70 protein-coding genes, 1 tRNA gene, 4 pseudogenes and 3 riboswitches are annotated in these 89,348 nt (G+C 74.1%); of the genes and pseudogenes, 26 read left to right on the forward strand and 49 right to left on the reverse strand.

Annotated features, from left to right (window positions below):
• Nucleotides 1–368 (forward strand): annotated as a pseudogene (locus ABEA15_RS18880) (IS982 family transposase); the annotation flags it as partial.
• A gap of 276 nt (nt 369–644) precedes the next feature.
• On the opposite strand, the gene ABEA15_RS18885 reads toward ABEA15_RS18880, so the two are convergent.
• The 5 genes from ABEA15_RS18885 to ABEA15_RS18905 all read right to left on the reverse strand — a co-directional run bounded on the left by ABEA15_RS18885 (nt 645) and on the right by ABEA15_RS18905 (nt 3,882).
• Nucleotides 645–1,121 carry a ribose-5-phosphate isomerase gene (locus ABEA15_RS18885; RefSeq protein WP_345557938.1) on the reverse strand — a complete coding sequence of 159 codons (477 nt, stop codon included), beginning with the start codon at nt 1,119–1,121 and terminating at the stop codon, nt 645–647.
• Nucleotides 1,122–1,227: 106 nt separating this feature from the next.
• Entirely contained in the window at nt 1,228–1,389 is a 162-nt protein-coding gene (locus ABEA15_RS18890; protein ID WP_344145596.1) for a hypothetical protein, read from the reverse strand.
• Nucleotides 1,390–1,508: 119 nt separating this feature from the next.
• A complete protein-coding gene (locus ABEA15_RS18895; protein WP_345557940.1) occupies nt 1,509–2,936 on the reverse strand; it encodes an aldehyde dehydrogenase family protein in 1,428 nt (475 codons plus the stop codon).
• A gap of 66 nt (nt 2,937–3,002) precedes the next feature.
• Nucleotides 3,003–3,158: a hypothetical protein gene (locus tag ABEA15_RS18900; protein WP_344145592.1), complete on the reverse strand. Its 156-nt coding sequence runs from the start codon at nt 3,156–3,158 to the stop codon at nt 3,003–3,005.
• A gap of 85 nt (nt 3,159–3,243) precedes the next feature.
• On the reverse strand, nt 3,244–3,882 hold the full coding sequence (locus ABEA15_RS18905) for a mycothiol-dependent nitroreductase Rv2466c family protein (protein WP_344145590.1): 639 nt from the start codon (nt 3,880–3,882) through the stop codon (nt 3,244–3,246).
• Nucleotides 3,883–4,164: 282 nt separating this feature from the next.
• Here ABEA15_RS18905 and pepN point away from each other — a divergent pair, with 282 nt between their 5' ends.
• Nucleotides 4,165–6,711, forward strand: a complete 2,547-nt coding sequence (pepN, locus tag ABEA15_RS18910; protein ID WP_345557942.1) for an aminopeptidase N — start codon at nt 4,165–4,167, stop codon at nt 6,709–6,711.
• 121 nt (nt 6,712–6,832) lie between these two features.
• On the opposite strand, the gene malQ is transcribed toward pepN, so the two are convergent.
• Nucleotides 6,833–8,884, reverse strand: coding sequence for a 4-alpha-glucanotransferase (malQ, locus tag ABEA15_RS18915; RefSeq protein WP_345557944.1), 2,052 nt, complete (start codon nt 8,882–8,884; stop codon nt 6,833–6,835).
• A 152-nt stretch (nt 8,885–9,036) separates the two neighbouring features.
• Between malQ and ABEA15_RS18920 the strand changes: the two genes are divergently transcribed.
• Nucleotides 9,037–10,335, forward strand: a complete 1,299-nt coding sequence (locus tag ABEA15_RS18920) for an MFS transporter (protein ID WP_345557946.1) — start codon at nt 9,037–9,039, stop codon at nt 10,333–10,335.
• Here the strand turns inward: ABEA15_RS18920 and ABEA15_RS18925 are convergent.
• On the reverse strand, nt 10,256–11,680 hold the full coding sequence (locus ABEA15_RS18925) for an amidase (protein WP_345557948.1): 1,425 nt from the start codon (nt 11,678–11,680) through the stop codon (nt 10,256–10,258). The genes ABEA15_RS18920 and ABEA15_RS18925 overlap by 80 nt on opposite strands.
• 209 nt (nt 11,681–11,889) lie before the next feature.
• Here ABEA15_RS18925 and ABEA15_RS18930 point away from each other — a divergent pair, with 209 nt between their 5' ends.
• Nucleotides 11,890–12,687, forward strand: coding sequence for a nuclease-related domain-containing protein (locus ABEA15_RS18930; RefSeq protein WP_344145580.1), 798 nt, complete (start codon nt 11,890–11,892; stop codon nt 12,685–12,687).
• A gap of 254 nt (nt 12,688–12,941) precedes the next feature.
• Nucleotides 12,942–14,804, forward strand: coding sequence for a dihydroxy-acid dehydratase (ilvD, locus tag ABEA15_RS18935; protein WP_344145578.1), 1,863 nt, complete (start codon nt 12,942–12,944; stop codon nt 14,802–14,804).
• Here the strand turns inward: ilvD and ABEA15_RS18940 are convergent.
• Complete coding sequence (locus tag ABEA15_RS18940) at nt 14,801–15,001, reverse strand: FmdB family zinc ribbon protein (RefSeq protein ID WP_344145576.1); 201 nt, start codon at nt 14,999–15,001, stop codon at nt 14,801–14,803. The genes ilvD and ABEA15_RS18940 overlap by 4 nt on opposite strands.
• Before the next feature lie 140 nt (nt 15,002–15,141).
• Nucleotides 15,142–15,642 carry an HNH endonuclease gene (locus tag ABEA15_RS18945; RefSeq protein WP_344145639.1) on the reverse strand — a complete coding sequence of 167 codons (501 nt, stop codon included), beginning with the start codon at nt 15,640–15,642 and terminating at the stop codon, nt 15,142–15,144.
• Nucleotides 15,643–15,983: 341 nt separating this feature from the next.
• On the opposite strand from ABEA15_RS18945, the gene ABEA15_RS18950 reads away from it, so the two are divergent.
• The 5 genes from ABEA15_RS18950 to ABEA15_RS18970 all read left to right on the forward strand — a co-directional run bounded on the left by ABEA15_RS18950 (nt 15,984) and on the right by ABEA15_RS18970 (nt 22,096).
• A complete protein-coding gene (locus ABEA15_RS18950; protein ID WP_345557951.1) occupies nt 15,984–18,095 on the forward strand; it encodes a prolyl oligopeptidase family serine peptidase in 2,112 nt (703 codons plus the stop codon).
• 119 nt (nt 18,096–18,214) lie between these two features.
• Nucleotides 18,215–18,673, forward strand: coding sequence for an acyl-CoA thioesterase (locus tag ABEA15_RS18955; protein WP_345557953.1), 459 nt, complete (start codon nt 18,215–18,217; stop codon nt 18,671–18,673).
• A gap of 303 nt (nt 18,674–18,976) precedes the next feature.
• Nucleotides 18,977–19,300, forward strand: coding sequence for a hypothetical protein (locus tag ABEA15_RS18960; RefSeq protein ID WP_345557955.1), 324 nt, complete (start codon nt 18,977–18,979; stop codon nt 19,298–19,300).
• A gap of 682 nt (nt 19,301–19,982) precedes the next feature.
• The gene (locus ABEA15_RS18965) at nt 19,983–20,666 is read left to right on the forward strand and encodes a glycoside hydrolase family 11 protein (protein ID WP_344145568.1); all 684 of its coding nucleotides are present in this window, start codon (nt 19,983–19,985) and stop codon (nt 20,664–20,666) included.
• Nucleotides 20,667–20,857: 191 nt separating this feature from the next.
• Nucleotides 20,858–22,096: an MFS transporter gene (locus ABEA15_RS18970; RefSeq protein ID WP_344145566.1), complete on the forward strand. Its 1,239-nt coding sequence runs from the start codon at nt 20,858–20,860 to the stop codon at nt 22,094–22,096.
• 383 nt (nt 22,097–22,479) lie between these two features.
• Here the strand turns inward: ABEA15_RS18970 and ABEA15_RS18975 are convergent, their stop codons facing one another.
• From ABEA15_RS18975 to ABEA15_RS19030, 12 genes are all read right to left on the reverse strand, one after another.
• Nucleotides 22,480–22,923, reverse strand: a complete 444-nt coding sequence (locus tag ABEA15_RS18975) for a globin (RefSeq protein ID WP_344145564.1) — start codon at nt 22,921–22,923, stop codon at nt 22,480–22,482.
• Between the two features lie 156 nt (nt 22,924–23,079).
• A complete protein-coding gene (ettA, locus tag ABEA15_RS18980; RefSeq protein ID WP_345557957.1) occupies nt 23,080–24,744 on the reverse strand; it encodes an energy-dependent translational throttle protein EttA in 1,665 nt (554 codons plus the stop codon).
• A 145-nt stretch (nt 24,745–24,889) separates the two neighbouring features.
• A complete protein-coding gene (locus ABEA15_RS18985; protein ID WP_345557959.1) occupies nt 24,890–25,945 on the reverse strand; it encodes a DUF4192 domain-containing protein in 1,056 nt (351 codons plus the stop codon).
• A gap of 80 nt (nt 25,946–26,025) precedes the next feature.
• Entirely contained in the window at nt 26,026–27,417 is a 1,392-nt protein-coding gene (locus ABEA15_RS18990; protein ID WP_425579412.1) for a sensor domain-containing diguanylate cyclase, read from the reverse strand.
• A gap of 405 nt (nt 27,418–27,822) precedes the next feature.
• Nucleotides 27,823–30,381: a GTPase gene (locus ABEA15_RS18995; protein WP_345557963.1), complete on the reverse strand. Its 2,559-nt coding sequence runs from the start codon at nt 30,379–30,381 to the stop codon at nt 27,823–27,825.
• Nucleotides 30,378–32,210, reverse strand: coding sequence for a GTPase (locus ABEA15_RS19000; RefSeq protein ID WP_344145554.1), 1,833 nt, complete (start codon nt 32,208–32,210; stop codon nt 30,378–30,380). The genes ABEA15_RS18995 and ABEA15_RS19000 overlap by 4 nt, the downstream gene beginning before the upstream one ends.
• A gap of 32 nt (nt 32,211–32,242) precedes the next feature.
• Nucleotides 32,243–33,553, reverse strand: coding sequence for a uroporphyrinogen-III C-methyltransferase (cobA, locus tag ABEA15_RS19005; protein WP_344145552.1), 1,311 nt, complete (start codon nt 33,551–33,553; stop codon nt 32,243–32,245).
• A 333-nt stretch (nt 33,554–33,886) separates the two neighbouring features.
• Nucleotides 33,887–36,553 (reverse strand): nicotinate-nucleotide--dimethylbenzimidazole phosphoribosyltransferase, encoded by a 2,667-nt coding sequence (gene cobT, locus ABEA15_RS19010; RefSeq protein WP_345557966.1) that lies wholly within the window; start codon nt 36,551–36,553, stop codon nt 33,887–33,889.
• A gap of 112 nt (nt 36,554–36,665) precedes the next feature.
• Nucleotides 36,666–37,718 carry an Rv2231c family histidinol phosphate aminotransferase CobC gene (cobC, locus tag ABEA15_RS19015; protein ID WP_345557968.1) on the reverse strand — a complete coding sequence of 351 codons (1,053 nt, stop codon included), beginning with the start codon at nt 37,716–37,718 and terminating at the stop codon, nt 36,666–36,668.
• A complete protein-coding gene (locus tag ABEA15_RS19020; protein ID WP_345557970.1) occupies nt 37,708–38,640 on the reverse strand; it encodes a sirohydrochlorin chelatase in 933 nt (310 codons plus the stop codon). Before ABEA15_RS19020 ends, cobC begins: the two co-directional genes overlap by 11 nt.
• A gap of 275 nt (nt 38,641–38,915) precedes the next feature.
• On the reverse strand, nt 38,916–39,512 hold the full coding sequence (locus ABEA15_RS19025; RefSeq protein WP_344145544.1) for a precorrin-8X methylmutase: 597 nt from the start codon (nt 39,510–39,512) through the stop codon (nt 38,916–38,918).
• 39 nt (nt 39,513–39,551) lie between these two features.
• Nucleotides 39,552–39,752 (reverse strand): 4Fe-4S binding protein, encoded by a 201-nt coding sequence (locus ABEA15_RS19030; RefSeq protein ID WP_345557972.1) that lies wholly within the window; start codon nt 39,750–39,752, stop codon nt 39,552–39,554.
• Nucleotides 39,753–39,910: 158 nt separating this feature from the next.
• Nucleotides 39,911–40,118, forward strand: a riboswitch (cobalamin riboswitch).
• Nucleotides 40,119–40,148: 30 nt separating this feature from the next.
• Between ABEA15_RS19030 and ABEA15_RS19035 the strand changes: the two genes are divergently transcribed.
• Genes ABEA15_RS19035 through ABEA15_RS19050 form a run of 4 tightly spaced genes read left to right on the forward strand, consistent with a single transcriptional unit; the run spans nt 40,149 to nt 42,919 of the window.
• On the forward strand, nt 40,149–40,886 hold the full coding sequence (locus tag ABEA15_RS19035) for an energy-coupling factor ABC transporter permease (protein ID WP_345557974.1): 738 nt from the start codon (nt 40,149–40,151) through the stop codon (nt 40,884–40,886).
• A 3-nt stretch (nt 40,887–40,889) separates the two neighbouring features.
• Nucleotides 40,890–41,288, forward strand: a complete 399-nt coding sequence (locus tag ABEA15_RS19040) for an energy-coupling factor ABC transporter substrate-binding protein (protein ID WP_345557976.1) — start codon at nt 40,890–40,892, stop codon at nt 41,286–41,288.
• Nucleotides 41,289–41,294: 6 nt separating this feature from the next.
• A complete protein-coding gene (gene cbiQ / locus ABEA15_RS19045) occupies nt 41,295–42,050 on the forward strand; it encodes a cobalt ECF transporter T component CbiQ (protein ID WP_345557978.1) in 756 nt (251 codons plus the stop codon).
• Nucleotides 42,047–42,919: an energy-coupling factor ABC transporter ATP-binding protein gene (locus ABEA15_RS19050; RefSeq protein WP_345557980.1), complete on the forward strand. Its 873-nt coding sequence runs from the start codon at nt 42,047–42,049 to the stop codon at nt 42,917–42,919. The genes cbiQ and ABEA15_RS19050 overlap by 4 nt, the downstream gene beginning before the upstream one ends.
• Before the next feature lie 271 nt (nt 42,920–43,190).
• Here the strand turns inward: ABEA15_RS19050 and cobJ are convergent, their stop codons facing one another.
• From cobJ to cobI, 6 genes are all read right to left on the reverse strand, one after another.
• The gene (gene cobJ / locus ABEA15_RS19055; protein WP_345557982.1) at nt 43,191–44,975 is read right to left on the reverse strand and encodes a precorrin-3B C(17)-methyltransferase; all 1,785 of its coding nucleotides are present in this window, start codon (nt 44,973–44,975) and stop codon (nt 43,191–43,193) included.
• Between the two features lie 24 nt (nt 44,976–44,999).
• Nucleotides 45,000–46,232, reverse strand: coding sequence for a precorrin-6y C5,15-methyltransferase (decarboxylating) subunit CbiE (cbiE, locus tag ABEA15_RS19060; protein ID WP_345557984.1), 1,233 nt, complete (start codon nt 46,230–46,232; stop codon nt 45,000–45,002).
• A complete protein-coding gene (locus tag ABEA15_RS19065) occupies nt 46,229–46,765 on the reverse strand; it encodes a GNAT family N-acetyltransferase (RefSeq protein WP_345557986.1) in 537 nt (178 codons plus the stop codon). Before ABEA15_RS19065 ends, cbiE begins: the two co-directional genes overlap by 4 nt.
• A complete protein-coding gene (locus ABEA15_RS19070) occupies nt 46,762–47,955 on the reverse strand; it encodes a cobalt-precorrin-5B (C(1))-methyltransferase (RefSeq protein ID WP_345557988.1) in 1,194 nt (397 codons plus the stop codon). Before ABEA15_RS19070 ends, ABEA15_RS19065 begins: the two co-directional genes overlap by 4 nt.
• Before the next feature lie 4 nt (nt 47,956–47,959).
• The gene (gene cobM, locus ABEA15_RS19075) at nt 47,960–48,817 is read right to left on the reverse strand and encodes a precorrin-4 C(11)-methyltransferase (protein WP_344145524.1); all 858 of its coding nucleotides are present in this window, start codon (nt 48,815–48,817) and stop codon (nt 47,960–47,962) included.
• Nucleotides 48,818–48,915: 98 nt separating this feature from the next.
• A complete protein-coding gene (cobI, locus tag ABEA15_RS19080) occupies nt 48,916–49,659 on the reverse strand; it encodes a precorrin-2 C(20)-methyltransferase (RefSeq protein ID WP_344145522.1) in 744 nt (247 codons plus the stop codon).
• 281 nt (nt 49,660–49,940) lie between these two features.
• Here cobI and ABEA15_RS19085 point away from each other — a divergent pair, with 281 nt between their 5' ends.
• Together ABEA15_RS19085 and ABEA15_RS19090 are read left to right on the forward strand one after the other, a co-directional pair.
• Nucleotides 49,941–51,320, forward strand: a complete 1,380-nt coding sequence (locus tag ABEA15_RS19085) for a cobyrinic acid a,c-diamide synthase CobB (protein ID WP_425579414.1) — start codon at nt 49,941–49,943, stop codon at nt 51,318–51,320.
• Nucleotides 51,317–51,910: a GNAT family N-acetyltransferase gene (locus ABEA15_RS19090; RefSeq protein ID WP_425579413.1), complete on the forward strand. Its 594-nt coding sequence runs from the start codon at nt 51,317–51,319 to the stop codon at nt 51,908–51,910. Before ABEA15_RS19085 ends, ABEA15_RS19090 begins: the two co-directional genes overlap by 4 nt.
• Nucleotides 51,911–52,531: 621 nt before the next feature.
• On the opposite strand, the gene cobO is transcribed toward ABEA15_RS19090, so the two are convergent.
• Together cobO and ABEA15_RS19100 are read right to left on the reverse strand one after the other, a co-directional pair.
• Nucleotides 52,532–53,134, reverse strand: coding sequence for a cob(I)yrinic acid a,c-diamide adenosyltransferase (gene cobO / locus ABEA15_RS19095; protein WP_344145520.1), 603 nt, complete (start codon nt 53,132–53,134; stop codon nt 52,532–52,534).
• A gap of 139 nt (nt 53,135–53,273) precedes the next feature.
• Entirely contained in the window at nt 53,274–55,403 is a 2,130-nt protein-coding gene (locus ABEA15_RS19100) for a putative cobaltochelatase (RefSeq protein ID WP_345557991.1), read from the reverse strand.
• A 56-nt stretch (nt 55,404–55,459) separates the two neighbouring features.
• Nucleotides 55,460–55,590: riboswitch (cobalamin riboswitch) on the reverse strand.
• A gap of 277 nt (nt 55,591–55,867) precedes the next feature.
• Here ABEA15_RS19100 and ABEA15_RS19105 point away from each other — a divergent pair.
• Complete coding sequence (locus ABEA15_RS19105; RefSeq protein ID WP_345557993.1) at nt 55,868–57,292, forward strand: amidase; 1,425 nt, start codon at nt 55,868–55,870, stop codon at nt 57,290–57,292.
• Between the two features lie 60 nt (nt 57,293–57,352).
• On the opposite strand, the gene ABEA15_RS19110 is transcribed toward ABEA15_RS19105, so the two are convergent.
• Complete coding sequence (locus ABEA15_RS19110; RefSeq protein WP_344145633.1) at nt 57,353–57,622, reverse strand: DUF6504 family protein; 270 nt, start codon at nt 57,620–57,622, stop codon at nt 57,353–57,355.
• A 262-nt stretch (nt 57,623–57,884) separates the two neighbouring features.
• Here ABEA15_RS19110 and ABEA15_RS19115 point away from each other — a divergent pair, with 262 nt between their 5' ends.
• Together ABEA15_RS19115 and ABEA15_RS19120 are read left to right on the forward strand one after the other, a co-directional pair.
• Nucleotides 57,885–60,113, forward strand: coding sequence for a serine/threonine-protein kinase (locus ABEA15_RS19115; RefSeq protein WP_345557995.1), 2,229 nt, complete (start codon nt 57,885–57,887; stop codon nt 60,111–60,113).
• Nucleotides 60,114–60,186: 73 nt separating this feature from the next.
• On the forward strand, nt 60,187–61,152 hold the full coding sequence (locus tag ABEA15_RS19120; protein ID WP_345557997.1) for a quinone oxidoreductase family protein: 966 nt from the start codon (nt 60,187–60,189) through the stop codon (nt 61,150–61,152).
• 72 nt (nt 61,153–61,224) lie between these two features.
• Here the strand turns inward: ABEA15_RS19120 and ABEA15_RS19125 are convergent, their stop codons facing one another.
• The 3 genes from ABEA15_RS19125 to cobN all read right to left on the reverse strand — a co-directional run bounded on the left by ABEA15_RS19125 (nt 61,225) and on the right by cobN (nt 66,794).
• Nucleotides 61,225–62,331: an SPFH domain-containing protein gene (locus ABEA15_RS19125; protein ID WP_345557999.1), complete on the reverse strand. Its 1,107-nt coding sequence runs from the start codon at nt 62,329–62,331 to the stop codon at nt 61,225–61,227.
• 70 nt (nt 62,332–62,401) lie between these two features.
• The gene (locus tag ABEA15_RS19130) at nt 62,402–62,842 is read right to left on the reverse strand and encodes an NfeD family protein (RefSeq protein WP_345558001.1); all 441 of its coding nucleotides are present in this window, start codon (nt 62,840–62,842) and stop codon (nt 62,402–62,404) included.
• Between the two features lie 157 nt (nt 62,843–62,999).
• On the reverse strand, nt 63,000–66,794 hold the full coding sequence (cobN, locus tag ABEA15_RS19135; protein WP_345558003.1) for a cobaltochelatase subunit CobN: 3,795 nt from the start codon (nt 66,792–66,794) through the stop codon (nt 63,000–63,002).
• A 66-nt stretch (nt 66,795–66,860) separates the two neighbouring features.
• A riboswitch (cobalamin riboswitch) is annotated at nt 66,861–66,950 on the reverse strand.
• Nucleotides 66,951–67,105: 155 nt separating this feature from the next.
• On the opposite strand from cobN, the gene ABEA15_RS19140 reads away from it, so the two are divergent.
• The gene (locus ABEA15_RS19140; RefSeq protein ID WP_344145504.1) at nt 67,106–67,678 is read left to right on the forward strand and encodes a hypothetical protein; all 573 of its coding nucleotides are present in this window, start codon (nt 67,106–67,108) and stop codon (nt 67,676–67,678) included.
• Between the two features lie 104 nt (nt 67,679–67,782).
• On the opposite strand, the gene ABEA15_RS19145 is transcribed toward ABEA15_RS19140, so the two are convergent.
• Nucleotides 67,783–68,289 carry a hypothetical protein gene (locus ABEA15_RS19145; RefSeq protein ID WP_345558005.1) on the reverse strand — a complete coding sequence of 169 codons (507 nt, stop codon included), beginning with the start codon at nt 68,287–68,289 and terminating at the stop codon, nt 67,783–67,785.
• Nucleotides 68,290–68,730: 441 nt separating this feature from the next.
• Between ABEA15_RS19145 and ABEA15_RS19150 the strand changes: the two genes are divergently transcribed.
• The 3 genes from ABEA15_RS19150 to ABEA15_RS19160 are packed head-to-tail and all read left to right on the forward strand — an operon-like array spanning nt 68,731 to nt 71,961.
• Nucleotides 68,731–69,393 (forward strand): TetR/AcrR family transcriptional regulator, encoded by a 663-nt coding sequence (locus tag ABEA15_RS19150; protein WP_344145499.1) that lies wholly within the window; start codon nt 68,731–68,733, stop codon nt 69,391–69,393.
• The gene (locus ABEA15_RS19155) at nt 69,386–70,318 is read left to right on the forward strand and encodes an ABC transporter ATP-binding protein (protein ID WP_344145497.1); all 933 of its coding nucleotides are present in this window, start codon (nt 69,386–69,388) and stop codon (nt 70,316–70,318) included. The genes ABEA15_RS19150 and ABEA15_RS19155 overlap by 8 nt, the downstream gene beginning before the upstream one ends.
• The gene (locus tag ABEA15_RS19160) at nt 70,315–71,961 is read left to right on the forward strand and encodes an ABC transporter permease (protein ID WP_345558007.1); all 1,647 of its coding nucleotides are present in this window, start codon (nt 70,315–70,317) and stop codon (nt 71,959–71,961) included. The genes ABEA15_RS19155 and ABEA15_RS19160 overlap by 4 nt, the downstream gene beginning before the upstream one ends.
• A gap of 64 nt (nt 71,962–72,025) precedes the next feature.
• On the opposite strand, the gene ABEA15_RS19165 is transcribed toward ABEA15_RS19160, so the two are convergent.
• From ABEA15_RS19165 to ABEA15_RS19175, 3 genes are all read right to left on the reverse strand, one after another.
• Nucleotides 72,026–72,160 carry a hypothetical protein gene (locus tag ABEA15_RS19165; RefSeq protein WP_344145493.1) on the reverse strand — a complete coding sequence of 45 codons (135 nt, stop codon included), beginning with the start codon at nt 72,158–72,160 and terminating at the stop codon, nt 72,026–72,028.
• Nucleotides 72,161–72,455: 295 nt separating this feature from the next.
• The gene (locus tag ABEA15_RS19170) at nt 72,456–73,988 is read right to left on the reverse strand and encodes a cobyric acid synthase (protein ID WP_345558009.1); all 1,533 of its coding nucleotides are present in this window, start codon (nt 73,986–73,988) and stop codon (nt 72,456–72,458) included.
• Entirely contained in the window at nt 73,988–75,046 is a 1,059-nt protein-coding gene (locus ABEA15_RS19175; protein WP_345558038.1) for a cobalamin biosynthesis protein, read from the reverse strand. Before ABEA15_RS19175 ends, ABEA15_RS19170 begins: the two co-directional genes overlap by 1 nt.
• 632 nt (nt 75,047–75,678) lie before the next feature.
• On the opposite strand from ABEA15_RS19175, the gene ABEA15_RS19180 reads away from it, so the two are divergent.
• Nucleotides 75,679–75,751: transfer RNA gene (locus ABEA15_RS19180), tRNA-Arg, on the forward strand.
• 514 nt (nt 75,752–76,265) lie between these two features.
• Nucleotides 76,266–79,649, forward strand: coding sequence for an NACHT N-terminal Helical domain 1-containing protein (locus ABEA15_RS19185; protein ID WP_345558011.1), 3,384 nt, complete (start codon nt 76,266–76,268; stop codon nt 79,647–79,649).
• A gap of 278 nt (nt 79,650–79,927) precedes the next feature.
• Here ABEA15_RS19185 and ABEA15_RS19190 read toward each other — a convergent pair whose 3' ends face one another.
• From ABEA15_RS19190 to ABEA15_RS19240, 11 genes and pseudogenes are all read right to left on the reverse strand, one after another.
• Nucleotides 79,928–80,233, reverse strand: a complete 306-nt coding sequence (locus ABEA15_RS19190) for a hypothetical protein (protein ID WP_345558013.1) — start codon at nt 80,231–80,233, stop codon at nt 79,928–79,930.
• A gap of 86 nt (nt 80,234–80,319) precedes the next feature.
• Nucleotides 80,320–81,797 (reverse strand): annotated as a pseudogene (locus ABEA15_RS19195) (tyrosine-type recombinase/integrase).
• A 2-nt stretch (nt 81,798–81,799) separates the two neighbouring features.
• Nucleotides 81,800–82,036: a helix-turn-helix domain-containing protein gene (locus tag ABEA15_RS19200; protein WP_345558017.1), complete on the reverse strand. Its 237-nt coding sequence runs from the start codon at nt 82,034–82,036 to the stop codon at nt 81,800–81,802.
• A 175-nt stretch (nt 82,037–82,211) separates the two neighbouring features.
• A complete protein-coding gene (locus ABEA15_RS19205) occupies nt 82,212–83,021 on the reverse strand; it encodes a hypothetical protein (RefSeq protein WP_345558018.1) in 810 nt (269 codons plus the stop codon).
• A 159-nt stretch (nt 83,022–83,180) separates the two neighbouring features.
• Nucleotides 83,181–83,519 carry a hypothetical protein gene (locus tag ABEA15_RS19210; protein ID WP_345558020.1) on the reverse strand — a complete coding sequence of 113 codons (339 nt, stop codon included), beginning with the start codon at nt 83,517–83,519 and terminating at the stop codon, nt 83,181–83,183.
• Between the two features lie 103 nt (nt 83,520–83,622).
• Nucleotides 83,623–83,874: a hypothetical protein gene (locus tag ABEA15_RS19215; RefSeq protein WP_345558022.1), complete on the reverse strand. Its 252-nt coding sequence runs from the start codon at nt 83,872–83,874 to the stop codon at nt 83,623–83,625.
• 94 nt (nt 83,875–83,968) lie between these two features.
• Nucleotides 83,969–84,235 (reverse strand): hypothetical protein, encoded by a 267-nt coding sequence (locus tag ABEA15_RS19220; RefSeq protein WP_345558024.1) that lies wholly within the window; start codon nt 84,233–84,235, stop codon nt 83,969–83,971.
• Nucleotides 84,236–84,275: 40 nt separating this feature from the next.
• Nucleotides 84,276–84,704 (reverse strand): annotated as a pseudogene (locus tag ABEA15_RS19225) (DNA cytosine methyltransferase); the annotation flags it as partial.
• Between the two features lie 163 nt (nt 84,705–84,867).
• Nucleotides 84,868–85,767, reverse strand: a complete 900-nt coding sequence (locus tag ABEA15_RS19230) for a TRM11 family SAM-dependent methyltransferase (protein WP_345558026.1) — start codon at nt 85,765–85,767, stop codon at nt 84,868–84,870.
• Nucleotides 85,764–86,513, reverse strand: coding sequence for a DNA methyltransferase (locus ABEA15_RS19235; RefSeq protein WP_345558028.1), 750 nt, complete (start codon nt 86,511–86,513; stop codon nt 85,764–85,766). Before ABEA15_RS19235 ends, ABEA15_RS19230 begins: the two co-directional genes overlap by 4 nt.
• A 473-nt stretch (nt 86,514–86,986) precedes the next feature.
• The gene (locus ABEA15_RS19240) at nt 86,987–87,385 is read right to left on the reverse strand and encodes a hypothetical protein (protein ID WP_345558030.1); all 399 of its coding nucleotides are present in this window, start codon (nt 87,383–87,385) and stop codon (nt 86,987–86,989) included.
• A gap of 497 nt (nt 87,386–87,882) precedes the next feature.
• Here ABEA15_RS19240 and ABEA15_RS19245 point away from each other — a divergent pair, with 497 nt between their 5' ends.
• Nucleotides 87,883–88,215: a histone-like nucleoid-structuring protein Lsr2 gene (locus ABEA15_RS19245; RefSeq protein WP_345558032.1), complete on the forward strand. Its 333-nt coding sequence runs from the start codon at nt 87,883–87,885 to the stop codon at nt 88,213–88,215.
• A gap of 730 nt (nt 88,216–88,945) precedes the next feature.
• Here ABEA15_RS19245 and ABEA15_RS19250 read toward each other — a convergent pair.
• Nucleotides 88,946–89,155 (reverse strand): annotated as a pseudogene (locus ABEA15_RS19250) (leucine zipper domain-containing protein); the annotation flags it as partial.
• Nucleotides 89,156–89,348 lie beyond the last annotated feature (193 nt).

Raw genomic sequence — 89,348 nt, forward strand, 5'->3', positions numbered from 1 at the left:
AGGCCCTGCACCTGCTCCATGCGCACCGGTGCGCGCCGGGAGACTGCCCGATCGTGTGCGACAAGGGCTTCTCCGGAGCCGCAACCGAGGCGGCCGCCGCCGAGCTGGGACACGTGCTCATCCGCCCGGCCCGCGAGGACGAGCCCCGGCCCGCGGTGACGGTGTTCCCCTCCTGGCTGCGCCAGCGCATCGAGGCCATCATCTGGACCCTGAAGAACCAGCTCGGGCTGGAGCGCCATGCCGCCCGCACCACCGAAGGGCTGTGGGCCCGCACCTGTCAGCGCATCCTCGCCCTCAACACCGCGATCTGGCACAACTGGCTCATCGACGCCCCAGTCAAGCGGTCGCTCATCGCCTACGACCATTGACCAGCACACACAATTTCCCATCAACGATCTAGGCCGCTCCCGGCGGCCGGCCGGGAGCGGACGCGTACCCGGTGGTCGGCGCGGATTCCCCGCACTCACGGGAGATCCGCGCCGAACGGGGCTTTCCAGCCCGGGTCGTTGGTATTACCGTCACAGCAGAGCGCGCGCACCGCCCGCGGCCGCACCGCCCGATCGGCGCCCGCGCTCGCGGACCGGCGGATCCGCGCACCGGCAGCGCCGCGGATCCGCCGTTCCCATCGGCAGGGGCGCGCGGGCTCAGCCGCCGCCGGGCAGCGGCGGCAGCTCACCCGAGCGCTCGTAGGCGCCGAGCATGTCGATGCGCCGGGTGTGGCGGTCCTCGCCGCTGTAGGGGGTCTCCAAGAAGACCCGGAGGAAGGCCTCGGCCTCCTGCTCGGTGTGCATGCGGGCGCCGATCGCGACGACGTTGGCGTCGTTGTGCAGGCGGGCCAGCCGGGCGGTCTCCTCGCTCCAGGCCAGCGCGGCGCGCACGCCGGCGACCTTGTTGGCCGCCATCTGCTCGCCGTTGCCCGAACCGCCGATCACCAAACCGAGCGTCCCGGCGTCCCCCGCAACGCCCTCGGCGGCGCGCAGCACGAACGGCGGGTAGTCGTCGGCGGGGTCGTATCCGGCGGGACCGGCGTCGGCGGCCTCGTGGCCCTGCTCCTTGAGCCAGGCGACGAGGTGCTCCTTCAGCTCGAATCCCGCATGGTCACTGCCAAGGTATACACGCACGTCTTCTAGTTTCCCATGAGAAGCGCCCGCCCCGGCGCTCCTGCGCCGGTCGCGGGCGGGCGGACAGCGGGGGTCACCACCGGGCGGCCGGGCCGCCCGGACCGGTTCACAGCCCCTGGAAGAGCGACTCGCCGGTGGCGACCGTCGCGATGCCCATCCCCATGGCGGCGAAGGCGACCAGCGAGACCACCGCGATGACGTTGGCCAGGACGATGGCCTTGATGTCCTTGCTCAGCGGGCCGGCCTTCGACTCCGTCAGCTTGCTCAACTCGCACCTCGTATCGGATGACCGGACACAGGGCGCGAAGCGCCCGCCGGGAGCTTCGCACCGCTGCCGATGGTGCCATACGCCGGCGACCGCCCAGCACCGGGGCGGCGTTATCGCCGTTATCGCTGTATGCCCTTGACCTCGCAGAACTCCTCGATGCCGTGCAGGCCCCATTCGCGGCCCACGCCCGAGCGGCGGTAGCCGCCGAAGGGCAGCCGCGGCTCGACACCCGCTCCGTTGATCTTGACCTGGCCGGTGCGCAGGCGCCGCGCCACCGCGAGCGCGCGGTCGGGGTCGGCCGACCACACGGCGCCGGAGAGCCCGTAGTCGGTGTCGTTGGCGATCCGCACGGCGTCGTCCTCGGTGTCGTAGGCGATCAGCGCAAGGACGGGGCCGAAGATCTCCTCCTGGGCGATGCGCATGCCGCTGTCGACGTCGGCGAAGACGGTGGGCCGCACGAAGAAGCCGCGGTCGCGGCCCTCGGGGGCCTGAGTGCCGCCGGTCACCAGCCGGGCGCCTTCCTTCACGCCGATCTCGATGTAGTCGCGCACGCGCTCGCGCTGGGCCGCGGAGACGACCGGGCCCATGCGCACGCCCTCCTCGAAGGGGGCGCCCGGCGCGTACTTGCGCGCGGCCTCGGCGGCCGTGCGTACCGCCTCGTCGTAGTGCTCGCGCGGGACGAGCATCCGGCTCAGCGCGTCGCAGCTCTGCCCGGTGTTGCGCATGACGTCGGCCACACCGTTGTTGACGGCGGAGGAGAGGTCGGCGTCGGGCAGGATCACGTTGGCCGACTTGCCCCCCAGTTCCAGGGCGACCCTCTTGACCGTCGCCGCGGCCACCTCGCTGACCCGCTTGCCCGCCCGGCCGGAACCGGTGAAGGAGACCATGTCGACCCGCGGGTGCGCGGCGACGGCCTCGCCCACCACCGGGCCGGTGCCCGAGACGAGGTTGAACACGCCCGCAGGCAGCCCGGCGTCGTGCAGCACCTCGGTGAGGGCGTAGGCGGCCAGCGGCGCGACCTCCGTCGGCTTGAGCACGACGGTGTTGCCCGCCGCCAGCGCGGGCACGGCCTTGAGCACGATCTGGTGCAGCGGGTAGTTCCACGGCGTGATGGCGCCGACCACTCCATAAGGCTCGCGCACGACGAGGGACTCGCCCCCGCCCGGCTTCTCACCGGCGAACAGCCGCTCGCCGTGGGCTTCCACGAGTTCCAGGAAGGTGCGGAACATCAGCAGCGGGAAGCCCGTCTGCACCTTCTGCGCGAACTTCAGCGGCGCGCCGATGTCGGTGGCGATGGACTCGGCGACGCCCCCGGCCCGCTCCTGGAGCAGCTCCAGGGCGCGGGCCAGGTGCGCACAGCGCTCGGTGTAGGGCAGTGCCGACCAGGAGGGGAAGGCGGCGCCGGCCGCCTCGACGGCGCGGTCGACGTCGGAGGCCTCACCCGCCGGGACCGCGTCGACGACCTCCTCGGTCGCGGGGTCGATGACGTCGATGGCGCCGCTGGAGGCCGAAGGGGTCCAGGCGCCGTTCAGGTAGAGGGAACGCATGGCATCCACTTTCCCAGAACGGCGTTCTGGCATTCGGCTCCCCGGGCCGTTCCGGGATCGGCGGTTTCACCAGTGCGGCGGGCGCTCCTCCAGCAGCCGGTCGGTGTTGTCGTCGCGCTCGTCGCCCCAGCCGGGCCCGTACTCGTCGCGGGTGGTGTCGGGCAGGATCTCCAAGTCGTCATCGCCCAGATCCACCACGCGCTCGTCCTCGGGTGCGCTCATCCCAGGCCTTCCCGTCCGTTCGTCGGTCTCTACGGGTCGACGCCGCCGCCGCGCCGAAAGTTCCGCGCCCCGCCGGCGCCCGCGGCTACCCGGCCTCGAAGACGGGCTCGCGGTCGCGGCTGCGCTTCAACTCGAAGAACCCGTCGGTGCCGGCGACCAGCCGCACGCCGTCCCACAGCCGCGCGGCGGCCTCGCCCTTCGGCGCGGGGGTGACCACGGGGCCGAAGAAGGAGACGCCCTCCACCGAGATCACCGGTGTGCCGACCTCGTAGCCCACGCGCCGCATGCCGTCGTGGTGGGAGCGGCGCAGCTCCTGATCGTACTCCGCGGAGTCGGCGGCCTCGACGAGCTCCTCGGGCAGCCCGGCCTCGGCGAGGGCGGCGCGGTAGGTCTCGGCCGAGCGCGGCTCCTTGCGCTGGTGGATCCGGGTGCCGAGAGCGGTGTAGAGCGGACCCAGCACCTCGTTGCCGAACCGCTGCTCGGCGGCGACGGCGATGCGCACCGGACCCCAGCCGTCCCGGAGCAGCCTGGCATAGCCCTCGGAGACGTCGCGGCCCTCGTTGAGCACCCCCAGGCTCATGACATGCCAGCGCGCCTGGACGGGACGCATCCTCTCGACCTCCAGCAGCCACCGCGAAGCCAGCCACGCCCAGGGGCACACCGGGTCGAACCAGAAGTCGGCGGTGACGGTCTCGGCGCTCGCCCGCCCGTCGCTTTCAGTCACAAAAACCTCCTCGCCGCCTCGTCGTACATGTTCGCCGCGGCGCCCGTCCGCGGCGGCGGTCCGCTGCCGGCCGTACGAGGCGACCGCACGGCCGCGAGCGCACCCGCGTCCAATCGGCTGCAACCTCGGCGACCGGTTCCGCATTCCGCCGCCGCCCGTGGCAGGATCGGACGCGGCAAGCATTGCACCCCTCGGTTCCGGCGCGACCGCACCACACAGCGATGCCGCAACGGGGAACAAGCGATTCCGGCCGGCGACGACGGCGGCCTGAAGGGAGCGGATGTGGCGGGCAATCTGACACGCGAGGAGGCACGGGAGCGGGCTCGCGTCCTCACCGTCTCCTCCTACACCGTGGAGCTCGACCTCACCGGCAGCGACCAGACGTTCGAGTCACGCACGGTGGTCGGATTCGACTGCTCCGAGCCGGGTGCCGAGACCTTCATCGACCTGACCGCGCCCAGCGTGTCCTCCGTCGTGCTCAACGGGGAGGAGCTGGACCCCGCGGAGGTGTTCGACGGAGGGCGCATCAAGCTGCGCGGCCTGCGGGAGACCAACGAGCTGCGGGTACTGGCCGAGGCGGCCTACATGCGCACCGGCGAGGGCCTGCACCGCTTCGTCGACCCCGTCGACGGCCGCACCTACCTCTACACCCAGTTCGAGACGTCCGACGCGCAGCGCATGTACGCCTGCTTCGACCAGCCCGACCTCAAGGCCGCGTTCGAGCTCACCGTGTTCGCGCCGGCCGACTTCGAGGTGGTCTCCAACAGCGCTCCCGACGTCGCCGGCGAGGCGGTCGAGGACCCGGCCGGCCCCAAGTCGCGGTGGCACTTCCCCGCCACGGACCCGGTCTCGACCTACATCACCGCGCTGATCGCCGGGCCCTACCACGTGGTGCGCGACGAGCACGACGGCATCCCCCTGGGCGTCTACTGCCGGGCCTCACTGGCGGAGTACCTCGACGCCGACGCGATCCTCGAGGTGACCAAGCAGGGCTTCGACTTCTACCACGGGCTGTTCGGGCTGCGTTACCCCTTCGGAAAGTACGACCAGCTGTTCGTGCCCGAGTTCAACGCCGGGGCGATGGAGAACGCCGGGGCCGTGACCTTCCTGGAGGACTACGTCTTCCGCTCGCGGGTCACCGACGCCCGCTACGAGCGCCGCGCCGAGACCATCCTGCACGAGATGGCCCACATGTGGTTTGGCGACCTGGTCACCATGCGCTGGTGGGACGACCTGTGGCTGAACGAGTCGTTCGCGACCTTCGCCAGCGTCTACTGCCAGGTCAACGCCACGAAGTGGCCCGAGGCCTGGACCACCTTCGCCAACGTGGAGAAGGCGTGGGCGCTGCGCCAGGACCAACTGCCCTCCACCCACCCCATCGCCGCCGACATCCCCGACATGCAGGCGGTCGAGGTCAACTTCGACGGCATCACCTACGCCAAGGGCGCCTCGGTGCTCAAGCAGCTGGTGGCCTACGTCGGCGAGGACGCGTTCTTCGCCGGGGTGCGCGCCTACTTCGCCGAGCATGCCTGGGGCAACACCGTGCTGGCCGACCTGCTGCGCCACCTGGAGCAGGCCTCCGGACGCGACCTGTCGACCTGGTCGCGCGAGTGGCTGGAGACCGCCGGGGTCAACACCATGCGCGCGGAGTTCGAGGTCGGACCGGACGGCGCGTTCACGTCGTTCGCGGTGCGCCAGGAGGCGGCGGAGGAGCACCCCACGCTGCGCTCCCACCGGCTGGCGGTCGGCCTCTACGACCGCACCGACCAGGGCATCGTCCGCCGCGAGCGCGTCGAGCTGGACGTCTCCGGAGAGCGCACCGAGGTACCCGAACTGGTCGGCACGACCCGGCCCGACCTGGTACTGGTCAACGACGACGACCTCACCTTCACCAAGATCCGGTTGGACGAGCGCTCGCTGCGCACCGTCGTCGAGGGCGCGGGCGAGATCGCCGAGTCGCTGCCGCGCGCGCTGTCGTTCTCCGCGGCCTGGGACATGACCCGCGACGCCGAGATGGCCGCCCGCGACTACGTGCGGCTGGTCGTCTCGGGCATCGGCGGTGTCAGCGACGTGATGGTGGTGCAGTCGCTACTGCGCCAGGCCGTCGCGGCGCTGCACAACTACACCGACCCGGCCTGGCGCGAGCGCGGGTTCGACCTGCTCGCCGGCCGCCTGCGCGACCTGCTCACCTCGGCCGAGCCGGGCGGCGACCTGCAACTGGCCTACGCCAACGGGTTCGCCGAGGCCGCTGTCGGCGGCGAGCACCTGTCGCTGCTGCAGGGGCTTTTGGACGGGGCGATCACCGTCGACGGCCTGACCATCGACACCGACCTGCGCTGGACGCTCCTGCGCAGACTGGTCGCCGCCGGGCGGGCCGGCGAGAAGGAGATCGCCGCCGAGCTCGACCTGGACCCCACCGCCACCGGCGAGCGCCAGGCGGCCGGCTGCCGCGCGGCGATCCCCACGCCCGACGCCAAGGCCCGGGCCTGGGACCGGATCCGCTCGGGCGAGATGGCCAACGCCGAGTTCCGCGCCACACTCGCCGGCTTCACCGAACCCTCCCAGCGCGAGCTGTACCGGCCCTACGTCGACCGCTACTTCGACCAGCTGGAGCCGGCCTGGCGCGAATGGACCGGCGAGTTCGCCCAGACGTTCGCGGAGATGGCCTACCCCCGCCACCTGGTGGAGGAGGAGACCATCCGGCGCACCGAGGACTGCATCGAGAAGCAGCAGCCCGCGCCGGCGCTGCGCCGCCTGCTCGTCGAGGGCGCGGCGGGCGTGCGCCGGGCGCTGGACGCCCAGCGCTGCGACGCCCGGGCCGCCGACTAGCACCCGGCCCGCTCCGGCCGGCGGGGCGCGCGGCACGGCCGCGCGCCCCGTTCGCGTGTACGGACGGGGCGCGTCCGCACGGGGGCCGGCCGGCGAGCGGGGCCGCGCGGCACGGCCCGGCTCAGGACTCCAGGAAGGACGGTTCGATCAGCGGGCGCAGCGTCCGGCGCGCGTGCTCGGCCAGGCGCGGGTCGGCCATCAGCTCGTCGAGCAGGACCGGCTCCCCCTCGGCGGTGGTCAGCGGGATGCGCCAGTTGGGGTAGGCGTCGCTGGTCCCCGGCTGGTTCTGCATCCGCCGGTCGCCCACTACGTCGGCCAGCGAGATCCCGATCATGTGCGCCGGCGTGCGCACGAGGTAGGCGTGCAGCGCGGAGACGACCGACGCGGGTTCGGAGAGCAGGTCGGCGTCGGGCTCCAGCAGGCCCAGTTCCACCAGGCGGTCGCGCCAGGCCGCCACCTGCGCCTCGGCGTCGGCGCGTTCGGCGGCGGCGGAGCGGCCGAGCAGCCCCAGGTGGTCCCGCAGCTCCACGTGCTCGGCGGAGAGGTAGGAGGCCACCGGCGGCAGGTCGTGGGTGGCCACGGTGGCCAGGCAGTCGGGGCGCCACTCCTCGGGGCGGCGGGGGCTGCCGTCGTCCCGGCGCTCGAACCACAGCACCGACGTCCCCAGCACGCCGCGCTCGCCGAGGTGGTCGCGCACCCACGGCTCGACCGTGCCCAGGTCCTCGCCCACCACGGTGGCGCCGAACTCGTGGGCGGCCAGCAGGAGGCTGCCGACCATGCCCTCGTGGTCGTAGCGCACATAGGTGCCCTGGTCGGGCGCCGCCCCCTCGGGCACCCACCACAGCCGGAACAGGCCCATCACGTGGTCCATGCGCAGCCCGCCGGCGTGCCGCAGCGCCTGGCCGAGCACCTGGCGGAAGGGCGCGTAGGCCCGCTCGGCCAGGCGGACCGGATGCCACGGCGGCTGGCCCCAGTCCTGGCCGTGCTGGTTGAACTCGTCGGGAGGCGCGCCCACGCTGACGCCGGGCGCAAGCGAGTCGGCGTACATCCACGCGTCGGCTCCGCCGGGCTGCACCCCCACCGCCACGTCGTGCACGATGCCCACGGCCATGCCGGCGGCGCGCGCTCCGGCCTGGGCCGCGGCGAGCTGGTCGTCGAGGATCCACTGCAGCCAGCGGTGGAACTCCACACCCGGCCAGCGGCGCAGCGCTTCAGCGCCGACCTCGTGGCTGGAGACGTCGCGCAGCCCCGCCGGCCAGGCGCGGTAGTCGCGGCCGTGCTCCTCGGCCAGGGCGCACCAGGTGGCGTACTCGACCAGCGCGGCGCCCTCGCGGGACAGGAAGGCCTGGTAAGCGGCTTCGCGGGCGGGTGCGCGCGGCACCTGGAAGAGCATGCTCAGCGCGGCGCGCTTGGCGTCCCAGACGGCGTCGCGGTCGAGGAGGTCGGCGGTGCGGGCGTGCTCCCGCAGCGGCCGCGCCAGGCGCTGGATGGACTCGCGCTGGGCGGGCTCCAGGGCGGCGTACTCGGGGATGTCCTCGATGCGGATGTTGAGCGGGCCGCCGTAGCGGCGGCTGACGGGGAAGTAGGGCGAGGGCTCGATGGGGTTGACGGGCTCGGTGGCGTGCAGCGGGTTGACCAGGGTGAAGTCGGCTCCCAGGTCGCGCGCGCTCCAGTCGGCGAGCTCCGCGAGGTCGCGCAGGTCGCCCATGCCCCAGGAGGCGCGCGAACGCAGCGAGTAGAGCTGGGCCATCATGCCCCAGACCCGGCGCTCCCCGGGGCGGGGGTCGAGCCGGTCCGGCACCACCAGCAGCGGGGCCTGCTGGCGCACCGCCCCGTTCTCCACGTGCAGGGTGTGCCTGCCCAGCGGCAGGCGCGGGCCGGGTTCGCTCCAGCCGCCGCCCGCCTTCTCCACCCAGCAGCGCGACTGGTCGGGCAGCGGCAGCTGCGGGGGGCGGCCCACCCGCGTGACCACGCAGGGGGGCAGCAGCCGCGTGGCCTGGCGTGCCCAGTGCGCCTCCAAGGCGGTGCGGGGCGAGGAGGCGTCGACGCCCATTGAGCCCAGCACATGGCGCAGCGTGTCGACCGGGACGTACACGCGGCCGCCGCGCCAGTCCTCGTAGGTGGTAGCCACGCCGTATTCTTCGGCCAGCCGGGCCAGCTCCGCATCGCTCACAGACAACGATAATGCCGCACCACGCGGATTCGTGGCGGCTGCGCCATGCCCGCTCCCGCTTTCCCGGCAGGTGAATGTGAGGTTTGCCGGGAAAGCGCATTAAATTCCTATTGCCACTTCTTCTGGTGCATTCTCCCGATACGATGCCGACAATGCTCGCCTCCTACCGCCGGCTCTTCGCGGTTCCCCATCTGCCGGCTCTGCTGTTCTGGTCGCTGTGCGCGCGGCTGCAGCTGGGCGGCCTGCCGATCGCGGTGACGTTCCTGGTGGCCGGCTGGACGGGCTCCTACGGCCTGGCGGGGCTGGTCGCGGGCGGGCTGACGGTGGGAACGGCGGTGGCGGGCCCCTTGCGGGGGCGCCTCGCCGACCGCCGCTCCAAGGCGCGGCTGATGCTCACCTCGGCGGCGGTCTACGGCGCCGGGCTGGCCGGGCTGGCGCTGCTGCCCGCGGAGCTGTGGTGGGCCTCGGTGCCGCTGGCGCTGGCCACCGGGCTGTTCCAGCCCCCGGCGACCCAGATCGCGCGCTCGATCTGGCCGCGCATCACCTCCGGCCCGACCCGCCAGACCATGTTCGCCGCCGAGGCCACGCTGCAGGAGCTGCTGTTCATTGCGGGACCTCTGCTGGCGGCGGCCGCCGTGGCGCTGGGCGGCGGCCGCCTCGGGGTGGCGGTGATGGCCGTGCTGCCGTGTCTGGGCGCCGCCGGATTCGCGTGGAGCCTGCGGCGAGCGGGGCTGTCGGAGCCCCTGCCCGCCGATCCCGCCGGAGCGGACGGGGGCCCGGAGCACAGCGCGGCCCGCTCGCTGCTGCGGAACCCGCAGATCGCGCTGGTGCTGGGCATGACGGCGCTGCTGGCGGTCGGCCTGGGCGCGGTGGATCTGACCATGGTGGCGTGGGCGCGCGAGATGGGGTCGCCGGGCTTCGCCGGAGCGCTGATGGCGGTCTACGCCGCAGGCTCGGGCGTGGGCGGGCTGCTCTCGGGCGCCTTCACCGGACCGCCCCGGCCGGCGCGGCGCGCGCTGGGCACCGCGGCCGGCGCGGCGCTGCTCGTCCCGCTGCTGCCGCCGCTGCTGCAGCTGCCGTCGCCGTGGCTGCTGACACCGGTCCTGTTCGCGGGCGGCCTGGCCATCGCGCCGACGATCGCCGCGGTGACCGAGCGCCTGGGCGACGCCGCGCCCGCGAGCCGCAGGGGCGAGGCCTACGGCTGGCTCGCTTCGGGGATCACCGCGGGGATCTCCCTCGCGGCGCCGATGACCGGCTGGCTCATCGACGCGGGCGGGGTCACCGCCGGCGCCGCGGGTGCGGCGATCGCGGCGGGCCTGGCGGCGCTGGCCTCGCTGGGCCTGCGCTCGACCGCCGTCCGCCCGGAGGCCGTCACCCCTGCCACACCGGCGGCCGGCGGTCCGCCCACGGACGCGCCGCCTCCAGCTGGGCCGCAAGCGAAAGCAGAGTAGGTTCGCCGCCCGGCCGGCCGGTGAAGCCGACGCCCACCGGTAGCCCCTGCGGGGTCCAGTGCAGGGGGACGCTCACCGACGGCTGGCCGGTGATGTTGGCCGGCGAGGTGAACGGCGCGTACTCCGTCATCAGGCGCATCTCCTCGGCGGGGTCGTCGCCGAAGTGGCCCACCTCGACCGGGGGCGCGGCCGTGACCGGGCCGAGCACGGCGTCGTAGGGCAGCACGCGCGGCAGGAGCGCGCGCACGCTGTTCTGCAGCCGGGCGACGGCGCCCATGTAGTCGGCGACCGAGGACCGGGCGGCGCGCTCGCGCAGATGGCGCGTGAGCGGGCGCAGCCGGTGCTCCTCAGCCGGGTCGATCCGCTCGGCGGCCGCCATCGCCGCCCAGACGAGCGCGAAGTCCTCCAGCATGGCCGTGTCGGCGGGCGGGTCGATCTCCTCGACGTCGTGGCCGAGGTCGGCCAGGAGCTTGGCGGTCTCCTCGCAGGCGGCCCGGACCTCGGGGTCGACGGGCGCGCCGGGCACCGGCGAGGTGCAGTAGCGGCCGATGCGCAGCCGTCCGGGCTCGCGAAGCGCGTGGCCGAGGAAGGTCTCCCCCGGTCCCAGCGGCGGTGCGGTGAAATAGTCGCCGGGGCGGTTGACCGAGATGATGTCAAGCACCAGGGCGGCGTCGGCGACGGTGCGGGCGATCGGTCCGGCGGTGGCGAGCCCGATGAAGTCGGGTTTGACCGGTCCCTGGGTCACCCGCCCGCGGGTGGGCTTGATCCCGAACACGCCGCAGGCGCCGGCCGGGATGCGGATGGAGCCGCCGCCGTCGCTCGCGTGGGCCGCCGGGGCGAGCCCCGCGGCCACGGCCGCGGCCGCCCCGCCGCTGGACCCTCCGGCCGAGCGGGAGAGGTCCCACGGTGTGCGTGCGGCGGGGGCGAGGTCGTTCTCGGTGTAGCAGGCGCAGCCGAACTCCGGGGTGTTGGTCTTGCCGGTGAACACGGCGCCGGCCGCGCGCAGCTCGGCGACCACGTCGGAGTCGGTGTCGGCGATGCGGTCGGCGTGGACGGCCGAGCCCGAGGTGTGCGGCAGGCCCGCCACGGGGTCCAGATCCTTGATCGGAATCGGCACGCCCAGAAGCGGAGGGGGTTCGCCCGGCGTGTCGGAGAGCGCCTCCTCCTCCGCCTTTCGGGCCTGGTCGCGCGCGGATTCACCCGTAACCGCAATGAATGCCCCGAGTTGCCGATCGAGGCGCTCGATACGCGTGAGGTAGTGCTCCGCAATCTCCACCGGGGAGACTTCGCGGCGCCGGACGGCCTCGGCCTGCTGGATCGCCGTCAGCTCGTGGATCTCGGCCATGCGACCAGAGCGTAGTCCGCAACAGGCGGTGTTAGAACCGCTCGGCCCGGGGATGCTGTCGAAGGTGCCTCTCTAGAGAAGCAGGGGGAAGGACTGTCTTTCCCCGAAGCAACCGTATGCACACGTGAGAATGCACCAGAGGCCGGGGAAGTAAAGTGTGAGATTCGATGTACTAGGACTCGCATATGGATCGAACTACTCTTTCCAGCGTGGATTCGGCAACCTCAGTCAACGGCGCCGCGCAGCAGAGCCGCTCCGGTTCGCCCTTCAGTAGTTCCCGCGACACGAGTTCCAGGGGCACCGGCACATCGCAGGCCACGGCCCGCAAGACCTACGGTGCGCTGACCTCGGCATCGGGTCGGCGCTGGCTGCTGCGCGGCGGCGCCGCGGCAGCCGCCGGCGCGGTCGGCGGCTTCCTCACCCAGGACTGGCGGATCGGCGCCACGTTCGCCGCGGCCGCGCTCGTCGCCCTCATCGTCCACTCCTCTCGGCGCTACTCCGAGGTCCCGCGCTGGCGCAGGGCCTCCGCGGCGCAGCGCCGCACCGAGGCCCAACTGCGGGTGATGAAGCGCTTGGGCTACCGCGTCCTGCACGCCCGCGGCATCCCCGGCGGCAACGGCCAGATCGACCACTTCATCGTGGGCCGGCGCGGCGCGTTCGCGATCGACTCCGAGGCCTGGGACAAGCGCCTGCCGCTGCGCAACAAGCTGGAGAAGCTCTACCACGGGAAGTTCTCCAAGAACGAGCGCATCGACGAGGCACTGGAGGAGGCGCGCACCGCCGAGCGCCTCATCGCCGAGCGCCTCGGCCGCGACATTCGGGTGCGCCCCTCGCTGGCGATCTACGGCCCCACCCTGCCCTGGGACAGCCACAACCTGCGCGGCGTCGACGTCATCGCCGGCACGAAGGTCCGCAAGTGGCTGCGCGGCGGCAACGACCGGCTGTCCGACAAGGAGATCGAGGAGATCGCCAGCGCCGCCGAGACCGTGCTGCCGGCCCGCTACTGAGCCGCCGGAGCCGCCCGGAACCGCCCTTCACCCGCCCCTTCCATCCGCCGCACCGACACGCCCGCCGAACGCGCCGGACCGCCGAGGTCCGGCGCGTTCGGCGTCCGCGGACCGCTCCCCGGGCGCACTTCCTCGCACTATCTCACCATGCGGACACCCGATCTTTGGTGCCGAGACGTTTCCGGTCCTCGGCGGGGCTACCATCGGAGGGGAAGACATGTCGTCAACGCCCCTGGCGTCGATGGGAGCACCCCATGCCCGCGCTGCGCTCACGCACCGTCACCCACGGCAGGAACATGGCAGGCGCGCGCGCCCTCATGCGCGCGTCCGGCGTGGAACGCGAGGACTTCGGCAAGCCGATCGTCGCGATCGCCAACAGCTTCACGCAGTTCGTGCCGGGCCACGTCCACCTCCGCGAGGTCGCCGACGTCGTCGCCGGATCCGTGCGCGAGGCCGGCGGAGTACCGCGGGAGTTCAACACCATCGCCGTCGACGACGGCATCGCCATGGGCCACGGCGGCATGCTCTACTCGCTGCCCAGCCGCGAGCTGATCGCCGACGCCGTGGAGTACATGGTCAACGCCCACTGCGCCGACGCGCTGGTGTGCGTGTCCAACTGCGACAAGATCACGCCCGGCATGCTGCTCGCGGCGATGCGGCTGAACATCCCCACTGTCTTCGTCTCGGGCGGGCCGATGGAGGCCGGCAAGGCCACGGTGGTCAACGGCACCGCCGTCACCGAGCGCAAGCTGGACCTGATCGACGCGATGGTGGCCTCGGCCGACGAGAGCGTCTCCCAGTCCCAGCTCGACGAGATGGAGGAGGCCGCCTGCCCCACCTGCGGCTCCTGCTCGGGCATGTTCACCGCCAACTCGATGAACTGCCTGACCGAGGCCATGGGCCTGGCCCTGCCGGGCAACGGCACGGTGCTGGCCACGCACGTCGACCGCAAGCGCCTCTACGAGGGCGCCGGAGGCAAGGTCGTCGAGGCCGCCCGCCGCTACTACGAGCAGGACGACTCCTCGGTGCTGCCGCTGTCCGTCGCCTCGCCCGCGGCCTTCGCCAACGCCATGGCGCTGGACATCGCCATGGGCGGCTCCACCAACACCATCCTGCACCTGCTGGCCGCGGCCACCGAGGCGGGCGTGAAGTTCGGCCTGCCCGACATCGACGAGCTCTCGCGCCGGGTGCCCTGCCTGTGCAAGGTCGCGCCGAACACCGACAAGTACCACATCGAGGACGTGCACCGGGCGGGCGGAATCCCCGCCATCATGAGCGAGCTGGCCCGCGGCGGGCTGGTGGACACCTCGGTGCCCACGGTGCACGGCGCCACCCTCGGCGAGTACCTGGCCCATTGGGACATCACCGCCGATACCTGCGACGAGGACGCGCGCGACCTCTTCCACGCGGCGCCCGGCGGCAAGCGCACCACGCAGGCCTACTCGCAGGACACCCGGTGGGAGACCCTCGACACCGACCGCGAGGCCGGGTGCATCCGCGACGTCGCCCACGCCTACACCGCCGACGGCGGACTGGCCGTCCTCTACGGCAACCTCGCGCCCGACGGCGCCATCGTCAAGACCGCGGGCGTCGAGGAGGAGCTCTACACCTTCACCGGGCCGGCGAAGGTGTTCGAGAGCCAGGAGGACGCCGTCGACGGCATCCTGAACAAGCGGATCGAGCCCGGCGACGTGGTCGTCATCCGCTACGAGGGCCCCAAGGGCGGTCCCGGCATGCAGGAGATGCTCTACCCGACGAGCTTTTTGAAGGGGCGCGGCCTGGGCAAGGCCTGCGCGCTGATCACCGACGGCCGGTTCTCCGGGGGCACCTCGGGGCTGTCCATCGGCCACGCCTCGCCCGAGGCGGCCCAGGGCGGCGACATCGCCCTGGTGCGCGACGGCGACACCGTGGTCATCGACATCCCCAACCGCTCGATGCGGCTGGACGTGGCGGGCGAGGAGCTGGACTCCCGGCGCGCGGCCCTGCTCGACGAGCTGGGCACGTTCCGCCCCCGCGACCGGGAGCGCCCGGTCACCCAGGCGCTGCGCGCCTACGCCGCGATGGCCACCTCGGCCTCCACCGGCGCGGCGCGCGACGTCGCCCAGATCGAGGGCTAACCTCCGCAGCACCCCCCGCCGCAGCAGCCGCCCGCGGCGGGCGCCGGGGCCGCTCCGCCCACGGCGACGGTGGACAGCAGCTTGACCGTGTCGTCGTGGCCGCGGGAGCACGCCGCGGGCTCGGCCGACTCCGCCATCGGGCGGGAGCGCTCGAACGTCTCGCCGCATTCGCGGCAGCGGAACTCATAGCGTGGCATGCGAACAAGAATAAGCGCCCGGCGGCGAGTGGGACCGTTCAGGCCCGCCGTCGGGCGCCCGCATCGTATGGCGCGCCGCCCGCGACCGCCCGCACGCCCCCGGATGCCCCCGGATGCCGGGGCGGGGTCGCTTCAGCGGGTCAGGCGGCCGCCCGCGCCATGTACGGCGCCCACTGCGGGTCGCCGTGGTTCTCGCCGTTGATGAGCCGCCAGTGCAGCCCGCGGGGAACGGTCGGGGTGACGTTCAGCTTCCAGCCGAGCTCGTCGAGCAGCCGGTCGGCCTTGCGGTGGTTGCACGGCTTGCAGGAGGCCACTACGTTCTCCCATACGTGCGCACCGCCCCGGCTTCGGGGGATGACGTGGTCGATGGTCTCGGCCCGCTTTCCGCAGTAGGCGCAGTGGTTGCCGTCGCGGCGCATCAGCGCCACCCGCGTGAGGGGGACGCGGCGCCGGTACGGAACCCTGATGTAGCGTCGGAGCCGGATGACCGAGGGCACCGAGAGCGCGGTGGTGGCCGAGTGCAGGGCGGTGCCGCCGGCGTCGCCGTGCACCACCTCGGCCTTGTCCCGAAGCACGAGCAGGATCGCCCGCCGCAGCGGTACCGTGGTCAGCGGCTCGTAGCTGGCGTTGAGCAGCAGCACATGGCGGTGTAGTGAGCCGCCCTCCGTACTGCGCGCGCCGCTCACGGCTTCTCCCCGACCGCCGCTGCGGGCGGCCGTGTCTCATCCCCGGCAAGCCGATCGGCCAGCCAGGAGGCCTCCTTGTCGACCGGTCGGATGACCGGTGGTGTTCGCGTTGCCACACGGACCTCCCGTGGGTGGTTCCCGCCGAGTAACGTCCCGCATTCAGTGTGCTTGGTCGGACCGCTCCGCCGCCACCCCAATTATGTGGAGGCGGCGAAAACCACCGGGTAATCCATGGTCGTGCCGGGGCGTCCGGCCGTGTCCGAGGCGCGCCGCGCCGGGCGGATAGAGTTCTGGACATGCCTGAACCTCGCTATCCCGCCGCCGAGCGCACCGACTGCGTTGAGGTCCTGCACGGGCGAAGCGTCGCCGACCCCTACCGCTGGCTGGAGGAGCCCCGCTCCCCGGAGTCCAAGGAGTGGAGCGACGCCCAGGACGCCCTGTACGTCGAGCAGGCACGGCGGTGGCCGGGGCGCGAGGACTTCGCCGAGGACATCCGGGCGCTGCTCGGCGCGGGGTTCGTCGGCGCGCCGGCCTGGCGGGGCGACCGCTGCCTGTTCATGCGGCGTACGGGCGAGCAGGAGCACGGTGTGCTGTACCTGGCCGAGCCCGGTTCCGGCTTGGGCGCGGCGCGCGAGCGCCCGCTGATCGACCCGGTGGCGCTGGATCCGAGCGGCCGCACCACGCTGGACTCCTGGCGGCCCGATCCCGAAGGGCGGCTGCTGGCCTACCAGCTCTCGGCGGGCGGCGACGAGGAGTCGCTGCTGCGGGTCATGGACGTCGACACCGGCGCGGTCGTCGACGGGCCCATCGAGCGGTGCCGCTACTCGCCGGTGGCGTGGCTGCCCGGCGGCGAGGCGTTCTACTACGTGCGCCGCCTCGCGCCCGGGCAGGTGCCCGAGGGCGACGAGCAGTACCACCGCCGCGTCTACCTGCACCGCGTCGGCACGCCCACCGACCAGGACGTGCTGGTCTTCGGCGAGGGCCGGGACAAGACCGAGCACTACGGGGTCGAGGTCAGCCGGGACGGACGCTGGCTGGTGCTGACGGCCGCCAAGGGGACCTCGGCGAGCAACGACGCCTGGATCGCCGACCTGGCCGAGGACGGATGGGAGCGGCCGCGCTTCGTCACCGTCCAGGAGGGCCACGACGCCGAGGTCCTGCCGTCGGTGGGCCGCGACGGGCGGATGTACGTGTTCACCGACCGCGGCGCTCCGCGGGGGCGGCTGTGCGTGGCCGACCCGCGTACGCCCGGCCCCGAGCGCTGGCGCACGCTCGTGGCGGCCGATCCCGACGCCGTGCTGATGGATTTCGCGGTTCTGGACGGGCCGCAATCGGACGGAGGCGTGCTGCTGGTGTCGTGGCAGCGCCATGCCATCAGCGAGGTCACCGTGCACGACCTCGAAACCGGCGCACGCCGCGGCGCGGTGGAGCTTCCGGGGCTGGGGTCGGTCGGGGGGTTCACGGCACGGCCGGAGGGCGGGCACGAGGCCTGGTTCGGCTACACCGACACCACCTCGCCGACGTCGGTCTACGCCTACGACGCGCGCGAGGGGCGGCTGTCGCTGTGGGCGGCGGCCCCCGGCGCGCCCGAGGTGCCCGACGTCCGCACCGAGCAGGTCGCCTTCACCTCGCGCGACGGTACGGCGGTGCGCATGCTGGTGGTCTCCCCCGCCGGTGAGGAGCGGCCGCGCCCGGCGATCCTCTACGGTTACGGCGGCTTCCGGATCGCGATGACGCCCGGCTACTCCGCGACCGCCCTGAGCTGGGTGCGCGCCGGCGGCGTCTACGCGGTGGCCAACCTGCGGGGCGGGCTGGAGGAAGGCGAGGAGTGGCACCGCGCGGGCATGCTCGGCGCCAAGCAGAACGTCTTCGACGACTGCGCGGCGGCGGCCGAGCACCTGATCGAGTCCGGCCGCACCACGCCCGGACAGCTCGCGGTGATGGGCGGCAGCAACGGGGGCCTGCTGGTCGGAGCGGCCCTCACGCAGCGGCCCGACCTGTTCGCCGCAGCGGTGTGCTCGGCCCCGCTGCTGGACATGGTGCGCTATGAGCGCTTCGGACTGGGCGAGCTGTGGAACGTCGAGTACGGCAGCGCGTCCGATCCCGAGGCGCTGGGCTGGCTGCTGGACTACTCCCCCTACCACCGGGTGGCCGACGGCACGGTGTATCCGGCGACCCTGTTCACCGTCTTCGACAACGACAGCCGGGTCGACCCCATGCACGCCCGGAAGATGTGCGCCGCCCTGCAGCACGCGACCGCCGCCCCGCTGCGGGAGCGGCCCGTCCTGCTGCGCCGGGAGTCCGAGGTCGGCCACAGCACCCGGGCGATCTCCCGCACGATCGGCCTCAGCGCCGACCAGTTGGCTTTTCTCGCCCTCTTCACCGGGTTGGAGACCGCCCCGGAATGAGCGGGGCCGCGCCGCCTCGGCACGGCCCCGGCGGCCGTGCGGGCCGCGGGGGCCGATAGCGTTGGCGGACGGGCACGGGGTATGTGTCCGCACAGTCGCCGTCGGGAGGGTGGATCGCCGTGGTGGAGGCCGCTACGCAGGCTGACGCGCCGAAGCAGGCCGGCGGGCCGCGCCGGCACGTCTTCCACGCGCAGGTGCGCTTCGCCGACCTGGATCCGCTGAACCACGTCAACAACGTGCGGATGCTGACCTACCTCGAGGACGCCCGCATCGCGTTCCTGCGGCCGGACTCCGGGTCCGGGCGGCCCAGCCCGTTCGGCGGGCTGGTCGTGGCCCGCCACGAGATCGACTACCTCAAACCGATCCTGCTGCGCAGCGATCCGGTCCGCGTCGAGACGCGGGTGACCGAGGTCCGCAACGCCAGCTTCCGGCTGGCCTACGAGATCTGCGACGACGACCACGTCTACGCCCGCGCGATCTCGGTCCTCGTCGGCTACGACGTGCAGGGCCAGTCCATCCGCCGCCTCGACCAGGACGAGCGCGACTACCTCGACGACTTCCTGCTGCCCGAGGGCTGAGCGCCGCGGGGGGCGCCTCGACGCGGCTTCGCCCCCCGGGGCGGCCGGAAGGGGCCACCCGGCCGCCCCGGCGAGCCGGACATCGGGTCTGCGGCCTGCGCGCCCGCAAAGCGCGTGCGCGCAGGGTGGAGCGGCACCGCCGGGTCGTTCGCCCAGACAGCCGCCGGCGGCTCCGGGCCGAGGCGGCCCCAAGATCCAGCTCGTGGGACCGGACGTTACGCTAGGCCCGTGACAGGCGAAAAGACGAACGCACGGTGGCTCGTCGCCGCCCTGACCGGTTGCACGGTACTCACCTCAGGGTGCATGGCCCCCGTCGACCCCGGCGAGCTTCCCGGCGTATACCGCAGCGACGCGGCCGGCGGCGAGGTGGAGCTCGATCCCGGCGGGACGTTCACCGCCACCGCCGTAGTGACGGGCGTGTACCCCGGCGCCTCCGACTTCAGCGGCACGTGGGAGTTCATCGACAACCCGGCTTCCGACGACTTCGTCTACCTGTCGCTCGACGAGAGTGCACCCGGCAGGATCTCCGGCATCCAGCTCTACGCGACCGGCGGCGGAGAGCTGGCGTTCAGAGGCGATCCGGACGGGCCTCCGTCCATGGTGCTCACCAAGGTCCCCGAGCCGTAGGTCGTGCGTGCCGGTCCGGCGCGCCGGTGGCTGCGGCCCTGAGCTCCGGCCGAAGCCACCGGATGTCCGGGCAGGACGCCGGCACCGCCGTCCCCCTGTTACCCGCGAAACCGCACCTGTGGCGCGGCGGCCGCGGCCGCCGCCCAACAACGCTTCCCGGCACCTCCCGGACCGCCGCTTCCCGGCGCCTCGGTCGACGGTGCTGACCAGGACGGCGCGGCGCTCGAACGCCGCCGGTGCGGCCCGGCGGCGGGTAGAGGACCCTCCGATACCGGACCCCGGCCAAATTCCGATAATTTTCGGGATTTCACCCGCCATCGCACTCACTCATTCGGCGGTTGCGGCTGAGCTGATCCCGCCGCAGCGAACCCATCGCCCTTTGATCTGCGCAAACGCGCTCCTGACCAGCGACTGACCGCGCCCCCTGTTCCGCAATATTTCCGGAAAGTATTGACAACTTATCGGAATCGGGCCAACACTGTCTGTTCGTGACCGAACCAACGTCGACCGGGATCGCCCCCGCGATCCGCCCTAGCGGCCGCCGACCGGACGCGAGCGGGCCTCCCCCCGCCGCCCTGTCCGGCTCCGGCGCCCGGCGCCGCACCGCCGGCAGCCGGAACGCCGCCGGGTCGCATCCCCCAAAGTCCGGCCCTGCCGGCTTCGACCAGGAGGAGACACGCAGATGAACGAGCCCCAGAACCACGGGATCAGCCGCCGGAGACTCATCGGCGGCGCCGGCGCCGCGGCGCTCGCCGTACCCGCCGCGGCGATGCTTCCCGGCACCGCCCTCGCCGACACGACCATCACCTCCAACCAGACCGGCATGCACAACGGCTACTACTACTCGTTCTGGTCCGACGGCGGCGGATGGGTGTCCATGACCCTGAGCTCCGGCGGAAGCTACCGGATGTCCTGGCAGGACACCGGGAACTTCGTCTGCGGCAAGGGCTGGAGCAACGGCGGCCGCAGGACCGTGCACTACTCCGGCGGCTTCAACCCCTCCGGCAACGGCTACCTCTGCCTCTACGGGTGGACGTCGAACCCGCTCGTCGAGTACTACATCGTCGACAACTGGGGCAACTACCGGCCCGAAGGCGAGTACCGGGGCGCCGTCAGCAGCGACGGCGGCACCTACGACATCTACCGCACGATGCGCTACGACGCCCCCTCCGTGGAAGGCACCGCGACCTTCCCCCAGTTCTGGAGCGTCCGCCGGTCGAAGAAGACCGGCGGCACCATCACCACCGGAAACCACTTCAACGCGTGGGCCCGAAGCGGCATGAACCTCGGCAGCTTCGACTACTACATGATCATGGCGACCGAGGGCTACCAGAGCAGCGGCAGCTCCAACATCTCGGTCAGCTGACCCCCGGACCTCCGGCGCACGACGCCGCCGGTTGACCCCCTCCCCTTGCACCCGAGAGACCGCACCTGTGGCGCGGCGGCCGCGGCCGCCGCGCCACAGCGCCTCCCGCGGCCTTGCGCGGCCTTGGCACCGCCCGCTGCCCGGCGATCCCCGCCGCGTCCCCGCTCAACGGTGCTGACTAGGCTGACCCGGTGCGCAACAGGCGTTGGATCATCCTGTGTATCGCCGTCGTATCGCAGGTCGCGAGTGTCGGGGCGCTGTTCGGGGTGCCGTTCGTGCTGCCGGAGCTGCGCGAGGCGTTCGGGCTGAGCATCGCCCAGGCCGGGACGCTGGCCGGACTGCCCGCGCTCGGACTGCTGACGACCCTGTTCGGCTGGGGCGTGGTCATCGACCGCTACGGCGAGCGGTTCACGATGGCGGCCAGCCTGGCGCTGACCGCGGGCTGCCTCGCACTGCTGGGCACCGTCGACGGCGTGTTCGGCGCCGGAGCCGTCCTTGTGTGCGTCGGCGCCGCCGGCGGCCCGGTCAACGCCGCCGGGGGACGCCTGGTGATGTCGTGGTTCGAAATCCGCCGGCGCGGCCTGGCGATGGGCATCCGCCAGACCGCCCAGCCGATCGGCGTCGGCGGATCGGCCGCGCTGATGCCGCTCGTCGCCGAGCGCTGGGGGTTCGTCGCCGCGATGACGCTGCCCGCCGCTCTCGCGATCGTCATGGTCCCGCTGGTGCTGGTCTTCGCCCGCCCTCCCCGGACGGCCGGGGACGCCGCCGACGACCAGGGCGCCCGAGGAGACGCCGCGCCGACCGCCGACGACTCCCCCGCCGCCAAACCCGCCGCGCGCTCCCCCTACCGGCACGCGGTGATCTGGCGCGTCCACGGCGCCAGCATGCTGCTGGGCGTGCCGCAGTTCAGCGTCATGACCTACGCGCTCGTCTACCTGGTGAGCGAGCACGGGTGGTCGGCGCCCGCCGCGGGCGCCGCGGTGGCGGTGACGCAGGCCTGCGGAGCGGTGAACCGGATGCTGCTGGGCGTCGTGTCCGACCGGCTGGGCAGCCGCCTGCGGCCGGTCCGCGTGCTCGCGCTCCTCTCCGCGGCGGCGCTTCTCCTGCTGTCGCTCTCGCCTGCGCTCGTCCCGGACGCCGCGGTGCCGCTGCTGCTGGCCTGCCTGGTACTCGCGGTGAGCCACAACGGCCTGACCTTCACCGCCGTCGCCGAGACCGCGGGCATGGCCTGGTCCGGACGCGCGATGGCCGCGCAGAACTCGCTGCAGGCCCTGAGCAACACCGTGGCCCCCGTGCTCATGGGCCTGGTGATCACGTGGCTGGGGATCGACGCGGTCTACGCCGCGGCGGCGCTTTTCTGCACGGCCGCGGCGGCGGTGGTACCCGCGCCCGCCCGCCGGGGGCTGCGCAGGCCCCGGCCGGCCGGCTGAGCGCCGGGCTCCGGGCGGCCCCGGCTACCGGCCCCCGCCGCCCCGCCCGCCGGCGCCGGGAGAGGCGGCGATCCGGGCTTCGACTCCGTCCAGGACGAGGTCCGGTCCGAGCTCGGAACGGCCGCCTACCTCGCCAGGTGGGCGCTGCTCGGCGAGTCCGAGGCGGACCGCGCGCTCGACCTGCTCCGGGCTCCGGGCATGGACACCGGCGTCCTCGGCTACGGCCGCGTGTACCGCCTGCTGTGGAGCCGGCTGGACACGCCCGACCGCTGGGAGCGGATGCGGCGGCTGTTCACCGAGCGGTGTCGGCCGGCCTCGAAGCCCCGGCCGGATGACCCGCCGCTGGCGCGGGGCCGCGGGCGCGCCCGGTGGGGCCCGCCGGCTTACTCCGGCGGGCTCTGCACGCCCAGCCGGGTCTCGCCGCCGGGTGCCTCGTCCGGGGCGTTGACCATGCTGTGCGCCGCGTAGACCAGGTACTCCCAGAGCTGGCGGTCCAGAGCCTCGGGCAGCTCCAGTTCGTCGACGGCGGCGCGCATGTGGGTCAGCCAGTGGTCGCGCTCGCGCGTTCCGACGCGGAAGGGGAAGTGCCGCATGCGCAACCGGGGATGGCCGCGCCGCTCGCTGTAGGTGCGGGGGCCGCCCCAGTACTGCATGAGGAACAGGCGCAGCCGCTCCTCGGCGGGACCGAGGTCCTCTTCGGGGTAGAGCGGCCGGAGGACGGGGTCCTCGGCCACGCCCTGGTAGAAGCGGCGGACGAGGCGGACGAAGGTCTCCTCGCCGCCGACGGCGTCATAGAACGTCTGGGGTTCTTCGCGCGGGGAAGTCATAGTCGATGGTCAGCCTATGCGGTGCCGCACCGCGGCGCGAGTCCTCGCCCCGCTGTGCCGATCACCGGCGGCGCGGGCGGCGGCCGCTCCGGGGGCGGCGGGCGCGAGAGCGCGCCGCCCCCGGAGGAACCGGTGCCGGAGGTCGCCGACCGGTCGTCAGTCGCGGGTCAGCTTGCGGTGGGTCACCGCGTGCGGCCGCGCGGCGTCGGCGCCCAGCCGCTCGATCTTGTTCTTCTCGTAGGCCTCGAAGTTGCCCTCGAACCAGAACCAGTCCGAGCCGCCCTCCCACGCGAGGATGTGGGTGGCGACGCGGTCCAGGAACCAGCGGTCGTGGCTGGTGATCACCGCGCAGCCGGGGAAGTCCAGCAGCGCGTTCTCCAGCGAGCCCAGGGTGTCGACGTCGAGGTCGTTGGTGGGCTCGTCCAGCAGCAGCAGGTTGCCGCCCTGCTTGAGGGTCAGCGCGAGGTTGACCCGGTTGCGCTCGCCGCCGGAGAGCACTCCGGCCGGCTTCTGCTGGTCGGAGCCCTTGAACCCGAAGGCGGCGACGTAGGCGCGGCTGGGGATCTCGACGTTGCCCACCTGGATGAAGCTCTCGCCGTCGGAGATCACCTGCCAGACGTTCTTGTCCCCGTCGATCCGGGCGCGCGACTGGTCGACGTAGGAGATCTGCACGGTGTCGCCGACGTTGATGGACCCGGAGTCGGGCTTCTCCTCGCCGACGATCATCTTGAACAGGGTGGTCTTGCCGACGCCGTTGGGGCCGATGACACCCACGAGGCCGTTGGGCGGCAGGGAGAAGTTCAGGCCGTCGATCAGCACGACGTCGCCGAAGCCCTTGGTGAGGTTCTTGGCGTCGACCACGCTGGTGCCCAGGCGCGGGCCCGGCGGGATCTGGATCTCCTCGAAGTCGAGCTTGCGGGTCTTGGCCGCCTCGGCGGCCATCTCCTCGTAGCGCTGCAGCCGGGCGCGGCTCTTGGTCTGGCGGGCCTTGGCGTTGGACCGCACCCACTCCAGCTCCTCGGAGAGGCGCTTCTGCCGCTTGACGTCCTTCTGCCCTTCGACCTTCAGGCGGGCGGCCTTGGTGTCGAGGTAGGTGGTGTAGTTGCCCTCGTAGGGGTAGAGCTTGCCGCGGTCGAGCTCCAGGATCCAGGTCGCGACGTTGTCCAGGAAGTAGCGGTCGTGTGTGATCGCGATGATGGTCCCGGTGTAGTTCTCCAGGTGCGACTCCAGCCACTGGACGCTTTCGGCGTCCAGGTGGTTGGTGGGCTCGTCGAGCAGGAGCAGGTCGGGCTGCTCCAGCAGCAGGCGGCACAGCGCCACGCGGCGCTTCTCGCCGCCGGAGAGGGTGGTGACGTCGGCTTCGGGCGGCGGGCAGCGCAGCGCGTCCATGGCCTGGGCGAGCTGGCTGTCGAGGTCCCAGGCGTTGCGGTGGTCCAGCTGCTCCTGGAGCCTGCCCATCTCGGCGAGCAGGTCGTCGGAGTAGTCGGTGGCCATCTTCTCGGCGATCTCGTTGAACTGCGCGAGCATCGCCTTGGTCTCGGCGACGCCGTCCTCGACGTTCTCCAGGACCGTCTTGTCGGGGTCGAGGCGGGGTTCCTGGGCCAGCAGGCCGACGCTGTAGCCGGGCATCAGCCGGGCCTCGCCGTTGGACGGCTGCTCGACCCCGGCCATGAGCTTGAGCAGCGAGGACTTGCCCGCGCCGTTCGGCCCGACCACACCGATCTTCGCACCGTAGAGGAACTGCCCCGAGACGTCGTCGAGGACGACTTTGTCTCCGTGCGCCTTGCGCACGTTCTGCAAGCTGTAAATGAACTCCGGCATGTTTCCAGCCTAGGGCGTGGCGCACAGGCTTGGGACCAGCCGGCCGCCGGTGCCGCGGTGATCGGGCGGGGCGGAGCGCGTAGCGGGGCGGAGCAGGGGCGGGCGGCCGCGTACCGGCGGTCCGCACGGGGCCGTCCCGCCGTCCTCACGGGTCCTCCAGCGGCCAGGCCGCCTGCAGGCTTGCCGGAGGGTAGCCGCGCCAGGGCAGGCCCGCACGCAGAGCCCGGTGGACCAGGGCCGCCATGGAGTAGTCGGGGTCACTTCGGCGCACGCGCTCCAATGCGGCGTCGGCCAGGGCGGTGTCGCCCCGGGCCCAGGCCGCGACCGCCAGCAGCGAGCCGGGGGCCGCCCGGTATCCGGGCTCGCAGTGGCACAGCACGTGCCGCCACAGCCGCTGGTGCGCCTCGGCGGTGTCGGGGCCGATCAGGCACCAGGCCTCGTCGCGCACGCGCACGCACCCCAGCAGCACCCCCAGCCAGGCGATGTGGCCGGGGTCCTCGGGAAGCTCGCCGCACGCGGCCGCGTCGGCGGCGGCGCGGACGGCGCGGGCGCCTTCGACGCGGAACCGCGGCCCATAGGCGTCGCGCCCGCGGTGCCCGGGCGCGCACAGGCGCGCGGCGCGCTCCTCGGCCGCGCGGGTGGCCGCGCGCATCAGGGCGCGGCGGGGGCCCTCGGCCGGGGCGAGGTGATCGCGGATGGACTCGCGGCTGGGCCATGCGCTCAGCCCGTTGGCGACGGCGGCGGCCGCAACGGCCGAGGACGAGGGGTCGTAGGCCACGCCTTCGGGCGGACAGCACTCGGGCGAGGTGCAGGTGTAGGACCAGTACCGCCCCTCGCAGACCCGCAGCGCCTCGCGCAGCGCGACGCCCGCACGCGCGGCGGCCCGCCGGAGTGCGTCGACGTTGCGGGTGACGGCGCCCGCCGGACCGTAGCCCACGGCGAGCGCGACGGTGCAGCCTTCGTCGCGCAGGGCCGCGGCGAGGCGGTCGGCGGCCTCTTCGCGGTCGTCGTCCGCCCCGTCGGCGGCGAGGTCGCGGCAGAAGGTGGTGTGCAGCCGCGGCGCGTCGCCGCGCAGGCCGAGCACCAGCAAGGTGTCGTTCGGGTGGTAGCCGACGATATAGGGGACGGCGGCGAGGATGTCGGAGGGGCCGGAGAGGGTGAGGCGGGAGGGGACCTGGGGCGACTGGTTGTCCTGGGCCATGTACTCACGGTCGCCTCGCGGCGTGCCCTCGGGCAACGCCGATTCGCGTCCTGTGGACGGTGCCGCCCGGTGCGGCGCGCTCAGTCCGGGTCGCGGCTCTCGGGCGCCGCGGCTCCGGACGCCGACGGCACCGCCCCGCCGTGCGGGACCCCGTGCACGCCGAGCTGGGCCGGGATCTCGGGCCGCGCGACCACCGGCAGGCAGACCCGGTCGCGCCCTGCTCCCTTGGCTCGGTAGAGGGCCAGGTCGGCGGCCGCGAGCAGGCCCACGAGGTCGTCGCCGTGGACCCGCAGCACGGCCAGGCCCAGCGAGACCGTGATCGCCACCTCCGCGCCCTCGGCCTTGAGCTCCATCCTGTTCACCCGAAGGCGCAGCCGCTCGGCGACGCGGCACGCCTCGGCCATGTCCGCGCCGGGCAGCAGTACCACGAACTCCTCGCCCCCGAACCGCCCGACGACGTCGCTGGAGCGCAGCTGCCCGGTGAGGGTGGTGGCCACCCCCAGCAGCACATGGTCGCCGAACAGGTGGCCGTAGGTGTCGTTCACAGCCTTGAAGTGGTCGATGTCGACGATGAGCACCGCCGCCGACCGCCCCCCGCGCCGCGACCGCGCGATCTCGGCGCCGGCCTCGGCCTCCCAGGTGCTCGCGTTGAGAAGGCCGGTCTTGGGGTCGGTGCGCGCGGCCGTCTGCAACTGCTGGAAGAGCAGGCTGCGCTGGAGCAGCAGTACCGGCGGCAGCACCACGGCCAGGAGCAGCGGGGACAGACCGGTGACGATGGCCGCGGTGATGCCGGCGCACAGCTCGACGCCGTCGACGATCAGCGCCTCGCGGTCGCACAGCATCTTGCGCCACGGCGTGCCCGTGCCGCTCAAGAACATCGCCGCGGCCACGGCGAGGTTGTTGAGCGCGGTGAACACCGCGCAGCAGGCCAGCGCCAGCAGCGCGCCCTGCACCGAGGACATTGCGACCTCGGTGGCCGCCAGCGGCAGCGCCACCGCCTGCGACCAGTCGCCCGCCACCGCACCGTGGAACAGGGTGGAGGCGGCGAACCCGGCGGCGCCCACCGACGCGGCGTTGAAGACCCTGCGGTGCACCACCGCGCGCCGGATGCGGAACTGCAGCAGCAGGTACACCGGTATCGGGATCAGCAGCGAGTACAGCGGCGGAAGCATCAGCACGGTGGGCAGCCACCAGGCGCCCAGCAGGTCGCGGGTGAGCCCCGAGGGCTTGCCGAGCCGGCGCATGGCCTCGACGCACAGGCCCGCGCACGCCACCAGTGCGCCGAAGGTGGCCAGCTCCGCGCCCCGGACGGGGGTGAAGGCCGCCGCACCGACCCCGAGCAGGACGGCCCCGCCCACGACGACGCCGATCAGTACGGCCAGGCCGCGGGGTTGGGACAGCAGCGGCCAGGAGGGCTGGCGATACCGCCATCGCAGTTTGCGGCCCACCGCGCTCCGCTCGGCCACCGCCACGTGGATCTCCCCCGCTCGCGCTCAGGACGTCCAGCGCGGCACCGCGGAGACGGCGGCGCGGGCCGCGGTGAGCGTGCCCTCGCGCATCCGGTGCCGATCGCTGAGGCCCCACAATGAATCACAGTCAGTGATATTCTAATCGCCGATTGTGCAGCATTCAGCGGAACCGGCGGATTGCGGGCCCGAAAAGCCCGCCCCCGCGGCCGAATCGAATCGCGACAGCCCTCCGCCCCCCGTTCGACCCGGCATCGACCGCGCACTTTCGGTCACCGAATGGACGCCTTAAGTGACGCTTTACACGACGGAATTCGGTATCGCGGACGGAAGGCGGGGTGCCGCGCGGGCACGGCGCCGACGCGCGCTGTCCCGCGCCGACCGCCGCCCCGGCACAACGTCCGGGGCGGCTCAGTCCTCCGAGCCCTGCGCGGTGGCCAGGGCGCCGCAGGACTCGGCGTAGCGGGCGAGCTCCTGCTCGACCGGGGCGAGGATGCGCTGCTCGGCGAGCTCGCGGGCACGCTGGGAGCTGCGCTGCTCGACATGCTCGCGCCGCTGCACCGCCGACACGGCGATCAGGTTGGCGCAGCCGGTGCCCAGCAGCCAGCCCGTCACGGGCGTGGCCACCGCCGTCGCACCGGCGAAGCCGAGGAAGACGGGGGCGTCCAGCATCGCCACGCCCGTCAGGCCGCCGGCCAGCCAGCTGACCAGCACCGTGCAGAACCACAGCACACCGGCCGCGGCCAGGCCCACCAGCGCGTACTGCAGCGCCTGCACCATCCGCCACCACGTGGGCGTGTCGTGGGGATCGGGGACCGAGGCCGCCACGGCGTCGCTGAGCTCCTGGGGAAGCTGGTCCAGGCCGCTGCGGGCGGCCGCCCGCACCCGGCGCGGCCAGGGCGCCGGCAGTGAGCCGGCGACGTGGTCGGCGACGTCCACGGCGGCCTTGTCGATGCCGGCACCGTAGGCCTCGACCGGGGCGGAGCGTTCGGTGCTGCCGGCGAACTCGCCGCCGACCCTGCTCAGCGGGTCGCGGCGCAGCGCCTTGGCCCACCGGGCCATCGGCCAGCCGACGCGGCCCTCGCCGCGCTGCTGGTAGGCGGTCTCCGCGGAGTCGGCGATGGCCTCGACCCCTCCGGCCTCCACCAGGTCGCCGACCAGCCCGGAGCGCACCTTGTCGGGCACCGCGGTGCCGGCCTGGCCGGGATCGCCGTGGTAGCGCTCGAACTCCACGACGACGCGGTCGAGGTCGGCCGCCAGCCGGTCGATCATCGCCCGGCGCTGGGAGACGGTCTCGGCCAGCAGGGAGCGCAGTGTGCGGATGCCCTGACCGGTGACCGTGGAGGTGGTCAGCACGCGCGGATGCACGCCCGACTCGGTCTCCAGCAGCCGGCGCAGGTCCGTCAGCAGCTCCTCCAGCTCCTCGGGAGCGACCCGGTCGACCTGGTTGAGCACCGCAACGGTGACCGAGCCGTGGCCGGTCATCTCGGCCAGGTAGCGGTGGTGCACGGCGGCGTCGGCGTACTTCTGCGGGTCGAGCACCCACACGAGCAGGTCGGAGGAACCGATCAGGCGGGCGGCCTCGGCGGTGTGCTCGGCGCGCACCGAGTCGTGGTCGGGCAGGTCCAGCAGCAGCAGCCCGGACAGCTCGGAGTCGTTCCTATCGAGCTCGCTGGTGCGCGAATGGCGGTTCCGCCGCGGCACGCCCAGCCAGCTCAGCAGCCCTTCGGCGCCGTCGTTGCCCCATACGCAGGCGTGCGCGTCGGAGGTGGTGGGGCGGGTGATGCCCACACGCGAGAAGTCCAGCCCGCACAGGGCGTTGAACAGCGACGACTTGCCGCTGCCGGTGCCGCCGGCCAGGGCGACCACCGTGTGCTCGCCCGAGAGCCGCAGCCGGGCTCCGGCGTGGTCGAGCAGGTTCTGGGCCCGCTCGACGAGGTCGGGGTCGAAGTCGTCGGCGCCGATGCCCACCAGCGCCGAGACCGCGTCCAGACGGGCGATCAGTTGCTCGCGGGTGACCTCGGGCATCGGCTCCCAGAAGTCGTCGGCGGTCGCGGGGTGGTACTCCTCGTCGCCGCCGGTGGCGCCGGGGTCCGCCCAGTAGCGCGTCCCGGCTGCGCCGGCGGGCGCTCCGTGCTGCGCGGCGGGCTCGGGGAGCGGCCGGGGCTCGGGATCGGCGGAGGTGTCCTGGACGGGGTCCACGATCGGCATCGGCCCCGTACGGCGCCCGGCGATCATGCCGGTCTCCTCGGCGTCGGCGAGGCTGCCGACCCAGTCGGCCAGGCGGTCGGGGTCGTCGGGGTCGCCTCTGCGAACGCCGCGGCCGGCGCCCTCCGGGCGCGCGGGAGTGGCGGGCGGCGCCGCGGCGGCGTGGCGGCCGTGGCCGGAGGGCTCGGCGGTGCCGGCCCCGGACTCGCCCTCCTGCTCGCGCCGGGCCTGGCGCGGCCCGGACCCCTCGGCCGACCGGCGCGGGGGCCGCTTCGGCAAGGGCTCGGGACCCTCCGAGTCGGCGGCATCCTCGCCGCCGTTCCGCCGAGCCGAGGTGTCGTCCGCGGCCTCGGCGCGACGCCGATTCGGCTCCTGCTCCGCCTCACGGCCGACGACGGGCACCGGTGCGGTGGGGGCGTCGCCGTCCGCTGCGCCGCCGCGGGGCGGCTCCGCCTCGGGCCGCTCGTCCTCGGGGTCGTCGGTGCCCGACTGCTGGTCGACGGCGCGCCGGAGCGCGGGGTAGGACGAGGCGGGCGGCCCGACGGGGCGCGACGCCGGCCACGTATCCCCCGCAGGCGGCGCCCAGCCGGCCCTGGTGCGCTCCTCGGTCTCGGGGACGACGTAGCCGTGCCACGGCTGGTCGCCGCTGCGCGCGTCCTGCCCGGAACCCGGTGTCCGGCCCTGATCAGGGCGGCCGGCGCCGTCGTTCCCCGCCGCACCGGGCTCCTCGTCCGCGTGAGCGGCGTTCCAATGAGTCGTCATCGCGCAATCTCGAGGTTGTACGTCGCTTGGTAGAGCTGGACCGCGTCGTCCTCTTCGGGCAGCTTGACCGCCGCCAGCGTGTCGGTGAAGCGGGTGCGCTCCTCGTAGAGCAGCGTGCCGATCCGCCGCCGCAGATCATCACGCGCCCGGTTACTGATGTTACGCAGTGAATCCGCTCCGAACACACCTCTGAGCAGACGGTTGGGCGAGGGCCCGGACCTGCGCTCGGACGCGGCGCCCGCGGCGTCGTAGCCCAGCAGCTCCACGATCAGCACGAGGGTGAACGCCTGCTTGTCGAACCGGATCACGCGCGCAACCGAGCGCTTGGTGGCGCCGTCGGCGGAGACCATCTCGCCGACGCGGTGCATCCACTCCGAGACGGTTCCGCTGACGCGCTCGACGAAGGACTCGGGCAGCCGCCGTCCTCCGGCGCGCTCGACGATGTCCCCGCCCCCGGGCACGGTCTCCCACTCGTCGGCGGCCTTCTCGACGGCGCGCTCGGCCGAGGCCACCACCAGCGACTCCAGGCTGTCGCGCACGGCGTGTTCCAGTCCCCGCACGCGCGACTCCTCGTCCTGGTCGCCGCGCGGCTTGCGCCTGCCGCGGGTGCGCATCATCCGCATCAGCTCGCCGCTGGCGGCGATGTCCTGCCAGCGGGCCAGCAGGTTGCCGCGCATCAGCTCGCCGTCGCGCAGCGCCTCGTCGATCTCGGCCCCGGCGCCCTCGTAGGCGGACTTGACCGCCGACTCCAGCACGCGCCGGGCCTCGACCTGGACCTCGACCTGCTTGGCGAGGTCGGGTACCCGGGTGCGGAAGCTGTCGATGACGCCGATGAACGTGCGCAGCGACACGCGGTCGCGCTGGACCAGGTCGCCGGCGACGTCGGCGAGGTACTCGCGGATGTGGTCGGCCACGTTGGAGGTGAAGCGCTCCTCCGCGATCTGGTCGGTCTCGGGGACGATGAAGCGGGGCGCGTCGCCCAGCCCGTTGGCCTCCAGCATCGCGCCGAAGTGCTGGACGAGCTGCGTGTGCCCGCGCTCGGGCACGCGCGAGAGCACCACGGCCAGCGACGTCGCGCGGTCGCGCGCCACCTGGAGGAACTCCCATACGCGGGCGTCGGCGTAGCGGCGGCTGGTGGTGACGAACACCCACAGGTCGGCGGCGTCGAGGAACTTGGAGGCGAACTCGTGGTGGGCCGAGACAGCCGAGTCGACGTCGGGGGTGTCCAGCAGGGCGACGCCGCGGGGCATGGCCTCGCTCGGGGCCAGCACGAGCATGCCGTCCTTGCCGGGCATGGCCAGGCCGTGCTGGCGCACACGCGGCAGGGTGGGCAAAAACGACGCCTCGCTGAACCAGTCGACGTCGGCCGGGTTGCAGGCGAGCACGGGGCTGTTGGTGGTGGGGCGGCGCACTCCGGTCGTGGTGACCTGTTCGCCTACCAGGCTGTTGACGAGGGTGGACTTGCCCGCCCCGGTGGAGCCTGCGACGGCGATCAGCAGCGGGGTCTCGGGGCGGCGCACGCGCGGGAGGACGTAGTCGTCGAGCTGGTGCAGCAGGTTGGTGCGGGCGGTGACCCCCTCGCGGGCTCCGGGCAGCCCTTCAGCGAACTCGGTGGCGCGGATGCGGCCGCCCAGGTTCTCCAGGACCTTCTCGAACCGGGCGTCGAAGGAGTCGTCGCCGCGGTGCTTGGCGCCCTGGTTCTCCTGGGTGGCGGCGGGGGCGCGTTCGTGGCGCCCGGAGGCGGCCCGTTGCCCGTCGGCCGCCTCGCGGGTACGCGGCTCGGGCCGGCCCGCCCCTGTGGCGTCCGTCGTCGCAGACGGCCGGGACATAGCGCTTCCGCCCTCCTCATCGGTCGTCGCGGTCACAAGATGCGATTCCCCTCGGGTGGGTCGCCGCCGGCGGTATCGGCGGAGGCGCCGCCGGGCCCCGACTCAGCGCGCCCCATGTGCAGTATGTCAAGTTCACCGGCCACGTCGACCACTTCTCCGATGACGATCACGGACGGCGGGCGCACCTCGGATTCGCGCACAGCGCGCCCGACGGTGGCGAGTGTGGCCCGGACGGTGCGCTGGGTCGGCATCGTGGCCTCCTGAACGAGCGCCACCGGGGTCTGGGGCGCCCGCCCGTGCTCCATCAGGGCGGCGGCGATGGCCTCGATCCGCTCGACGGCCATCAGGGCAACGACGGTACCGCCTGCGCGGGCCAGCGCGGGCCAGTCGACGGTGGACCGCGGGTCGCCCGGCGGCACATGGCCGGAGACCACGTGGACGTCCTGGGCGACGCCGCGGTGGGTGACAGGGATGCCGGCGCCGGCGGGAGCGGCGAGTGCGCTGGTGATACCGGGGACGACGGTGACGGGCAGTCCCGCCCGCGCGCATGCCAGCGCCTCTTCGCCGCCGCGCCCGAAGAGGAAGGGGTCGCCGCCCTTGAGGCGGACGACGAACCTTCCGGCACGGGCGTGTCGGACGAGGGTGTCGTTGATGTCGTCCTGGGTCATCGACCGCCCGTAGGGGATCTTGGCCGCGTCGACGATCTCCACGTCGGCGGGAAGCGACTCCAGCAGCGAGGTGGGGGCGAGCCGGTCGACCACCACCACGTCGGCCTGGGCGAGCAGCTGGCGTCCGCGCACGGTGATCAGGCCGGGGTCGCCGGGACCGCCGCCCACCAGGGCGACTCCCCGGTGGCGCTCGCGGCCGCGCCGGGCGTCCAGCGAGCCGTCGGCGAGGCCCTCGACGACGGCGTCGCGCAGCCCCGCCGCGCGGCGGGGGTCGCCGTTGGCCACCACGCCGACGGTGACGCCGGCCGCGCCGCCGCTGGCGGGGGTCCAGGCGGCCGACGCGTGGCGGTCGTCGGCGCGCACGCACCACACCCGCTCGGCCTCGGCTTCGGCGGCGACCGCGGCATTGGTCCGGGCGGAGTCGGTTGCCGCGTGCACCAGCCAGAAGCCGCCCAGCTCGCCCCCCGCGACGTCGCCCGAGCGGAACCCGCGCCGGTGCCAGGTGATGCGCCCGGCGTCGGCGAGGTCCTCCAGGGTCGCGGTGGCCTCGGGCGCCACCAGCGTGACCCGGGCTCCCGACTCCAGCAGAACGGGCACGCGCCGCTGGGCGACGCGGCCGCCGCCCACGACGAGGGCGTCGCGTCCGTCCATCCGCAGGCCGAGAAGATAGGTCACCGAGGCTGCCTCCACATCGCGCCGTGCACTTCAGCCCCCGTGGGGCCCGCCGGTGCCCGCGCCGTGTCGCGGATCGCGGGCGGCAGCGCATGATCCCCCGCCGTTCACTGTGTCAAACGGGGGTCACGCTTTGATTGCGGCAACCGGCGCATCCTGTGCTGTTGTTCACTCTAATACGCGCGCACGGGTGCGGCCGTGTCCGGTGGATCACCGTTCGGCCGCGCGGTCCGCGCTGCCGGCCGCGGCCGGCCTCTCCCTCTGCGAGGGGGGCGTGCGGCCCGTGCGGTGCGGGGGTTCCTCCGCCGCACCGCACGGCCGCACGCCCCGTTGGCGCTAGCCGCGTTCCGAGACTCCCGCGGAGCCGAAGGTCGCGACGTTGCGCAGTGCGCGGGCCGAGCCCTGCAGGATCGGCAGCGCCAGCAGGGCGCCCGATCCCTCGCCCAGCCGCATCTCCAGGTCGACCAGCGGGCGCAGCCCGATGTGGGAGAGCACCGCGGCGTGACCGGGCTCGGTGGAGCGGTGCCCGGCGAAGCAGGCGTTGAGGGCCAGCGGTTCCAGCTTGGCCGCCGCCAGGGCCGCGGCACCGGCGATCACCCCGTCGAGCAGGACCGGCACGCGCATCGCTGCGGCGCCGAGGATGAACCCGGCCAGCGCGGCGTGCTCCAGGCCGCCCACGGCCGCCAGCACGCCGACGGGGTCTTCGGGGTCGGTCTCGTTGGCGGCGAGCCCGCGCCGTACCACCTCGATCTTGCGCTCCAGCGCGGCGTCGTCGGCTCCGGTGCCGCGGCCGGTGACCTCGGCGGGGTCGGTCCCGGTGAACACCGAGACGAGCGCGGCCGAGGGGGTGGTGTTGGCGATGCCCATGTCGCCGGTGACCAGGCAGCGGTTGCCCGCGGAGACCAAGTCGCGGGCGACCTCGATGCCGGCCTCGATGGCGTAGTCCGCCTGGGTGCGGCTCATCGCCGGGCCCCGGGTGAAGTCGGAGGTGCCGCGGGCGACCTTGCGCGGCAGCAGTCCCGGCACCGCGGGCAGGTCGGAGGCCACGCCCACGTCGACGATGGTCACCTCGGCGCCCACCTGCTCGGCGAACGCGTTGACCACGGCGCCGTCGCCGAGGAAGTTGTGCACCATCTGCGCGGTGACCTCCTGGGGCCAGGACGTCACACCCTGGGCGTGCACCCCGTGGTCGCCGGCGAAGATCGCCACGGCGGCGGGTTCGGGTATCGGCGGCGGACACTCCCCCGCCAGTCCCGCCAGCCGGATCGAGACCTCCTCCAGCACGCCGAGCGAGCCGGGCGGCTTGGTCATGGCCGCCTGGCGTTCCTCGGCGTCGTTGACGGCACGCTGGTTCAGAGGGCCGATGGCCGCGATGGTCTCCTCCAACAGGCTCGTTGCCGCCTGGCCCGGCAGGCCGCGGCGGCCGTAGTGCTCCCGGTGCACCGCCCAGTGCAGCGGGCGCCCCCGCGCCCAACCGCCCATCGCAAGCTCCGGTTCGGGCGGGAAGTCCTCGACGTAGCCGACGCACAGGTAGGCCACGACCTCCAGATGGGGCGGCAGGTCCAGCGACGCGGCGAGCTCGCGCTCCTCGAAGAAGCTGACCCAGCCCACGCCCAGGCCCTCGGCGCGCGCGGCCAGCCAGAGGTTCTCCACGGCCAGGGCGGTGGAGTAGGCGGCGGTCTGCGGCTGGGAGTGCCGGCCCAGGGTGTGGCGGCCGCCGCGGGTGGGGTCGACGGTGACAACGATGTTGACGGGGGTGTCGAGGACGGCCTCGACCTTGAGCCCGGAGAACGCGCGGGCGCGGGCGCCGGGCAGGGCGCGGGCGTAGGACTCGCGCTGCGCCTGCACCAGCTTCTGCACGCGCGAGCGCACGTCCTCGTCCTGCACGACGATGAAGTCCCACGGCTGGGAGTAGCCGACCGACGGCGCGCGGTGGGCGGCGTCGAGGACGCGCTCCAGGACCTCGTCGGGGACGGGGTCGAGGCGGAAGCCCATGCGCACGTCGCGGCGCTCGCGGATGGCGCGGTAGACCGCGTCGCGCTCGGTCTCGCCGTAGGCGTGGGCGTCGGGTTCGCCTCTGCTGCGGGCGGGCGCGTGCCCGGGGGCGGGCGCCTGCTCCTGCGCCTGCTGTCGCTGCTGTCGCGCGCCGGCCGCGGGGGCGTCGGCGCGCTCGCCGTCCGGGTCGTCGGGGTGCTCCGGGTAGGAGGCTGCGGCGTGTGCGTTCACAGGTGAGTCAACTTCGTTCGGGGTCGGTGGTCCGTCTTCGGCGGCACCCTCGCTGGGCGCCGCGCGCTCGGGCGCCTCGGGTGTTTCAGGCCGGGGCGCCGCGCGCTCGGGCTGCGCCGGCGGAGCGCCGCGGGCGGCGGGTCCTGGCGCGGGGGTCCGGGAGGGCGGCGGGTATTGCGGTGCCATCGGGGCCGGGGGCCGCCGGCCGGCGGTGCGCTCCCGCTCGCGGGCGGGCTCTGGTTCGCGGGAGTGCGCGGGCGGCGCGGCGGGCGGAGCGTCGCCCCCCGGTCTGCGCTGCGGCTCCGGGGAAGGCGGCTGCCCGCTGGCGGGCTCGCGGGGTTCGCTGCGCTGGGCGTGGCGTGCCTGCGGTGCGGCGGCCGCGCCCTCGCGCTCGCGGTCCTCCTCCTGCTCCTGCGCGGCGCCGGCGTCCCGCTGGGAGCCGCGATCCCGCCCGGGGGCCCGCTCGGGGGCCGCGTCCTGGACGCGGTCCTGCTCCTCCTCGGCGTCGCGGTCCTGGCCGGCGCCGCGGAAGGGGATCACGTTCGGGCGCTCATAAGGCGTGCGCGCGCCGCCGGATCCACCGCCGCGCCGCCGGTCGACCGGGGCGTGGAAGGGGTTGGGGCGCTGCTGCCCGGTGCGCGCGCCGGACTCCGGCTCCCGCGAGGGCGCGGTCCCGGAGCCGCGCCCGGTCTCGGGCAGGTCGTCGAGCAGCCCCTTCCACCCCCGCTCGGACTCGGGGTTGTCCTCGGCGCCGCGGCGCCGGTCCTCACCGGTCATGTCGTCCCCCCAGGACGGGCCGGCGGCACGGGACGCCGGCGGTCGTCAGCACTGGACACACGCATCGCAATCCTCACAACGCCGCGCGGGCACCCGCCGCCTCGCAGCGATCTCATCGCAACTCTGCCAGAGTCCGTGTCAGCCGGAGCGACGTATCACGGTCGCGCACCGCCACCCGCAGCCAGTCGGGCCCCAGCCCGGGGAAGGTGTCGCCGCGGCGTACGGCGATGCCCGACTCCCGCAGCCGGTGCCGCAGCGACCGCCCGCCGGCCGCCCTGACCAGCAGGAAGGAGGCGGCTGCGGCGGGAGTGACGTGGAGCCCGGTAGCTTCCAGGTCCGCGGCCAGCTCCGCGCGCCTGCCCGTCAGCCACCGCGCCCATTCCTCGGCCTCGGCCAGGGCGCGGGGCTCGCAGCAGGCGGCGGCCGCCGCGAGCGCGGGGGTGGAGACCGACCACAGCGGCTGGGCTCCGGCCAGCAGATCGACGGCGGAGGGCTCGGCGAGCACGTAGCCGGCGCGCAGCCCGGCCAGGCCCCAGGTCTTGGTGAGGCTGCGCACCACCACGAGCCCCGGCACCCCGGTGCGCCCGGCCAAAGACTCCGCCTCACCGGGGACGCAGTCGGCGAAGGCCTCGTCCACCACGAGGACGCGGCCCGGCCGGGCCAGGCGCTCCAGCGCGGCGGCCGGGTGCAGCACCGACGTGGGGTTGGTGGGGTTGCCCACCATGACCAGGTCGGCCTCCTCGGGAACGAGCTCCGGGTCCAGCTCGAAGCGCGGCGCCGGCAGCACGACCCGCTCGACGGGGTGGCCGGCTGCGCGCAGGGCCGCTTCGGGCTCGGTGAACTGGGGATGGACCACGACCGCCCGGCGCGGCCGCAGGACGCGGGCGAGCAGCACGAAGGCCTCGGCCGCTCCGGCGGTCAGCAGCACCTCGGCCGGGTCGCGGCCGTGGCGGCGGGCCACCGCCGCACGGCCCGGCGCGGGATCGGGGTAGGCGGCGATGCCGGACAGCGACGCCGCGATCCGCTCGGCCAGCCAGTCCGGCGGGGCGCCCGCGCGCACGTTGACCGCGAAGTCGAGGAGGCCGGGGCCCGTCTCGGCGTCGCCGTGGTGGCGCAGGCCGGGGCCGCCCTCGGCAGCGGCGCGGTCGGGCGCCTCAGTGCCCATGGCCGTGCCCGTGGCCGTGCGCGGGATCGTCGGGGTGGTGGTGGGGGGTCTGGGCGGCGCCGACCTTCTCCTCGAAGCCGGGCAGCGCGATGCGGTAGACGCAGGTGTCGCAGTTCATCCGGATGTCGCCCGCGCGGGCCTCGTCGTAGCGCTCGGCGATGACGTCGGCCAGCCCGTCGCAGTCGCCGACGACCTGCGCGCAGCGGACGTCGAGGTCGGGGTGCTCGCCGGCGAACTCCATGGTCTGGTCGGCCACCCGGTCGGGCAGCACGCCGGAGAACAGGAAGTAGGGCAGCACCACGATGCGCCGGGCGCCGAGCCGGCGGATGCGCTCCAGGCCTTCGGGGACGCTGGGCCAGGCCAGCGAGATGAACGCGGGCTCGACGAAGTCCACGCCCCGCGCGGCCGCGTGGCCCTCCTGCAGCAGGCGCGCGACCTTGCACACCTCGGCGTTGGCGTCGGGGTCGGTCGAGCCTCGGCCCACGAGCAGCACGGCGGTGGTCCGGGCTCCGGCGCCCTCGTCTCCCGCATCCTCGCCTTCGCCGGACGGCGCGGTGTCGAGGACCTCCTCCAGGCGCTCGGCGAGCAGCCGCAGCACCGTGGGGTGGGGGCCCAGCGGGCGCCCGTAGGCGTAGTCGAACCCGGAGTGGCGCTCCTTCTCGCGGGCGAGCGCGCCGGGGATGTCGCCCTTGGCGTGGCCGGCGGCCACCAGCATCATCGGCAGGGCGACCACCCGCTGGTGGCCCTTGCCGTAGAGGTCGCCGACGGCCTCGGTGAGCGGGGGCGGCGAGAGTTCGATGAAGCCCCCGGCGACCTCGCGGTCGGTGAAGCGGCGGCCCAGGCGCTCGACGAACGCCTCGAAGTCCGCCACGCCCTTGTCGTCGCGGGTTCCGTGTCCGACCAGCAGCAAAGGGGGTTGCATCCGATTCCTAACCGGTGAGTGGGGTGTTTCGGACACGCCTTCAGGCAGCGCTGTCCGACTTGTCGGGTTGGGGGGAGCCGCGTTGCGACGGCGGTGTGCTCGGATGCGCAGGGGCCCGGACCCGCGGGGTCCGCCGCTGCGCGGCGCGGTCGGCCCGGCGCCGTGCGGCGCCGCTGCCGCCGCCTGTTCGCGGTGGCCGGCTCCTCCTCTCTGACTCCTCGTTCAGCGGGCCGTTCCGGCGCGCGCCTCGCGGCGCGCCGCCGACGGTGCCCGGCTCACTCGGGTACGGGTACGGGACCGTACAGCAGAGCGTTCAGCGCCGCAGCGGCGACCGCCGATCCGCCCTTCTCCGAGACGTTGCTCACCTGTGGCAGTCCGCTCGCGCGCAGTTCGGCCTTGGACTCCGCGGCGCCCACGAAACCCACGGGCAGGCCGATGACCAGCGCGGGCTCGACCTGGCGGGCGACGATCTCGGTCAGCGCGGTGGGGGCGCAGCCCACCACCCAGACCGCACCGGGGCCGACGTCGGAGTAGGCGGTGCGCACGGCCGCCGCCGAGCGGGTGATCCCGGCCGTGCGCGCCAGGCGCTCGGCGCGCGGGTCGGAGATGCGGCACACGCAGTCGCGGGCGGTGATGCCCGCGGCGACCATCGCGACGTCGGTCACCACCGGTGCGCCCTCGTCCAGCAGCCGGGCGGCCTTCTCGACCGCGGCGTCGTCGATCACCAGGTCGGCGGCGTAGTCCAGGTCGGCGCTGGAGTGGATGACCCGCTCGGCCACGGCGCGGCTGAGCGGCGGCATGGGCCCCAGGTCGACCCGGGAGCGCAGGATGGCGAAGGACTCGGTCTCGATCGGGTGCACCCGCCGCTCCACGGTCGTCTCCTCCCCCTTGCTCCTGCTCTACCGGCGCGGTCACTCATCCAGGACGGCGATCGCGTCGGCCGGGCAGATCTCCACGCACTCCAGGCAGCCCGTGCACCGGTCGCCCAGTACGGCCAGGTGCCCGCCCTGCGGTCGGAGCGCGTGCTCCGGACAGGTCAGCAGGCAGGCTCCGCAGGCCGTGCACGACGATGTCACAGCCACCGGAGCGGTGGGCTCGGCGGGGTCGGCCAAGGCGCTCCTTCCGTGCGGCGCCGGCGCTGAGACCAGTGCCACCGCGGCGTCCCGGTGGCCCCTCAGGCGCGGCGCAGGCCCAGCGTACACGGGGTTTCGGGCAGGACCGCGGCAGCGCCCACGGGATGTCCTCCTATTGCGGATCCGCCGCTCGGGCCGTACGTTCGATGGGCCGTGGTGTTCGGGAAGTCCGGTTTGAAACCGGCGCGGCCCTCGCCACTGTGAGCGGGAAGTCCGATGCCCCGACCGCCGTTCGCGGCACGTCGGCGCAGGCCACTGGGAGCACCAGCGACGCTGCTTCTGGGAAGGCCCGGCGGAGGGCGGCGACCCGTCAGCCAGGAGACCGGCCACGGCGCGACGACCGTCCACGAGGTGCTGGAAGTTGGGTCCCCCGAGATGCATATCGCTGAAGGCTATTTGCCCTGGCAGCACGCCGCTGCCTGGACCGCCGCCGCGGCCCCGTTCGCCGCGCACGGTGTCCGGTCGCTCACGCAGGCCGTCCGTGCCGACCCCGATGCCAAGCTGCTCGTCGGCGCCGCCGGTGCGTTCTGCTTCGTGCTGTCGGCGCTGAAGATCCCGTCGGTCAGCGGAAGCTGCTCCCACCCCACCGGTGCCGGCCTGGGCGCGGTGCTGTTCCGCCCGCCCGTCATGGCCGCGCTGGGCACGATAACCCTGCTGTTCCAGGCGCTGCTGCTGGCGCACGGCGGGCTGACCACCCTCGGAGCCAACGTCTTCTCCATGGCGGTGGTGGGGCCGTGGGCGGCCTACGGCGCCTACCGACTCGTCCGCGCGGTCACCGCCTCCGCCGGCGAGCAGACCTCGCTGGGCGCGGCCGTGTTCTGCGCCGCCGCGCTGGGCAGCCTGGCCACCTACACCATGACCAGCGTCCAGCTGGCCCTGGCCTTCCCCGACCCCGCATCCGGGTTCCTCGGCTCGTTCGCGACGTTCGCCGGCATCTTCTCGGTGACCCAGGTCCCGCTGGCCGTGATCGAGGGCCTGGTCACCGTGGTGCTCGTGCGGCTGCTGTGCCGAGTCAGCCCCGACCAGCTGCGCCGGCTGGGAGTACTGACGCGGCCCGCCGCCCCGGCGCCCTCCGCCGACGCGACCGAAGCGACCGAGAAGAAGGCGGGCTGAGAGATGCCGAGGACCGCGACCACCTGGCTGCTGATCGCCGCCGCCGCGCTGATCGCCGTGCTGCCCCTGCTCATCGGGGCCGGCAGCCACGTGGAGGAGCCCTTCGCCGGAGCGGACGCGCAGGCCAAAAGCGCGGTGACCGACATCGACCGCGGCTACGAGCCGTGGTTCACCTCGATCTACGAGCCTCCCTCCTCCGAGATCGAGTCGGGCATCTTCGCCCTGCAGGCCGCGATCGGCGCCGGGATCATCGGCTACTACTTCGGCGCCGTCCGCACGCGCAGCAGGCTCGCGGGAGGCCGGGCGGTGCCGCCGGACGCCCCGCGCACCGAGACCGCCGAGCGGTCCGCGGACGCGGCTGCCGACACCGCCGAGGCGGACTCCGGCTCCGCGGAGCGGTAGCCGCGCGTGCTGGCGATCGACGCCGCCGCCTACACCAGTCCGTGGCGGCGGGTGCATCCCGCCGCCAAGGGCCTGCTGTTCGGCGGCCTGCTGGTGTGCGCGCTGGCGCTGCCCACGTGGCCCGCCGCGCCGCTGGTGGCCGCGGTCGCCCTGGCCGCGGCCTTCGGGCCGGCGCGGGTGTCGCCGCGCGCCTTCGCCCGCGCGGCCTGGGGGCCGCTGCTGTTCATCCTGACCGGGTCACTGGCGCTGCTGGTGACGGTCGGCGGAGCGCAGGGCGCCGTCGCGCTCGACCCCGAGGGCCCGGCCCGGGCCGCCGAGATCACCGGGCGCGCCGCCGCCGCGGTGTGCTGCCAACTGCTGTTCGCCTTCACGACCCCGCTGGCCGACCTGCTGCCGCGGCTGACGCGCATCGGGCTGCCCTCAGCGCTGGTGGAGGTGGTGGCGCTGATCTACCGCATGCTGTTCGTGACGCTGGACAGCGCCCGGCGCGTGCAGACCGCCCAGGCGGGCCGACTCGGCTACGTCGACCGGCGCGCGTGGGTGCGCTCGGTCGGGTCGCTGGGCGCCGCGCTGTTCGTACGCACCTTCCACCGCGCGCAGCGCATGCAGCGCGGCCTGGAGTGCCGCGGCTACACCGGAGAGCTGACGGTGCTGGTCGACGAACTGCCCCTGCGGCCCGCCGCGCTGATCGCCGCCGCGCTGCCGCCGCTGCTGGTCGCCGCGGCGACCACCGCCTACGTCTTCATTGGAGCAGGCCCGTGACCACCGCTTCCGGCGGCGACGCCACCGCCGCCCCGCCCGCCGCTCTCGCCGGTCTGGGGCTCTCCTTCGGCTACCCCGACTCCGCTCCGGTGTTCGCCGGACTCGACGTGCACATCGCCCCCGGCGAGGTCGTGGGCGTGCTCGGGCCCAACGGGGGCGGCAAGACGACGCTCCTGCGGCTGCTCTCGGGCAGCCTCACGCCCGACGAAGGCGAGATCCGCCTGGGCGGCCAGCCCGTGCGCCGCGGCCGCCGCGCGCTCGCCGAGCTGCGGCGCAGCGTCCAGCTGGTCTTCCAGGACCCCGACGACCAGCTGTTCTCCGCCAGCGTCACCCAGGACGTGTCCTTCGGCCCGCTCAATCTGGGCCTGGACACGGCCGCCGCGCGCGAGCGGGTGACTTGGGCCCTTGAGGCGCTGGAGATCACCGACCTGGCCGAGCAGCCCACCCACCTGCTCTCCTACGGCCAGCGCAAGCGGGTGGTACTGGCGGGTGCGCTGGCGATGCGGCCTTCGGTGCTGGTGCTCGACGAGCCCACCGCGGGGCTGGACCCCGAAGGCGTGGAGTCGCTGGTGCAGACGCTGGAGGGGCTGCGTGCCGCGGGTACCACGCTGGTGGTCTCCACCCACGACGTGGACCTGGCCTGGCGGTGGGCCGACACCGTGCTGCTGCTGGACCGCGGCCGACTCGCCTCGGGACAGGCCCGCGAGATCCTGGCCGATCCCGCCCTGCTCGCGGCCGCGCGGCTGCGGCCGCCCTGGGCACCCGCCGCGGGCCGGGCCCTGCGCGCCGCGGGCCTGCTGCCGCCCGGTACCCCCGGCCCGGCCACCCCGGAGGAGGCCCAGCGGCTCCTCGACGAGGCCGCGGGATAACGCACAACCCCCCAGTGCCTCAGCGGCAGCCCACCGAGCCGCTGACCCCGGCCGATGGAGGGGCGAGGACCCATCCCCGCGCGTGCGGGGAGCAGAAGCACCGCGTGCAGCCCTGGGAGCGCTGTGCGGGACCATCCCCGCGCGTGCGGGGAGCAGGCTGGATGACCTGCAGGGTTATGGTACGGCAGCGCTGGTTCCGTTCACTCCCCATGAAACAGACAATCCGCCCATACTGCCGCATCTGGACCTAGCGTGCCCTCTGCGCTGTGCCTCATCCGCGCCAGGTGTAGCCGCGCGGGGTGACGAAGCGGCCGGCGACGGTGCGGCTGGCGGAGCTGCCCACCAGGACCACCGTGTACATGTCCACCGCCTCGACCTCGCCGTCCAGCATCGCCGCCAGGGTCGTCACCGCTGCGTGCTCATCGTCGCGGGCCGCGTTGCGCACGTAGCCCACGGGCGTGTGCGGGGGACGGTGCTCGGCGAGGAGGCGCAGCGCCTCGGGCAGCTGCCAGTCGCGGCGGCGGCTGCGCGGGTTGTAGAAGCACACGGTGAAGTCGCCCTCGGCGGCCGCGCGCACGCGGCGCTCGATGGCCTCCCACGGCGTGTGCAGGTCCGACAGCGAGATGTAGGCGTGGTCGTGGCCCAGCGGGGCGCCGAGCCGGTGCGCCGCGGCGACGGCGGCGGTGATGCCCGGCACGCCCACCACGTCGATGTCCGCGCCGGCGAAGTCGAGCGCGGGACTGGCCATGGCGTAGACCCCGGCGTCGCCCGAGCCGATCAGCGCCACGGCCGCCCCCGCCTGCGCCTCGGCCACCGCGGTGCGTGCGCGCTCCTCCTCCTGTCCGAGGCCGCTGGCCACCACGCGGGTGCCCGGCCGCAGCAGGTCGCGCACCTGGTCGAGATACTGGTCCAGCCCCACGACGACCGAGGCCCGGTGCAGTTCGGCGAGCGCGCGCGGTGCCGCCAGGTCGCGGGCGCCCGGTCCCAGGCCGACCAGCGCGAGGCGGCCGCGGGGCCGCAGCCGCGCGACGGCCGCGGTGGCGTTTTCGGACTTCCGCTTGTCCGCCACGAGCGCGGCGGAGGCCCCGTCCTCACCGGCCGCGCGCAGCGCGGCGGCCTCGGCGACGCTGGGGGTGCCGACCTCGGCGCGCACCACCTCGCTGGGATTGGGTACGTCGACCCCGGCCAGCTCGGAGGCGGGGAGGACCCGCACCGGCCAGCCGCGTTCGGCGGCCGCCCGCAGGATGCCCTCCTCGTCGGCCTTGGCGTCGACGGTGGCGAGGGCGCGCACCGACCGCGCGGACAGGCCCGCCTCGGCCAGGGTGCGGTCGACGAGTGCCCCGACCTCCTCGGCGGCGGCGCCGCGCGCCGAGCCGACCCCCACCACCAGCGACGGCGGGCGGTAGACGACGGTCGGCACCGCCGGAGCGGCCTCCGGAGCCGCGGCGCGGTCGCTGACGCGCAGCAGCGCCTCCGCCGACTCCCGCGGTGTTGCCGTCGAGGCGTTGGGCGGAAGCGGGGGCAGCGGCCAGGCCCGGTCGCCGTCGAACTCCAGGCGCACGGGCCGGCCCGAGAGCAGGGCGGCGCCGGCGGGCGCCAGCGGTGCGGTGTCGGCAACGGTCAAGCCCAGGTCGGCCCCGTAGGAGTCGAGCGGTGCGGCAGAGGCGGCGTCGCTGGCGGTGGTGACGACCGGCCGGCAGCCCAGCACGCCGGCGACCTCCACGGCCAGCGCGTTGCCGCCGTGGTGGCCGCCCAGCACCGCGACCGCGTGCTGCAGCGCCTCGTCGACGCAGACCACCGGCGGGTCGGTGTGCTTGTCGCCGAGGACCGGTGCCAGGGCGCGCACCGTGGCGCCGACGGCCAGGAAGGCCACTACTGCGCCGCAGTCGGCGAAGGCGCTGCGCAGCTGCTCGCCCGCGCGGTTTTCGGTGGACGTGCGGACCCGGTCGGGCCAGGCCGCCTGCAGGCGGCCGGCCGCGGTGCGGCCGCGCTCGGTCACGGCGATGACGCCGATGGCGCCGCTGTCGGTCATCTGGGCCTTTCCGGTCGGGTGCATCGGTGGAGCGGAGTGGGGCGCGTCTCAGGTCGCGTCCGTGCGTACGCCCCACAGGAGGGTCACCGGGTTGGCTGCGGCCAGCCGCAGGGAGCCGTTGGGCAGGCCTGCCAGTCCGGAGGCCTGCAGCTGGGTTCCGTCGGCCGTGTAGCCGGCGGCGGTGAGCAAATCGTGCAGCGGGCGGATGCGGTCGAGCGAGGCCAGGGCGGCGACGACCCGCCGAGGGCGGTGGGCCAGGACCGCGGCCGCGACCGCGTCGTCTCCCCCGCCGACGAACGCCGCGTCGGGGGCCAGCCGCGCTGCGGCGCCGTCCAGGTTCGCGGCGGCCTCTCCTGGGTGCACCTCGACCGCTACCCCGTGGGCGCGCGCGTTGGCGCGGATGCGGTCGCAGTCGGCGGCGTTGCGTTCGAAGGCGACGGCGCGGGCCCCGAACCTGGCGGACTCCACGGCGACCGACCCGCTTCCGGCGCCGACGTCCCACACGACGGTGCCGGGCCGGGGCGCCAGCCGGGCCAGCGCGACCGCGCGCACCTCGGGTTTGGTGATCAGGGAGGCGCGGTGCTCGAAGGCGTCGCAGGGCAGGGCCCACTCCGCCGGCGCGCCCTGGTGGCCGGGCAGCCAGGCCATGGCGGGAGCGAGTGCGCGCTCGGGGTCCACGGACAGGACGACGTTGGGTGCGGCCCAGCTGCGCTCGGGTGCCGGGTCGCCGGCGGCGATGCGCACGACCTCCTCGCCGGGCGACCCGAGCCGCTGGGCGACGTGGACCTCGCGGCCGGCGCGCAGCAGTTCGGGCAGGAACGCCTCGGGGCCCGCGCTGCCGGGGGCGGTGAGCACGGCGGCCTTGGGGTGGGCGAGCGCGGCGGCGAGCGCCCGCCGCACGCCGCGTCCGGAGCCGCCGCGGCCGTGTGCCGACACCACGACGGCGTCGTCCCACGGCAGGCCGATGCGCGCGAATGCGGCGGCCACCGAGGACACGGCGGGCACCACCTCGGGGTCGGCGCCGCGGGCGCGCAGGCTGCGCAGCACGCCGAAGAAGCCGGGGTCGCCCGAAGCCAGCACGGCGGCGGGTCCGCGCGCGGCCAGCACCGCGTCCGTGGCCGCGCGCAGGTCGCCGATGGGCACCCGTTCGGCGCCGTCGCCGATGCCGCCGGCGACGGCGTCCAGATGGCGCGGGGCTCCGGCCACGCACACCGCCGCCGCCAGCGCGTCGGCGGCCCGCCGCGGCAGGGGCCCGCCGTCCAGTCCGATGACGGTGATCATGCGCGCGGGTCCTCCAGCGCGAGCTTGAAGCCGACGTGCGTGGCGGCGAATCCGAGTCGGGTGTAGAAGCGGTGAGCGTCGGCGCGGGCGGCGTCCGAGGTCAGCTGCACCATCCGGCATCCGCGGGTGCGCGCCTGCTCGACGGCCCAGGAGACCATGCGGCCGCCCAGCCCTCGGCCGCGTTCGCCCGCGGCCACCCGAACCGCCTCGATCTGCGCGCGCGTCGCGCCGCGGTGGGACAGGCCGGGCAGGTAGGTCAGCTGGAGCGTACCGACCACGGCCCCGCCGCGTACCGCCACGGCCACCAGCGTCCAGGGGTCGGCGTCGATCCGGGCGAAGGCCTCGCGGTAGGGGGCGAGGTCGCCGGGCGTCTCCCGATCGGCGCCGCGCACGTCGTCGGCCAGCAGCGCGACCACCGCCGCGAGGTCGTCGGCGCTCGCCCGCCGGATCGCGACCCCCTCGCCCCCGTCGGCTCCGGCCGATGCCGCCTCCGCCCGCACCGAGCGGGTGCTGTCGGCGTCGCGGCCGGTCATGCGTCCTCCGGGGCGGCGGCGACCACGTGCTGACCGGTGAAGTCGACCATCGCGACGTCCACCCCCAGGGCTCCCTCGGTGAACCGGGTGAGGACACCGGCGACGCGGCGGCACAGCTCGGTCCCGGCGGCCTCCAGGAGGCCCGCCCGCTCCCAGATCTCGTAGGCGTGGCGTCCGGTGTTGGCGGCGTCGACCTCGGCGGCCAGGTCCTCTCCCCCGCCGACGCGGCGGGTGACGTCCCCGAGCAGCTCGGTGGAGACCTTGGACCGGGTGTAGTGGGTCATCAGCACGCCGGAGGCCAGCTTGGTCAGCTTGCCCGCCATCCCGACGAAGGACACGCGCGCCAGCCCGTACTCCACCGCGCGGCGCAGTGCCGCACCGGTGAAGTCGCCGACCTCGACGAAGCACACCTGCGGCAGGCCGGGGTGGCGCAGCATGGCGCCCTTCTCGGTACGCCCGCCGGTGCACAGCACGAGGGTGTCCTCGCCCTGGGCGGCCATCACCGACACGGCCTGCTCGACGCTGGCGCGCCAGGACGCCGTGGAGAACGGCCGCACCACGCCCGTGGTGCCCAGGATGGAGATCCCGCCGATGATGCCCAGGCGGGCGTTCGTGGTCTTGCGCGCCATCCTCTCGCCCTCGGGGACGCTGATGACCACGCGCAGGCCCGCTCCGGCGGCGCCGCCGACCTCGCCCACGGCCTGCTCGATCATCTGCGCCGGCACCGGGTTGATGGCGGGGCCGCCCAGGTCCAGCCCCAGGCCGGGCCGGGTGACGACGCCGACCCCCACGCCGCCGTCCAGCTCGACGCCGGGCTCGCCGCGCCGGGTGACCGTCGCGGTGACGTGGGCGCCGTCGGTGACGTCAGGGTCGTCGCCGGCGTCCTTGACCACCACCGCCTCGGCCCGGTCCGGCGCGGTCAGCCCGCAGCGCTCGGTCGCGAAGGTCACCCGCCGCCCCGAGGGCAGCGCCACCTCGACGACCTCGACCGGCTCGCCGGTGGCCAGCGCCGACGCGGCCGCCTTGGCGGCCGCCGACGCGCACGTCCCCGTGGTCCAGCCGGTGCGCAGCGCCTTCTGCCGCACCTTCATGGTGCGCGGTAGGTCGGGCTCGCGCGGCTGCGGCTCCTCGTGGCCGCCGGGCGCGGACCGCGCTTCGGCGCCGCGCCGGCGCCGCGGACTGTCGGTCACGTCTCTATGCTCCCCGGCGCTCCTCGCGCAGTCGGCGGCGCGCCTCGCGGTCGGCGCGGCGGTGGGTGTGGAAGTGGCCCGGGTGGTACAGGTGCGAGCGGGTACCGCCCGCGCTGAGGGCGGGGCCCACCAGCACCAGGGTGTGCTTCCACAGCCGGTGCTCCTTGACGGTGGCCTCCAGCTCGCCCAGCTCGCAGTGCACCACCAGCTCCTCGGGCCAGGTGGCCTGGTAGGCGACGACGCAGGGCGTCTCGGGCGGGTAGCCGCCCTCGATCAGCTCCTCCTGGAGCCGCCCCGAGCGCGCCGCCGACAGGAACAGCGCCATCGTGGTGCCGTGCCGGGCGAACTCGCGGACCTCCTCGCCCTCGGGCATGGGGGTCTTGCCGCCGCCCAGGCGGGTCAGGATGACCGACTGGGCGACCTCGGGGACGGTCAGCTCGCGCTGGGCGATGGCGGCGACCGCGCTGAACGCGGACACGCCCGGGATCACCTCGACCGCCAGCCCGAGTTCCGCGCAGACCTCCACCTGCTCCTGCATGGCGCCCCACAGCGCCGGGTCGCCGGAGTGGATGCGGGCGATGCGCAGGCCCTCCTCGGCGGCGCGGCGGTAGTAGGGCAGCACGCCCTCCATCGGCAGTTTGGCCGAGTCGACGACCTCGGCGCCGGGACCGGCGTGTTCGAGCACGTCCTCGTGCACCAGGCTGGCCGCCCAGATCACCACGTCGGCCTCGGCGATGGCGCGGGCAGCGCGGACGGTGAGCAGGTCCGCTGCGCCCGGACCGGCGCCGACGAACACGACGGTCCCACTCGCGGCTCCGCTGCTGTGCTCACTGGTGTGCTGGCTGGCCATGCCGTCGTTCACGTACCTCTCGTGGGTCGGGGCTCGTGGTGGGGGCGCGGGCGGCGCCGGCTGCGCCGCGGCCCCGCGCCGGGACGGCCGGGGCGCGCCCTGGAGGGGGGTCACAGCTTCCCGCCGCGTCCGGCCTCGCGGCGCGCGGGCGCGATGAGGGTGGACAGGTAGGGCAGGCCGGCGCTCTGCAGCTTGTCCAGCGGGGCGATCTCCTCGTCGGGCAGGCCGAGCCGGGCGCCGTACACCGAGTCCTCGCCGCGGCCCGCCTCGCGTACGGCCTCGGCGACCTGCGGCGCGAACCGGCCGAACTTGTAGGCGACCACGGTGGCGTCGGAGTCCAGCGCCGAGCGCAGCCGCTCCGCGCCGCCGGTGACCGGCAGGAGGGTGAGGGGTTCGGATCCTTCGGCCAGCACGCGTCCCGACCGCGCGGCCAGGTCCTGCATGGCGGTGACACCGGGCACGGTCTCCACCTCGGTGGCGGGAGCCAGCTCGCGCACCGTCTGCGCCAGGTAGGTGAAGGTGGAGTAGACGTTGGGGTCGCCGATGGTGGCGAACGCCACGGTGGTTTCGCCCTCCTCGAAGTGCCGCAGGACCGCGCGGGCCGCCGCGTCCCAGGCGCGCACCCGCCGGTCGCTGAGGCCGTGGCGGTCGTTGAGCGCGAAGACGGCGCGTTCGATGCGGGAGGCGTCGACGTGGGCCCGCACGGTGGCCTCGGCGCGCCCGGGCTCGTCGCCGGCCAGTACCGGGACGATCACGGCGTCGGCCTCGCGCATGCGCCGCACCGCCTTGACCGTCACCAGCTCGGGGTCGCCCGGCCCCACTCCGACCCCGACCAGCCGTCCGCGCGTGCCCATACCACCGCTTCCTCGTCGACTGCGTTGCGCGCCCCTCCGCCGCGCGGACGCTCCGCGCCGCTCGGCTGCGGCGGCTGCGCCGGCGGGGGCCGAGGCAAGCGTATCGGTGCGCCCTGTGCCGCCCGTCGTCCGGGACCGGTCTGCGCAGAAGCCGCGACCAGGGGCGGCGCGCCGGATGCCGCCGCCGACGGCCTAGCATGGCCACCCGGTGGTGCCTGGCGGCCGCCGTCCCGGCGGTCACCGAAGCGAGGAGGAGGAAGCGCGTGCCCGTGCTACCGCGAGTGGTGATCGCGGCCCCGTCGTCGAGCAGCGGCAAGACCACCGTCGCCACCGGCCTCATGGCCGCGCTGGCGGCGCGCGGCGAGCGCGTCTCCGGGCACAAGGTGGGCCCCGACTACATCGACCCCGGCTACCACGCGGTGGCCACCGGGCGGCCCCCGCGCAACCTCGACCCGGTGCTGTGCGGCGAGGAGCGCGTCGCGCCGCTGTTCCTGCACGGTGCGGCCGGCGCCGACATCGCCGTCGTCGAGGGCGTGATGGGCCTGTTCGACGGCGCCGCCGACTCCGCGGGCTTCGCCGGGCCGGGCGACGCGGGCTCCACCGCCCACGTGGCCGCGCTGCTGGGCGCACCGGTGGTCCTGGTGGTCGACGCCTCGCGCAGCGCGCGCTCCGTCGCCGCGCTGGTACACGGGTTCTGCACCTACGACCCGCGGGTGCGCATCGCCGGGGTGGTCCTCAACCGGGTGGGCTCCGAGCGCCACGAGCGCATCCTGCGCGCCGCGCTGGAGGACGCGGGCACCGCGGTGCTGGGCGCGATCCGGCGCCGCGAGGAGGTGCGCACGCCCTCCCGCCACCTCGGCCTGATCCCCGCCGCCGAGCGGGCCGACGAGGCCCGCCGCGCCGTACGGGAGCTCGGCGAGCTGGTGGCCGCCTCCTGCGACCTGGAGGCGGTGCGCGCCGTCGCCCGCGCCGCCCCCGCGCTGGCGGACGAGCCGTGGGACCCGCAGGCGCAGGTGCGGCCGCCGCGAGGGCCGGCGCCGCCGCGCCCGCCGCGGATCGCCGTCTTCGGCGGTCCCGCCTTCACCTTCGGCTACACCGAGCAGGCTGAGCTGCTGCGCGCCAGCGGCGCCGAGGTGCACACCGTCGACCCGCTGCGCGAGGAGGCGCTGCCCGAAGGGACCGATGCGCTCATCGTCGGCGGCGGGTTCCCCGAGGTGCACGCCGCCGAGCTGTCGGCCAACGCCGCGCTGCGCGGCGCCGTGGCCGGCCTCGCCGCGCGCGGTGCGCCCGTGGCCGCCGAGTGCGCCGGGCTGCTCTACCTCTCCCGCAGCCTGGACGGCGCGCCGATGTGCGGCGTGCTGCCCGCCGACGCCGCGATGACGGGCTCCCTCACCCTGGGCTACCGCTCGGCCGTGGCGGTCGGCGACACGGTGCTCGCGCGCCGGGGCGCCCGCGTGCGCGGCCACGAGTTCCACCGCACGGCGGTCGAACCGCGCTCGGGCGCGCAGCCGGCCTGGCAGTGGGAATCCGGTGGCGGCGAGGGCTACGGCTCTGGCAGCATCAGCGCTTCCTACCTGCACGTGCACTGGGCCGGCGAACCCGCGATCGCCGAACGGTTCCTGGCGGCCGCGCGTGCCGACACCGAGGGGGTGGCCGAGTGACCGGCGCCGACGAATCGCCGCTCATGCCGTCGGTGGTGCTGCGCACCGAGAGGCTCGTGCTGCGGGCCCACACCGGCGACGACATCGACGCCGTCTTCCGCGGCGCGGGCGACCCCGGGGTGCAGCGCTGGCTGCCCATGCCGCGCCCCGGCAAGGCCTACACCCGCGCCGACGCCGAGGACTGGTGCCTGGTGTCCGCGCCGCACGCGCGGGTGAGCGGTGACGGCCAGCAGTGGGCGGCCGTGGAGGCCGAGACCGGCGCCTACGCCGGCTCGGTGGGCCTGACCCGGACCATGTGGCGCGCGAGCTCCACCGAGGTCGGCTACTGGATGGGGCCGTGGGCGCGGGGACGCGGGCTGGCGACCGAGGCGGTGGTGGCCCTCTCGCGGTGGGCGCTGCTCGACCGGCGCTTCGAGCGGGTGGAGCTGAAGGCCGCCGCGGGCAACACCGCGTCGCGGCGGGTGGCCGCGAAGGCGGGGTTCACCTACGAGGGCACCGAGCGCAACGCGATGCCGCTGCACGAGGGCCGCGCCGACCTGGCGGTCTACAGCCTCATCCCGGCCGACCTGGGCCGGGACGGCACCGCCTAGCCCAACGCCGGCTCGGCCGAGCGGCTGGAGGCTCATGCGGGCGGCGGCTGTGCGGAAGCGCCCGGGACCGCGGCCATCAGCTCGGTGTCGGCGTACTCCTCGACCCGCACCGCCGTGCCCGCCCTTCATCCGGAACACCCGGCGGTACTCGTTCTCGCAGACGCGGCCGGTCGCGGTCGCGTCGCCGGGGCCGGCGGCCTCGACCACCACGCGGGTCTCCCTCGGCGGTGGAACGGTGCGGCGCGACCGCGCACCGGGCGCGAGCCGGGCCTGCAGAGGGCCGAGCAGCTCGGTCAGCACGGCCTGCCTGCCGTGATAGGCGCCCGACCACGCTGAGAGGTGCCGATGGCGGTCCAGACGACGTCCTCGTGGAGGCAGGCCGCCCACGGCCCGACATCCCCCTCGGCCGGCGCCGCGTAGGCCTCCTCCCGGAGCCCGGTTCGCGGCCGCGTCCGCGGCGCCTCGTCTGCGTCGCCGGCGGGCGGGACCGGCGTCCCGCCCGGCCCCGCCGAGGGCGGCCCGCGCGGAGGCGGGCCCACCACCGGTTCCCCTGCCGCCTCGCGGAAACGTCCGAAAAGCGCGCGGAACGTCCGGTGCGCGGCGGGCGGGAGCCGCGTCAGCTCACCACTCGATGCCGCGCTGCCCCTTCTGGCCGGCGTCCATGGGGTGCTTGACCTTGGTCATCTCGGTGACGAGGTCGGCCGCCTCCCGCAGCCGGGGGTCGGCGTCGCGGCCGGTGACGATCACGTGCTGGTGGCCGCTGCGCTGCGCCAGCGTCTCGACCACGTCCTCGACGTCGACCCAGCCCCACTTCATGGGGTAGGTGAACTCGTCGAGCACGTAGAGGCGGTAGGTCTCGGCGGCAAGGTCGCGCTTGATCTGGGCCCAGCCCTCCGCGGCGTCGGCGGCGTGGTCCTCCTCGGTGCCCTGCCGCTGGATCCACGACCAGCCCTCGCCCATCTTGTTCCAGTCGACCCGGCCGCCCTCGCCGGACTCGCCGAGGACGCGCAGCGCGCGCTCCTCCCCGATGCGCCACTTGGCCGACTTGACGAACTGGAAGACGCCGATGTCCCAGCCCTGCGACCAGCCGCGGGTGGCCAGCCCGAACGCGGCGGTCGACTTCCCCTTGCCGGGGCCGGTGTGCACGATCAGCAGCGGTCGGTTGCGGCGCTGGCGCGTGGTCAGTCCGTCGTCGGGCACGTAGGCGGGTCTGCCCTGCGGCATCGTGGTCTCTTCCCCTCGGTTCTCGGACTTCTCGCGTTTCTCGGACGCCGGAGGCCGCGGGTCCGGGCGCCGCCGGAGCGCGGCTGCGGACGACCGGCGTCCGGGGCGGCGCGTCGGACGCGCTTCGCCCGACGGGTACTCAGGCGGCGCGCCGGGTGGAGCGCACCAGGCCGCTCAGCGCGTCGGCGCCCAACTCCTCCAGGTGCACCGACTCGCCGCCCATCTCGGCGGCCAGCCGCTGGGCCAGGCCCAGGCGCACCGGCCCCGACTCGCAGTCGACGACGATGCCGTGCACGCCCCGGGCGCCGATCCGCGCGCCGGCGCGCAGCGCCTCGTCGAGCCCGCCGCGGGTGGCGCGCCCGTCGGTCACCACCACGAGCAGCGCCCGGCGGGCGGCGTCGCGCAGCCGCTCCACACGCAGCACCTCCGCCGCGCGCGCCAGCCCCGCCGCGAGGGGGGTGCGCCCCCCGGTGCGCAGCTCGCGCAGCCTGCGCGCGCCCGCCTCCACCGACGAGGTCGGCGGCAGCTCCACCTGGGCGCCGGTGCCGCGGAAGGTGACCAGACCGACCTTGTCGCGGCGCTGGTAGGCGTCCAGCAGCAGGCTCAGCACGGCGCCCTTGACGGCGCGCATCCGCTGCCGGGCGGCCATGGAGCCGCTGGCGTCCACGCAGAACAGCACGAGGTTGCCCTCGCGGCCTTCGCGCACGGACTCGCGCAGGTCGCCGGGGCGCACGATGAGCCCCGGCCCCCTACGGCCGCGGGCGCGCTGATAGGGCGCCGCCGCGCGCAGGGTCGCGGTCAGGTGCAGACCGCGCACCGCCGAACGGGGCACGCGCGCGCCCGAGGTGCGGCCGAAGGGCGTTTCGGCCCGGGAGCGGCGGCCGGGCGCGCCCTCGCCTACGCCGTCGAGGCTGAACAGGCGCGGCCGGTAGGTCTCGCCGGCCTCCGCCTGCGGTCCCCGGCCCGGGTCCTGGGGCCGCGGCGGCGACTGCTCGCCACCGGGGTCGTCGTCGGCGTCGCCGGAGCCCGCCGGCCGGGGACCCGAGGGGGCGCCCCCGGCGTCGCCGCCGGGCGCCTCGCCGGAGTCGGGACCGGAGTCCTGCGGGCCCTGCCCGTCGCCGTCGCCCGGCTGCGCGGAGGGCTCCTCCGCCGAGGATCCGGGGTCCGGGCCCTGCGCCTCGGCGCCGCCGCCACCGCCGCCCGTGTCGTCGCCGGCGCCGTCCGGCTCACCCGGGTCTTTTGGGTCCGCATCACCCGCCTGGTCCAGCGCCTCCTGCAGCCGGTCCTCGTCCAGGTCGGGCGCGTCGAAGGGGTCGCGCCTGCGCCGGTGCGGCAGCGCCAGGCGGGCGGCGTCGCGCACGTCCTCGGGTGCCACCTCGCCGTGGTCGCGCCAGGCGGCCAGCGCCATGGCGGCTCGGGCGGTGACGATGTCGGCGCGCAGGCCGTCGACGTCGAAGGCCGCGCAGACCGCCGTGACCTGCCGGAGTGCGGCGTCGGTGAGCACCACACCCGGCAGGCGCTTGCGGGCGGCCAGAATGCGGCCCGCGAGCTCGGCCTCGTCCCGCGCGTAGCCGGCGGCGAAGCCCTCGGGGTCGGCCTCGAACGCGAGCCTGCGGCGCACCACGTCCGCGCGCAGCTGCGGGTCGCGGGTGGCGGCGACCTCCACGGTCAGGCCGAAGCGGTCCAAAAGCTGCGGCCGCAGCTCGCCCTCTTCGGGGTTCATCGTGCCCACGAGCAGGAAATGCGCGGCGTGGCGCACCGAGACGCCTTCGCGCTCAACGTGCGAGGTGCCCATGGCCGCCGCGTCCAGCAGCAGGTCGACGAGGTGGTCGTGCAGCAGGTTGACCTCGTCGACGTAGAGGACGCCGCGGTGCGCCTCGGCGAGCAGGCCGGGCTCGAAGGCCTTGACGCCCTCGGTCAGCGCCCGCTCGATGTCCAGCGAGCCCACCAGCCGGTCCTCGCTGGCGCCCACCGGCAGTTCGACGAGCCGCGCGGGGCGCTCGCCGGGCACCGCGGAGTCGGCGTGCGGGCCGTCGGGGCACTCGGGGTCGGGGGCGGCGGGGTCGCAGCCGAACCGGCAGCCCTGCACGACGTCGAGGTCGGGCAGCAGCGCCGCCAGGGCGCGCACCACGGTCGACTTGGCGGTCCCTTTCTCACCGCGGACCAGTACGCCGCCGACGTCCGGGGACACGGCGTTGATCAGCAGCGCGAGCTTCAGGTCGTCCATGCCGACGACCGCGCTGAAGGGGTAGCGAGCAGGAGCGCTCACGCGGGTCAGTCCTTCCTCGGGAGTCCACGCCCATAGGGGTCTTGCCCGGTGCCGCGCAGTCTCCTGGCTTCCAGATCACCGCTCGCCCGCCGCCTTCCCACCGGAGGGGTTCCGGCAGTGGCGCTCGTTGCGGGGCCGCTCCCTGGTCACAGTGGCGGGACCGTCCCGGATTCACACCGGGTTCCTGCGCGCCGCGGCGCGGCCGGGACGCTCCCGGCCGGGTACGCCCGGCGCCGGCACCGCCAACAAGAGTCTCATACCGCGCCCGTCCGGCCTCCACCGCGTCCACCGCCGCGCAGCGCAGCGGCCTCGGCGAGATCCGCCCGCCGCCGGGGCGGCGCTCCGGCGACGATCACCCTTGCGGCGGCGCCCCGATCGGGATGGGATGGCCGCACCCGGACACCAGCGCCCGCCCGGCCCGCGGCCTGCGGGGCGGCATCAGACGACCGGAGGACCCTACCGCGATGCGCGACGACGAGACCGCCGACATCACCCGCCGACCGGCCCGCGAGCTCGCGCGGATGCTGCGCGCACGTGAGGTCTCCGCCCGCGAGGTGGTGGCCGCGCACCTGCAGCGCGTCGAGGCGGTGAACCCGGCCGTCAACGCCGTGGTGACGCTGTGCGGCGAGCGCGCCATGGACGAGGCGCACGCCGCCGACGAACTGCTGGCCTCGGGCGGCGAACCCCCGCCGCTGCACGGGCTGCCGATGGCGCACAAGGACACCCACGAGACCGCGGGCGTGCGCACCACGTTCGGCTCGCCGGTCTTCGCCGGCCACGTGCCCGACCGCGACGAACTGGTGGTGGCGCGGATGCGCGCTGCCGGGGCGATCACCATCGGCAAGACCAACACCCCCGAGTTCGCCGCCGGATCGCACACCTTCAACCCCGTGTTCGGGCTGACCCGCAACCCCTACGACACCGCGCGCTCGGCGGGCGGCAGCAGCGGCGGCGCGGCCGCGGCGCTGGCGGCGGGCATGCACGTGATGGCCGACGGCTCCGACATGGGCGGGTCGCTGCGCAACCCCGCGTCGTTCAACAACGTGGTGGGGCTGCGGCCGTCGCCGGGGCGGGTGCCGCAGCACCCCGCACCGCTGGGCTGGTCGCAGCTGTCGGTGCAGGGCCCGATGGCGCGGGAGGTCGACGACGCGGCGCTGCTGCTGTCGGTGATCGCCGGCCCCGACCCGCGCAGCCCCGTCGCCCTCGGCGAGTCGGGAGCGGCGCTGGCCCCGCCGCTGGAAGCCGACGTGCGCGGCCTGCGCCTGGCGTGGTCGCCGGACCTCGGCGGGTCGGCCCCGTGCGAGCGGGCGGTGACGGAGGCCCTGGCGCCCGCGCTGGAGGTCTTCTCCGAGCTGGGCTGCGAGATCGCCGAGGACGCCCCCGACCTCTCCGGCGCCGACGACGTCTTCCGCACGCTGCGGGCCTGGCAGTTCGAGGCGACGCTGGGACCGCTGCTGGACCGCGAGCGCCCGCGGATCAAGCCCAGTCTGGCCTGGAACATCGACGAGGGCCGCAAGCTCTCCGGCGCCGACGTGGCGCGCGCCGAACTGGAGCGCACCCGCATCTACCACCGTGTGCGCGAATTCTTCGAGCGCTACGACGCGCTGCTGCTGCCGGTGAGCCAGGTGGCGCCCTTCGACGCGGACCTGGAGTACCCGGCCGACATCGACGGCGCCGAGCAGCAGACCTACCTCGACTGGATGCGCTCCTGCTACCACATCACCGTCACCGGCTGCCCGGCGCTGGCCGTGCCCGGCGGGTTCACGCCGGGCGGGCTGCCGGTGGGCCTGCAGATCGCCGGACCGCACCGGGCCGACCGGCGGGTACTGGAGATCGGCCGCGCCTTCGAGCGCGCCACCGGCCACGGCCGCCGCCGACCGCTGCTGTAGGTCGCGGCCAGGTCGCGGCGCCCGCGACCTGATGCGGCCGGATGCGGCCAGGCGGCGGGGTCAGTCCCAGACGCGCGCCAGCAGCCATCGGTCCGTGGCGGAGTCGTGCTGGAGCTCGTAGACGCCCAGCGCGCCGGAGGATCCGGCTTCGACCCGCCAGTGGGCGCGCTGGGGCAGGTGCTCCTGCACCTCGGGTGACCAGTCGGCGCGCAGGGTGACCCAGTGGTCGACGATGTGGCGGACGTTGTAGACCCGGTGCTCCCATACGAAGCGCACCGGCCGCCCCTCGTGCTCGGTGACCGCGACCGGCACACCGTAGACGTGGCCCACTGGCGACACTCCCCTCAAGCTGCGGCGCCCTCGATCGGGCGGCCTGGGCCTGCGGGGAAGAACAGGCGCTTATTCGAACGTGTGTGCTAACACTAGCCGATCCTGTGGATCCGCGGAACCGCGACGCGCCGCATCCTGTCTAATATCAGGAACACCCCGCCCCCAGTCGGCGAACTCGTGCGAACCCGCCCCGACTCGCCCTGTCCGGGGCGTCTGTACGCTGAGACCCCGAATCGCCTGCCGGCCTAAGGAACGCAGCACTGTGACGGACATCGGGCACGAGCGCGCCAAACCCCTGCGCACCGGCGACCCCCACCAGCTCGGCGACTACCGGATCGAGGGCAGGCTGGGGCGCGGCGGCATGGGGACCGTCTACCTTGCCCGCGACACCGCCGAACGGCTGGTGGCCGTCAAGCTGATCCACCCCGACCTCACCGACGACCCGGACTTCCGCCGCCGCTTCGCGCGCGAGGTCGAGTCCGCCCGCAAGGTCGCGCGCTTCTCCACCGCCGGGGTACTCGACGCCCGCCTGGACGGCGACCCGCTGTTCATCGTCTCCGAGTACGTGCCCGGACCGAACCTCGCCCAGGCCATCAGCGCCGAGGGCCCGATGCGCGGCGGCACGCTGGAGAGCCTGGCCCTGGGCGTCGCGGCGGCGCTGACCGCCATCCACCGCGCTGGCGTCATCCACCGCGACCTCAAGCCCGGCAACGTGCTGCTCTCGGCGGTGGGACCCAAGGTCATCGACTTCGGCATCGCCCGCGCGATGGACGACGAGAGCGCGGTCACCCGCTCCAGCCAGCTGATGGGAACGCCCTCCTACCTGGCTCCCGAGCTGATCGCGGGCGGCCCGATCACGCCCGCCTCCGACATCTTCTCCTGGGGCTGCCTGGTGGCCTACGCCGGTATCGGCAAGGCGCCCTTCGACGCCCAGACGGTGCCGGCCGTGCTGCACCTGATCAGCTCCGGCGAGGCCGACCTGGAGGGGCTCGACCTGCGGCTGAGCGACCTGGTCCGCAGCGCGCTGGACAAGGAGCCGGGCAACCGCCCCACCGCCCAGCGGCTGCTGAGCATGCTCGTGGGCGAGGACGACCCGGGCGAGGCGATCGTCGACAGCACCGTCGTGGAGTCCTGGACCCCGCCGTCCGTCGTCGGGGCCGCCGGGACGGCGGCCCCGGGCGCGGGCGCAGGCGCCGCACCCGATTCCGGACCCGACGCGGTCCCGACCGAGCAGTCGACCCGTGCACTCGCCCCCGAGTCCCCCGCCCGGCCGCCGACCACGCAGCCCTCCACCCACGCCGTCCCGCCGGTACCGGAGCGGCCCGCGCCGGGGCCCCAGGCACCCTTCGGCCAGGGCGCCCCGGGACACGCGCCCGGGGGCAGCGGCTTCCCCCCGCCCGGCCCGCCGCAGCAGCCCTACGGCCACCCGTCCGGCCCGCAGCCCCCGTACGGACCGGGATCCAGACCGCAGGCGCCGTACGGGCCCGCGCCCGGCGCCGGTCCTTCGGCATCGGGGCCCTACGGGACCCCGTCGGGACCCCAGCAGCCCTACGGAGGGGGTTCCGGTCCGCAGCAGCCCTATGACGCCGGGTCGCCGCCCTTCGGACAGCCCTCGGCCGGCATCGGCGGGCCGGGCGTGCCCGGTGCGGGCGGCGCAGCCCCGGCGAGCGGCCCCGCGCCCGGCAGAGGCCGTACCGGACTGCTCATCGGCGCCGTCGCGGGAGTTCTGCTCCTGATCGCCGGAGGCGTGCTCGGCTCCGTGCTGCTGCTCGGCGGCGGTCCGCCCGAGGGCACCCTGATCTACGAGGACGACTTCGCGAGCAGCGCCTGGGAGTCCACCGAGTACGACCCCGAGGACGAGTTCACCGAGTACGCCTACCACCCGGAGAACGGCCTGATCCTGCGCGTGTCGGAGTACAACGACTTCAACGGCAGCATCGGCGCCTTCGCGCCCTACACCGGCACCTACCCCGAGGCCGTCCTGGTCGAGGCCGAGGCCGAGGCGCTGGCCGGGCCCGCCTACAGCGAGTACGGCCTCCGGTGCTTCCACCGCAGCACCGAGGACGACGTGGTCACCCACTACGAGGGCCTGGTGCGGTTCGACGGGGGCAGCGCGCAGCTCCGGCGCGTGGGCGGCGAGTCCGGCGAGGCCGCCATGGCCACCACGGACGACGTCGGCGGCTACGTCCAGCCTCCGGACAAGCTGCCCATGCGCGACGGCACCGACGACGGCAACGGCGAGTCCGTCACCAACACGGTGGCCATGGCGTGCGAGTACGACGAGGAGGCGAAGACCCTGGCCGTCAATCTGTGGGTCAACGGCGAGCACGTCCTGGAGGCGGTCGACGACCAACCGCTCGCCGGCGGCAAGACGGGCGGCACCGGCGTGACGCTCAAGCGCCGCGGCAGCGAGACCGACACGCCGATGGTCGGCTTCCACCGCTTCGGGGTGCAGCGGCTGAGCTCGGCCGGCTCCGGCGGCGACGCCTAGGGTGGGGTGCGGGCGGCCGCCGTCGTCGCCGCCCGCACCCCACGCACACTTGGGCAACCGGGAAGGGTCAGGCATGCGCGCCATCGTCATCGAAGAGCAGGGCGGCCCCGAGGTCATGCGCCTCACCGAGACCGCCGACCCCGAGCCGGCCTCCGGCGAGGTGCTGATCGACGTCGAGGCCCGCGGGGTCAACTTCATCGACGTCTACCAGCGCAGCGGCGCCTACTCGGTCTCCACCCCCTTCACCCCCGGCGTCGAGGCGGCCGGCCGCGTGGCGGCGGTGGGCGCCGGAGTCACCGGGTTCGCCCCCGGCGACCGGGTGGCCTGGGCGATGCTGCCGGGCGGCTACGCCGACCGCGCGGCGGTCCCGGCCCGGCGCGTCGTGCCCGTGCCCGACGGCGTCACCGCCGAGCAGGCCGCTTCCACGCTGCTGCAGGGTATGACCGCCCACTACCTGACCCACTCCACCTACGCCGTGCAGCCGGGCGACACGGTGCTCGTGCACGCCGCCGCGGGCGGCACCGGGCTGCTGCTCGTCCAGATGGCCAAGGCGCGCGGTGCGACCGTCATCGGTACCGCCTCGACCGAGGCCAAGCAGGCGCTCGCCCGCGAGGCCGGCGCCGACGAGGTCATCGACTACACCCGCCAGGACGTCGCTCCCGCGGTTCGCGAGCTGACGCGCAGCCGCGGAGTGGCGGCCGTCTACGACGGCGTCGGAGCCGACACCTTCGACGCGAGCCTGGAGTCGCTGCGCCCCCGCGGCGTCCTCGCGCTCTTCGGCCAGGCCAGCGGTGCCGTGCCGCCCGTGGACCCGCAGCGGCTGAACTCCGCCGGCTCGGTCTTTCTGACCCGGCCGAGCATCACGCACCACATAGCCTCGCGCGAGGAGCTGCTGGAGCGCGCGGCGGACGTGTACGGGCTGGTCGCCTCCGGGCGCCTGGACGTGCGCGTCGGCGGGCGCTACGCGCTGGAGGAGGCGGCGCGCGCCCACGAGGACCTCACGGCCCGGCGCACCACCGGCAAGCTGCTGCTGGTCTGATCCGCCCCGCGACCGGCGGCGGCCCGCTGCGGGCCGCCGCCGGGACCGCCCGGCGCGGGCGGTGCGGCGGGGCTACTCCTTGTCGCGCGGGCGCGGCTCGGGCACCTGGCCGCTGGCGGCGCCCGCGGCGGCCTCGGCCTCCTCGCGCGCGCTCGCCACCGCCTGGGCGGCGATCTCGGCGGCGTGGCCGGCGGCCTCGGTCGGGGACTCGCGGTGCTGGCCGGCGGTCAGCTCGCCGGGCGACTCGCGGCCCTGGACCCCCTCGGCCTCCGGGCCCTCCTCCTCGGCGGAGCCGGTGGGCGCGGCCGCGCCGGCGTCGGCGGAGAACGCCTTGGACACGTTCTGCACCGCCTGGCTGAGCTCGCCGGGGATGACCCAGAAGGTGTTGCCCTCGCCGTTGGCCAGGTGCGGCAGGGTCTCCAGGTACTTGTAGGCGAGCAGCTTGGGATCGGCGTTGTTGGCGTGCACGGCCTTGAATACGAGCTCGATCGCCTGTGCCTCGCCGTCGGCCCGCAGGATGCGCGCCTGCTGGTCGCCCTGGGCCTCCAGGATGGCCTGCTGGCGGGCGCCCTCGGCGGTGAGGATGCGCGACTGGCGCTCACCCTCGGCGTGCAGCACGACGGCGCGCTTGTCGCGCTCGGCGCGCATCTGCTTCTCCATCGCCTCCTTGATGGAGGGCGGCGGGTCGATGGCCTTTATCTCGACCCGGTTGACTCGGATGCCCCATTTGCCGGTCGCGTCGTCGAGGACGCCCCGCAGCATGGAGTTGATCTCCTCGCGCGAGGTCAGCGTCCGCTCCAGGTCCATCCCGCCGATCACGTTGCGCAGCGTGGTCACGGTGAGCTGGTCGATGGCGGCCAGGTAGTTGGCGACCTCGTAGGCGGCGGCGCGCGGATCGGTGATCTGGTAGTAGAGGACCGTGTCGATGTTGACGACGAGGTTGTCCTCGGTGATCACTGGCTGCGGCTTGGAGGAGAAGACCTGTTCGCGCAGGTCGTACTTGGTGTTGACGCGGTCGACGACCGGGATGATGAAGTTCAGGCCCGGCTGCAGGGTGCGCTGGTAGCGGCCGAACCGCTCGATGTTGTAGGCGCGCGCCTGCGGGACGATCCGCACGGTCGACAAGACGGCGAGTACGACCAGGACGGCGATGACGATGAAGAGGATGTCGATCCCCATGGCGACCTCCTGGGTGGCTGTGTGGACGGAGCCGAGCGGGCAGAGGGGCGAGGCGCGCTGCCCGGCGCGTTCACGGCAGCGCTTCTCTGGGGTACACGACCGCCGTCGCGCCGTCGATCTGCATGACGTCGACCCGCGTACCGGGCGGGATCACGGTGTCCTCGTCGATGCAGCGCGCCGACCACTCCTCGCCGGAGAGCTTGACCCGGCCGTGCTCGCCGGTGACCTCGTCGACCACCACCGCCGACTGGCCCACGAGGCGCTCGGTGCCCGAGCGCAGTAGGGGCGGTTGCTGCAGGTGGCGCTTGGCGATGGGCCGGACCACCAGCAGCCCGGCGGCCGAGGCGATGACGAAGGCCGCGACCTGCGTGGCGAACCCCATGCCGATGGCGCCCACCACCCCGGCGATCAGCGCGGCGGCTGCCAGCAGGCCCAGGGCCAGAGTGAGGGTGAAGACCTCGGCTACGCCCAAGGCGGCGGCCGCGATCAGCCACAGGACCCAAAACGGCATCGATACCGACCTCCCGTCCGAGCGCGGCTTGGTCTAAACGTACCCCCTAGAAGTGAGCAACCACACAGCAGCGGGCCGCATTCCGGACACGGACCGGGCGCGGGCGGGAGGGGGCGCTCCCCGCCCGCGCGGACCGGCGCGGGCGGGGAGCGGCGCATCAGTCCTCGTCCTCCAGGTCGCCTTCGAGGGCGAGGTAGGTCTCGCGCAGCCGGTCGAGCACCTCGGGGTCGGGCTCCTCCCACAGCTTGCGCTCGGCCGCCTCCAGCAGGCGCTCGGTCATGCCGCGCAGTGCCCAGGGGTTGGACTGCTCCAGAAACTCGCGGTTCTCAGGGTCGAAGACGTAGGTCTCGGCGAGCTTGGCGTACATCCAGTCGTCGACCACCCCTGCGGTGGCGTCGTAGCCGAACAGGTAGTCGACGGTGGCGGCGAGCTCGAACGCGCCCTTATAGCCGTGCCGGCGCATGGCCGCCACCCAGCGGGGGTTGACCACGCGGGCGCGGAAGACCCGGCGGGTCTCCTCGCCCAGGGTGCGGGTCTTGACCTGGTCGGGCACGGCCGAGTCGCCGACGTAGGCGGCGGGGTTGGCGCCGGTGAGCCGGCGCACCATGGCGACCATGCCGCCGTGGTACTGGAAGTAGTCGTCGGAGTCGACGATGTCGTGCTCGCGGGTGTCCTGGTTCTTCGCGGCCACCGAGATGCGGCGGAAGGAGGCCTCCATGTCCGAGCGCGCCTCGCGGCCGTCGAGGCCGCGGCCGTAGGCGTAGCCGCCCCAGACGGCGTAGACCTCGGCGAGGTCGGCGTCGTCGCGCCAGTTGCGCGCGTCGATCAGCGGGAGCAGGCCGGCGCCGTAGGCGCCCGGACGCGAGCCGAAGATGCGGGTGGTGGCGCGCCGCCAGTCGCCGTGGTCGGCGTGGTCGGCCAGCGCGTGGGCGCGCGGGAAGTTGCGCTCGGCCGGCTCGTCGAGGTCGGCGACCGCCTTGATCGCGTCGTCGACCATACCGATGACGTGCGGGAAGGCGTCCCGGAAGAACCCGGAGATGCGCAGTGTGACGTCGATGCGCGGCCGGCCCAGCTCCTCCAGCGGCACGATCTCGAACCCGGTGACGCGGCGTGAGGCGTCGTCCCAGGTGGGGCGCACGCCCAGGAGCGCCAGCACCTCAGCGATGTCGTCGCCCTGCGTGCGCATGGCCGCGGTGCCCCACACGGTCAGCCCCACCGACCGGGGGTACTCGCCGTTGTCGTCGAGGTGGCGGCGCACCAGCGAGTCGGCGAGGGCCTGGCCCACGTCCCAGGAGTTGCGGGAGGGCACGGCCTTAGGGTCGACCGAGTAGAAGTTGCGGCCGGTGGGCAGCACGTTGACCAGCCCGCGGGTGGGCGAGCCGGAGGGGCCGGCGGGAACGTGCCCGCCGTCCAGCGCGTGCAGAACGGCGCCGATCTCGTCGCTGGTGGCGGCCAGGCGCGGCACGACCTCCTCGGCGGCGAAGCGCAGTACCTGCACCGCCCGGCGGGCGTGGTCGTCCCCGGTGGAGGAGCCCGCGAGCGCGCGGGAGACCACCGGCTCGACCCGGTCGGCGGCCCAGCCGCACTCCTCCATCGCCTCGACGAGTCGGCGGGCCAGCGCGTCGACCAGGTCGAGGGCGTCGGAGGCGGTGCGCGCAGGCCCGTCGACCAGGGCGGTCAAGCCCTCGGGGACGTCGGCGCGTGCGCCCGGCTCGGCGAGCAGCTCCTTCTCGTCGAGGCCGAAGGCGCCGGCCAGCACCGCGCGCAGGCCCGGCAGCGCGCCGGCCTGCCCGGCCCAGACCTGCGAGGCGCGCAGCACGGCCAGGACCAGGTTGACGCGGGCCTCGCCCTCGGGGGCCTCGCCCAGGATGTGCAGGCCGTCGCGGATCTGCACGTCCTTGATCTCGCACAGGTAGCCGTCGACGTGCATGACGAAGTCGTCGAACTCGTCCTCGCCGGGCATCTCGTCGCGGTGCAGGTCGTGGTGAAGCTCGGCGGCCTTGATCAGCGTCCAGATCTGGGCGCGCAGCGCGGGCGCCTTGTCCGGGTCGAGGTCGTTGACCATGGCGTACTCGTCGAGCAGCTGCTCCAGCTTGGCGATGTCGCCGTAGGTGTCGGCGCGCGCCATCGGCGGCACCAGGTGGTCGACGACGGTGGCGTGGGCGCGCCGCTTGGCCTGGGTGCCCTCGCCGGGGTCGTTGACGATGAACGGGTAGATCAGCGGGAGGTCGCCCAGCACGGCGTCGGGCGCGTCCTCGGCGGCCAGCCCCAGGCCCTTGCCGGGCAGCCATTCGAGTGTGCCGTGCTTGCCCAGGTGGATCACCGCGTCGGCGCCGAAGCCGGCGGCGCTCCCCTCGCCCGCGGGCTCGGCGGGGGCCTCCAGCCACCGGTAGGCGGCCAGGTAGTGGTGCGACGGCGGCAGGTCGGGGTCGTGGTAGATGGCGATGGGGTTCTCGCCGAAACCGCGCGGCGGCTGGATCATCAGCACGACGTTGCCGAAGCGCAGCGAGGCCAGGACGATCTCGGGGGTGCCGCGGGAGTCGTCGACGTAGAGGTCGCCGGGTGGCGGCCCCCAGTGCTCGGTCACGGCGTCGCGCAGCCGCTTGGGCTGCGCCTCGAACCACCGGCGGTAGTCCTCCAGCGGAACGCGGTTGGTCGCTGCGGCGAGCTGCTCCTCGCTGAGCCATTCGACGTCGTGGCCGCCGGCGCGGATGAGGGTGTGGATGAGCGGGTCGCCGTCGTCCTCGCGCCGGTCCTCCTCGGGGCCGGGCATCCGCCACAGCGAGTCGTCGCCGCCCAGGTCGTAGCCGCGCTCGGCGAGCCGGCGGAACAGGCGGACCGCCGAGGCGGGGGTGTCCAGGCCTACGGCGTTGCCCACGCGGGAGTGCTTGGTCGGGTAGGAGGACAGCACGACGCCCAGGCGCCGCTCCGCGGGCGGCACCGCGCGCAGGCGGGCGTGGCGCACCGCGGTTCCGGCGACGCGGGCGGCTCGTTCGGGATCGGCGGCGTAGACCGGGATGCCGCTGTCGTCGGCGATCTCCTTGAAGGAGAACGGCACGGTGATCAGCCGTCCGTCGAACTCGGGGATGGCCACCTGCATGCCGGCGTCCATCGGCGTCAGCGCGGCGTCGGAGGCCTGCCAGCGCTCGCGCGCGGAGGTCAGCACCAGGCCCTGCAGGATGGGGACGTCCAGGGCGGCCAGCGCGCCGGCGTCCCAGGCGTCCTCGTCGCCGCCGCCGCTGGCGTCGGCGGCCACCGCGCCGCCCGCGGCGAGCACCGTGGTGATCACGGCGTCGGCACTGTCGAGGATCTCGAACAGCCCGGGGTGGCTGTCGCGGGTCAGGCCGCGCAGCGAACCGGAGAACACGGCCAGCGGCCTGCCGCCGGCGTCCTCGACGGCATGGCAGAGGGTGTCGACGAAGGCGGTGTTGCCGGAGAGCTCGTGGGCGCGGTAGAAGACCACGGCGACGGTGGGGCGCGGGTCTTCGGCCCCCTGCCCCGGCCGCCCGGTGCCGCGCGGGGCGATCTCGTGGACCCCGTACTCGGGCATGGCCAGCGGCGGCTCGAAGGCCTCGCCGGTCAGCAGGACCGTGTCGGACAGGAAGCGGGCCAGCTCGCGCATGTTGGCGATGCCGCCCTCGCGCAGGTAGGCGTGGGCGTCGGTGGCCACGCCGGAGGGCACCGTGGAGTGCGCGATCATCTCGGCGTCGGGTGCCGCCTCGCCGCCCAGCGCGACCAGGGGCACGCCGCTGGTGCGCAGCCGCTCCAGGCCGGCGGGCCAGGCCTCGCTGCCGCCGAGTAGGCGCACGACGGCGACGTCGACGCCGTCGAGCAGGCCGCCCACGTCCTCGGGGCCGGTGCGGGCCGGGTTGGCGGTGCGGTAGCCGGCTTCGGCGGCCCGGGCCGCCAGCAGCTCGGTGTCGGCTGTGGACAGCAGCAGAATGGTAGCCACGCGTGGACGTCCTTCTCAGCAGTGCCGGGGTCCTCGCCCCGTGACCGGACATGGGCGCGACGGACGAAGTTCCTGGCTCGGGCGGCGCTCCGGCGGGGGCGCAACGAGCGGGCCCTGACAGTTGCGGGACAGCCGCGGACTCGCACCGCGTTCCTTCGTGCCGTCGCCGCCCATCTTGGCAGACGGCGCCGGGAGTGCCCCGGGCGGTGGCCGCCCGGGGCGGCCACCGGGGCTGCGGACGGGGGTCCGGCACCGACCCGGTTCGGCCATACGGTTCCGGCGGTGCTCCGGCTTTGCAAGAATCGACGGATATGAGCTACCCCCAGCCCCCGTCGGATCCGGGCGACCCCTACAACCAGCGGCCGCAGGGCGATCCGTACAACCCGTACGCGCCACCGGGCGCCCCCTCGGGCGGGTACCCGGCCGCCGACCCCTCCGCCGGATCGCTGGTCCCCTACGGGCAGGGCCCGCAGACGGGAGGCTGGCAGGCTCCCTACGCACCGGTCCCGCAAAACGAGGCGGTTCTGACCACCATCGGCGATATCGCCATCACCCAGACCTCGGTGATCACCCCCGGGGGCCGGATCCCGATCAAGGGGAGCACCTGGACCGTCACCGACCTCACCCACACCACGCAGGGCATCGCGACGACGGGCATCGTGCTCGCGGTGGTGTCCTTCCTCCTGTTCGCCTGGGCGTGCGGGCTGGGGCTGCTGGGCCTGCTCTTCCTGCTGATGAAGGAGGAGAAGATCACGGGCAACGTGCAGGTCACCGTGCAGGGCCACAACGTCTACCACTCCACCATGATCCCGGCGAAGGGCCAGGAGACCATCACGCAGGTGACGCAGTCGGTGAACTACGCGCGCTCTCTCGGCACCGCCTGACGAGGGCGGAGGCGGCGACGGCGGGCCGGGCCGGGCCGGGGGCGGACCCCGCCCGGCCGAAGTCCGCCGCCACCCGCGCCGGCGGACCCGCGGCGCGGCCGCCGCTACCCCGGGTGGCCTCCCTCGCCCGTGTCCGCCCCCGCGGGATCGGTGCCCTGCGCCGGGCACAGGAGCCCGGCCAGCAGCTCGCGGAGGTAGTCCGCGACCGGACGGTCGCCGGCCGCATCGCTGAGCGCGCGGAACTCGGCGTCGCTGAAGCCGACGGAGACCGAGCGGGCGGCCTCCTTGCGGCGCGGCAGGCCCAGCATCCGGCGGTGGACGCGCTCCAGCGCCTCGGGCGGCAGCGGCCCATAGGCGGTCTCCAGCTGCGACAGCCAGTCGCGCAGCTCGTTCCAGCGTGCGTAGCGCCCGGCGAGGACGTAGAGGTAGGAGGCCACGTCCCGGTGGCCGGCGGCGCGCTGCAGCTCATCATGGGTGACGGGGTCGAGGGCGAGGGTCACCCGCCGCGCGAGAGGGCCCGCGGCGTCGTCGGTGGAGCGGGGGTCGCGGAGTACGGGGTTCTCCGCGCTCTCGGGTGCGGTCGGGGACGCGGGGATCGTAGCGGTGTTCACCTGTGAACCTCCAGGTCGAGTGCGAAAGCGGACTCGGCCGCGCCCTGCGCGGCCCGCGGCCGCCTCCGCGATGGGACCCGCCGGTTACCCGGCGCCCATGACCGCCTGGCCGCTGCACCACCCCCAAGGTAACCCGCCGCGATGCGGCTCGGGCGGTTGTCCACAGCCTCCGACTCTGCCGGGCAGGAGGGTTCCCCACCGCCCCGGCTGCGCAGGACCGCGTCGGGCTGCTCGCTCGTCAGGGGAGGGCACGGCGACCGGATGCGCGGCATCGGCGCGCGGCCCCTCCGGCAAGAACGCCGGGAACCGCCGCCACACGTGCGGGACGGCTCGCCGGGAATCCCGGACGACCCGCGGCATCGCCGAGCCCCTCGGGGACCAGCGGGCAGGGTGAGGCGGCGGCGCTTGCCGCTGATTGGTCGATCAGTTAGCATACTGATCATGCGATCAGCATCCGATGGCCCGGAGGACCTCACCGCGCGCGCACGGATCCGCGACGCCGCCGTCTCCCTCTTCGCCGAGCACGGTATGCGGGGAACGAGCATGAAGCGGGTCGCCGCGGAAGCGGGGGTCTCCCAGGCCCTGGTGTCCCACCACTTCGGCTCCAAGGAGGGCCTGCGTACCGCCTGCGACGAGTACGTGGCGGCGATCATCGAGGAGCGCAAGCGCGCCGCCCTCAGCAAGGGTCCGACCGTGAACGTGCTGGAGGCGCTGCGCGAGCAGTCCGACTCCCGCCCGCTGATGCGCTACCTGGCCCGCATGCTCATCGAAGGCTCCGAGCACGCGGACTCCCTGGTGGACGGGATCGTGGCGGCCTCCATGGCGTCGACGGAGGAGGCCGAGCGCGCCGGGATCTTCCGGCCCTCCGAGCGGCCCCGGGACCTCAACACCGTGCTGGTGCTGTGGTCGCTGGGCCTGCTGGTCCTGCACGACCAGGCCGAGCGGCTCCTCGGCATGTCCATCGACGGCCCCGCCGAGGACCAGATCCGCTACGTGCGTGCAGCCCTGGACGCCCTGAGCGGCCTGTTCACCGACGAGGCACGCGAGCGGATGCGCACCACGTTCCCCGCCGACGGGGAAGAGGAAGAAGGCAGTGATGACTGAACAGGCGCCCGCCATCGACATCCGCGGGCTGCGCAAGTCCTTCGGGGCCGTCACCGCCCTGGACGGGCTGGACCTCAGCGTCGCCGAGGGCGAGGTGCACGGCTTCCTCGGGCCCAACGGGGCCGGCAAGACCACCACCCTGCGGGTGCTGCTGGGACTGCTGCGCGCCGACTCCGGCCACGCCGCGATGCTGGGCGGCGACCCGTGGAAGGACGCGGTCGACCTGCACCGCAGGCTGGCCTTCGTGCCCGGCGACGTGGAGCTGTGGCCCAACCTCACCGGCGGCGAGGCGATCGACCTGTTCGCCCGGCTGCGCGGGTCGTTCGACCGCGGGCGCCGCGACGAGCTGTGCCGGCGCTTCGACCTCGATCCCGCCAAGAAGGGGCGCACCTACTCCAAGGGCAACCGGCAGAAGGTCGCGCTGATCTCCGCCCTGGCCTCCGACGTCGAGCTGCTGCTGCTCGACGAGCCCACGGCCGGGCTGGACCCGCTGATGGAGGCGGTGTTCCAGGAGTGCATCCGCGAGGCGAAGGCCGCCGGCCGCACGGTGCTGCTCTCCAGCCACATCCTCGGCCAGGTGGAGGCCTTGGCCGACCGGATCTCCATCATCCGGCAGGGCTCGATCGTGGAGACCGGGACCCTGTCCGAACTGCGCCACCTCACCCGGACCACCGTGGTCGCGGAGACGGCCCAGCCGCCCGACTCCCTGGCCGCCCTGCCGGGGGTGCACGGCCTGGAGCACACCGGCGGGCAGGTCCGCTTCGAGGCCGACGGCGACCGCCTCGACCGGATCGTCGCCGCGCTGGGCGCGCTCGGTGTGCGCTCCCTGGTCGCCCACCCGCCGACACTGGAGCAGCTGCTGCTGCGCCACTACGGTGACGCGCTGCACGACGGCGCCGCGAGCTCCGCGGGGGTGGCGAAATGACCGCCACCGCCGCGGAGCGCCCGCACACGGCGCACACGGCCCGCGGCGGCGGGTTCGCGGGCACCTGGACCCTGACCCGCTTCCTGCTGCGCCGCGACCGCGTGCGGCTCCCCGCCTGGACCGCGGGCTTCGCCCTGTTCATGGGCTACCTCACCGCGGCGCTGCCCGTCGCCTACGGAGACGACAAGCAGTTGCGGGCCATCGGGCAGATGTTCCGGGACCCCGTCGGCAGGCTCATGATCGGCCCCGGATACGGCTTCGAGGACCCGACCCTGGAGCGGTTCGTCGCCAACGGGTACGGGCTGTACTTCCTGGTCCTCGCGGCGCTCATGAGCATCCTGCTGGTGAGCCGGCACACCCGGGTGGAGGAGCAGAACGGCCGCGCCGAACTGGTGCGCGCCAACGTGGTCGGCCGCTACGCCGCACTGACGGCGACCCTGGTCGTCGCCGCGGTCACCAACGCGGCGGCGGGCGCGGCCGTCTTCGCGATGATGGCGGCGGTCGGCGGCTACGGCGCGGGGGGCTCCCTGGTCTTCGCTGCCGGGATCGCCGCGACGGGCCTGGCCTTCGCCGGGGTGGCCGCGGTCACGGTGCAGGTGACCGAGTACTCCCGCGCCGCCTCCGGCATGGCCGGGGCGGTCCTCGGCGCGGCGTTCGTGGTCCGCTCCGGAGGGGACATGGCCGAGCAGGGCGGATCGCCGCTCTCCTGGTTCTCGCCCTTGGCCTGGGGGCAGCAGACCGCCCCGTTCGTACTCGACCGCTGGTGGCCGCTGCTGCTCCCCCTGGCCGTGGCCGCAGGCGGCTTCGCGGCCGGCTATGCCCTACTGACCCGCCGCGACCTGGGCTCCGGCCTTCTCGCCGTGCGGGCGGGCCGCTCCCGGGCCGCGGCCTCCCTCGGCACCCCGCTGGGACTGGCCCTGCGGCTGGAGCGGGCGGGCATCATCGGCTGGGCCGCCGCGCTGGCGATCGGCTCGCTGGCCTTCGGCGCCTACGCCCAGACCCTGCTGGACGCCGCCGAGGACATGCCGGCCGCTTTCGTCCGGCTGTTCGGCGGCGCCGACGGCATGCTGGCCGGATACCTCGCCTACATGGCCGGGTTCATGTCCTACATCGTCGGCGCGTACGCGATCCTGGCCGTACAGGGCCTGCGCACGGAGGAGACCGGGGGCCGCGGCGAGCCCGTGCTCGCCACCCCGGTCGGCCGCTGGGCCTGGCTCGGCAGCAACCTCGCGGTCACCGCGGCCGCGGTCGTGGTGCTCATGGCGGCGGCCGGTGCGGCGATCGGCGCGGGCGCCGCGCTCGTCACCGGGGACACCCGGCACATCGGCGACCTCACCCTGGCCCACCTCAACCACGTGCCGGCGGTGCTGGTCGTGCTCGGGCTCGCCGCCCTGCTCTTCGGAGCGGCCCCGCGGGCGATACCGGCGGCCTGGGCCGTCGTCGGCTACGGCGCGGTGATCGGCACCTTCGGTCCGCTGATGGACCTGCCCGACGCGGCGCTGGACGCCTCACCGTTCCACCACCCCGCCCGGATGCCGGTGGAGTCCTTCGACCCCGGCCCCTTCGCCGCGCTCCTCGCGCTCGCCGCAGTGCTCGCGGCACTCGGGTTCGCGGCCTTCCGCAGACGCGGGATCAACGTCTGACCACCCCCGGCCCCGCCGCCGCGCCCCACCAGGCGCGGCGGCGGTCGCGTCCCACGCGCCCCAGTCATTCCACCGCGTCCGCTCCCGCCTCCTCCACTCCACATGTATCAGCGGAAAGCCGGGGGCCGTAGGCGCCCGATGCCTGCTCGCGGTCGATCCACTGCTCCCCTTCAGCGGCGATACCTTCGAGAGGTGCCATCGGACCGGCCTCGGCCGCAGTAGGCATCGACCGTCCGCGTGGCCGACCGCGATCGTGAACAGCCCCGACCACGACACCGCCCGCACACGATCGCCGACGGTCACCGCGTTGCGGCCGAAGGATGTTCGTCGTCGGCTCCGCAGACGCGGCGTCCGCCCAGGCGCAGGACCCGCTCAGCCCGACCCAAGGGGCAGCGGTCCTAGCGGCCTGGGCGTGCGCGGGGCCGCCTTCGGCTGCGGCGGCCGTGACAGCGGCGCCCGGGCGCCTCCGGCCGCCCGGGCGCCCCGGGAGGCCCTCAGGCGTCCGGAACCCCGGCCGGCGCAATGACCGGAAGGCCCTCGGGAACGCCCTCCTCCAGCAGCCGCATCAGCGCGCCCGTGTCCATGTGCTGCTCCACCAGGTCGCCCAGCGCGTCCAGGCGGGCGGACCGCTCCGCGGCGAAGTCGGTGTCGGGGGCGGGCACGAAGTCGCGGTCGGCGCGGCGGGCCACATCGGCGAGGAAGGCGCGGCGGAACCCGTCGTTCTCCAGTGCGCCGTGCCAGGTCGTGCCCCACACCGCGCCCCGGCGCCAGCCGTCGAGGAACGGTTCGGCATCGCGGTCGGCGCCCTCGTCGAGCACGCTGTGGCCGTGGTGGATCTCGTAGCCCTCGACCGGGTGACCGTAGGCCTCCCCCACCGGACGGCCCAGGGTCTTGTCGGCGGCGAAGGCGACCGTGGTGGGCAGCAGCCCCAGGCCGGGCACCGCGCCCGCCCCGGACTCCACGTCGTCGTGGATGCGCCGCGCCAGCATCTGGTAGCCGCCGCAGATGCCCAGCAGCGGACGGCCCTCCCGTGCGCGCGCGAGCACGGCCGCGTCGAGTCCGCGCTCGCGCAGCCAGGCCAGGTCGGCGACCGTGGCCCGGGTTCCGGGCAGCACCACGAGGTCGGCGTCGTCGGTCTCCTGCGGCGACGTGACGAAGCGCAGGTCGACCCCGGGCTCCACGGACAGGGCGTCGATGTCGGTGAAGTTGCTGATGCGCGGCGTCCGCACCACGGCCACGCGCAGCGTGCGGCCCCGGATCGGCGCCCGCGCCGGTGCGCGCTCGCCGCTCAATGCCAGCGAGTCCTCCACGTCGATCCACTGGCCGTCGAGCCAGGGCAGGACGCCGTGCACCGGGCGGCCGGTGAGGCGGCGCAGCATGTCCAGGCCCGGCTCCAGCAGTTCGGGGGCGCCGCGGAACTTGTTGACGACGAAGCCCGCGATAAGTGCCTGGTCAGCAGGCTCAAGCAGGGCGAGGGTGCCGTGCATGGCGGCGAAGACGCCGCCGCGGTCGATGTCGCCGACGACGAGCACGGGCAGTCCGGCCGCCCGGGCCAGGCCCATGTTGGCGATGTCTCCGGGGCGCAGGTTGATCTCGGCGGGGCTGCCCGCACCCTCGCAGATGACCGCATCGTACTCGGCGCGCAGTTCGGCGAGGCTCTCGGCCGCGACCGTGCGCAGCCTGTCCTTGAACTCGCGATAGCCCAGCGCGTCGGTCTCGCCGACGGGGCGGCCGCGGACCACGACCTGGCTGCTGCGGTCGCTTCCGGGTTTGAGCAGCACCGGGTTCATCGCTGCGGTCGGCTCGATCCCGGCGGCCGCGGCCTGCGCGGCCTGGGCCCGCCCGATCTCGGCGCCGTCGGCGGTGACGACCGAGTTCAGCGACATGTTCTGCGCCTTGAACGGTGCGACCTTGACGCCCTGGCGGGCCAGCCAGCGGCAGATCCCGGTCACGATGACGCTCTTGCCCGCGTCCGAGGTGGTCCCGGCCACCAGCAGCGCGGGGGCGCCCGCGGGTCCGCGGCGCATCACGGCCGCCTCCCCGTCGGGGTGCGCGCGAGCCGCCGGAGGCCGGTGCGGCGCGAGCGGCGGGCCAATGCGCGGGCGAGGTCGCGGGCGGCTGCGCTCCGCACACCCGGCAGCGCGCGCGGACCCGGTGCGCGTGCACTCCGGGCGGCGCCCCGCTCGGTGAGCACGACGGCCGAAACCGCCGCGACGACCGCGGCTGCTCCGTTGACCGCGCGGGCCAGGCGCACCGCGCGCCGGACGTCGGCGGCCTCGGGGCGGCGCCCCTCCCCCAGTTCCGGACGATCCTCGATCCGGGATCCGTACACGTTCCTCCCCCCGAGGCGCACGTCCAGCGCGCCGGCGAACGCCGCTTCGCAGTGCCCGGCGTTGGGACTCGGATGGCGGGCGCCGTAGCGCGCCCCCACACGCAGCACGCGAGCGGGGGACCCGCCCACGAGCGGCGCGGCCGCGGCGGCCAGCGCCGCGGTCAGCCGCGCCGGCGCCCAGTTGGCCACGTCGTCGAGCCGAGCGGCGGCCCACCCGAACCGCTCGTAGCGGAGGGAGCGGTGGCCCACCATCGCGTCCAGAGTGTTGACGGCGCGGTAGCCGAGCAGGCCGGGGAGCCCCAGGAGGCCTCCCCACAGCAGCGGGGCCACCACCGCGTCGGAGGTGTTCTCGGCGACGGACTCCACCGCGGCTCGTGCGATCCCCTTCTCGTCCAGGGACTCCGGGTCGCGCCCGCACAGCCCCGGCAGGCGCCGCCGCGCCTCCGCGAGGTCGCCGGCCTCCAGGGCGTCGGCGACGGCCCCGGCTTCGCGGCCGAGCATGGCTCCGCCCACGACGGCCCACGTCGCCGCGCAGACGGCCGCCGCACGGCCCGCGCCGGCCGTCCGCGCCTGCACCAGTCCGCCGACGGCGGCCGCCGGAGCCACGGCGAGCACCGCGAACGCGGCGCCCCGCGCACGTGAGGGCCGGTAGAGGCCCCGCTCAAGCAGGGCGGCGGCCCGGCCGTAGGCGGCCACGGGGTGTCCGCGCCGGGGATCAGGCAGCACGCGGTCCAGAACGGCGCCGCACAGCATCCCCACACCGACCGGCCAGGCCGAGCGTCGATCGAGCTTCTTCACCCGCTCAACGGTAGTGCGCGGGCCGCACGCCCTCTCACCGTCCCCCGCGACACCCGAAGAATTGTGACTCTCCGTGCATGATTACTACATAGAGTAATCGGAATTCGGCACGTGGAGCGCCACGGAGGACGGCCCGCCGGCCAGCGAGGAGCACCCGATGACGACCCTCACGGTGATCGCACTCCTACTGGCCCACGGCGGCTGGTGGGCCTTCTAGCCCCTGACCTGCCGACACGCCGCACTCCCGCTCCCCCGGTTGGCGAAACACCGGTAACAGGCACCCCACCTGCGGTTAATCACGGGTAACGTGTTCCAAGAGGCCGGTAGGGACCGATTTGGTGGAGCGCGTGTGCTAACGAGACGCAACTACGAATGTCCGTAGTTGTTATAGTTTTGCCCAGCGATGGGTGACATCTTCCGAATACCCTAGAATGTCACCGCGCCCAGCACCGCCCCGGCCACCACCCCGCCACCCGCAGCCCCCCGGCCGCCCGGGCAAGGCACGGCCGCGCACGCGTGACACGCTCCGCCAACACGCAGGTCACGATGTCGTTACAGCCAAGGCATCCACGCCACAATTGAACCAAGCACCTGTAGCTCAGTGGAAAGAGCACCGGACTTCTAATCCGTAGGTCGCAGGTTCGAATCCTGCCAGGTGCGCCCATCATCGCAGGTCACGTCCCTAAGGGCGCTCGCACCTCGGCGGAATCGGGGCCGTTGGTGCTCCCATGGTGCTCTTATGTTTGGACTGTGTCGTTTGCGCAGGTCAGCCCCCTGCACCCGAGTTCGCCGCCAAACCGCCCGAGACGCCCAACCCGCCTCCACCCCAGCACAACGCCCCACTCCCACGCCGGCAACCGCCCGGCCGAACGCCCGCCAAGCCCTGGGACGCCCCAAAGTCCGTTGGCCCATGCCCGGGCCCAACGATCCGCACACCGGCAGGACCAGCGTTAATCCGCCCCGCACCACTGTCCCCACACAAGGGAAGTTGAGGAAGCGGCGCGCGCGCCGATCACGACCCCGGAACTCCGCGGGCCAGAAGAAGCCCACGGAAACACGACCCGACGACGCCTCACCGACCGGATGCGGTCGTGTACGGGTTTTGTCGATATCGGCGAACCGGGAAGCAATCTCCGCGATACTGGGCCTTCCCAAGTACGAGGGGGAGCGGCGAATGGCCCTGGACTCGCTGGCGATCGAGGCGGGATCGCTGCTGGTACAGCACGCGGTCCGGCACTGGACCGGCAACCGGGAACAGGCGGTCAGCCGCCAGGCGCAGCTCGTCGACCTCATCCCGGCCACGGTCACCGACCGGATCCTGCGCCGGGACCTGGATCGCCAACTCGGTCGCATCGCCGACACCGTCGCCGAGCGCTTGATGGAGCTGTGCGGACACGAGTTCCGCGGGATGTCCGAGGGAGACAGGGCCGCGGCTCTAGCCGAGGTAGTGGCCACGTTCGCCGCGGCCGACCTGAGCGACGCCGCGCTGTTCGCGGACGACCTCGACCCAGAACGGCTGACGGCCCGGCTCGGTGAGCGGATGCTGCGGCGCGGGCTGGAGCACGAGCTGGGGCAGGCAGGGGCGGCGTTCTACGAGGCACTGCTGCGGGAGTGCTGCGGCTGCCTTGTGCGGCTTGTGGAGCAGCGTCCTGAGTTCCTGGCGCGGGTGCAGAAGGAGACGCTGCAGCGGGTCGGCGGTGTGGCCGCTCAGGTCTCCGCTCTGGGAGATCAGGTGGCCGCGGCCCTGGAGCGGATACCGGTCCGCACTCTGGACGCCCCGGAGGGCACCGCGGAGGACGCCGAGTTCACCCGCCGCTACGCCGAGCACCTGAGCACGGCTCTGGACTACGTGGAGTTGTTCGGGGTGTCGTTGCACCACCTGCGCTCGCGCACGGCGCTCAGCATGGCCTACATCAGCCTGCAGGTTTCCGCGCGCACAGATCAGGAGCTGGTTACCCCTCGGGCCGGCTGGGACCTTTTGGAACCCGCCGGGCAGGAGCCGCACGAGTACACCGCGCGGGTGCAGGTGGAGGCGGCGCTGGCCCGCCACCGTCTCAGTTTGGTGCGCGGCGAGGCCGGCTCGGGCAAGAGCACCCTGTTGCGCTGGCTGGCGATCACCGCGGTCCGCGGCGGGTTCACCGGCGAGCTACGGGAGTGGAACGGCTTCACCCCGTTTCTCGTGAAGCTGCGAAGCCACGCCGAAGGTGAGCTGCCGGCGCCGGAGGACTTCCCCCGCGCGGCCGCGCCGCCGCTGGCCGGGCAGATGCCGCGCGGCTGGGCACACAGAGCGCTGGGCTCCGGGCGGGCGCTCGTGCTGGTCGATGGGGTCGATGAGCTGCCGCAGCGGAGGCGTGAGGCGGTGCGCGCCTGGTTGCGCGAACTGGCCGTCGCCTTCCCGGAGGTGCGCGTGGTGGTGACCAGCCGCCCGGCCGCGGCTGCGGAGCGCTGGCTGTCCGCGGAAGGCTTCACGCCGGTGTTCCTGGAGGCGCTGAGCCCGCACCAGACCGCGGAGCTGGTCCGCCATTGGCATGCGTCAATGCGCGATGCGCCCGGCCGCCCCTGCGGGGTGGAGGAGCTGGAGGGGCATGCCGCGCGGCTGCTGGGCCGGCTGGAGGCCGCTCCGCACCTGCGCCATCTCGCGTCCTCACCGCTTCTGGCCGCGATGCTGTGTGCGCTGAACTTGGACCGCAACCGGCTGCCGCACAACCGGATGGACCTCTACGCCGAGACGTTGGACATGCTGCTGGAGCGGCGGGACACGCAGCGCGGTATCCCCGGCCACATCGAAGCCGGGTTAGACCGGCGGGAGAAGCTGCGGGTGCTGCAGGACCTCGCTTTCCGGCTGTCCAGCACCGGCCGCGCCGAGCTGCCCCGGGAGGCGGCGCGGTCCAGGATCGCCCAGCAGTTGCCGAGCATGCCGCAAGTCACCGCTGAGCCGGAGCAGGTGCTGTCCGCGCTGCTGGAACGCAGCGGGGTGCTGCGAGCCCCGGCGGTGGACCGGGTGGACTTCGTGCACCGCACGGTGCAGGAGTACCTGACCGCTAAACAGGTCATCCACGACGACGATGTGGACTACCTCGTGGACCAGGCGCACAAGGACACCTGGCGTGAAACGGTGATCATGGCCGCCGGGCACGCCAACAGCCCTCAGGCGCGTGCGCTGGTCCGCGGATTGCGCGAACGCATCGCGGGCGGCGGCCCTCATAGCCGCCGACTGAAGCTGCTGCTGGCCGCCTGCCTGGAAACCTTGGACGAGGTGCCGCCCGACATCCGCGAGGCCATCGACACCTGCCTGGACGATCTGGTCCCCCCACGGGATTTCCGCTCCGCGCGCAGTCTGGCCGCGATCGGCGAACCGGCGCTGGACCGGCTGCCCGACAGCCTCGAGAACCTCACCGCGAAGCAGGCCCGCGCGGCGGCCCGCACCGCCTGGCTGGTCAACGGACCGCGCGCCCTCGACGTCCTCGCGCGGTATGCCGCCGACCCCCGCCAAGAGGTACAGCGGGAGCTGTGCGAGGCGTGGAGCTACTTCCACCCCGAGGAGTACGCGCGCCGCGTACTGGCCGACGCCCCACTGGAGCCCCACGGGAACCTGTCTATCCGCAACGCGCGGCTTCTGCCCGCACTGCGGCACGTGGCCCATCTGCGCTGGCTGCAATGCGCCGACGCGGACATCCCCGACCTCGAATTCCTGCGGGAGACCGCACCGCTGGAGTTGCTCAATCTTCACTCTGTCCAATCGGGGGACCTGAACCCGCTACGCGTCCACGCGGAGACCCTCACCACGATCCACCTGGACTCGGCTGTCCCTCTCGACTCCTTGACACCGCTGACCGAACTCCCCCGGCTACACAACCTCGATCTCTTCACTCCTCCACTCGCGACTCTGGACTTCCTGCACGAGATTCCGAGCCTTACCTCCCTCGCCCTGGACCGAGAGTGCCTGGTCGGAATTCAGGACTTATCCCCGATCGCCTCACTCTCCGAACTGGAACAATTGGACCTGCCCGTCGACCTAAGCACGGCCCACTCCATTCCGGCGCTCCTAAAGAGTTTCCCGCACCTGTGGCGGCTCGATCTCACCGGCGACACGACCGACGCGAGACTACAGGAAGCGGTGATGCAAACCCCACATCTGCGCAGCCTCTTCCTCTGGGATGCCGGAGAGTTCACTGATCTGAGCCCGCTTACGGCGCTCCCCCTGCGCTCCCTCGGCCTCATACGATGTTCCCGCGTCTGCGACATCTCCCCACTCGCCCAGATGACCGACCTTGAGTTCGTCAGCCTCGTGGGGACTTCGGTCACGGATCTGTCGTCCTTGGCCAGGCACCGCAACCTCGAAGCGGTGAACCTTGGGAACTGCCACGCGATCCGGGACCTGCGCCCTCTGGCGAAGCTACCGCGCCTGCGGAGGCTGTCCGTGGAGGGCGCCCGCCCCGGACTCGATCTCGCGTCGCTGGCCAGGCACCGCAACTTGCAGATCATGGTCCGCAAGGGGCAGGAGGTGCATAACCGCCGCGCTCTCGGCCGCGGGGTACACGTAATCGAAATCCCGTAATCTCCTTTCCCTCAAGCATCGCCGCCCGGTGGGACGAACACCGTGAGTTCGCCATTCGCACCTCAGCCGCTCCAGTCTTGAACCGCTTCTGCGGAAACACCCCCTGTGAGGCGTGCTTGAGCCTTTTCAACGGGATGGATGCGGGCTTCGCGCTCGTGGTCGTGGGCAGCCCGGTGACGGCGCCCGGTGTCCTGTGTAGCGGCGTCCGTCCGGACTCCGGTCAGCCCCCAGGAGCGCGTACTCCAGGGGCGCTGACAGGCCCAGCGCACCGGCGGGCATCAGCGGTCGCGGCTGCCGGGCATGAGGAGTTGGAAGTCGGCGAAGCTGTGGCGAATGAGCCGCTCCATCTCCTCAAGGGTGGGGCCGGAGCGCTCGCCGTAGGGGCCGATCAGGGCGGCATAGGCCGGCACCCAGGTGTAGCCCGGTGGCAGGCGGTCGTTGACGTGGGCGGTGAACATCCGCGCCAGGTCGGCCAGGAGCCGCTCGCAGGGGTGGCCGGCGATGGAGTCGGCGAGGTTGGCCAGCAGGATGTCCTGAGCGAGGACGGGATCGCTCAGATGCACGCTGCGGGAAGCGGCAGCCATGGGCGTCTCCTTCCAGTCGGGATCGACAACGCGCGTAGGGGCGAGGCGTCGGCCCCACCCCGGGGGGCGGGCGCGCCGCGGACATCTCAGCGCGGGCGCGCACCGGCCGTGGCCGTGTTGGCGAGGAGCCCGGCGGTGGCCTCGGCGGCCTCCCGCGCGACCTCGGGGAACACGGTCTGGTAGGTGTCCTGGGTGAACGTGGTAGTGGAATGGCCCAGCTCGGCCGAGACCACCTTGATGTCGACCCCCGCCGCCAGGCCCAGCGAGGCGGCGCCGTGGCGCAGGTCGTGCAGGCGGATCGGCGGGAGATCGGCGCGGGCGACGATGCGGGCGAACTCGTCGCTGACCCAGGAGGGGCGCAGCCCGGTGCCGTCGGGGTTGGTGAACACCAGCCCGCTGTCGTGCCAGCCCGGCCCCGCAGCCAGGCGTTCTTCGGCCTGGCGGGCGCGCCAGCGCTGCAGTAGGACGGTGGTGGCCTCATCCAGGGTGACGGTGCGCTCCCCGGCCGGGGTCTTGGGAACCGTGGTGAGCATGTCCCAGTCCAGCTCGACCACGGCGGTGCGAATGTCGATGGCCGCCTCTTCCAGCCGGGTCTCGGCCCAGGGCAGCCCGACCGCCTCGCCGCGGCGCAGCCCGCGGTGCACCAGCAGGTGAAACAGGGCGTACAGCCGCTGGTCCCCGGCGGCGCGCAGGAACGCGGCGGTCTGCTCGGGGGTCCACAGCATCACCGGCGGGGGGACCTCGCCGGTGCGGCGCCACTGCTCCAGGCGTGCCCGGGTCCACACCCGCGGGCGCGGGCGCGGCGCGCTGGGCAGGCTGAGGTGGCAGGCCGGATTGTGCTGCAGCGGGATGTCGGGGCGGGCCAGGGCGGCGTTGAGGGCGCTGCGCAGAGTGGCGCGAATGCGCTGCTGGGTGGCCGGTGAGGCGATCCGCATCCCGCGGACCCGGGCGCGGGCCTTCTCATCCTCGGAGCCGCGGCAGGCGCGGATGTGGTCGTTGCGTTCCTGAATCGCGTCGAAGACGGCCTGGACGTGGAGGGAGCGCAGCCGGTCCAGCCGGATGGGCCCCAGGTGCGGGATGAAGTAGTGGGTGATGTGGCTCTGATAGGCGCGCCGGGTGCTTTCCGCCAACTCGTGGGTGGCCACCCACTCGGTCAGCCACTGCTGCACGGTGGGCGCCTCGGCGGCGGGGTCGGCCCCGCCCAGCAGGCGGCGCCGCACCTCGGCGGTGGCGGGCAACTCCCGGCGCTCGCGCAGGGTTTTCTGAATGAGGTCGGCGACCTGGACGGCGATGTGCTCGTCGTCGGCCAGGTCCAGCAGGGTGGCGATGTGCTGCAGGGCCTCGGCGGCCTCCTCACGGGTGGCCAGCCCCGCGCGGCGGGCTTGGCGCCGGGTGCCGGCGTGTGTGGGCGGCAGCTCGATCTGATAGCCCAACGTGCCGTGGGGGGGCTCCAGGCGCCGTTGGCGCGCTTGAGCTTGGGGCAGCCCGCTCCCAGCCGGGTGCCGGTGTGCGGGTGTGTGCAGCTGCAGCGTTTGAACACGCTGCCGTCGCGGTCCCGGGGCATACCTAATCCTCCTTGTCGGTCGCGTCGGGCGGGTAGGTCAGGCCGAGCAAACGGCACACCCCGGCGGTGGGGATGCGCCAGCGCCGGCCCGCTTTGAATGCGGGTGCGGGGAACTGGCCGGTGGCCAGCAGGGTGTAGGTGCTGGTGCGCCCGATGCCCAGCAGGCGCCCGGCGGCGGGCGGATCCAGCACCGTCGGCAGCTGGGCCAGCTCCTCGGCGGTGAGCGGCTCGGGCGCCACCGGCCTCACCCCCGTCCCCGCAGATGGGGGTGAGGCCGGGTGGCGGGCCCGGCCGGGGCCCGATGGGATTCAGGCGCGCCTTGGGCCTGTGACGCAAGCCGATGGGCGAGTCGAATGCGGGATCCCGGGAAAGCGTTGGTGCGGCGGGTGCCCGGGCCGGGGGCACGACGAGGGGTCATGTTTCCTCCGCGGTGATGCGTTCGAGGATGCGTTGGCCGCTGCGCGGGGCCACGCCCAGGCGGCGGGCGAGGTCGGCACCGGTGATGTCGGGCTCGAGCAGGAGGATCGCGCGGGCGCGGGCGTCGGTGCGCTCGCGGCGGCTGCGCCGCGAGGGGGCGGGGCCCGAAGCGTCGGGGGGAGGGTGGAGACCGGTGCGGGGAGAGGCGGGATCGACCAATTGCTCACCCGCGTCCGAGGCCGGGGTGGAGGACCGAGACGAGGCGGAAGCGTGGCGGGGGGCTTCGGGCGCTTCGAATGGTGCGGTCTTGGCGCCGGCGGCGGGTGGGGCCGCCGGCGGCTGCGGGACCGGGGCGGGGACGGTCAGCTCGGCGGTGATGGCGGCGAAGGCCGCCCGGTAGCGGGGCGCCGCCTCGGCCAGCAGGATTAGCAGCAGCGGCGCGATCGCGTGCAGCAGGATCCCGGCCGGATCCGGCGCCCAGACCAGGTGGCGCCCGGAACCGGAGAACACCGAGCTCCACACGTTGAGGGTCAGGGTGGCCACGCCGGCGAAGGTGCGCAGGCACCACGCCCAGGCGCCAGCGCTGCGGCCGTAGCGGGACAGGACCGCGTCGGAGGAGAGCACCGCCCACAGGGCGATGCCGACCAGGGGCTCCAGCAGCCAGGCGATCCAGGCGGGCACGCCGTGGGCGATGGCCAGCAGGGCGACGTTGACGGTCGAAAACGCCAGGGCTCCTGCGGCGACCGCGGTTAGGGCGTAGTCGAGGGTGCGTCCTGCGCGCTGGATGCGCTGCAGCTCGGTGGACACGCTCCTCCTCAGCGGCCGGGTGACAGTGGCGAAAGGGGCCCGGCGGGCGCGCGCCTACGTTGGGTGGCGCCCGCCGGTGCCCCGCGGGGAGGGGGTGGGGCAGGGCGGGATCGCGGCGTCGCGCTCCCGGGCCCGCTCGGCGAAGCGGTCGGTCTCGGGCTAGATGAAGGGGGCGGGGTCGATGGCGCCGTGGTAGCTCATGAGGGCCTCGTGGGCGCGGCAGGCCTTGCTGGGGATGGCCACGGCCCGGTAGGCGGCCGCGCCGATGCGGTGGTGGGCGACGTAGTGCGCGCCCTGCCACCGGGCGACGGTGCCTAGCGCCTCGGCCGCCCGGTCGACTTCGATGATCTGGTCGCTGTCGGAGCCGGAGGGGAAGTAGGTCAGCTCGAGGCGGGTGATCTCGGGCACGGGAACCGCAGGGCGGGTCTGCAGGAAGTCGGCGAGGGCGTGCAGGTCGGCGGTGATGCGGGCGCGGGCTGGGGCATCAGCGATTCGCATTGGGGCGTCCCTTGTCGGTGGCGCCGGGCCGCGGGCGCGGCCCGGCGAAGCGGTCACGGCGGGCAGAGGGCTAGCCGATGGGCGCGGTGCGGTGGGGGTGTGCTCAGTGCACCGATGGGCTCGCCGATCGCTGGTCGCTCAGCAGCCGTGCGAGGGCGTGGGCGGCCTGCAGGGGTACGACGCCGTTGCCCAGGGCGCGCAGCTGCGCCCGGCGGGACAGGCCCATGTCGGGGTCGGTGACCCAGCCCGTGTCCAGGCCCATCATCCATTCGACGAAGTCGGCGGCCAGCCGCGGATTTCCGGTGCGGCCGGGCTCGGTGGGGGCGGGGGCGCCGCGCCCACCACGGCGGCCCAAGACGCGATGGCGGGGGCGTAGGGGCCCCACGCCGTGTCGGTGCGGTGCCCGTGGGTGCCGGCGGGCGCGGCCCGGTCGGCGGTGGCCGGGCGGGTCAGCGAGCAGTGGTGGCGATGGGCAGCAGCGCGACCGCTGCAGCCAGGGTGGGATCGCCCCGCGAGCCCCGCCGTCCCGTGCTGCCTTTGGTGGCGTCGTTGGCCAGCGGTGTGGGCAGCAGCACGGGCGGTGCAGGCGCCAGCGGCGGGACGGCGGCGAGGTCGGATGCGGCATCGGACAGGCGGACCTGGTGGCCGCCGACACGGCGCCGTCGGGACGGGCTCGCTCCCCTTTCGGCGTCGCTGAGGGCGGGGGTGGGCAGCAACGAACACGCGTTCGCGGCGGTGGCAGGCGCCGACGTCGCTGGCGCGAAGGCTGTGCCAGTGCGCGTCATACCCCGCTTGGGCCAGGTCTGCCAGTACGGTGTCGAGGCCGCGTCCCCTCCACCGGAGTGCGGCCACGTTCTCCAGCACGAGGAGTCGGGGTCGAAGACGGCGAACCGCGCGAACGACGTGGCGCCAGAGTCCAGAGCGCTCTCCTTTCACGATGCCGGCGCCGCGGCCAGCCGCTGATATGTCCTGGCAGGGGAATCCGGCGGTGAGCACGTCTACGCTCGGCGCCGCGGCCCAGTCGATGTCGCTGATGTCGCCGAGGTTGGGGGCGTGGGGGAAGCGGACGGCCAGCAGGCGGGCGATGTCGGGGTCGCTGTCGGCGACCCAGGCCAGGTGCGCCCCGCCCAGGGCGGCTGCTACGCCCAGGTCCAGTCCGCCGTAGCCGGTGCACAGCGATCCGATGGCCGGTGTGTCGGCGGTCGCGGGCGGCGGGGGCGTGGTGCGGCGTGTGCGGTGGGTCGCGCCTGCCCGGCGCCGGGGGGCCGGGCAGGCGCGGGCGGGCGTGCGGGCGTGCGGGCGTGCCGGGGTCGGCTCGAAACGGTGCGGGCTCGGCCGGTGGCCGCGCTCATCGCGGACTCCTCTCCCCCGCCGTTTCGCCGGCGGCGAGTACGAGCACGTCTTCGTGGGCGATCACCGAGACCGGCAGGCCCTGCTCGCGCAGGCGCCGCGTTTCGACCATCTGGAAGAAGCTCGCCCGAGTGACCAGGCGGTCCTCGCGGATCCCGCACAGCAGGGCCACGCACCGCTCCACCGGCTCCAGCCCTGCCGCCTGGGCGGCCTGGGCCACCTGGCCGGGGAAATCGACCAGCCGCCCCCGCAGGCGGAAGGGGCGGGCGGTGACCACCACATGGGCATCCGGTGCGAGTAGCACGCGGGAGGCGGCCAGGATCCGTGTGAAGGACTCCAGCAGCCGGTCGGGTTTCTGATACGCCAGTTGGGCGGCCTCGGGCGCGCTGCTGTAGCGGTGCGACCATTTGTCGACCTTGCCCGCGCCGTCGCGGCGGGTGCGCACCCGCCCGTGCGTCATCGACCCATAGGGCGGCGAGGTCACCAGCAGGCGCGCCCGGCCGGCCCACCCTTGCTCGGCAAGGACGGCGGGTAGGACGCGGGCGTCGCCGGTGTGCACCCGTCCGGAGCCCTGGGCCCCGTGCGCGGCGGCCAACTCCAGGTTGGTGCGGGTGATCTCGGCCCAGGTTTCCTCCAGTTCCAGCCCGAGGCCGTGGCGCCCGGCGTGGGCGGCCTCGACCAGGCTGGTGCCGATCCCGCACATCGGGTCCAGCACCCACTCGCCGGGACGGGTGTAGGTCTGCACCGCGTGGGCGGCGATGGCCGGCAGCATCTTGGCGGGGTGGTCGACCGAGGACGGGGTATAGCGGCCGCGCCGCTGGAGGGCGGCCGGGCGCTGCCCGCTCGCCCACACCGATACGCGCTCCGGGGCAGGGTTCGGGTTCTCGTGTCCGGTCACCGGCGGGCGCCTCCTTCGGCCGCCGCGGGGGCGGGTGTGACGAAAGCGAGCAGGTGCCGGTGCACAGGCCGGTGGCGGCCGGTCGCGGCCGTGGGGGCCGAGCCAGCTGGATGGGCCGGGCCCGGCGTGAGGGTGTCGCCGACCAGCGGCCCGCTGAGCGCGATGATGTGCTGCAGGTAGTCCAGTCCTGCATCCGTACCGGAGCGCACGAGGTGCTCCACACCGACGCCGCCACCGGCCGCCAAGGCCGGTGCCAGCAGCACCAGGCGCCCACCCGGGCGCATCCGCACGGCCACCGCGGCCAGCGCGTCGGTGAGCGCGCGGGTGTAGTCAGCCCCGGCCAGGCCGGCGAGATTGGAGTCGGGGTAGTCGCCCGGTACCACAGCGGCGCCGGGTGCGGGCGGGTCCACCACCGCCAGATCGAGGCGGTGGCCGGTGAACAGACTCGCCGCCAGCCGCGCATCCCCCTGCACCAGCTCCAGCACCCGCCGGTTGGCGGGCTCCTCGGCATAGGACAGGTGCATCGCGGTCTGGGCGAGGCATTCGGGTTCCCCATCCAGGGCCACGACCCGGCGCTGCGCGCGGACGGCGGCCAGCGTGACAGTGCCCGATCCGCACATCACATCGGCCACCACCTGGCCGGGTTCGCTGAACTCGGCGATGAGTCGCTCGGCCAGCTCGGGCAGCATCGCCAGGGCGGCCGGCGCCACCGGCGGGGTGAGGCAGCGCTGCCGGCGCTGGGCCACGAGCGGAGTCTGGGCGCAGGGCCACACCGCCAGCGGCGGCGCGCCCGGCCCTGGGTAACGGTTCTGTTCGGGTACAGACGGAGTGTGGGGCATCGACGGGTGCCCGCGGCCGTGGATGTGCTTAGCGCCCTGACACCACGGGAATCTGCCCGGCTCCCTCGCGGAGTCGACACGCAGCGTTGGCGAAGTCGGCGCCTGCCGTCACCGCTGCCTCGCTCCCGACACCGGCCACGAGCGGCGGGCACCCCGGCCGGGCTGCGCATCCGCGGCGCAGCTGCCCGGCGCCCCCGGTTTATTGACGCCGCACATCGAGCTGCACAGTCGTGCAGCCCATCGGCCGCAGCGGCCCACGCCCGCGCCCCGCAGCCCGGCCATGGTGGGCTGACCGCAGGGGCGGCGGCGCGCACCAGAGGCGGGCCCGCGCCTGGGGTACCGCCGACGCGGGCGTGCTTACGGCGCCGGGACGCCGGGCCTCAGCCGAACGAGGCGAACCGTTCCACCATGGAGCGGTAGCGCTCAGCCGCAGCACCGGGGAGGTTGTCCACGGCGACCTCGTCCTCGGACTCGGGGTCATCGTCGATCGAACCGGTCACGACCACGGGCCCATACAGCGGGGCGAAGTAGCCGAAGAGGATCGAGACCATCCCCGAGGCCGCCCGGTTATAGCGCGCCCCCAGGTAGGCACCGTTTCCAGGGACCCACAGAATCACGCCGTCGTTGTCGAGAAACACCCGATCCAGCAGGTAGGGGAGATACCCGATACGGTCGGCGATGACTCCGACCGGATCGGCCATTGCAACGTCAAGGTTCTCGACCCGTCCGCCCTCGTGAATGACAAGGGACGTCGGCCCAGGCGTGGTAGCGTTGCCCATCATTCTCTCCTTATTCCGTGTTCTGTTTTCCGCTAGTGGGGGGTCAGGCCGTTAGCGTGGCGGCGCAAGGAGCCCCGGGGCCCATCCCGGGGGAGATTCTGCGATGCTGCGGCGCCTCCCTGCATCGCAGAAATCGCTAGGAATGGCGGGATCGTCGCGCGCGCGAAACACGCAGGACTCCACCCTCCGGATCCCTGGCCCGCTGGGACCGCCGGGTTTTCTCTAACGTTCGGGCGTGACTACGCGGCGCCGCCGCGCGCAGCTTGACGGTAAACGCACTCTTGCCGTAAGAATGGTCGGAAAGAATCGCGATATGCAATCCGGCCGCGCGTTTCCCGGACGACTGCGGAGAATATCGTCCGGCGTATTGATCCGACCGGAGCGCCCCGGGGGATCCACGGGCGCGCACCCTTCTCGGGCGGCAATGCGCAGCGCGGGCGAGATCGGGGGCTGGATTGCGGATCGCAGTCGGTGACAGCCGAACGTGAGGAGGCGCAGTGGCACAGAAGGTGCAGGTCCACCTGATCGATGACCTGGACGGCGGTGAGGCCGAGGAAACCGTGTCATTCGGACTCGACGGAAACCTCTTCGAGATCGATCTCAGCGGCGCAAACGCCGGACAGTTGCGAGAGGCCCTTGCGCCCTTCGTCGAGTCGGCCCGCAAGGTCCGGGCGACCAAATCCACGGGACCTAAGCGCAAGAACCGGTCCGGCAACGGCAGAGAGCGCACCGCCGAAATCCGCGCGTGGGCCAAGCAGCAGGGCAAGCAGGTCAACGACCGGGGCCGCATCCCGGCCTCGATCGTCGCCGAATACGAGGCTGCCCACTAGCAAGCACCCGCCCATGGGGGGAGGGGGTTGCCCGTGCTGCGCGACGCCCGCATCCAGGGCGTCGGCGAAATCGCGCGGGAGTCGCGTGTCCCGGTGGTGTCCGCGCCGATTCTGCGGTCCGCGCCCTCGACAAGTGGGGCGGCAGCCACGGGCTGGCTACCGCCCCCGCGGGCTCCGGGTTTGACTCGCGAGATGGCGCAATAGTTCGCCTCGTTCGGCGTTAGGCGGCGAACTTCTGGAGAGCGGCGACGAGGGCGACGAGTCGCCGTGTGTCGGCGATGGCGTCGGTGCACTCGGATTCGTAGACCGTGGGTGCGTCGTCATCGTCCATGGACCCTTCAAGGCCGCCGGGGTTCCAGGTGGCAAGCCATCCGGCGTGCTCGCTGAGGGGGTAGTCGATACGGGCGTCGGCGTCGCTGATCCACAGCTCGCCGTCTCTGCCGGCGATCGTGGCGGGCACGCCGACGGCCCAGCAGCCGCCCCCGAGGTGGCAGTCGGCCGCGGTGACTCCGGCGGCCTCCAGCGTTAGGTGCAACAGGTCGCGGGCGCTGGGGGCGGGGTGGAAGGCACGGCCGTCGACGCCGACTTCGAGAGGGATTTCGGCGTTGTCGCGGATGCGGGCATCGGCGTCGCTGGTGTCGACGTCGACGCGCACGGTGCCGCGGCCGGTCGCATAGGCGCTGACGGCCATTCCGGCCAGGGCGAGCACGCCGATGGAGGCGTCGTCGCCGGTCTCGGCCGGGCTGCGGCGGGGGCGGCTGGGACGGTCGGCCATGCCGACCGCGCCCGCCTCGCGGTAGCGGCGGGCCCATTTGTGGGCGGTTTTGGGGGATACGCCGAAGCGTTCGGCGGCCTGGCGGCGGCTCCAGCCGTCGTCGATGACGCAGCGCGCCAGGCTGAGTCTGCCGGTGGGGGTCAGAGGGGCGTTACGGTGGCACATGAGGGCCTCCTGAGCATCGGTGCAGACTTCACATCCACACCGGGATCAGAAGGCCCTCTTCTTGTTCAACCGCTGTTCGAGGCGTGTCGGCTGTTACCAACGTGCCGGGACATCACACCTAGTGCGCTGACCGGAAACGTTCGCCGGGTCGGGTGATCGGTGCCAGGGTTGGCTGCAAAGCGCAGCCGACTGA

The organism is Streptomonospora halophila (genome assembly GCF_039542725.1).
Lineage (GTDB): Bacteria > Actinomycetota > Actinomycetes > Streptosporangiales > Streptosporangiaceae > Streptomonospora > Streptomonospora halophila.

Coding starts and splice junctions, on each gene's coding strand:
- ABEA15_RS18895 (WP_345557940.1), bottom strand. CDS start 2,936: ATGCGTTCCCTCTACCTGAACGGCGCCTGGACCCCTTCGGCCTCCAGC.
- ABEA15_RS18900 (WP_344145592.1), bottom strand. CDS start 3,158: ATGAGCGCACCCGAGGACGAGCGCGTGGTGGATCTGGGCGATGACGAC.
- ABEA15_RS18920 (WP_345557946.1), top strand. CDS start 9,037: ATGCTCGCCTCCTACCGCCGGCTCTTCGCGGTTCCCCATCTGCCGGCT.
- ABEA15_RS18925 (WP_345557948.1), bottom strand. CDS start 11,680: ATGGCCGAGATCCACGAGCTGACGGCGATCCAGCAGGCCGAGGCCGTC.
- ilvD (WP_344145578.1), top strand. CDS start 12,942: ATGCCCGCGCTGCGCTCACGCACCGTCACCCACGGCAGGAACATGGCA.
- ABEA15_RS18940 (WP_344145576.1), bottom strand. CDS start 15,001: ATGCCACGCTATGAGTTCCGCTGCCGCGAATGCGGCGAGACGTTCGAG.
- ABEA15_RS18950 (WP_345557951.1), top strand. CDS start 15,984: ATGCCTGAACCTCGCTATCCCGCCGCCGAGCGCACCGACTGCGTTGAG.
- ABEA15_RS18960 (WP_345557955.1), top strand. CDS start 18,977: ATGGCCCCCGTCGACCCCGGCGAGCTTCCCGGCGTATACCGCAGCGAC.
- ABEA15_RS18965 (WP_344145568.1), top strand. CDS start 19,983: ATGAACGAGCCCCAGAACCACGGGATCAGCCGCCGGAGACTCATCGGC.
- ABEA15_RS18975 (WP_344145564.1), bottom strand. CDS start 22,923: ATGACTTCCCCGCGCGAAGAACCCCAGACGTTCTATGACGCCGTCGGC.
- ettA (WP_345557957.1), bottom strand. CDS start 24,744: ATGCCGGAGTTCATTTACAGCTTGCAGAACGTGCGCAAGGCGCACGGA.
- ABEA15_RS18985 (WP_345557959.1), bottom strand. CDS start 25,945: ATGGCCCAGGACAACCAGTCGCCCCAGGTCCCCTCCCGCCTCACCCTC.
- ABEA15_RS18995 (WP_345557963.1), bottom strand. CDS start 30,381: ATGACGACTCATTGGAACGCCGCTCACGCGGACGAGGAGCCCGGTGCG.
- ABEA15_RS19000 (WP_344145554.1), bottom strand. CDS start 32,210: ATGTCCCGGCCGTCTGCGACGACGGACGCCACAGGGGCGGGCCGGCCC.
- cobT (WP_345557966.1), bottom strand. CDS start 36,553: ATGACCGGTGAGGACCGGCGCCGCGGCGCCGAGGACAACCCCGAGTCC.
- cobC (WP_345557968.1), bottom strand. CDS start 37,718: ATGGGCACTGAGGCGCCCGACCGCGCCGCTGCCGAGGGCGGCCCCGGC.
- ABEA15_RS19020 (WP_345557970.1), bottom strand. CDS start 38,640: ATGCAACCCCCTTTGCTGCTGGTCGGACACGGAACCCGCGACGACAAG.
- ABEA15_RS19035 (WP_345557974.1), top strand. CDS start 40,149: ATGCATATCGCTGAAGGCTATTTGCCCTGGCAGCACGCCGCTGCCTGG.
- ABEA15_RS19040 (WP_345557976.1), top strand. CDS start 40,890: ATGCCGAGGACCGCGACCACCTGGCTGCTGATCGCCGCCGCCGCGCTG.
- cobJ (WP_345557982.1), bottom strand. CDS start 44,975: ATGCACCCGACCGGAAAGGCCCAGATGACCGACAGCGGCGCCATCGGC.
- cbiE (WP_345557984.1), bottom strand. CDS start 46,232: ATGATCACCGTCATCGGACTGGACGGCGGGCCCCTGCCGCGGCGGGCC.
- ABEA15_RS19065 (WP_345557986.1), bottom strand. CDS start 46,765: ATGACCGGCCGCGACGCCGACAGCACCCGCTCGGTGCGGGCGGAGGCG.
- cobI (WP_344145522.1), bottom strand. CDS start 49,659: ATGGGCACGCGCGGACGGCTGGTCGGGGTCGGAGTGGGGCCGGGCGAC.
- cobO (WP_344145520.1), bottom strand. CDS start 53,134: ATGCCGCAGGGCAGACCCGCCTACGTGCCCGACGACGGACTGACCACG.
- ABEA15_RS19105 (WP_345557993.1), top strand. CDS start 55,868: ATGCGCGACGACGAGACCGCCGACATCACCCGCCGACCGGCCCGCGAG.
- ABEA15_RS19120 (WP_345557997.1), top strand. CDS start 60,187: ATGCGCGCCATCGTCATCGAAGAGCAGGGCGGCCCCGAGGTCATGCGC.
- ABEA15_RS19125 (WP_345557999.1), bottom strand. CDS start 62,331: ATGGGGATCGACATCCTCTTCATCGTCATCGCCGTCCTGGTCGTACTC.
- ABEA15_RS19130 (WP_345558001.1), bottom strand. CDS start 62,842: ATGCCGTTTTGGGTCCTGTGGCTGATCGCGGCCGCCGCCTTGGGCGTA.
- ABEA15_RS19140 (WP_344145504.1), top strand. CDS start 67,106: ATGAGCTACCCCCAGCCCCCGTCGGATCCGGGCGACCCCTACAACCAG.
- ABEA15_RS19150 (WP_344145499.1), top strand. CDS start 68,731: ATGCGATCAGCATCCGATGGCCCGGAGGACCTCACCGCGCGCGCACGG.
- ABEA15_RS19155 (WP_344145497.1), top strand. CDS start 69,386: ATGACTGAACAGGCGCCCGCCATCGACATCCGCGGGCTGCGCAAGTCC.
- ABEA15_RS19160 (WP_345558007.1), top strand. CDS start 70,315: ATGACCGCCACCGCCGCGGAGCGCCCGCACACGGCGCACACGGCCCGC.
- ABEA15_RS19165 (WP_344145493.1), bottom strand. CDS start 72,160: ATGGCACCTCTCGAAGGTATCGCCGCTGAAGGGGAGCAGTGGATCGAC.
- ABEA15_RS19170 (WP_345558009.1), bottom strand. CDS start 73,988: ATGCGCCGCGGACCCGCGGGCGCCCCCGCGCTGCTGGTGGCCGGGACC.
- ABEA15_RS19175 (WP_345558038.1), bottom strand. CDS start 75,046: ATGCTGTGCGGCGCCGTTCTGGACCGCGTGCTGCCTGATCCCCGGCGC.
- ABEA15_RS19185 (WP_345558011.1), top strand. CDS start 76,266: ATGGCCCTGGACTCGCTGGCGATCGAGGCGGGATCGCTGCTGGTACAG.
- ABEA15_RS19190 (WP_345558013.1), bottom strand. CDS start 80,233: ATGGCTGCCGCTTCCCGCAGCGTGCATCTGAGCGATCCCGTCCTCGCT.
- ABEA15_RS19210 (WP_345558020.1), bottom strand. CDS start 83,519: ATGCGAATCGCTGATGCCCCAGCCCGCGCCCGCATCACCGCCGACCTG.
- ABEA15_RS19240 (WP_345558030.1), bottom strand. CDS start 87,385: ATGGGCAACGCTACCACGCCTGGGCCGACGTCCCTTGTCATTCACGAG.